The organism is Isoptericola halotolerans, assembly GCF_003003075.1.
In the GTDB taxonomy this organism is placed as follows: Bacteria; Actinomycetota; Actinomycetes; order Actinomycetales; family Cellulomonadaceae; genus Isoptericola; species Isoptericola halotolerans_A.
Genome location: NZ_PVTX01000003.1, coordinates 113,978 through 225,690 on the forward strand (window position 1 = coordinate 113,978; position 111,713 = coordinate 225,690).

General features: G+C 73.8%; 106 protein-coding genes and 1 tRNA gene (2 of these 107 running past the window's edge). 36 read left to right on the forward strand and 71 right to left on the reverse strand.

Annotated elements, in window-relative coordinates; translation table 11 throughout:
* The 15 genes from BCL65_RS05965 to dacB form a co-directional block, all read right to left on the reverse strand.
* Positions 1 to 755, reverse strand: the 5' end (the start) of a protein-coding gene (locus tag BCL65_RS05965; protein ID WP_106266130.1) for an L-aspartate oxidase. Its footprint begins 922 nt before the window's first position; 755 of the gene's 1,677 nt are visible here — the first part of the coding sequence; it begins with the start codon at positions 753 to 755; the stop codon falls past the left edge of the window.
* A complete protein-coding gene (panD, locus tag BCL65_RS05970; protein ID WP_243400851.1) occupies positions 752 to 1,162 on the reverse strand; it encodes an aspartate 1-decarboxylase in 411 nt (136 codons plus the stop codon). Before panD ends, BCL65_RS05965 begins: the two co-directional genes overlap by 4 nt.
* 79 nt (positions 1,163 to 1,241) lie before the next feature.
* The gene (gene panC / locus BCL65_RS05975; protein ID WP_106266131.1) at positions 1,242 to 2,204 is read right to left on the reverse strand and encodes a pantoate--beta-alanine ligase; all 963 of its coding nucleotides are present in this window, start codon (positions 2,202 to 2,204) and stop codon (positions 1,242 to 1,244) included.
* Complete coding sequence (locus BCL65_RS05980) at positions 2,201 to 3,178, reverse strand: Rossmann-like and DUF2520 domain-containing protein (RefSeq protein WP_243400833.1); 978 nt, start codon at positions 3,176 to 3,178, stop codon at positions 2,201 to 2,203. Before BCL65_RS05980 ends, panC begins: the two co-directional genes overlap by 4 nt.
* The gene (locus BCL65_RS05985) at positions 3,175 to 4,857 is read right to left on the reverse strand and encodes a PH domain-containing protein (RefSeq protein WP_243400834.1); all 1,683 of its coding nucleotides are present in this window, start codon (positions 4,855 to 4,857) and stop codon (positions 3,175 to 3,177) included. The genes BCL65_RS05980 and BCL65_RS05985 overlap by 4 nt, the downstream gene beginning before the upstream one ends.
* On the reverse strand, positions 4,854 to 5,363 hold the full coding sequence (locus tag BCL65_RS05990; protein ID WP_106266133.1) for a PH domain-containing protein: 510 nt from the start codon (positions 5,361 to 5,363) through the stop codon (positions 4,854 to 4,856). Before BCL65_RS05990 ends, BCL65_RS05985 begins: the two co-directional genes overlap by 4 nt.
* A gap of 25 nt (positions 5,364 to 5,388) precedes the next feature.
* On the reverse strand, positions 5,389 to 5,862 hold the full coding sequence (locus BCL65_RS05995) for a DUF3180 domain-containing protein (RefSeq protein WP_106266134.1): 474 nt from the start codon (positions 5,860 to 5,862) through the stop codon (positions 5,389 to 5,391).
* 1 nt (position 5,863) lies between these two features.
* On the reverse strand, positions 5,864 to 7,840 hold the full coding sequence (gene folK / locus BCL65_RS06000; protein ID WP_106266136.1) for a 2-amino-4-hydroxy-6-hydroxymethyldihydropteridine diphosphokinase: 1,977 nt from the start codon (positions 7,838 to 7,840) through the stop codon (positions 5,864 to 5,866).
* Positions 7,837 to 8,772 carry a dihydropteroate synthase gene (gene folP / locus BCL65_RS06005; RefSeq protein WP_106266138.1) on the reverse strand — a complete coding sequence of 312 codons (936 nt, stop codon included), beginning with the start codon at positions 8,770 to 8,772 and terminating at the stop codon, positions 7,837 to 7,839. The genes folK and folP overlap by 4 nt, the downstream gene beginning before the upstream one ends.
* 5 nt (positions 8,773 to 8,777) lie before the next feature.
* Entirely contained in the window at positions 8,778 to 9,386 is a 609-nt protein-coding gene (gene folE, locus BCL65_RS06010) for a GTP cyclohydrolase I FolE (RefSeq protein WP_106266474.1), read from the reverse strand.
* Between the two features lie 17 nt (positions 9,387 to 9,403).
* Positions 9,404 to 11,509: an ATP-dependent zinc metalloprotease FtsH gene (gene ftsH, locus BCL65_RS06015; protein ID WP_106266139.1), complete on the reverse strand. Its 2,106-nt coding sequence runs from the start codon at positions 11,507 to 11,509 to the stop codon at positions 9,404 to 9,406.
* A 110-nt stretch (positions 11,510 to 11,619) separates the two neighbouring features.
* A complete protein-coding gene (gene hpt / locus BCL65_RS06020; RefSeq protein WP_106266141.1) occupies positions 11,620 to 12,171 on the reverse strand; it encodes a hypoxanthine phosphoribosyltransferase in 552 nt (183 codons plus the stop codon).
* A 3-nt stretch (positions 12,172 to 12,174) separates the two neighbouring features.
* Entirely contained in the window at positions 12,175 to 13,290 is a 1,116-nt protein-coding gene (gene tilS / locus BCL65_RS06025; RefSeq protein WP_106266142.1) for a tRNA lysidine(34) synthetase TilS, read from the reverse strand.
* Positions 13,291 to 13,295: 5 nt separating this feature from the next.
* Positions 13,296 to 14,426, reverse strand: coding sequence for a zinc-dependent metalloprotease (locus BCL65_RS06030; RefSeq protein ID WP_106266144.1), 1,131 nt, complete (start codon positions 14,424 to 14,426; stop codon positions 13,296 to 13,298).
* A 22-nt stretch (positions 14,427 to 14,448) separates the two neighbouring features.
* On the reverse strand, positions 14,449 to 15,855 hold the full coding sequence (dacB, locus tag BCL65_RS06035; RefSeq protein WP_106266146.1) for a D-alanyl-D-alanine carboxypeptidase/D-alanyl-D-alanine endopeptidase: 1,407 nt from the start codon (positions 15,853 to 15,855) through the stop codon (positions 14,449 to 14,451).
* A 155-nt stretch (positions 15,856 to 16,010) separates the two neighbouring features.
* Between dacB and BCL65_RS06040 the strand changes: the two genes are divergently transcribed.
* The 3 genes from BCL65_RS06040 (at position 16,011) to BCL65_RS06050 (ending at position 19,078) form a co-directional block, all read left to right on the forward strand.
* Entirely contained in the window at positions 16,011 to 16,505 is a 495-nt protein-coding gene (locus BCL65_RS06040) for an inorganic diphosphatase (protein ID WP_106266148.1), read from the forward strand.
* Positions 16,506 to 16,613: 108 nt separating this feature from the next.
* Positions 16,614 to 17,945, forward strand: a complete 1,332-nt coding sequence (locus BCL65_RS06045; RefSeq protein ID WP_106266150.1) for a bifunctional o-acetylhomoserine/o-acetylserine sulfhydrylase — start codon at positions 16,614 to 16,616, stop codon at positions 17,943 to 17,945.
* Positions 17,946 to 18,016: 71 nt separating this feature from the next.
* On the forward strand, positions 18,017 to 19,078 hold the full coding sequence (locus BCL65_RS06050; protein ID WP_106266152.1) for a zinc-dependent alcohol dehydrogenase family protein: 1,062 nt from the start codon (positions 18,017 to 18,019) through the stop codon (positions 19,076 to 19,078).
* 20 nt (positions 19,079 to 19,098) lie between these two features.
* Here BCL65_RS06050 and BCL65_RS06055 read toward each other — a convergent pair whose 3' ends face one another.
* Genes BCL65_RS06055 through BCL65_RS06065 form a run of 3 tightly spaced genes read right to left on the reverse strand, consistent with a single transcriptional unit; the run spans position 19,099 to position 21,631 of the window.
* Positions 19,099 to 19,794 (reverse strand): GOLPH3/VPS74 family protein, encoded by a 696-nt coding sequence (locus BCL65_RS06055; RefSeq protein ID WP_106266476.1) that lies wholly within the window; start codon positions 19,792 to 19,794, stop codon positions 19,099 to 19,101.
* Between the two features lie 23 nt (positions 19,795 to 19,817).
* Positions 19,818 to 20,420 carry a response regulator transcription factor gene (locus BCL65_RS06060; protein WP_106266154.1) on the reverse strand — a complete coding sequence of 201 codons (603 nt, stop codon included), beginning with the start codon at positions 20,418 to 20,420 and terminating at the stop codon, positions 19,818 to 19,820.
* Positions 20,417 to 21,631, reverse strand: a complete 1,215-nt coding sequence (locus BCL65_RS06065; RefSeq protein ID WP_106266156.1) for a sensor histidine kinase — start codon at positions 21,629 to 21,631, stop codon at positions 20,417 to 20,419. Before BCL65_RS06065 ends, BCL65_RS06060 begins: the two co-directional genes overlap by 4 nt.
* A 164-nt stretch (positions 21,632 to 21,795) precedes the next feature.
* Here BCL65_RS06065 and BCL65_RS06070 point away from each other — a divergent pair, with 164 nt between their 5' ends.
* A complete protein-coding gene (locus BCL65_RS06070) occupies positions 21,796 to 22,692 on the forward strand; it encodes an ABC transporter ATP-binding protein (protein ID WP_106266157.1) in 897 nt (298 codons plus the stop codon).
* Positions 22,693 to 22,715: 23 nt separating this feature from the next.
* Positions 22,716 to 23,438 (forward strand): ABC transporter permease, encoded by a 723-nt coding sequence (locus BCL65_RS06075; protein WP_106266159.1) that lies wholly within the window; start codon positions 22,716 to 22,718, stop codon positions 23,436 to 23,438.
* Between the two features lie 25 nt (positions 23,439 to 23,463).
* Here BCL65_RS06075 and BCL65_RS06080 read toward each other — a convergent pair whose 3' ends face one another.
* Both BCL65_RS06080 and BCL65_RS06085 read right to left on the reverse strand, forming a co-directional pair.
* Positions 23,464 to 25,194 (reverse strand): acyltransferase, encoded by a 1,731-nt coding sequence (locus BCL65_RS06080; RefSeq protein WP_243400835.1) that lies wholly within the window; start codon positions 25,192 to 25,194, stop codon positions 23,464 to 23,466.
* A 107-nt stretch (positions 25,195 to 25,301) separates the two neighbouring features.
* On the reverse strand, positions 25,302 to 26,084 hold the full coding sequence (locus tag BCL65_RS06085; RefSeq protein WP_165799954.1) for an NAD(P)H-dependent oxidoreductase: 783 nt from the start codon (positions 26,082 to 26,084) through the stop codon (positions 25,302 to 25,304).
* An 83-nt stretch (positions 26,085 to 26,167) separates the two neighbouring features.
* Here BCL65_RS06085 and BCL65_RS06090 point away from each other — a divergent pair, with 83 nt between their 5' ends.
* From BCL65_RS06090 to BCL65_RS06100, 3 genes are all read left to right on the forward strand, one after another.
* Positions 26,168 to 26,533, forward strand: coding sequence for a winged helix-turn-helix transcriptional regulator (locus tag BCL65_RS06090; protein WP_106266164.1), 366 nt, complete (start codon positions 26,168 to 26,170; stop codon positions 26,531 to 26,533).
* Positions 26,534 to 26,700: 167 nt separating this feature from the next.
* The gene (gene metX, locus BCL65_RS06095) at positions 26,701 to 27,936 is read left to right on the forward strand and encodes a homoserine O-acetyltransferase MetX (protein ID WP_106266166.1); all 1,236 of its coding nucleotides are present in this window, start codon (positions 26,701 to 26,703) and stop codon (positions 27,934 to 27,936) included.
* A 78-nt stretch (positions 27,937 to 28,014) separates the two neighbouring features.
* Entirely contained in the window at positions 28,015 to 28,434 is a 420-nt protein-coding gene (locus tag BCL65_RS06100) for a VOC family protein (RefSeq protein ID WP_106266168.1), read from the forward strand.
* 9 nt (positions 28,435 to 28,443) lie between these two features.
* Here the strand turns inward: BCL65_RS06100 and BCL65_RS06105 are convergent, their stop codons facing one another.
* Positions 28,444 to 29,433: a hypothetical protein gene (locus tag BCL65_RS06105; RefSeq protein ID WP_125206495.1), complete on the reverse strand. Its 990-nt coding sequence runs from the start codon at positions 29,431 to 29,433 to the stop codon at positions 28,444 to 28,446.
* Between the two features lie 51 nt (positions 29,434 to 29,484).
* Here BCL65_RS06105 and BCL65_RS06110 point away from each other — a divergent pair, with 51 nt between their 5' ends.
* Entirely contained in the window at positions 29,485 to 30,444 is a 960-nt protein-coding gene (locus BCL65_RS06110) for a zinc-binding dehydrogenase (protein ID WP_106266171.1), read from the forward strand.
* A gap of 141 nt (positions 30,445 to 30,585) precedes the next feature.
* On the opposite strand, the gene BCL65_RS17955 is transcribed toward BCL65_RS06110, so the two are convergent.
* Positions 30,586 to 32,331: a restriction system modified-DNA reader domain-containing protein gene (locus BCL65_RS17955; RefSeq protein ID WP_165799955.1), complete on the reverse strand. Its 1,746-nt coding sequence runs from the start codon at positions 32,329 to 32,331 to the stop codon at positions 30,586 to 30,588.
* Between the two features lie 105 nt (positions 32,332 to 32,436).
* On the reverse strand, positions 32,437 to 32,757 hold the full coding sequence (locus BCL65_RS06125; RefSeq protein WP_106266177.1) for an MTH1187 family thiamine-binding protein: 321 nt from the start codon (positions 32,755 to 32,757) through the stop codon (positions 32,437 to 32,439).
* A gap of 35 nt (positions 32,758 to 32,792) precedes the next feature.
* On the opposite strand from BCL65_RS06125, the gene cofD reads away from it, so the two are divergent.
* Positions 32,793 to 33,755 (forward strand): 2-phospho-L-lactate transferase, encoded by a 963-nt coding sequence (gene cofD, locus BCL65_RS06130; RefSeq protein ID WP_106266179.1) that lies wholly within the window; start codon positions 32,793 to 32,795, stop codon positions 33,753 to 33,755.
* Positions 33,752 to 34,495, forward strand: a complete 744-nt coding sequence (gene cofC / locus BCL65_RS06135) for a 2-phospho-L-lactate guanylyltransferase (RefSeq protein WP_106266181.1) — start codon at positions 33,752 to 33,754, stop codon at positions 34,493 to 34,495. The genes cofD and cofC overlap by 4 nt, the downstream gene beginning before the upstream one ends.
* 4 nt (positions 34,496 to 34,499) lie before the next feature.
* Here the strand turns inward: cofC and BCL65_RS06140 are convergent, their stop codons facing one another.
* Positions 34,500 to 35,468 carry an aldo/keto reductase gene (locus BCL65_RS06140; RefSeq protein ID WP_106266183.1) on the reverse strand — a complete coding sequence of 323 codons (969 nt, stop codon included), beginning with the start codon at positions 35,466 to 35,468 and terminating at the stop codon, positions 34,500 to 34,502.
* A gap of 26 nt (positions 35,469 to 35,494) precedes the next feature.
* The gene (locus tag BCL65_RS06145) at positions 35,495 to 36,475 is read right to left on the reverse strand and encodes an aldo/keto reductase (RefSeq protein ID WP_106266185.1); all 981 of its coding nucleotides are present in this window, start codon (positions 36,473 to 36,475) and stop codon (positions 35,495 to 35,497) included.
* 67 nt (positions 36,476 to 36,542) lie between these two features.
* On the opposite strand from BCL65_RS06145, the gene pdxR reads away from it, so the two are divergent.
* Positions 36,543 to 37,988 (forward strand): MocR-like pyridoxine biosynthesis transcription factor PdxR, encoded by a 1,446-nt coding sequence (gene pdxR, locus BCL65_RS06150; protein ID WP_106266187.1) that lies wholly within the window; start codon positions 36,543 to 36,545, stop codon positions 37,986 to 37,988.
* A gap of 4 nt (positions 37,989 to 37,992) precedes the next feature.
* Here pdxR and BCL65_RS06155 read toward each other — a convergent pair whose 3' ends face one another.
* On the reverse strand, positions 37,993 to 38,598 hold the full coding sequence (locus tag BCL65_RS06155) for a nitroreductase family protein (protein WP_106266189.1): 606 nt from the start codon (positions 38,596 to 38,598) through the stop codon (positions 37,993 to 37,995).
* A 34-nt stretch (positions 38,599 to 38,632) separates the two neighbouring features.
* Entirely contained in the window at positions 38,633 to 41,530 is a 2,898-nt protein-coding gene (locus tag BCL65_RS06160; protein ID WP_106266478.1) for an FAD-binding and (Fe-S)-binding domain-containing protein, read from the reverse strand.
* A 291-nt stretch (positions 41,531 to 41,821) separates the two neighbouring features.
* Between BCL65_RS06160 and BCL65_RS06165 the strand changes: the two genes are divergently transcribed.
* A complete protein-coding gene (locus BCL65_RS06165; RefSeq protein ID WP_106266190.1) occupies positions 41,822 to 42,937 on the forward strand; it encodes an NAD-dependent epimerase/dehydratase family protein in 1,116 nt (371 codons plus the stop codon).
* A gap of 132 nt (positions 42,938 to 43,069) precedes the next feature.
* Here BCL65_RS06165 and BCL65_RS06170 read toward each other — a convergent pair whose 3' ends face one another.
* Genes BCL65_RS06170 through BCL65_RS06180 form a run of 3 tightly spaced genes read right to left on the reverse strand, consistent with a single transcriptional unit; the run spans position 43,070 to position 45,585 of the window.
* Positions 43,070 to 43,513 (reverse strand): OsmC family peroxiredoxin, encoded by a 444-nt coding sequence (locus BCL65_RS06170; protein WP_106266192.1) that lies wholly within the window; start codon positions 43,511 to 43,513, stop codon positions 43,070 to 43,072.
* Positions 43,514 to 43,568: 55 nt separating this feature from the next.
* Positions 43,569 to 44,960 carry a hypothetical protein gene (locus tag BCL65_RS06175; protein WP_125206496.1) on the reverse strand — a complete coding sequence of 464 codons (1,392 nt, stop codon included), beginning with the start codon at positions 44,958 to 44,960 and terminating at the stop codon, positions 43,569 to 43,571.
* Positions 44,961 to 45,006: 46 nt separating this feature from the next.
* Complete coding sequence (locus BCL65_RS06180; RefSeq protein ID WP_207767679.1) at positions 45,007 to 45,585, reverse strand: RNA polymerase sigma factor; 579 nt, start codon at positions 45,583 to 45,585, stop codon at positions 45,007 to 45,009.
* Between the two features lie 156 nt (positions 45,586 to 45,741).
* Between BCL65_RS06180 and BCL65_RS06185 the strand changes: the two genes are divergently transcribed.
* Positions 45,742 to 47,613, forward strand: a complete 1,872-nt coding sequence (locus BCL65_RS06185; RefSeq protein ID WP_106266195.1) for a DUF4012 domain-containing protein — start codon at positions 45,742 to 45,744, stop codon at positions 47,611 to 47,613.
* A 130-nt stretch (positions 47,614 to 47,743) separates the two neighbouring features.
* Positions 47,744 to 48,829, forward strand: coding sequence for an LPXTG cell wall anchor domain-containing protein (locus tag BCL65_RS06190; RefSeq protein ID WP_106266197.1), 1,086 nt, complete (start codon positions 47,744 to 47,746; stop codon positions 48,827 to 48,829).
* 93 nt (positions 48,830 to 48,922) lie between these two features.
* On the opposite strand, the gene BCL65_RS06195 is transcribed toward BCL65_RS06190, so the two are convergent.
* The 10 genes from BCL65_RS06195 to BCL65_RS06240 form a co-directional block, all read right to left on the reverse strand.
* A complete protein-coding gene (locus BCL65_RS06195; RefSeq protein WP_106266198.1) occupies positions 48,923 to 50,602 on the reverse strand; it encodes a glycosyl hydrolase family 18 protein in 1,680 nt (559 codons plus the stop codon).
* A 91-nt stretch (positions 50,603 to 50,693) separates the two neighbouring features.
* On the reverse strand, positions 50,694 to 53,294 hold the full coding sequence (locus tag BCL65_RS18110) for a glycosyl hydrolase family 18 protein (protein WP_106266200.1): 2,601 nt from the start codon (positions 53,292 to 53,294) through the stop codon (positions 50,694 to 50,696).
* A gap of 110 nt (positions 53,295 to 53,404) precedes the next feature.
* Entirely contained in the window at positions 53,405 to 55,120 is a 1,716-nt protein-coding gene (locus tag BCL65_RS06205) for a helix-turn-helix domain-containing protein (RefSeq protein WP_106266202.1), read from the reverse strand.
* A gap of 50 nt (positions 55,121 to 55,170) precedes the next feature.
* Positions 55,171 to 55,596, reverse strand: a complete 426-nt coding sequence (dtd, locus tag BCL65_RS06210; RefSeq protein WP_106266204.1) for a D-aminoacyl-tRNA deacylase — start codon at positions 55,594 to 55,596, stop codon at positions 55,171 to 55,173.
* Positions 55,593 to 56,630, reverse strand: a complete 1,038-nt coding sequence (locus tag BCL65_RS06215) for an asparaginase (RefSeq protein WP_106266205.1) — start codon at positions 56,628 to 56,630, stop codon at positions 55,593 to 55,595. Before BCL65_RS06215 ends, dtd begins: the two co-directional genes overlap by 4 nt.
* A gap of 8 nt (positions 56,631 to 56,638) precedes the next feature.
* Complete coding sequence (locus BCL65_RS06220) at positions 56,639 to 56,965, reverse strand: DUF2516 family protein (RefSeq protein WP_106266207.1); 327 nt, start codon at positions 56,963 to 56,965, stop codon at positions 56,639 to 56,641.
* A gap of 9 nt (positions 56,966 to 56,974) precedes the next feature.
* Positions 56,975 to 57,397: a type II toxin-antitoxin system VapC family toxin gene (locus BCL65_RS06225; RefSeq protein ID WP_106266209.1), complete on the reverse strand. Its 423-nt coding sequence runs from the start codon at positions 57,395 to 57,397 to the stop codon at positions 56,975 to 56,977.
* Positions 57,398 to 57,428: 31 nt separating this feature from the next.
* Complete coding sequence (locus BCL65_RS06230; RefSeq protein ID WP_106266210.1) at positions 57,429 to 57,713, reverse strand: type II toxin-antitoxin system Phd/YefM family antitoxin; 285 nt, start codon at positions 57,711 to 57,713, stop codon at positions 57,429 to 57,431.
* 43 nt (positions 57,714 to 57,756) lie between these two features.
* Positions 57,757 to 58,575, reverse strand: coding sequence for a hypothetical protein (locus BCL65_RS06235; RefSeq protein WP_374956671.1), 819 nt, complete (start codon positions 58,573 to 58,575; stop codon positions 57,757 to 57,759).
* Complete coding sequence (locus BCL65_RS06240; RefSeq protein WP_243400852.1) at positions 58,544 to 59,026, reverse strand: PadR family transcriptional regulator; 483 nt, start codon at positions 59,024 to 59,026, stop codon at positions 58,544 to 58,546. Before BCL65_RS06240 ends, BCL65_RS06235 begins: the two co-directional genes overlap by 32 nt.
* Positions 59,027 to 59,160: 134 nt before the next feature.
* Between BCL65_RS06240 and BCL65_RS06245 the strand changes: the two genes are divergently transcribed.
* The gene (locus BCL65_RS06245; protein WP_106266214.1) at positions 59,161 to 61,155 is read left to right on the forward strand and encodes an MDR family MFS transporter; all 1,995 of its coding nucleotides are present in this window, start codon (positions 59,161 to 59,163) and stop codon (positions 61,153 to 61,155) included.
* A 96-nt stretch (positions 61,156 to 61,251) separates the two neighbouring features.
* Here BCL65_RS06245 and BCL65_RS06250 read toward each other — a convergent pair whose 3' ends face one another.
* Genes BCL65_RS06250 through BCL65_RS06260 form a run of 3 tightly spaced genes read right to left on the reverse strand, consistent with a single transcriptional unit; the run spans position 61,252 to position 64,149 of the window.
* The gene (locus BCL65_RS06250; RefSeq protein WP_106266215.1) at positions 61,252 to 62,385 is read right to left on the reverse strand and encodes an FUSC family protein; all 1,134 of its coding nucleotides are present in this window, start codon (positions 62,383 to 62,385) and stop codon (positions 61,252 to 61,254) included.
* A 7-nt stretch (positions 62,386 to 62,392) separates the two neighbouring features.
* Entirely contained in the window at positions 62,393 to 63,562 is a 1,170-nt protein-coding gene (ygfZ, locus tag BCL65_RS06255; protein ID WP_106266217.1) for a CAF17-like 4Fe-4S cluster assembly/insertion protein YgfZ, read from the reverse strand.
* On the reverse strand, positions 63,559 to 64,149 hold the full coding sequence (locus BCL65_RS06260) for an FABP family protein (protein ID WP_106266219.1): 591 nt from the start codon (positions 64,147 to 64,149) through the stop codon (positions 63,559 to 63,561). The genes ygfZ and BCL65_RS06260 overlap by 4 nt, the downstream gene beginning before the upstream one ends.
* Before the next feature lie 154 nt (positions 64,150 to 64,303).
* On the opposite strand from BCL65_RS06260, the gene BCL65_RS06265 reads away from it, so the two are divergent.
* A complete protein-coding gene (locus tag BCL65_RS06265) occupies positions 64,304 to 64,681 on the forward strand; it encodes a DsrE family protein (protein WP_106266221.1) in 378 nt (125 codons plus the stop codon).
* 24 nt (positions 64,682 to 64,705) lie between these two features.
* Here BCL65_RS06265 and BCL65_RS06270 read toward each other — a convergent pair whose 3' ends face one another.
* On the reverse strand, positions 64,706 to 65,191 hold the full coding sequence (locus tag BCL65_RS06270; RefSeq protein ID WP_106266222.1) for a DUF4395 domain-containing protein: 486 nt from the start codon (positions 65,189 to 65,191) through the stop codon (positions 64,706 to 64,708).
* A complete protein-coding gene (locus BCL65_RS06275; RefSeq protein WP_106266224.1) occupies positions 65,188 to 65,652 on the reverse strand; it encodes a thioredoxin family protein in 465 nt (154 codons plus the stop codon). Before BCL65_RS06275 ends, BCL65_RS06270 begins: the two co-directional genes overlap by 4 nt.
* Positions 65,653 to 65,830: 178 nt before the next feature.
* Here BCL65_RS06275 and BCL65_RS06280 point away from each other — a divergent pair, with 178 nt between their 5' ends.
* Positions 65,831 to 66,493: a YceI family protein gene (locus BCL65_RS06280; RefSeq protein WP_106266226.1), complete on the forward strand. Its 663-nt coding sequence runs from the start codon at positions 65,831 to 65,833 to the stop codon at positions 66,491 to 66,493.
* 33 nt (positions 66,494 to 66,526) lie between these two features.
* Here BCL65_RS06280 and BCL65_RS06285 read toward each other — a convergent pair whose 3' ends face one another.
* Positions 66,527 to 67,261 (reverse strand): hypothetical protein, encoded by a 735-nt coding sequence (locus tag BCL65_RS06285; protein WP_106266228.1) that lies wholly within the window; start codon positions 67,259 to 67,261, stop codon positions 66,527 to 66,529.
* A gap of 87 nt (positions 67,262 to 67,348) precedes the next feature.
* On the opposite strand from BCL65_RS06285, the gene BCL65_RS06290 reads away from it, so the two are divergent.
* Positions 67,349 to 68,095 carry a response regulator transcription factor gene (locus tag BCL65_RS06290; RefSeq protein ID WP_106266230.1) on the forward strand — a complete coding sequence of 249 codons (747 nt, stop codon included), beginning with the start codon at positions 67,349 to 67,351 and terminating at the stop codon, positions 68,093 to 68,095.
* 26 nt (positions 68,096 to 68,121) lie between these two features.
* Positions 68,122 to 69,051 carry an alpha/beta fold hydrolase gene (locus BCL65_RS06295; RefSeq protein WP_106266482.1) on the forward strand — a complete coding sequence of 310 codons (930 nt, stop codon included), beginning with the start codon at positions 68,122 to 68,124 and terminating at the stop codon, positions 69,049 to 69,051.
* Positions 69,052 to 69,157: 106 nt separating this feature from the next.
* Here the strand turns inward: BCL65_RS06295 and nth are convergent, their stop codons facing one another.
* Positions 69,158 to 69,889 (reverse strand): endonuclease III, encoded by a 732-nt coding sequence (gene nth, locus BCL65_RS06300; RefSeq protein ID WP_243400836.1) that lies wholly within the window; start codon positions 69,887 to 69,889, stop codon positions 69,158 to 69,160.
* Positions 69,890 to 70,091: 202 nt separating this feature from the next.
* Between nth and BCL65_RS06305 the strand changes: the two genes are divergently transcribed.
* Positions 70,092 to 70,769 (forward strand): Crp/Fnr family transcriptional regulator, encoded by a 678-nt coding sequence (locus BCL65_RS06305; protein WP_106266234.1) that lies wholly within the window; start codon positions 70,092 to 70,094, stop codon positions 70,767 to 70,769.
* A 287-nt stretch (positions 70,770 to 71,056) separates the two neighbouring features.
* Here the strand turns inward: BCL65_RS06305 and BCL65_RS06310 are convergent, their stop codons facing one another.
* Positions 71,057 to 71,524: a RidA family protein gene (locus tag BCL65_RS06310; protein WP_106266236.1), complete on the reverse strand. Its 468-nt coding sequence runs from the start codon at positions 71,522 to 71,524 to the stop codon at positions 71,057 to 71,059.
* 8 nt (positions 71,525 to 71,532) lie between these two features.
* Entirely contained in the window at positions 71,533 to 71,694 is a 162-nt protein-coding gene (locus BCL65_RS06315) for a DUF4177 domain-containing protein (RefSeq protein ID WP_098464656.1), read from the reverse strand.
* 141 nt (positions 71,695 to 71,835) lie between these two features.
* Between BCL65_RS06315 and BCL65_RS06320 the strand changes: the two genes are divergently transcribed.
* From BCL65_RS06320 to BCL65_RS06330, 3 genes are all read left to right on the forward strand, one after another.
* Positions 71,836 to 74,211: a transglycosylase domain-containing protein gene (locus BCL65_RS06320; protein WP_106266239.1), complete on the forward strand. Its 2,376-nt coding sequence runs from the start codon at positions 71,836 to 71,838 to the stop codon at positions 74,209 to 74,211.
* Between the two features lie 11 nt (positions 74,212 to 74,222).
* Positions 74,223 to 75,131, forward strand: coding sequence for a metallophosphoesterase (locus BCL65_RS06325; protein WP_243400837.1), 909 nt, complete (start codon positions 74,223 to 74,225; stop codon positions 75,129 to 75,131).
* Between the two features lie 89 nt (positions 75,132 to 75,220).
* A tRNA-Pro gene (locus tag BCL65_RS06330) sits at positions 75,221 to 75,297 on the forward strand.
* 460 nt (positions 75,298 to 75,757) lie between these two features.
* Here the strand turns inward: BCL65_RS06330 and BCL65_RS06340 are convergent.
* Positions 75,758 to 76,522 carry an SAM-dependent methyltransferase gene (locus tag BCL65_RS06340; RefSeq protein WP_106266244.1) on the reverse strand — a complete coding sequence of 255 codons (765 nt, stop codon included), beginning with the start codon at positions 76,520 to 76,522 and terminating at the stop codon, positions 75,758 to 75,760.
* Positions 76,523 to 76,765: 243 nt separating this feature from the next.
* Between BCL65_RS06340 and BCL65_RS06345 the strand changes: the two genes are divergently transcribed.
* The 5 genes from BCL65_RS06345 (at position 76,766) to BCL65_RS06365 (ending at position 81,261) form a co-directional block, all read left to right on the forward strand.
* Positions 76,766 to 77,704, forward strand: a complete 939-nt coding sequence (locus BCL65_RS06345) for a hypothetical protein (RefSeq protein WP_106266245.1) — start codon at positions 76,766 to 76,768, stop codon at positions 77,702 to 77,704.
* Complete coding sequence (locus tag BCL65_RS06350) at positions 77,682 to 78,341, forward strand: HIRAN domain-containing protein (protein WP_106266247.1); 660 nt, start codon at positions 77,682 to 77,684, stop codon at positions 78,339 to 78,341. The genes BCL65_RS06345 and BCL65_RS06350 overlap by 23 nt, the downstream gene beginning before the upstream one ends.
* 247 nt (positions 78,342 to 78,588) lie before the next feature.
* Positions 78,589 to 79,491, forward strand: coding sequence for an RNA polymerase sigma factor SigJ (sigJ, locus tag BCL65_RS06355; RefSeq protein ID WP_106266248.1), 903 nt, complete (start codon positions 78,589 to 78,591; stop codon positions 79,489 to 79,491).
* A gap of 50 nt (positions 79,492 to 79,541) precedes the next feature.
* Entirely contained in the window at positions 79,542 to 80,555 is a 1,014-nt protein-coding gene (locus BCL65_RS06360; RefSeq protein WP_106266250.1) for a serine hydrolase domain-containing protein, read from the forward strand.
* A 73-nt stretch (positions 80,556 to 80,628) separates the two neighbouring features.
* Positions 80,629 to 81,261 carry an HdeD family acid-resistance protein gene (locus BCL65_RS06365; RefSeq protein WP_106266252.1) on the forward strand — a complete coding sequence of 211 codons (633 nt, stop codon included), beginning with the start codon at positions 80,629 to 80,631 and terminating at the stop codon, positions 81,259 to 81,261.
* 140 nt (positions 81,262 to 81,401) lie between these two features.
* Here BCL65_RS06365 and BCL65_RS06370 read toward each other — a convergent pair whose 3' ends face one another.
* Positions 81,402 to 82,145: an SDR family oxidoreductase gene (locus BCL65_RS06370; protein WP_106266254.1), complete on the reverse strand. Its 744-nt coding sequence runs from the start codon at positions 82,143 to 82,145 to the stop codon at positions 81,402 to 81,404.
* 106 nt (positions 82,146 to 82,251) lie between these two features.
* Between BCL65_RS06370 and BCL65_RS06375 the strand changes: the two genes are divergently transcribed.
* Entirely contained in the window at positions 82,252 to 83,448 is a 1,197-nt protein-coding gene (locus BCL65_RS06375) for an NAD(P)/FAD-dependent oxidoreductase (RefSeq protein ID WP_106266255.1), read from the forward strand.
* 39 nt (positions 83,449 to 83,487) lie between these two features.
* Here the strand turns inward: BCL65_RS06375 and BCL65_RS06380 are convergent, their stop codons facing one another.
* Positions 83,488 to 85,473 (reverse strand): cytochrome c biogenesis protein DipZ, encoded by a 1,986-nt coding sequence (locus BCL65_RS06380; RefSeq protein WP_106266257.1) that lies wholly within the window; start codon positions 85,471 to 85,473, stop codon positions 83,488 to 83,490.
* Positions 85,474 to 85,536: 63 nt separating this feature from the next.
* Positions 85,537 to 86,151 carry a hypothetical protein gene (locus tag BCL65_RS06385; protein ID WP_106266258.1) on the reverse strand — a complete coding sequence of 205 codons (615 nt, stop codon included), beginning with the start codon at positions 86,149 to 86,151 and terminating at the stop codon, positions 85,537 to 85,539.
* A gap of 147 nt (positions 86,152 to 86,298) precedes the next feature.
* On the opposite strand from BCL65_RS06385, the gene BCL65_RS06390 reads away from it, so the two are divergent.
* A complete protein-coding gene (locus BCL65_RS06390) occupies positions 86,299 to 86,994 on the forward strand; it encodes a fasciclin domain-containing protein (RefSeq protein ID WP_106266260.1) in 696 nt (231 codons plus the stop codon).
* A 136-nt stretch (positions 86,995 to 87,130) separates the two neighbouring features.
* Here the strand turns inward: BCL65_RS06390 and BCL65_RS06395 are convergent, their stop codons facing one another.
* From BCL65_RS06395 to BCL65_RS06410, 4 genes are all read right to left on the reverse strand, one after another.
* Positions 87,131 to 88,081, reverse strand: a complete 951-nt coding sequence (locus tag BCL65_RS06395) for a hypothetical protein (protein WP_125206497.1) — start codon at positions 88,079 to 88,081, stop codon at positions 87,131 to 87,133.
* Between the two features lie 34 nt (positions 88,082 to 88,115).
* The gene (locus BCL65_RS06400) at positions 88,116 to 88,859 is read right to left on the reverse strand and encodes an anti-sigma factor (protein WP_106266264.1); all 744 of its coding nucleotides are present in this window, start codon (positions 88,857 to 88,859) and stop codon (positions 88,116 to 88,118) included.
* Positions 88,852 to 89,418, reverse strand: coding sequence for an ECF RNA polymerase sigma factor SigK (gene sigK, locus BCL65_RS06405; protein WP_243400838.1), 567 nt, complete (start codon positions 89,416 to 89,418; stop codon positions 88,852 to 88,854). Before sigK ends, BCL65_RS06400 begins: the two co-directional genes overlap by 8 nt.
* 187 nt (positions 89,419 to 89,605) lie before the next feature.
* On the reverse strand, positions 89,606 to 90,733 hold the full coding sequence (locus BCL65_RS06410) for a 3-deoxy-7-phosphoheptulonate synthase (RefSeq protein WP_374956670.1): 1,128 nt from the start codon (positions 90,731 to 90,733) through the stop codon (positions 89,606 to 89,608).
* A gap of 288 nt (positions 90,734 to 91,021) precedes the next feature.
* On the opposite strand from BCL65_RS06410, the gene BCL65_RS06415 reads away from it, so the two are divergent.
* Both BCL65_RS06415 and BCL65_RS06420 read left to right on the forward strand, forming a co-directional pair.
* Positions 91,022 to 91,519: an NUDIX domain-containing protein gene (locus BCL65_RS06415; RefSeq protein WP_106266267.1), complete on the forward strand. Its 498-nt coding sequence runs from the start codon at positions 91,022 to 91,024 to the stop codon at positions 91,517 to 91,519.
* Between the two features lie 170 nt (positions 91,520 to 91,689).
* Positions 91,690 to 93,978 carry a M6 family metalloprotease domain-containing protein gene (locus BCL65_RS06420; protein WP_243400839.1) on the forward strand — a complete coding sequence of 763 codons (2,289 nt, stop codon included), beginning with the start codon at positions 91,690 to 91,692 and terminating at the stop codon, positions 93,976 to 93,978.
* Positions 93,979 to 94,071: 93 nt separating this feature from the next.
* Here the strand turns inward: BCL65_RS06420 and BCL65_RS06425 are convergent, their stop codons facing one another.
* The 10 genes from BCL65_RS06425 to BCL65_RS06480 all read right to left on the reverse strand — a co-directional run bounded on the left by BCL65_RS06425 (position 94,072) and on the right by BCL65_RS06480 (position 103,584).
* Positions 94,072 to 94,803, reverse strand: a complete 732-nt coding sequence (locus BCL65_RS06425) for a glutamine amidotransferase (protein ID WP_106266270.1) — start codon at positions 94,801 to 94,803, stop codon at positions 94,072 to 94,074.
* Between the two features lie 153 nt (positions 94,804 to 94,956).
* The gene (locus BCL65_RS06430; protein WP_106266272.1) at positions 94,957 to 95,766 is read right to left on the reverse strand and encodes an ABC transporter permease; all 810 of its coding nucleotides are present in this window, start codon (positions 95,764 to 95,766) and stop codon (positions 94,957 to 94,959) included.
* Positions 95,763 to 96,752, reverse strand: a complete 990-nt coding sequence (locus BCL65_RS06435; protein ID WP_106266274.1) for an ABC transporter ATP-binding protein — start codon at positions 96,750 to 96,752, stop codon at positions 95,763 to 95,765. Before BCL65_RS06435 ends, BCL65_RS06430 begins: the two co-directional genes overlap by 4 nt.
* 38 nt (positions 96,753 to 96,790) lie before the next feature.
* On the reverse strand, positions 96,791 to 97,549 hold the full coding sequence (locus tag BCL65_RS06440) for a hypothetical protein (RefSeq protein WP_125206498.1): 759 nt from the start codon (positions 97,547 to 97,549) through the stop codon (positions 96,791 to 96,793).
* 5 nt (positions 97,550 to 97,554) lie between these two features.
* Entirely contained in the window at positions 97,555 to 98,328 is a 774-nt protein-coding gene (locus BCL65_RS06445) for a hypothetical protein (protein ID WP_106266278.1), read from the reverse strand.
* Entirely contained in the window at positions 98,325 to 99,323 is a 999-nt protein-coding gene (locus BCL65_RS06450; protein WP_106266279.1) for an ATP-binding cassette domain-containing protein, read from the reverse strand. The genes BCL65_RS06445 and BCL65_RS06450 overlap by 4 nt, the downstream gene beginning before the upstream one ends.
* Positions 99,320 to 99,715: a GntR family transcriptional regulator gene (locus BCL65_RS06455; RefSeq protein WP_106266281.1), complete on the reverse strand. Its 396-nt coding sequence runs from the start codon at positions 99,713 to 99,715 to the stop codon at positions 99,320 to 99,322. The genes BCL65_RS06450 and BCL65_RS06455 overlap by 4 nt, the downstream gene beginning before the upstream one ends.
* A gap of 694 nt (positions 99,716 to 100,409) precedes the next feature.
* Positions 100,410 to 102,110, reverse strand: coding sequence for an alpha-amylase family protein (locus tag BCL65_RS06470; protein ID WP_106266286.1), 1,701 nt, complete (start codon positions 102,108 to 102,110; stop codon positions 100,410 to 100,412).
* Positions 102,107 to 103,075: a TIGR03885 family FMN-dependent LLM class oxidoreductase gene (locus BCL65_RS06475; protein WP_106266288.1), complete on the reverse strand. Its 969-nt coding sequence runs from the start codon at positions 103,073 to 103,075 to the stop codon at positions 102,107 to 102,109. Before BCL65_RS06475 ends, BCL65_RS06470 begins: the two co-directional genes overlap by 4 nt.
* A 53-nt stretch (positions 103,076 to 103,128) precedes the next feature.
* On the reverse strand, positions 103,129 to 103,584 hold the full coding sequence (locus BCL65_RS06480; RefSeq protein ID WP_207767680.1) for a DUF6194 family protein: 456 nt from the start codon (positions 103,582 to 103,584) through the stop codon (positions 103,129 to 103,131).
* A gap of 52 nt (positions 103,585 to 103,636) precedes the next feature.
* Here BCL65_RS06480 and BCL65_RS06485 point away from each other — a divergent pair, with 52 nt between their 5' ends.
* Positions 103,637 to 104,329 (forward strand): MerR family transcriptional regulator, encoded by a 693-nt coding sequence (locus BCL65_RS06485; protein ID WP_106266292.1) that lies wholly within the window; start codon positions 103,637 to 103,639, stop codon positions 104,327 to 104,329.
* 127 nt (positions 104,330 to 104,456) lie between these two features.
* On the opposite strand, the gene BCL65_RS06490 is transcribed toward BCL65_RS06485, so the two are convergent.
* From BCL65_RS06490 to BCL65_RS06505, 4 genes are all read right to left on the reverse strand, one after another.
* Complete coding sequence (locus BCL65_RS06490; protein ID WP_106266294.1) at positions 104,457 to 105,569, reverse strand: aspartate-semialdehyde dehydrogenase; 1,113 nt, start codon at positions 105,567 to 105,569, stop codon at positions 104,457 to 104,459.
* A 7-nt stretch (positions 105,570 to 105,576) separates the two neighbouring features.
* A complete protein-coding gene (locus tag BCL65_RS06495) occupies positions 105,577 to 106,878 on the reverse strand; it encodes an aspartate kinase (protein WP_106266295.1) in 1,302 nt (433 codons plus the stop codon).
* Positions 106,879 to 107,002: 124 nt separating this feature from the next.
* Complete coding sequence (locus tag BCL65_RS06500) at positions 107,003 to 107,785, reverse strand: TSUP family transporter (RefSeq protein ID WP_106266297.1); 783 nt, start codon at positions 107,783 to 107,785, stop codon at positions 107,003 to 107,005.
* A 140-nt stretch (positions 107,786 to 107,925) separates the two neighbouring features.
* Complete coding sequence (locus BCL65_RS06505; RefSeq protein WP_125206499.1) at positions 107,926 to 110,235, reverse strand: choice-of-anchor I family protein; 2,310 nt, start codon at positions 110,233 to 110,235, stop codon at positions 107,926 to 107,928.
* Between the two features lie 176 nt (positions 110,236 to 110,411).
* Between BCL65_RS06505 and BCL65_RS06510 the strand changes: the two genes are divergently transcribed.
* Together BCL65_RS06510 and BCL65_RS06515 are read left to right on the forward strand one after the other, a co-directional pair.
* Positions 110,412 to 111,335 carry an ABC transporter ATP-binding protein gene (locus BCL65_RS06510; protein WP_106266298.1) on the forward strand — a complete coding sequence of 308 codons (924 nt, stop codon included), beginning with the start codon at positions 110,412 to 110,414 and terminating at the stop codon, positions 111,333 to 111,335.
* On the forward strand, positions 111,332 to 111,713 hold the 5' portion of the coding sequence (locus BCL65_RS06515; protein ID WP_106266300.1) for an ABC transporter permease. The gene runs 758 nt beyond the window's last position; 382 of the gene's 1,140 nt are visible here — the first part of the coding sequence; the start codon lies at positions 111,332 to 111,334; its stop codon lies off the right edge, out of view. The genes BCL65_RS06510 and BCL65_RS06515 overlap by 4 nt, the downstream gene beginning before the upstream one ends.

A 111,713-nucleotide genomic window follows, 5' to 3' on the forward strand; every position in this document is an offset into this window, starting at 1 on the left:
TCGCCGAGCTCGGCACCGGCCCGCAGCGCCGCCGCGATGCCGTCCGCCGTCGCGCCGGGCGGGTTCGTCGAGGAGCGGAACACCTGGCCCACTCCCCCGGTCGCGAGGACGACCGTCGGCGCGAGGACCGCCCCGACGCCGTCGCGCGATCCCTCCCCGCGCACGTGCAGGGTCACGCCGGCCACGGGCCCGGGCCCGCCCGACGACGGCGCCCCGGTCAGGACGTCCAGCACCAGGGCGTTCTCGATCACCTCGATGCCGGGGTCGTGCTGGACGGCCTCGATCTGCGCGACCAGCGCGCGGGAGATCTCCGCCCCCGTGGCGTCACCGCCGGCGTGGGCGATCCGGTCGGCGCGGTGACCGCCCTCGCGGGTGAGCGCGATGCCGCCGTCGGCCCCGCGGTCGAACGTCGCGCCACGGGCCACGAGCTCGCGCACGCGGTCCGGCCCCTCGGTGACGAGCACCTCGACGGCCGCGGGGTCGCTCAGCCCGCCGCCCGCCACGAGGGTGTCGTGCTGGTGCGCCGCCGGGGTGTCGTCGGGGTGCAGCACCGCGGCGATCCCGCCCTGGGCCCACACGGTCGACCCGGAGGACAGCTCCGCCTTGGTCACGAGCAGCACGCGCGGCACGCGGGTGCGCAGCTCGAGCGCGGCGGTGAGCCCGGCGATCCCGGACCCGACGACGACGGCGTCGGCGCGCGTCGTCCAGCCCGGTGCGGGGGCGGCGAGGGAACGGGCGAGCCGGGCGGGCCTCACCGGGCCGCGAGCGGGATGCCGGAGCTGACCAGCCCGAAGCCGTCCGGCACCTGACCCGGGTCGTCGTCGACCTGGACGATCCGGTTCTCGCCGTCCACGAACACGACGTGCGGCAGGAAGCTGCGTGCGTCGGCGTCGGAGAGCATGCCGTAGGCGATGATGATCACGGTGTCGCCCGGGTGGACCAGGTGCGCGGCGGCGCCGTTGATGCTGATCTGCCCCGACCCGGCCTCGCCGGGGATGACGTAGGTGGTGAGCCGGGCGCCGTTGTCGACGTCCACGACGTCGACCTGCTGGCCGGGGATCAGGTCCGCCGCCTCGAGCAGGTCGTTGTCGACCGTGATGGATCCCACATAGTGCAGGTCCGCCTGGGTGACCGTGGCGCGGTGGATCTTGCCGATCATCATCGGGCGCTGCAGCGAGGCCGGGCGGCGCGGGGGCGCGCTCGGCACGGGGGCGTGCGAGCCAACGGACGAAGCAGTCTGGTCAGTCACGAGATGCCTCCTGGCCTGGGGTTTCGCTGCCGTCGGAAGGCGCGACGACGTCCACGGCCTGGTTGTCGATCAGTCGGGTGGTCCCCACGCGCGCCGCGACGAGCAGGAGCGCGGGTCCGGTGTGCTCGGCGGGAACCTCCTCCACGGTATCCGGGTCGACGAGCGCGAGGTAGTCCACCACAACGTCGGTGGCCTCGTTGAGGATTCCCGAGGCCGTCGCCCGGACCGCCGCGGCACCCGCGCCTTCGGCCGCACGCTCCGCCCCGGCCCGCAGCGCGCGGGACAGCGCCAGCGCGGAGCGGCGCTCGGCGTCGGACAGGTACGCGTTGCGGGAGGAGAGCGCGAGGCCGTCCTCGTCCCGGCGGGTCGCGACGCCGACGATCTCCACGTCGAGGTCCAGGTCGCGCACCATGCGCCGCACCGCCAGGAGCTGCTGGGCGTCCTTCTGGCCGAACAGCGCGACGTCCGGGCGCGTGGCGTGCAGGAGCTTGAGGACCACCGTCAGGACCCCGTCGAGGTGCCCGGGCCGGAACGCACCCTCGAGCACCTCGCCGATCCGGCCCGCGCTGACGCGCACGATCGGGTCGCCGTCGGGGTAGACGACGTCGGGCGTCGGCGCGTAGACGACGTCGGCCCCCGCGCCGGCGAGCAGCGCGACGTCCCGCTCGAGGTCGCGCGGGTAGCTGTCCAGGTCCTCGCCGGCACCGAACTGCAGCGGGTTGACGAAGATCGTCACCAGCACCTGGCCGCCCGGCCCGGCCTCGGCCCGGGCCCGGCGCACCAGGTCGAGGTGACCCTCGTGCAGCGCACCCATCGTCATGACGACGGCGCGCCGGTCGGTGACCTCGGGCGCGGTGAGCGCCCACGTGGCCAGGGCGTCCTGCAGCCGGGACCGGGTCTCGACGACCACCGGGCGCCGGGGCTCGTCGCTCGCGTCGTGGGCGGGGGCGGTCATTCGTGCTCCTTGCGAGGTTCGTCGAGGGCGTCGAGCAGCGCCCGGGCCGCGACGTCGTCGATCCGGTGGCTCGCCAGCGCGCGGCGCGTGGCGCCCCGGGCGAGCTCCGTGTAGGTGGCCGGGACGTCGGTCGCCCCGGTCCGTGCCGCGAGGTCCCCGAGGACCTCGAGGTGGGTGGCCACCGTGCCCGCGTCGCCGCGGGACACCGGGCCGGTGAGTGCGGAGATCGCGCCGGGGCCGACGCCGTCACGCACGTCGGCGGAGCGGGTCGCGCCGTCGAGGGCCGCGCCCAGCAGCGGCGCCAGGACCCGGCCGGGATGCTCGATCCCGGCGGCCTCCAGCGCCTGGGCGGCCTGCGCGACCAGCACCACCAGGTGGTTCGACCCGTGCGCCAGCGCCGCGTGGTAGAGCCCGCGTGCCGCCTCGTCGACGACGACGGGCTCCCCGCCGATCTCGACGACCAGCGCCTGGCCGATGGGCAGCACCGCTCCCGGGCCCGTCACGGCGAACGTGCAGCCGGTGAGGCGGGCGAGGTCGAGCGAGGTGCCGGTGAACGTCATCGCCGGGTGGACCGCCAGCGGGATGGCGCCGGCACGCTGGGCCGGGGCGAGCACGTCGGTGCCGTAGCGGCCCGAGGTGTGCACCACGATCTGCCCGCCCTGCCAGGCGCCGACCTCCGCGAGCCCGGCGACCAGGCCGGCCAGGGCGTCGTCGGGCACCGCCATCAGGACGAGCTCCGCCCGTTCGACGACGTCGGGGATCTCGAGGTTCGCCACGCCCGGCAGGAGCGTCTCGATGCGTTCGCGGGAGTCGTCGGACACGCCGCTCGCCCCGACCACCGCGTGCCCCACCGAGCGCAGCGCGCTGCCGAGCACCGCGCCCACGCGGCCCGCGCCGACGACGCCCACGCCGAGACGGCCCGGTCGGGTGGTGGCCGCCGGGTCCGGCGGGCCCGACGGCGGCACGGCAGTCACGCGTCGCCCTCGGGTCGCGTCGGCCCCGCGTCAGGCTGCGTGTCGGGCTCCGTGTCGGGCTGTGCGTCCGACTGCGCGGCGGCCACCGCGGCCACCGTCTCCATCCAGCGCTCCGGCGTCTGCTGCGCACGGGCGGTACGGGCGCGCACCGCCTGCTCCGCGATGAGCCGCGCCGCGTCCGGGGCGTCCAGGTGGTGGACGGCCGGGCTGATCGGGCCCGGCGTCGAGTGCACGGTGAACGAGGCCACGCCCCGGCGTCGCTGCCACGGGCCCTGCCCGAGACCGAGCGACTGGGTGCGCTCGTGCGGCACCACCGCGAGGCGCCGGGTCAGGCGCCCGCCGCGCAGCAGCAGCGCACGGTCGGTGACCACGAAGCCGTTGCGGCGCCACGTCAGCGGGTCGAGGATCCGGGCCCGGCGCGGGCTCGTCGTGAAGCTCACGTCCGTGCGGGCGTCGCCCGTCAGCCCCTCGTCGACGAGCGCGGCCGGGTCCTGCGTGCCGAGGTCCGGGAGCACGAGCCACAAGGCGGTGAGTGCCTCCTGGCGCGGGCCCACCGGCAGCAGCACGCTCTGCGTGTCCGTGCCCTCGACGCCGTACCCGGCGACGTTGACCTTGATGCGCCACCAGTCCTTGCCGCGCCACCAGATGCCCTGGGTGAGCTCGATGGCCTGCACCCGGCCCGGCGGGATGGTCTGCGCACGGGTCTCGAGGAGCCCGTGGCGCAGCCGGATGCCGTCCGGCGAGACCGCCGCCCGGAAGCCGAACTCCCCGGCGAACCGGTTGAACAGGAACGTCCCCACGCCCAGCAGGGCCGGCAGCAGCGAGAACAGGATCCCGAAGTTGCGGGTGGCGGCCACGCCCACCCCGACCGCGATGAGGACGGCCAGGATGATCCAGACCACGGGCAGACGGACCAGCGAGGCCACCAGCCGGCCCGGCGGCACCTCGTAGACCTGGTTCTCGGGGGCCTCGGCCGGGACGGTGGCCCCGAGCATCGCGGGGTCCGGGGCGTCGGCGGCCACGACGGACCCTCGCGGCGCCTCGGCCTCGGCGTCCGCCGCCGGCGCGGTGGCGGTGCCGGCGTCGTCGGTGGCCACCGCAGGGGCCGTCGTCCCGGCGGTCCCCGCGCCGGCGCGACGGGCCTTCACCCCGGCAGCTCTCGCGAGCAGGTCCGCGCGCAGCTCGGTCGCGTCGTCGAGACGCAGGAACCCGATCGCCACCGCGGAGTCCGTGCCGCCCGCGACCTCCAGCGTCAGCTCCGCCAGCCCGAAGATCCGGGCCAGGAGGGGCTGGCGCACGTCCACCGCCTGCAGCCGGTCGAGCCGGGCGTGCCGCTGCTGGCGGAACAGGATGCCCTTGCGCAGGTGCGCGGCGTCGTCGTCGACCGCGTAGCTCGTCATGCGCCAGGCGAGCGCGGCGTACCCGAAGACGATCGAGAGCACGACCAGCACACCGAGGGCGAAGACCCACCACAGCCTCGCCAGGTCGTCGACGATCTCGCCGTACGGGACGCCGTCGAAGCTCTGCTGCGCCACCACGAAGAGCAGGGCGACGATCACCGCCCAGCCCCGGACGAACGGCGTGACCGGGTGGACCCGCCGCCACTGCTGCTGCGCCGGAGGCTCCGGGCTCTGCGCCGGGCGCGACGCCGAGGAGGGCACCGGGCCGCTGTCGCTCACAGACCCGCCAGCCTTGCCTCACCGCGCGCGGTGAGACGGTCACGGAGTCGCTCGGCCTCGTCCGGGGCGAGGCCCGGGATGACGGCGTCGGTGCTGGCGGCCGCCGTGTGCAGCTGGACCTTGGCGATGTCGAGCTTGCGGTCCAGCGGTCCCGCCTCGACGTCGACGAACTGCATGCGTCCGTAGGGCACCACGACGAGCTGGCGGAACAGGATGCCCTTGCGGATCAGGAGGTCGTCGTCGCGCTCGGCGTACCCCATGGCCCGGACCTGCCGGGGCACGAGCAGCACCGTCCACAGCAGCAGCGCCGCCAGGACGCCGGCGGGGATCCACACCCACGGCGTCACGAGCGCCGCCACGACGGCGCAGGCGACGAGCGGGAGGCCGAACGTCAGGGCGAGGACGACGAGCCGGGCCGTGATCAGCCGGGGCGAGACGCGGTCCCAGGTGACACCGGGCGGGTCGAACGGGCCCGCGGGCTGCGCGGCAGGATCGATCGAGGTCATACGTTCATCCTGCCATCCCGCGCGGTCAGGACGTGATCGCCTCGGCCTTGCCGTCGTCGTCCTCCGGCGGCGGGACCTCGCAGAACTTCTCCACGACGAGCCCCACCACGCTCAGCGCCACCGCCGCGAGGGCCGCGACGCCGGACACGACGGCCTGGTCCCGCCGGGCCTCGACCTCGAGCTCCGGCAGCACGACGAGCACGTGCGCCACGTACCGGCCGGTGAGCAGCGCACCGGTGTAGGCCGCCGCCTTGGCCATCGCGAAGGTGCGCGCGGCCCGCAGACCGGACAGGTCCGGCCGGTCACCCCGCAGGTAGGCGCGCACCGACCAGCCGGCACCGAAGATCAGCCCGGCCAGCAGCAGGATCGCGAGGACCTCGACCCACGCGGCCCCCGGCAGGTAGACGCGCCGCGACTCCAGCAGCCGCAGCAGCAGCGCACCGACGACCGCGACGACGGCCGCGACCGCCGCCAGGGTGCGCAGGCGGGTGCGGCGCACGTCAGGGGCGTCCGGGGTCGGCGTCCGGCGCGGGCGGGATCGGAGCGTGCTGGTGCGGCGCCGGGACCGTCGCCTGCTCGACGTGCCCGGAGTACGGCGCGGGCGGGTTCGCGGGGGCCGGGCTCACCGACGGCGGGGCCACCGTGCGGTGCGGCTCGGCGTAGACCGGCTGCGGCCGGGTGCTCTGGACGGGCGGCTCCGGCGGGTAGTCCGCCTGCGGCGCGTAGTCCGGCTGCGGCGCATAGTCCGCCTGCGGTGCATAGTCCGCCTGCGGCGCATAGTCCGCCTGCGGTGCGTACCCGGGCTGCGGTTCGTACCCGAGCTGCGGGGCGTAGTGCGGGTACTGCTCGGACGGGCGCTCGGGCGCGTGCTCCGGACGTTGCTCGGCGGCGGGCGTCGGCTCCGGCGCCTCGTACGAGGTCGGCTCCTGGGCGGCGGGGACGAACGCCGGCGGCTCCTGGCGCTCCGGCACCTGCTCCGGCTCGTAGACCCAGGCGGCCTGCGCCGTCGGACCCGTCGACGGCGGGCCGTCCTGACGCGGCACGGGAACGGACGGGGGCATCGGCCCGGGCGCGGGCGGCAGGGGCTGCGGCACCGCCGGGTCGCCCTGCGCCGGGGTGTACGGACCGGCGGGCGGCTGTGCGTCGCGGACCGGCAGCGCAGCATGCTGCTCCTGCTCCGGCTGCTCCGCGTACTCCGCGGGCTCCGGCTCGGCCGCCGCCTGGGGCTGCGCGGCGACCGCGCCGGTCGTGGCCGGCTCGGTGAGCCAGTCCAGCGCCAGCCAGCGGATGCCCGGCCGGTCCGGTGCCGTCGCGGCAAGCTGCGCCACGGGGCCGCCACCGAGGCCGCCCAGCACCGCGTCCGGGTCGACCTCGGCCCACGGGACCAGCACGAACGCCCGCTCGCGCGCCCGCGGGTGCGGCAGCTCGAGGTCCTCGGCGCTCGCCACGAGCCCGTCGTACTGCACCAGGTCCACGTCCAGGGTGCGTGGGCCCCACCGCTCCTCGCGGACGCGGCCGTGCATCAGCTCGACCTCCTGGCACGCGCCGAGCAGGTCGCGCGGCGGCAACGTGGTCCGCACGATCAGCACGGCGTTGAGGAAGTCCGGCTGCTCCGGGCCGACGGCGGCGGTCCGGGCCAGCGGGGAGACCTCCATGACCTGCAGCCCGGGGATGCGGTCGATGTCGGTCACCGCGGCGCGCAGCGTGCCCTGGGGGTCGCCGAGGTTGGAGCCCAGGGCGAGGACCGCCTCGACCGGACCGGACGGCGCGGCGTCCAGCGGGTCGGCCGGCGCGGCTGCGGCCGGCTCGGGCTCCGGGGCGGACTCGGGCCCCGGCGTCGGGTCCGGCTCGGAGGCGGACGCGGCTGCGGGGGTGGGCTCGGGCGCCGGGACAGGCGCGAGCTCCACCGGGATCGCGGAGATCATCGTCTCGCCGGTGTCCGGGACGTGCGCCGACTGCTCGGCCACCGCGACCGGTACCGGGCCGGACGGCGCGGGCACCGGGGCCGGCGGCACCGGCGGCGGCTCGGGAGCGGTGGCCGGTTCCTGCGCGGCGGGCACGCTGACCGCCGGCATCCGTTCGCGGTCGCGGCGCACCACGATCTCGACGTCGTCGAACGGCACGCTGATGGGCGCCTGCGGCTTGTGCACACGGACGTCCACGGCCTGCACGGGGCCCCGCTCGAGCACCACCGCGGCGATCCGCTCGGCGACGGTCTCGACGAGGTCCGCGGGCGAGCCGGCGAGCACGTCGTGCACGTCCTCGGCGACCTCCGCATAGCTCACCGTGGCGGCCAGGTCGTCGGAGCTCGCCGCGGCGCGGGTGTCCAGGTGCAGCACGACGTCGGCGCGGAACGTCTGCCCCTCGGCACGCTCCTCGGGGAGCACGCCGTGGTGCCCCGTCGCGGTCACGCCCGACAGCCGGATCTGGTCGAGGGGCTGCCCGTCCGGGCCGGGTACGGCATCGGCAAACGTCACGGGGTGGCCTCCGTCTCGTGGTCCGGCGACGCGACGTGGTCGCGCCCCGGAAAGGTCTTCTCCTGGGTGGTGCGGGCTGCGTCCCAGGCGGCTGCGACGCGCACGGCGTCAACGCTCGCACGCGCGGCATGCACGCGCATGCACCATGCCCCGGCGTGTGCGGCCAGCGCGGAGATGGCCGCGGTGGCGTCGTCGCGGGCCAGCGGGGGTGCCGGTTCACCGGCGTCGGTCGCGAGCAGGTGCCCCAGGAACCGCTTGCGGGACGCCCCGACCAGCACCGGCCGGCCGAGAGCGTGCAGCGCGTCGAGGTGTGCCAGCAGGGGCCAGTTCAGGGCTCCGGCCTTCGCGAACCCGAGGCCCGGGTCGAGGACGATCTGCTCGGGCGCCACCCCGGCGTCGTGCAGGGCCGCCAGGCGCTCGCCGAGCTCTGCACGGACGTCGACGACGACGTCGTCGTACGTCTCGAGGTCGTCCATGACGTCGGCGTGGCCGCGCCAGTGCATGGCGACGTAGGCGGCGCCCGTCGAGGCGACGGCGTCCGCCATCGCCGGGTCGGCGAGGCCGCCGGACACGTCGTTGACGATCCGGGCGCCCGCGGCGACGGCACGCTCGGCGACCGCCGCCCGCGTCGTGTCGACGGAGACGACCGCCCCGGCCGCGGCGAGCCGCCCGATGACGGGGATGACGCGCTGCAGCTCCTCGGCCTCGCTGACGCGCGCGGCCCCGGGCCGGGTCGACTCGCCGCCGACGTCCAGGATGTCCGCACCCTCCGCGAGCAGGTCCAGGCCGTGCTGCACGCCGGCGTCCGGCTCGAACCACTCGCCGCCGTCGGAGAACGAGTCGGGGGTGATGTTGACGACCCCCATGACGAGGCAGCGTCCGGTCGCGGTGAGCTCGGGGAGCCCGGCGACCACGGCGTCGCGTCCAGCCATGCGGACTACCGTCCCAGGATGAGGCTCATCGCCTCGGCACGGGTCGCGGCGTTCTGCATGGCGCCCCGCACCGCCGAGGTCACGGTCCGCGACCCGGGCTTGCGCACGCCGCGCATCGACATGCACAGGTGCTCGCACTCGACGACGACGATGACGCCCCGAGGTTCCAGGATGCGCACCAGGGCGTCGGCGACCTGCGTGGTCAGCCGCTCCTGCACCTGGGGCCGCCGGGCGTAGACCTCGACCAGGCGGGCGAGCTTGGACAGCCCAGTGATCCGGCCGTCGGCGCTGGGGATGTAGCCCACGTGGGCGACGCCGTGGAACGGCACCAGGTGGTGCTCGCAGGTGGAGTACACCTCGATGTCCTTGACCAGCACCATCTCCTCGTGACCGAGGTCGAACGTGGTGGTCAGGACGTCCTCGGGGTCCTGGCGCAGCCCGGCGAAGATCTCCCGGTAGGCGCGGGCGACCCGGGCCGGGGTGTCCACCAGGCCCTCGCGGTCGGGGTCCTCGCCGACGGCGACGAGCAGCTCACGGACGGCGGCCTCGGCGCGCTCGGCGTCGTAGGCCGGCACGTCGGCGGCAGGCCGCACCCCGATGGACACCGCGGTCAGCGGCAGGTCCTCGTCGCTCACGGACTCTCCTCGGAGGTCTCCTCGTGGTGGCCGCCGTCGCGCGGCTCGCCGGCAGCACGCGAGATGCGCCCGGTGACGTCGGAGCGTGCTGCTGCCTCCGCCTCGACGTTCCCGACGACGGCGGCCTCGTCCTGCGGGACGCCCGGCGTGCCGTTGGTCGAGTAGGCGGCCTTCTCGCCGTCGGTCATGACCGGTCCGCGGGTGTGCACGGCACGCTGCTCGCTCGAGAGCCACACGTCGCGGGCCGGGCGCTTGACCACGGGGCCGAAGATCTCGGCCAGCTCCGCCTGGTTGAGCGTCTCCTTCTCGAGGAGCTGCAGCACCAGGTCGTCCAGGACGTCGCGGTACTGGGTCAGGACCTCCCAGGCCTCGTCGTGGGCAGCCTCCACGAGGCGACGGACCTCGTGGTCGACGGTGCCCGCCACGGCCTCGGAGTAGTCACGCTGGTGGCCCATGTCCTTGCCGAGGAACGGCTCGGAGGAGGCGGAGCCGAGCTTGATGGCCCCGACCTTGTCGCTCATGCCGTACTCCATCACCATCTTGCGGGCGATGGCGCTGGCCTTCTCGATGTCGTTGCTCGCACCCGTGGTCGGGTCGTGGAACACGATCTCCTCGGCCACGCGACCGCCCATGGCGTACGCGAGCTGGTCGAGCAGCTCGTTGCGCGTGGTCGAGTACTTGTCCTCCGTGGGCATGACCATCGTGTAGCCGAGGGCACGCCCGCGCGGCAGGATCGTCACCTTGGTGACGGGGTCTGTGTACCGCATGGCCGCCGCCACCAGGGCGTGCCCGCCCTCGTGGTACGCGGTGATCTTCTGCTCCTTGACCTGCATGACGCGGGTGCGCTTCTGCGGGCCCGCGATGACGCGGTCGATCGCCTCGTCCAGCGCGCGGTCGTCGATGAGCTGGGCACCGGATCGCGCGGTGAGCAGCGCGGCCTCGTTGAGCACGTTCGCCAGGTCGGCGCCGGTGAACCCGGGCGTGCGGCGCGCGACGGCGGCCAGGTCGATCTCGTCGACCATGGGCTTGCCCTGGGCGTGCACCCGCAGGATCCGCTCGCGCCCCTTGAGGTCCGGCGCCTCCACGGCGACCTGGCGGTCGAAACGGCCGGGGCGCAGCAGGGCCGGGTCCAGGATGTCCGGGCGGTTGGTCGCGGCGATGAGGATGACGTTCGTCTTGACGTCGAACCCGTCCATCTCCACGAGCATCTGGTTGAGCGTCTGCTCGCGCTCGTCGTGCCCGCCGCCCATGCCCGCGCCGCGGTGGCGGCCGACGGCGTCGATCTCGTCGACGAAGATGATCGCGGGGGCGTTGTTCTTGGCCTGCTCGAACAGGTCGCGGACGCGCGAGGCACCCACGCCGACGAACATCTCGACGAAGTCGGAACCGGAGATCGTGTAGAACGGCACCCCGGCCTCGCCCGCGACGGCGCGCGCGAGCAGGGTCTTGCCGGTGCCGGGCGGGCCGTACAGCAGGACGCCCTTCGGGATCTTCGCCCCCACGGCCTGGAACTTGTCCGGCTCGGCGAGGAACTCCTTGATCTCGTGCAGCTCCTCGACGGCCTCGTCCACGCCGGCGACGTCGTCGAACGTCACCTGGGGCATGTCCTTGCTGATGAGCTTCGCCTTGGACTTGCCGAAGCCCATGACCCGGTTGCCGCCGCCCTGCATGCGGGACATCACGAACCAGAAGATCGCGAGGATGATGAGGAACGGGACGAGGAACGACAGCATCGATCCCCAGAAGGAGGCCTGCGGCACGTCGGTGTCGTACCCGTCGGGCAGGTCCGCGCCCTCGACGGCCGCGACGACGTCCTCGCCCTGAGGAGCCACCCAGAAGAAGTCGACCTTCTCGCCGTGGTCCACCTCGTCGTCGGTGTCCTCGTCGACGACGTAGGGCTCCGAGAGGTCGAGCTCGACCCGTTGCTCACCGTCGACGATGAGGGCGTGCTCCACCGTGTCACCCTGGAGCAGCTCGAGGCCCTGCGACGTCTCGACGCGGCTCACGCGCTCGCCCGTGAAGGCCGAGAACGCGAGCGCGACGAGCACCAGGCCGAGCACGATCCAGATGATCGGTCCGCTGAAGATCTTCTTGAGGTTCATCCGTGACGGGGCGCTGCCCCGCTTCCCTTCGTCCGGGCGGTGGTTCGATAGGCGAAACTACACGGCCGTCCTGAGAGTTCCCGGTGTGTTCGCGCAGGGCTCAGCGCACGTCAGGCGTAGACGTGCGGTGCGAGCGTCCCGATGAACGGCAGGTTGCGGTACTTCTCGGCGTAGTCGAGGCCGTAGCCGACCACGAACTCGTTGGGGATGTCGAAGCCGACGTACTTCACGTCGACCTCCACCTTCGCGGCGTCCGGCTTGCGGAGCATCGTCGCGATCTCGACCGACTCCGGGCCGCGGGAGCGCAGGTTCTGCACCAGCCAGGACAGGGTGAGACCCGAGTCGATGATGTCCTCGGCGATCAGGACGTTGCGCCCCGACAGGTCGGTGTCGAGGTCCTTGAGGATCCGCACCACCCCGGACGACTTGGTCCCGGAGCCGTAGGAGGACACGGCCATCCAGTCCATCGAGACCGGGTGGTGGAGGCGGCGCGAGAGGTCGGCCATGACCATGACCGCACCCTTGAGCACCCCGACCAGCAGCAGGTCCTTGCCCGCGTAGTCCGCGTCGATCTGGGCGGCCATCTCGTCCAGCCGGCTGCCCAGCTGTTCCTCGGTGAGCAGGATGTCGGCGAGGTCGCCGGCGACGTCCGACTGGTCCACGGGCTACTCCTCATGGTGCGGGATGGGTTCCGCGCCGGGAACCGTGCCCGAGCGCAGGACCAGCCTGCCACACGCGCGCGTGGCCCGTGCGCCACCGGGCAGGTGCACCTCGCCCTGACCGCGCCACCGCACCACCAGGGCGTCGAGCGCCGTGACGTGCCGCGACGTCGTCGTCCCCGCAGGACAGCCTGCGGCCAGGGCCGCGGCACGCAGCGCCCGACGGCGCAGCGCGGCGGGTGCCTCGGCGAGCGGTGTGACGTCGAGCACGACGGCGTCGCCGGCGTCCGTCGGGCCCGTCCCCCCGGTCCCGGCGGGAGGACCGCCGGGAGGACCGGGCGGGACGCGCGCCGTGGCCAGCAGGTCCGCGGCGAGCGCGTCGAGCAGGTCCGCGTCGTCGCGGAGCTGGTCCGCGCTGCGCCCGAGCGCTGCCACCGCGCCGGGGCCGAGCACCTCCTCGAGCGCCGGCAGCAGCCGTCCGCGCACGCGCGAGCGAAGCGGTGCCCCGGCCGCGGACACGTCGTTCGTCGGGTCCTGCCACGGCTCGAGGCCGACGACGGCGCACACCTGCTCCGTCTGGGCGCGCCGCAGCCCGAGGAACGGCCGGCGGTAGGGACCGCGACGTCGCGGCATCCCCGCCAGCGAGCGTGTCCCGCTCCCCCGGGCGAGGCCGAGCAGCACCTGCTCCGCCTGGTCGTCCAGCGTGTGGCCCAGCAGGACCGCGGCCGCGCCCGTGGCGGCGACCACGTCGTCGAACGCCGCGTAGCGGGCGTCGCGCGCCGCGGACTCCGGGCCGCCGACCACCGGGTCCACCTCGACGCGACGCACCACCACCGGGTCGAGGCCCAGCTCGCGGCACTGCTGCGCGGCCCGCCGGGCCACGCCGTCGGAGCCGGGCTGCAGGGCGTGGTCGACGACGACGGCGCCCGCCCGCACCGCGTGCCCCGGGGAGCGCACCGAGCGGCCGACCCGTCGCGACTCCGTGGCGAGCGTGGCCGCGAGCGCCGACGAGTCCGGGCCGCCCGAGCAGGCCACGAGCACCAGGGCGTCGGGCGGGAGGTCGGCGAGCTCGGCGCGCACCGCGGCGCGGGCGGCGGCGAGGGCGGGGTCGACGCGGGCCACGCGTCTCAGCCGTGGACGCGGCGCACCCAGGCCCGCGCGTCGTGGATCTCCCGCGCGGACGGCAGATGCTCGGGGGCGGCCCACACGGCGTTCAGCGCGTCACGGCCGGCGCGCTCCTCCACGGCGCGCACGAACCGGGCGCCGTCGCGGTACTGCGCCAGCTTGGCGTCCATGCCGAGGACCCGCCGCAGCACCGCGTCGAACCGGGGTGCGCCCTCGCCGTCGCGCCGCTTCTCGAACCGGGACCGGATGGTGCGGACGCTCGGCACCACGCGCCGGCCGACGGCGTCCATCATCACGTCGGCGTGCCCCTCCAGGAGCGCCATGACGGCGGTGATCTCGGCGAGCACGCGCTTCTGCTCGGCACCCAGGACCTGGTCGAGCGGTGTGGTGAGCTCGCCGCGGACGGCGTCGAGCACGGTGCGCCCGACCAGGGCGGCCTTGTCCCGCCAGGGAGCGTGGGCCAGGCCCATCGAGGTGGTGGTGACGTCCTGCAGGAGGGTGCCGAGCCGGCCGGCGAGGTGGTCCGCGAGCCAGGGCGCGGCGGCGAACTGCAGGGCGTGGGTCTGCTCGTGCAGGCAGACCCAGAGATGGAAGTCGCGGCGGTCCAGGCGCAGCGCCTGCTCCGCGGCGAGCACGTTGGGCGCCACCAGCAGCAGCGCGGGCCGACCCTCGCCGTAGGGGTCGAACTGGCCGAGCACCTTCGACGAGAGGAGCGCGAGGAGCCCGCCGACCTCGGCCGCTCCGGCCAGCCGGGCGGCCCCGGACCCTGCCGACGACGCGTCCTTGCCGAGGACGGCGAGCGCCGGCGCGGTCATCGCCGCCATCGAGCGGGTGTTGGCCAGCGCCCAGGTGGCGCGGTCGACGACGCGGACGTCGCCGAGGTCGGGTCGCGGCACGCGGACGCGGCGCAGCCGGCCGTCCGGGTGGTGGTCCCGCTCGACGTCGGCCCCCGTCGCGGGACGCATCCGCGTCACCCGCAGGACGTGCGGGACGGCGTCGTGGGCGGCCGTGCGCAGCGACCCGACCAGGTCGTCGAGCTCGCCGCGCGTGGCGACGGGTCCCGGCCGCGCGACGCGACGGGCGATCTGTGCGGCCGTCGACCAGTCGACGAGGGCGGTGCTCGGTGCGGTCACGGGTCCACGGTAACCGCGGCGGCTACGAGCAGCCGCAGGCCGCGAGGTCTCCCACGAAGTCGTCGAAGAGCAGGTTGGCGCCCACCGAGCCGCCCTCGGGGATGCGGTCGGCGATCAGCGCGAAGACGAGCAGCCGGTCGTCGTCCGTGACCACGGTGCCGGCGAGCGCCCGGACGTCGGGCAGGCTCCCCGTCTTCGCCTCCGTGTAGCCGCGGCCGGGGTTGTCACCACCGAACCGGTCGGCGAGCGTGCCCTCGAGGCCGGCCACGGGCAGGCCGGTCACGGCTGCGCGCAGCTCGGGCTGCGCCGCGGCCACGAGGAGGCTGTCGACGAGCTGCTGCGCGCTCATGCGCGAGCCCGTGCCGAGCCCGGACAGGTCGGTGAGCACGGCGCCCGACAGGTCCACGCCCTGGTCCTCGACGGTGGCGAGCACCTCGCTGACGGCCGCGTCCGCCGAGCCGGGCAGGCCGGCGTCGATCGCGACGAGCCGTCCCACCACTTCCGTGAGGGTGTTGTCGGACTCCTCGAGCAGGTAGCCGACGAGGTCGCCGAGCGGTGCGGACTCCACCCGGCCGACCTCCACCGCCGACGACGGCGCCGCCTGCCGCACGATCTCCCCGGACACCTCGATGCCGCGGTCGGCCAGCGCGTCGGCGAACGTGCGGGCGGCGGCGAGCGCCGGGTCCTCCTCGCGGCGGGCGTACTTGTCGTCGGTGAGCCGGGCGGCGTCGACGGCGAGCGCGGCCACGGGGGCGACGTAGCCGTCGGCCGCGTCGCTGGCCCGGACCGTGGGGGCGATCGCGGGCCCGGTGAAGAGGGTGTCGTCGACGGCGAGCGTCACGGAGTCCGTACCGGTCAGGCGGATCTTCGCCGCCACCTGGTCAGCGAGGTCGCCCAGGCCGGCGTGGCCGTTGACCGCCGCGGGATCTCCCTCGCCCGCCGCGAGCAGCATGTCGCCACCGCCGACGAGCACCAGCCGGTCGTCGCTGTGCAGCATCGCCCGCGTGACGAGCCGGGTGTCGCCGCCGGGCCCGGCGTAGGCCGCCACGGCGGTGAGGATCTTCTGGGTGGACGCCGGGATCATCAGCCGGTCCGGGGCGGACTGTCCCAGCGTCGTCCCCGTGGCGCCGTCGGCGACCAGCACCCCGACCCGCTTGCCGAGCCGGTTGTCGCCCGCCAGGTCGTCGACCAGGTCGTCGACGGCGGCGGCGTCCGGCACGGGGGCGTCCTGCGACACGGCGGGGAGCACGGCGGAGGGGCTCGGGCCGGTGGTCGCGCCGGGGGCGTCGGGGAACGGCGCGGGGGGCTCGGGGGCCGGTTCGAGGGTGACCATGCCGGGCACGACGTCGTACGCGTCGGCCACCAGGTAGCCGCCGAAGAGGGCCACGACCGTCGTGACGGTGGCGCCGATGCTCAGCCGCCACCCCATGCGGTCCTCCCCGTTCTCGTGAACCTGGTCACAAGCAGGCTCCGTCCCCCGCATTCTCGCACGTTCTCGCGCGCGAGCAGCACCGCGCCACGGCGTCCGGACGGCGTCTGCGTGGCACACTGGGGCTGCGCGCACGCCCCGAGACTGGAGGAACAGTGGAGTTCGACGTCACGATCGAGATCCCGAAGGGTCAGCGGAACAAGTACGAGGTCGATCACGAGTCGGGCCGGATCCGGCTCGACCGGATGCTGTTCACCTCGACCCGCTACCCGGACGACTACGGGTTCATCGAGGGCACCCTCGGCGAGGACGGCGACCCGCTCGACGCACTCGTCCTGCTGGAGGAGCCCACGTTCCCCGGCTGCCTCATCAAGTGCCGCGCGCTGGGCATGTTCCGGATGCGCGACGAGGCGGGCGGCGACGACAAGGTCCTGTGCGTGCCGCTCGGTGACCAGCGCGCCGCGTGGCGCCAGGACATCGACGACGTCTCGGACTTCCACCGCCTGGAGATCCAGCACTTCTTCGAGGTCTACAAGGACCTGGAGCCGGGCAAGTCGGTCGAGGGTGCGCACTGGGTCGGCCGCGAGGAGGCCGAGGCGGAGATCGAGCGCTCCTTCCAGCGGGCGAAGGACTCCGGCTACAGCCACTGACGCGTCGCACCGGCGGCCCCCTCCCCTCGACGGGCGAGGGGGCCGCCGTCGTCTCACGCTGTGGATCACCCCTTCCACTCAGCGAGACCACGCTCGTACGGTCACGTCATGACAGACGCACCCCGCTGGTCCTTCACCACCCGCCAGATCCACGCCGGCCAGGCGCCCGACCCGACGACGGGTGCCCGGGCGCTGCCGATCTTCCAGACCACGTCCTACGTGTTCCCCGACGCCGAGACCGCCGCCAAGCGGTTCGCGCTCGCGGAGCTGGGGCCTATCTACACGCGGATCAACAACCCGACCCAGGAGGTCGTGGAGAACCGCATCGCGGACCTCGAGGGCGGCGTCGGCGCCCTGCTGCTCGCCTCCGGCCAGGCGGCCGAGACGTTCGCGATCCTCAACGTCGCCGAGGCCGGCGACCACGTCGTCGCCTCCTCGAGCCTGTACGGCGGCACGTACAACCTGCTCAAGCACACCTTGCCGCGGCTCGGCATCGAGACCACGTTCGTCGACGACGCGCACGACGCCGACGCCTGGCGCGCCGCCGTCCGGCCGAACACCAAGGCGTTCTTCGCCGAGACCATCCCCAACCCGCGCGGGGACTTCCTCGACATCGCGCTGGTGGCGGACGCCGCGCACGCCGCCGAGGTGCCGCTCATCGTCGACAACACGGTGGCGACGCCGTACCTCGTGCGGCCGATCGAGCACGGCGCGGACGTCGTCGTGCACTCGGCCACGAAGTACCTCGGCGGGCACGGCACGTCCGTGGCCGGCGTGATCGTCGACTCGGGGAACTTCGACTACGCCCGGTACCCCGAGCGGTTCGCGGGCTTCAACACCCCCGACCCCTCGTACAACGGCGTGGTCTACGCCCGGGACCTGGGCGTCGACGGGATCCTCGGCGCCAACCTGGCGTACGTCCTCAAGGCGCGCGTGCAGCTCCTGCGCGACCTCGGCGCAGCGGTCTCCCCCTTCAACGCGTTCCAGATCTCCCAGGGCATCGAGACGCTCTCCCTGCGCGTCGAGCGGCACGTGGCCAACGCCCAGCGGGTCGCCGAGTGGCTCGAGGCGCGCGACGACGTCCGCACCGTCCACTACGCGGGCCTGGCGTCCAGCCCGTGGCACGCCACCCAGCAGCGCTACGCCCCGCGGGGTGCCGGCGCGGTGGTGGCGTTCGAGCTCGACGGCGGGGCGGAGGCCGGCCAGGCGTTCGTCTCGGCGCTCGAGCTGCACTCGAACGTGGCGAACATCGGTGACGTCCGCTCCCTGGTGATCCACCCGGCGTCCACGACCCACAGCCAGCTCACCCCGGCCGAGCAGGCCAAGTCCGGCGTCACACCGGGCCTGGTGCGCCTCGCCGTCGGCATCGAGGACGTCGACGACATCCTCGCCGACCTCGAGCTGGGCTTCACCGCCGCGAAGGCGGCGCTCGGACGCTGACGTCGTCGCGCGACGCCGTCTCACGATGTCCGACGGCGTCGCGCGCGCCGCGCGCGCCGTACGGTGGTCGCATGCTCGCCACGATGATCCATGCCGCCCGTGACGTCCGCGCCGAGGAGCGCCCCGACCCGGTGCTGCTGACGCCGCACGACGCCGTCCTGCGGGTGGTGGCCGCGTGCGTGTGCGGCTCCGACCTGTGGCCCTACCGCGGCGTGACCCCCACCAAGGAACCGCACCCCATCGGTCACGAGCTGATCGGCGTGGTCGAGGAGGTGGGCGCCGAGGTGACCTCGGCCGAGCCCGGCGACGTCGTTGTCGTGCCGTTCTCGCTGAGCTGCGGTCGGTGCCAGTCCTGCCGGGCCGGGTACCCCTCGGCGTGCGACCGGGTGACCGGCTTCGGCTCGACCGACCGCGAGGGGCACCCCGTCGACGGCGCCCAGAGCGAGCGGGTCCGCATCCCGCTGGCGCAGCACTCGCTGTTCCCGGTGGGCCGCCCCCTGGCGGACCTGGAGGCCGCCGGCCTGGTGCCGCACCTGCTGACGCTGTCGGACGTGATGTCCACCGGACACCACGCCGCCGTGTCGGCCGGGGTCGGTCCGGGCGACACCGTGGCCGTGGTGGGCGACGGCGCCGTCGGGCTGTGCGGCGTCATCGCCGCGCGCCGCCTCGGGGCGGAACGCGTCGTGGCGTTCTCGCGGCACCCGGACCGGGCCGCCCTGGCGCGCGAGCTGGGCGCCACCGACGTCGTCGCCGAACGCGGCGAGGAGGGCGTCGCCGCGCTGCGCGAGCTGCTCGGCGGCGACCTGGCCGACGCCGCGCTCGAGTGCGTCGGCACCGAGGAGTCCATGGCGCAGGCGCTCGGGTCGGTCCGTGGCGGCGGCCGTGTCGGGTTCGTCGGCGTGCCGCACGGCGGCTCGCAGGTGCCGATCGGGCAGCTCTTCCGCCGCAACATCACCGTGGGCGGCGGGATGGCGCCCGCCCGTGCCCACATGGCGGAGCTGCTTCCCGACGTGCTGTCGGGTGCGATCCGGCCGGGGAAGGTGTTCGACGCCGAGATGCCCCTGGCCGACGTCGCGCAGGCCTACGCCGCGATGGACGAGCGCCGGGCGACCAAGGTGCTGCTGCGCCCCTGAGACCCGGGTGCAGGGCGGGCTCAGCCCCGCGGGACGAGGGTCAGGGCGTAGGTCGTGCTGTTGACGATCGTGGCGGTGACCGTGCGCGCCACCGCCGCGCCGGCGGCCTGGGCGCCCCAGGTGCCGCGCTCGAGCTCGTGCGCACGCTTGATGACCGGCGTCGTCCACGGGATCTCCCGGTGGAGCTGGGGAAGCGTGCCGCTGCCCGCCAGCAGGCCCCCGAGCGCCGCCACCCGTGGCGTCGGTTCCGCGCCGTCGACGAGCACCGCACGGACGCTCTCGACGAGCTCCGCCCGGCGGGGCGTCCCGCCGTCCACGAGCGCGGTCGACCGGAAGAGGCCGAGCACCGTGCGGGACTCCTGGCGGATGTCGCCGCGCGCGACGACGTTCTCGAGCAGCGGCGCCCGCAGCCCGGGGCCGATGGCGGCGAGCACGGTCTGGACCCCGCGGGGCTTGCCGGCCACGTAGTCCCAGGCCGACCGCAGGACGGGGTCCGACGGCGCCCGGTCCTCGACGGCGCCCACGCGGACGTTCCCACCGGGCGAGCGCGTGGTGCGCACGTGCTCGCCGAGCGCGAGGTCCGCGAGCACGCCGCCGGCCAGGACGTAGTACAGGGTGTTCTCCCCGGCGATCGTGCCGGACCGTGGCTGGAAGAGCAGCAGCAGCAGGTCCTCCGCCAGCGTGGGGGCGGCCGGTGGACCGGGGCGCTCGGACATGTCGTTCCTCTCGTCGGTGCGCGTCACAGCCAGTCGTGCTCACGGGCATAGCGGGCGGCCTCGTGCCGCGTGCGGGTCTGCGTCTTCTGCATGGCGCTGGACAGATAGTTGCGCACCGTTCCTGGTGCCAGGTACAGCCGGGCGGCGATCTCGGCGACCGAGTAGCCGTCGCGCGTCACCCGGAGCACGTCGAGCTCCCGGTCCGTCAGCGGGACGTCGTCGATGAGGGCCGCGGCGGAGACGTCCTGGTCGATCCACCGCCCTCCCTCGTGCAGCGCCGCGACGACCCGGGCGATGTGCGCCGGCTCGGCCGACTTGCTCACGAAGCCCTGCACCCCGAGCCGCAGGGCCTGGCGCAGCACCCCCGGCCGGGCGTGGCGGGTCAGCATGAGGACCACCTGCCCCGGCAGGACACGGCGGATCTCGGCCACGGCCTCCAGGCCGTCGACCCCCGGCATCTCGAGGTCGACGACCAGCACGTCGGGCCGGTGCGCGATCGTGGCCTCGACCGCCTCCGCGCCGTCGGCCGCCTCCGCCAGGACGGTGACGTCACCCTCGAGCGGGAGGAGCGCGGCGAGCGCCCTGCGGATCAGGGCCTCGTCGTCGGCCAGCACCACCGTGGTCATCGTGCGTCCTCCTCGGGCTGCAGGTCGGCCCCGGCGGCGCCGGCGGCTCCGGCGGCGCCGGCCGGGAAGGTGGCCGCCGTCCGGAACCGGTCGTCCGCGAGCTCCGCGGTCAGCGTGCCGCCGTTGTCCGCCACCCGGCTCGCGAGCAGCGCCAGCCCGCGCAGCGTCGGCGGCGGGTGCCCGTCGACCCCGTCGTTGACGATCGTGATGCCGTGGTCCGTGACCGCCACGTGCACCAGCGTGGCGCGTGAGTGGCGCAGGACGTTGGTGGTCGTCTCCCGCAGCACCTGCGCCAGCAGGTCGCCGGGCTGCGCCCGGACGCTCGGCGGGTGGTCGACACGGACGTGGATGCCCGCGGCCTCGAGCAGGTTCCTGGCGTTCTCCAGCTCGGCCGACAGGTTCGGCCGACGGCGCCCGTAGGCAAGCTCCTTGGCCTGCGCGATCGTGTCGCCGACCAGGTCGTACGTCTCGCGCAGCTCCTGCTCCGCGCGCGCCGTGTCCGCGCGCAAGAGCTTCTGCGCCAGCGCGATCTTCAGCTTCACCACGTGCAGCGTGTGGCCCTGGATGTCGTGCAGGTCGCTCGCGAACCGGACCCGCTCACGCACGACGGCGAGCTCCGCCTCCCGTTCCCGTGCCTCCTCCAGCTCCGTCATCACGTCGTAGAACCCCTTGTTGGGAAGCCGCAGGCAGATCGAGACGACGGTGAAACCGGTGGGCAGGATCACGAAGGAGATCAGCGCACCCGCCGAGAAGGGCCCGGCAGCGACCAGCCCCCAGGTGCCGACCGCCGCGACGTACAGCCCGACCCCGACGGCTGCCACGGCCCGGTGGCGCGGAAGCTCCGGGACCACCAGGCACGCCACGACGGCCAGCGCGTAGTAGGCGGCCTGCGTGTCGCCGTCGACCACCAGGGCGCCGTACGGCCACACCGCCGCCGAGACGAGCAGGCAGGGCGCCGCCACTCGCGCGAGGTCGCCGGCGGACCACCGCTCGAACGCGACCAGGGCGGCCAGCAGGCCCGCCGACAGCACCAGCGCCTGGTCCCAGGTCTGCGCCTGCCTCGCCACCAGCAGGACCCCCACGGCGGCGATCACCGGCAGCAGCGCCGTGAGGTTGACCCGGCGGAACCGCCGACGTGAGGACCGTGACGCCGTCGACGGCTTCCAGAGCCCCGCGGCCGCGCGCTGCGGGGCGGAGGTGCGGTCATCCATGGTGGGCGGCTCACAGGGCTCGAGGGATCGTGCCCACCAGTATCCGTCCACGGACGAACCTCCTGCTAGTGACGCTGCGTCACACCGGGGCGATGCGGTCCGTCATGCCGGCGGGTGACGCCGGGACACTGGGATCCCGCCGCCGTCGGCGGTCTGATGGGGCCATGTCAACCAACACTGTGATCGACGTCGAGGGACTCGACGTCGCGTACGGCGACTTCCACGCCGTCAAGGACCTGTCGTTCCACATCGAGCGCGGTGAGCTCTACGCGCTCCTGGGGACCAACGGTGCCGGCAAGACGTCGACCCTCGAGGTCGTCGAGGGGCACCGCCAGGCCACCTCGGGCACGGTGCGCGTGCTCGGGTCGGACCCGGCCGACCGCTCGGTGGTGCGCCCACGGGTCGGGATCATGCTGCAGGAGAGCGGCTTCTCGGCCGACCTCACCGTCGCGGAGTCCGCGCGGCTGATCGGCCGCCTGAGCGGACGCGAGGACTCCGTGGAGCGCGTCCTGGGCCTCGTCGACCTCGGGCACAAGGCGGACACCCGCACCGGTCAGCTCTCCGGCGGGGAGCGGCGTCGGCTCGACTTCGCGACCGCGGTGTACGGCAACCCGGAGCTCCTGTTCCTCGACGAGCCCACCACCGGCCTGGACATCGCGTCCCGGGACTCCCTGTGGGCCACGGTGCAGCGGCTGCGCGACGAGGGCACGACGGTCGTGCTGACGACCCACTACCTGGAGGAGGCGCAGCAGCGTGCCGACCGCATCGGCCTGATGCACCGCGGCACGTTCCGCCACCAGGGGACGGTGGCCGAGCTGACCCGGTCGCTCCCGGCCTCGATCCAGTTCTCGCTGCCGCGGCACGCCCCCGCGCCGCCGACGAGCTCCGTCCCGCAGGCCGATGCGTCCTACGCGATCGAGACCTTCGAGCTCCAGCGAGACCTCAAGCAGCTCCTCGACTGGGCAGACACCCACGGCGTCGAGCTGGAGGGCCTCTCCGCGGCACCGACCCGCCTGGACGACGTCTTCCGCGCCATCGGCGCCGACTCCACCGCTTCCTGACCTACCTCGAACAGGAGATCATCGTGCTTCCTCTCGCCCAGGCCGAGCTGGTCCAGCTCTTCCGCAACCGGTCGGTGCTCGTCACCAGCCTCCTCATGCCCGTCGCGGTCGCCGTCTTCTTCATCAGCTACCGCGACGTCTTCACGCGGATCGGCAGCATCGGGTACGTCGCCGCCGTGCTCGTGTTCACGATCGCCGCGTTCAACCTCTATGCGACGACGGTCACCACGCTGGCCGCCCGGCGCCAGGGCCTCTTCCTCAAGCGGCTCCGGTCGACGGCGGCGAGCGACGCCACCATCCTGACCGGGCTCGTCCTGCCGGTCGGTGCCATCGCTCTGGTGCAGATCGCCCTGATCCTCGGGGTCTTCGCCGCCGCCAGCGGCGGTGGACCTGTCGACGCCGTGCTCCTCGTCGCGGCGACCCTCGCGGCTTTCGCCATGATGCTCGCCCTGGGGATCGCGACCGCGGGCGTGACGAACTCCCCCGAGCACGCCCAGGTGACCGCCCTGCCCCTGAGCATCGGCGTGATCGCCGTCGCCAGCTGGGTCGGCATCACCGGCACCGAGAGCATGGCCCTGCTCAAGCGGCTCCTGCCCGGGGGTGCGGCCACCGAGCTGATCGTCGCCGCCTGGGACGGCGGCGCCGCGCTGACCGGCTCGCTCCCCCTGCTCGCCCCGACGCTGGCATGGGTCCTGGTCGCTGTCGCCGTCGCGGCGAAGATGTTCCGGTGGGAGCCGCGCCGCTGACGCTCCCGCCCGGGCCGGCCGCCTCTCAGGCGGCCGGCTCGGGCCGGTGCACGCCGCGAGGCCGGTAGCCGAGCTCCTCGGAGAGGTCGAGGAGGTCCGCGAGCAGCCAGACGGTGGCGAGCCACATCTCGGTTCCCTGCAGGCTCGGCAGGGTGCCGTCGGCCCCGCGGGTCGCCGGGTGCGGGACGCGGAAGGCGAGGCCGACGCCGTCCTGCCAGCCGGGGAGCACCGCCGCCAGGAGCCGGCGGGCCGTGGCCCGGACCTCGTCGGTGCGGTGGCCGGTGGATCGAGCCGACCAGAGGGGGTGGGCGACGTCGAGGACGTTGCACGCGGTGTAGCTCTCCGGGCGGAACCAGCGGTCGTCGCGGACGTGCGCCAGGACGGTGTCGACGACGCGGTCCGGGTACGGGACAGGCAGACCGTGCTGCGCGAAGGTGCCGCGGGTCGTCCGGTAGTACCCGTTGACGGGTTGGAGCAGACCCCCGTCCGGAGTGGGCCGCCCCCAGAGGCCCGTCGCGGGGTCGGCCCTCGTCAGCAACCACCCCATGAGCGTCTCGAGCGCCCCGGACACCGGGCCGTGGTCCGCGCCGTCCTCCGTGTCGCCCTCCGCGTCGTCCCGGCGGGCGTTCCACAGCAGAGCCGTCCCGAGCGCGTCGACCTGGTGCCCGGCGCCCCACGCGTCGCGACGCCAGGGCAGCGCGTCCAGGGCGGCGACGAGCTCGGGAGCGCTGCGCCGGGCGAACCGGATCGGCACCGCGAACCTGCTGCCGAGCAGGTCGAGCGCGTACCCGACGCACAGCACGTGGTAGCTCTCGTCCGGGTGCGGCCACGGCTCGTCGGCCGGGGCACGCCGGCCGTCGGACGACAGCTCACCCACGAGCCCGGTCCGCGGGTCCTGCCACGAGCGCAGCCGGTCGACCTGCTCGGCTGCGGGCAGCTGCCCGGGTGCTGCACCGAGGAGGAGGTCCGCGACCTCGATCGCGTCGCACTGGGCGCGGACCGTCGCCCGGCCGCCCGGCCGGTCGAGGAACAGCCGTGCCCGCGGGTCCCAGTGGCTGGCGAGGACGTCCGGCGCCTGGTCGCGAGCGCGGTCGGCGAACGCGCGGAGGGCCTCCGCCAGGCCGTCGCCCGAGGCGGCGGCACGGGGAGCGCCGGACGGCGGCACCCGCCACTTGAGCACGCGTGCCGGGTTCCCCCCGACGACGGCGCCGGGCGGCACGTCCTTGGTGACGACGGCACCCGCGGCGAGGACGGCGGCGTCGCCGACCGTGACGCCGTCGAGCAGGACGACGTGCGACCCGATCCACACGTCGTCCCCGACGCTGATCCCCCGCGACGTCAACGGCTGCTGGTGGACCTCGGTGCCGGCGTCGAACGTGTGGTTGAACCCGAGGATCGAGGTGTGCGCCCCGATGCGCACCGCGTCGCCGAGGACGACGTCGCCGCGCACCACCGTGTACGCGTTGACCGAGCAGTCCCGCCCGGCGCGCAGCGTCCCGGTGAGATAGGCGCCGGCCGCCACGTACGTCCGCTCCCCGAGGGTGAGGTGCTCGTTCTGCACGGCGGCGTGCTCCGAGACGAACACGCCGTCCGCCAGCCTCCACGTGGGGTGCAGGCCCTGCAGGTGGTCCTGCCAGGCGAGCTGGCGGGCACGCTGCTCGTCGTCGGCGTCGGTCCAGAAGCCCCAGGGTGAGAAGTCGTGGTCGTGCGGACGTGTGCCGCTGCCGGGGGCGACGCCCTGCGCATCGGGTCTCACAGTGCTCCTGGGATCGGGCGGGTGACGCCCGGTCGGCGCCGACGCGGACATGCTACGGCGGGCCCGGCGGCCGGGACGGCTCCTCGGCCGCCGCGGTCCGGGAACGATCACGGTCGATCAGCCGGGCCGCCGGGGCGCCGGTGGATCGCCAGGTCGGTCCGTCCGGGCGCGTGCTCCTCGAGCAGCCGCCGCTGCGCGTCGTAGTCGTCGAGCAGCCGCCGGTAGGGCAGCGGCTCGTCGGTGCCGAGGTTCTCGAACCGCTTGCGCACCTGCGCCCTGGCGTCCTCGACGCCCGCCCACACCGGGGAGTCGACGCCGAGCAGGGCGAGCGGCGCCAAGGGCTCGATGCCCGTGTACCAGAGGATCCCGTGGTTCACGGGGAACAGCAGGTCCTCGATGTGGCCGTTCACGCCGCGCGGCCCGAAGGCCTCCGCCCGGTCGCCCGCTGTCGTCACGACCAGCCCGCGCTTGCCCGCGAACGCACCGTCACCGTACTTGCGGGGGTTGCCCGCGGCGTCGCGCAGGCCGTAGGCGAAACCCTGGGTGAAGACCCGGTCGACCCATCCCTTGAGGACGGCCGGCATCCCCGCCCACCAGAGCGGGAAGACCAGGACGAGGAGGTCGGCCCGGCGCAGGAGCTCCTGGTGCCGCGCGACCTCCGCGTCCAGGGTGCCCGACGCCGCCGCGTCGAGCGCGTGGGTGCCGACCGGCGCGGTCAGCTCCTCGACGCCGTAGTCCGACGGCCGGACGGCGGGGTGCCAGCCGAGCCGCGCCAGGTCGACCAGGACGACGTCGTCGCCCTGGTCACGGAGCGTCGACTCGGCGGTGGCGGCGAGGTCCGCGGTCAGGGAGCCGGCCGACGGAGCCGCGGAGACGATGAGTGCCTGCATGGTGTGACCGTAGGCACAACCGACCGCCAGCGGTAGTACGGTCATCTGTGTCACCAAGGGACATCAGGGGAAGCGAGGACCCCATGCGGGACGCGGTACGACGCGCGCTGGAGGTGTGCCCGGTCGAGGTCGGCATCGCCGTCGCCGGCGGGGACTGGAAGCTGACCACCGTGTCGAAGCTGGCCGACGGGCCGCTGCGCTTCGGCGAGCTGCAGCGGGCCGTGGGTCCCGTCTCGGCCAAGACGCTCACCCGCCAGCTCCGGGCGCTGGAGACCGACGGCGTCGTGCTGCGCACCGTGTACCCCGAGGTACCGCCGCGCGTGACCTACGAGCTCACGGAGGCCGGCCGCGAGCTGGCCACGATCGCCACGCTGCTGGGCCGCTGGAGCGAGCGGTTCGTCCCCCGGCCGGGACCAGATGCCGTCTCAGAATATGGTCCCGCATCGTGAGATCCGCTGGGCAGCGCCCCTGGCAGGGCGTTACCGTCGCACCATGACTCGTCGAATGCGCAGCTGACCACCGCGCACCTTCGCCTGCCTGCGGCCACGCACCGGGCAGCCACACGCCGCGTGCGCCCGCCCGACCGCACCGCCGGAGACCGCAGCCAGGAGAGACGATGACCCCGACGCCGACCAGCACGACGAGACCGGCGGGCGCTCCCGCGGCAGTCCGACCCCGCGCCACCCGCCGCGGCCCCGCGTCGCCCGTCCCGGCGTCCGGCGCCTGGCGCGAGGGCGACCCGGTCGCGGACCGCCGGTTCGCCGACGTCGGCACCTTCGACCTCGAGGCCGGCGGACGCCTGCCGGACGTGCGCGTGGCCTACGAGACGTACGGCGAGCTCGCACCGGACGGCTCCAACGCTGTCCTGGTCCTCCACGCGCTCACCGGCGACGCCCACGTGCGCGGTCCCGCCGGGCCCGGCCAGCTCACCGCCGGCTGGTGGGAGCCCATGATCGGCCCCGGCGCACCGATCGACACCGACCGGTACTTCGTGGTGGTGCCCAACGTGCTCGGCGGCTGCCAGGGAACCACCGGCCCGGCGTCCACCGCACCCGACGGCCGGCCGTGGGGCGGCCGGTTCCCGCGCATCACGACGCGCGACCAGGTCGCCGTCGAGGTCGAGCTGGCCCGGCTGCTCGGCATCCGCTCGTGGGCCACCGTCGTCGGCGCCTCCATGGGTGGCATGCGCGTGCTGGAGTGGGCGATCCTCGGGCCCGAGGCCGGCATCGAGGTGCGCTCCGTCGCCGCCATCGCCACCGCCGCGCAGTCGTCGGGCGACCAGATCGCCTGGGCCCACCCGCAGCTCGGCGCCATCCGGGCCGACCCGCGCTGGAACGGCGGCGACTACTACGACGCCCCGGACGGCGAGGGCCCGCACGCCGGACTGGCGATCGCGCGGCAGATCGCGCACACCACCTACCGCACCGCACGCGAGCTCGACGAGCGGTTCGGGCGCCTGCCCCAGGGCGGCGAGGACCCGTTCGACGACGGCCGCTTCGCCGTGCAGTCGTACCTCGACCACCACGGCGACAAGCTCGCACGCCGGTTCGACGCCAACTCCTACCTGCGGCTCACCGAGACGATGATGACGCACGACCTCGGCCGGGACCGCGGCGGGGTGGACTCCGCCCTGGCGCAGATCACCGCACGGGCGCTCGTCGTGGCGGTAGACAGCGACCGGCTGTTCCCGCCGGCACAGTGCGCCCGGATCGCCGCGGGGGTGCCGGGCGCCGGGGAGCTGCGCGTCATCACCTCCGACTTCGGGCACGACGGGTTCCTGCTCGAGCACGACCAGACGGGACCGCTGCTGCGGGACTTCCTCACCGAGGTCGCGCCGGTTCCTCCCGCATAGCGCGCGAGCGGGGCACGCCGGACCCACCATGGTGCGGGACGCCGCCAGGGCGTCCCCGTCCCTCCAGGAGGACCGACCATGGCCAGGCTCACCCCCTACCTCAGCTTCCGGGACCAGGCCCGCGAGGCCCTCGAGTTCTACCGGACCGCGCTCGGCGGTGAGCTGGAGATCATGACGTTCGGCTCCATGCCCGGCATGACCGACGACCCCGCCGAGGAAGAGCTCGTCATGCACGGTCAGCTCGAGGCGCCCGGCGGGCTCGTCCTCATGGCCGCCGACACGCCGTCGTCCATGCCGTACGTGCCCGCGACGAGCGGCGTGACGGTGGCGCTCACCGGCGGCCCGGAGGACATGGACCACGTGCAGGCGGCGATCAGCACGTTGCTCGACGGCGCCACCGACGTCATGCCGTTCGACCCGGCACCCTGGGGCGACCACTACGGTCAGCTCACCGACCGCTACGGCATCACCTGGATGTTCGACGTCGGCGCGAGCTGACCCGGACCGCTACGCGAGCAGGACCGCCTCCCGGCGACGCTCGAGCGTCACCAGGTCCTGCTCCACCACGACCCGCCGGTCGGCCAGCCGCTGGGTGACGTGCTGGACGGCGGCGCGCGCGGCCTCGACCCGGTCGCGCGACGCACGGATGTGCCGGGCCACGGACAGGTCGCTGAAGACGTTGTCGAACCAGATGTCGAACGTCCGCGTCAGGCCCTCCACGCCCAGCACACCGACGCCGCGCTCGCCGACGTCGCCCAGCTCGACCGCCAGGTGGGCCAGCGCCGCGTCGGCGACCCGGACCCGCTCGGCCGCCCGGTCCAGGCGGTGGTGCTTGGCCATGCTCGCCAGCCAGTCGCCACCCAGGAAGGTGTCGTAGGTCGACCAGCCGTCGGCCCCGGCCAGCTCGCCCGCCGCCGCCTCGAGAGCGTGCGCGGCGGCGTCGGCCGCCTCCTGCGCCTGGTCGATCTCGACCTGCTCCGCCCGCCGGCGTCCCCGGCGTTCCGCGACGTCCACGAGCTCGGCGCCGCGGCCGCCGCCCGCCGTCCACAGCCACGCCTCCTTGTCGGCCAGCGCCTGCTCCCGCCGCCCGGCGACGTCACCGAGCCCGACGACGGCGTCCTCGGCCACCTGCAGCTCGCGCCGGGCCGCCGCACGGCGCGCCTCGGCCGCCGCGGCGGCGTATTCCGCGGCCTGCTGCTCGGCGCGCTCGGTGTCGAGGCGGTCCTCGCGGGTGCCGCGCAGCGTCGCCCAGAGCCGGTCGAGGCTCGGCGACTCGAGCCGGTCGACGTCGGCCGACTCGGCGGCGAGCAGCTCCTGCGCCCGGGCCACCGCCTGCTCGGCCACCCGCAGCCCCGACGCCGCACGTTCCCGGCGGGCCAGGTAGTCGGCGAGCAGCGTGGCGTCCTGCTGCGCCCGCTCGACGCGCGCCTCCAGGGCCGCGGAGTCGGGATCGGTGGGGTCGGGCTCGGCAGGTCGGTGCACGACGTCGTCAACCATGGCGACCAACATAGTGGCCCGCGGCACCGGAAGGTCCTCTACGTTGGGACCATGCTCGCTGCCACCGTCGCCCGCTTCTCCCCCGACGACCCGCTGCACGGACTCGAGGTCACCGACCGGCCCGCACCGACGGACCGGGAGCACTGGACCACGGTGCAGGTCCGTGCCGCCGCCCTCAACCACCACGACCTGTGGTCGTTGCGCGGGGTGGGCCTGCGCGAGGAACAGCTCCCGATGATCCTCGGCACGGACGCCGCCGGCGTCGCACCGGACGGCTCCGAGGTGGTGCTGCACGGCGTCGTCGGTGCGGACGGCCACGGCGTCGGCCCGCACGAGCGCCGGTCGCTGCTGTCCGAGCGGTACCCGGGCACCCTCGCCGAGCAGGTCGCCGTCCCCACGGCGAACCTGGTGCCCAAGCCCGCCGAGCTCACCTTCGCCGAGGCGGCCTGCCTGCCGACGGCGTGGCTCACGGCCTACCGGATGCTGTTCGGCGCGGCCGCGCTCCGGCCGGGCGACCGGGTCCTGGTGCAGGGCGTGGGCGGCGGTGTCGCGACGGCGGCCATCGTCCTGGGAGCGGCCGCCGGCCTCGAGGTGGTGGCCACGTCGCGCGACGGCGCCAAGCGCGAGCGGGCCCTCCAGCTCGGCGCGGCTCACGCCGTCGAACCCGGCACCCGGCTGCCCGCGCGCGTCGACGCCGTCGTCGAGTCCGTCGGGCAGGCGACATGGGCGCACTCGGTGCGGTCCGTGCGGCCCGGCGGCGTGATCGTCGTGTGCGGGGCCACCAGCGGCGACGCACCGCCCGCGGAGCTCACGCGGGTGTTCTTCTCCGAGATCCGTGTCCAGGGCGTCACCATGGGCTCGCGCGAGGACCTCGCCGCGCTGCTGCGGTTCTGCGCACGGACCGGCGTGCGGCCCGTCATCGACTCCGAGGTGTCGCTGGCCGACGTCGGCGCCGGCCTCGCCCGGCTGGCGGCCGGCGACCAGACGGGCAAGATCGTCGTCATCCCCTGACCTCACGTCGTGCGCGCGATTGACCTCACGTTGCGGGCGCGATCTCTGGCCCGATATGCCCGCTATGCGCGGTTATTCGGCCCAGAAATCGCGCCCACAACGATCGCGCGCACGACGCCCCGAGGGGGCCGACGGCGGGGGTCAGGCGAAGCGGGCGCGGTAGGCGTCGAGCAACGACGGGCCGTCGGGCCCGAGGTGCCACACGTTCCAGCCGTCGTCCGTGGGCGTGCCGCTCGCGGCCGAGGCCGCATGGTCCGGGTGCTGGTAGCGCGAGCCGTCGGACAGCTCGATCACGCCGTCGGGGTGCAGCACCGCCTCGAAGTGCTGGCGGCGGCGCGGCCGCGACCACACGAGCAGGGTGGGGCGGTGCAGCGTGGCCGCCAGCGCGATGAGGTCGCCGTCCACCTCGTCGTCGAACGCCAACGGCGCCGGCGGCGCGCTCTCGTACAGCCCGTGGTCGGGCGGTGGCGTGTACGACGGCGCCTCGAGCGGCGGGACCTCGAGGCGCGGCAGGTCGTCGGACGCGTTCGTCCAGGTGCTCGGCGTCGACGGCTCCCACCCGGAGGACCGGTACGGCGGCGGGTCGTTGAGCGGGTCCTCCCAGCGGGCCTCCGGCGGGTCCCACGGCGCCGGCTCACGGCGTCGTGCGGCAGGCTCCGGCCGAGGCACCGGCGGCAGGTCCAGCGCCGGGGCGGTGTACCGCGCGAAGTCCTCCCCGAGGCCGGGGGTGTCGGTGCTCGCCGCCGACGTCGTCGTGCGGCGAGCCAGCTCCGCGAGGTCGAGGTCCTCCGCCGAGCCCGCGGACGCCGCGGTGAAGGCCGCGAGCTCCGGCGAGGGCTGCTGAGGCTGCGACGAGAAGCGGTCGGTGCGGGACCGTCGTCGGACGGCGGGCGCCGGCTGGGGGGCCGGAGCCGGCTGGGGGGCGGCTGCCGGCTGCGGCGGCGCGGGAGGCGGCGGTGGAGGGGTGTCCGCGGGCGCCGGACGGGGCACCGCACCCTCCGGCGCGACACCGCCCGGTGCCCCCGCGCCCGGGGCGTCGGGCCGGACCGTGGGCAGCGACAGGCTGGAGGCGCCGGCGGCGGCCCGCCGTCCCGCCCGGGTCCGCTGCGGGGCCGGGTCGGGCGTGGCCGGCCGGGCCGGTGCCGCGGGCGCGCTGGGTGCGGCGGGCTGGGTCACCGCGGGGTGCTTGCCGGTGAGCGCGATGCCGACCTTGACGCCCTCGGCGAACGACTCCGGCTCGCTGCCGCCGGCCGCCGAACCGCCGCGGGCCTCCTCCGCGGGTGCGGCGCCGGACAGGCGCGGCGCCGTCGGGGCGGAGGCGGGGTGGATGACGAGCGGGGAGACGTCGACGAACCGCCGGCCGTCCTGGCTGTGCACCACGCCCATCTTGAGGACCTCGACGGGCATCGTGGGCTGGCGCAGGAAGTCGACGGCGTTGAGGATCTCCTCGCCGGCGTCCTGGCAGATGATGATCAGCCGGGCGCTGGAACGCCCCGGCTGGGAGCGGGTGATCGGCACGGAGTCGTAGAACGAGGCGACGTCGCGCTGGAACGCGTTCGGCCCGCCGTGGTAGCGGGACGCTAGCTCTCCCCGGGTGAGCCGGCCGGCCCAGCCCGCGTGGTCCAGCGCCCGGGTCAGGGCCGGGCGGTCGAGATCGGCGACCAGCTCGACCACGACCGGTGAGCCGGTGGCGTCCAGCGCGAGCAGGTGCGGCTCGTCCGGCCCCACGCCCTGCGCGACGGGGAAGATCTGCTCACCGAGCAGCCCGTCAATGTGCGAGTCCACGACGCGGTGCGCCGTCGTCCCGAGCCCGGGCTCCACGGCCCCTGAGGATCGCCCGGACTGGACGAGGAGCGGCCTGCTGGCGTCGACCTCGAACAGTGGCATCGCGCTGACTTCTCCCCGGTTGCGGCACACGGCCCGGTGCCGTGTGCCGCATAGCCTACGGCGCGGGGTCCCGTGACCTGCAACACCCCAGGTGGGTGACCACGATCACGCGTGGCCGGCCTGCTCCTCGTCCGCCGCGAGGGCCTCCTCGACCCTGCGGACCTTGGCGTCGAGCTGGCCGGTGTACCCCGGGCGGATGTCCGCCTTGAGGACCAGCGAGACCCGGTGGCCGCCCGCGCCGACGGCCTCGGTGGCGCGCTGGATCACCGGCATCACCTCGTCCCACTCGCCCTCGACCTCGGTGAACATGGACGTGGTCCGGTGCGGCAGCCCGGACTCGCGCACGATGCGGACGGCCTCGGCGACGGGGCCCGCGACGGACTCCCCCGCGCCGAGCGGGGAGACGGAGAACGCGAAGACAGCCATGCGTCCATCATGCCGTGCCCGTCTAGGCTCGGGGGGTGAGTACCTCGGTGACGGTCCTGGCCGGTGGCGTCGGCGGCGCCCGGCTCGCGCACGGCTTCGCGCTGGCGCTGCCCGACGGCGGCGCGCCGGCGGACGGTGGCGGCCTGACGTGCGTGGTCAACGTGGGTGACGACACGGCACGCCACGGGCTGCACGTCTCGCCCGACCTCGACACGGTGATGTACACCCTGGCCGGGCTCAACGACGAGGAGCGCGGCTGGGGGCTCACGGGCGAGTCGTACGCCACGCTGGCGCAGCTCGAGCGGCTGGGCGAGGACACGTGGTTCACGCTCGGGGACAAGGACCTCGCCACCCACGTGGTGCGGACCGCCCGGCTCCGGGAGGGTGTGCCGCTGAGCGAGGTGACGGCCGCGCTGGCGGCGTCGCTGGGGGTGCACGCCCGGCTGCTGCCCGTCACGGACGACCCGGTGCGCACGCGGGTCACCACGCCGTCGGGCACGCTGGCCTTCCAGGAGTACTTCGTGCGGCGCCAGCACGCGGACGCGGTGCTGGGTCTGACCTTCGACGGGATCGGGACGGCGGCTCCCGCCCCCGGGGTGCTGCCGGCGGTGACGGACGCCGACCTCCTCGTGGTGGCGCCGTCGAACCCGTTCCTGTCGGTGGAGCCGGTGCTCGGGGTGCCCGGCGTGCGCGACGCCGTGCGGGCTTCTCGCGCGCGCCGGGTGGCGGTGAGCCCGATCGTGGGCGGGCGCGCCGTGAAGGGTCCGGCCGCGCAGATCCTCGAGACGCTGGGGCACGAGGTCTCGGCGCTGGGCGTGGCCCGGCTCTACACCGGCGTGGTGGACGTCATGGTGATCGACGAGGCCGACGCAGCGCTCGCCGCCCCGATCGCGGACCTCGGGTTCGAGGTGGTGGTCACCGGCACCGTCATGGGTGGCCCGGACGGCCGCGAGCGCCTCGCCCGCGAGCTCCTCGCCGGCGTCGGGCACCGGGCGTGACGAGCCCTCGCACGGTCGCGGTCGTCCCCCTGCGGGACGGCGTCTCCGGCAAGTCGCGGCTGGCGGCCGCCCTGGACCCGGGTGCCCGACGGCGGCTGGTCGTCGCGCTCGCCCGGCACGTCGGGGAGGTCCTCGCCTCGCTGGTGGCGGACGGCGGGCTGGCGGGTGTCGTGGTCGTGACGGCGGACGTGCCGTTCGTCGAGGAGGTGCTGCCCGGTCTGATCGGCAACTCGTCACCTGATCGGCAGTCCGGACTGCCGATCAGGTCACGAGTTGCCGAGGTGATTCCGGAGCCGCCCGACCGGCCCGGCCTGAACGGTGCCCTCGACCACGCCCGCGAGCACGTCCGGGTGCACGCTCGTGAGCACGGCGCGTACCGCGGGGCGGACCGGGTGCTGGTGGTGCACGCGGACCTGCCGCGGCTCACGGCCGCCGACGTGCACGCCCTCCTCACGACCGAGGCGGACGTGGCCGTCGCGACCGACCGGCACGGCACCGGCACCAACCTGTTGTCCGTGCCGCTGGAGGTGCCGGGCGCCGACGGCTTCCCCTTCCGGTTCGGTCCCGGGTCCCGGGCCGCCCACGAGGGGGAGGCCGCCGCGCACGGCCTGACCTCCGCCGTCGTGCAACGCCCCGGCACGGCCGCCGACCTGGACACGATCGACGACTGGGCCGAGCTCCCGGGCGAGATCCGTGCCCGGGTGGGTGCCGCCGTCGGGCACCCGCTGACCGCGCGGTAGCGCCTCAGGCCGCGTCGAGCCGGGCACGGACCTCGGCCGGCAGGTCGAGGTGCACCGCGCCGAGGAGCTCGTCGAGCTGCTCCACCGAGCTCGGCCCGGTCACCGGGACGACCGGGACCTCGCCGCCCATCATCCAGCTCAGCGCCACCTGCGCGGGCGTCGCGCCGATCTCGCGGGCCACCTCCCGCAGCACGCTGACCCGGTGGACCGAACCGGGGTGGTCGGCGTCGTGGTACAGCCCCTTGTCCTCCCGCATCAGGGCACCCGCCTGCAGCGGCCCGTACCCCACGACCGTCAGCGCGGGCCGGCCCGGCGCCCCCGTGGAGGCGGCGTAGTCGAGCAGGTCGCGGGTCACCCAGGGCCGCGACGTCGGCCGCGGGTACACGTAGGAGTGCTGCTGCTGCACGACGGCGTAGGGCGGCACCCCCTGGCGCTCGGCCTCGGCGCGGGCCTCCACCAGGCGCCACAGCGCGACGTTGGAGATGCCCGTCAGGCCCACCGACCTCTCGGCCTGGAGCTTGCCGAGGGCGCCGACCGTCTCGGCGAGCGGGGTGGCCCGGTCGTCCACGTGCCCGTAGAGCACGTCGATGCGGTCGGTGCCCAGGTGGCGCAGGCTCTCGTGGGCCTGGGCCTCGATCACCTCGGCGCCCAGGCCCTCGAAGTTCTCCGGCCCGAAGGGTGCCGCCGGGTCGCGGGGACCGGCACCGACCTTGGTGGCGATGCGTACCTGGTCGCGGACGCCGCGCGACGCCAGCCAGCCGCCGATCAGGTCCTCGCTGTCCCGGCCGTGGCCTCCGTTCCAGATCGCATAGTTGTTCGCGGTGTCGAGGAAGGTGCCCCCGGCCTCGACGAACCGGTCGAGGATCGCCTCCGAGGTGGCCGGGTCCACGAGGGTGCCGTAGTTCATGGTGCCGAGGCACAGCATGGAGACCTCGATGGCGCGGTCTCCGGTGCCGATGGTGCGGTAGCGCATGGTGCTCTCCGTTCGGTGGTATCGGTTCAGACGGCGTCGAGCCGGGCGCGCAGCTCCGGGTCGAGGTCGAGGTCGGCGGCACCGAGCAGCTCGTCGAGCTGGTCGACGCTGCTCGCACCGACGACGGGGATCACCGGGACCTCGCCGCCGAGCAGCCACGCGAGCACCACCTGGTTCGGCGTGGCGCCGATCTCTGCCGCCACCTCGCGCAGCACACGCAGCCGCTCGTGGGTGGTGGCGTGGTCGAAGCCGTCCCACAACGGCTTGTCGGCACGAGTGAGGGCGCCCTGCATGAGGGGCGAGTACGCGGTCACGGCGAGCGGGCTGCCCGCCTCGGACGACGCGCGGGCGTAGTCGAGCAGCTCCGACGACGCCCAGTTGTGCCGGCCGACGTCCGGCCGCGGGTAGGGGTACGTGAGCTGCTGCTGCACCAGCCCGTAGGGGGCGACGCCCTGACGGCGGGCCTCCTCGCGGGCCTCGACCACGCGGTGCAGCGCGGCGTTGGAGATGCCGGTGATCCCGACGATCCCCTCCGCCTGGAGCGTGCCGAACGCGCCGACGGTCTCGGCGAGCGAGGTGTCGACGTCGTCCACGTGGCCGTAGAGGGCGTCGAGGTGGTCGACGCCGAGGTGGCGCAGGCTCTCCCGCGCCTCCCGGGCGATCGTGTCGGCGCCGAGGCCCTGGTAGTTCGACGGCGGCACGTGCGTCTGCGGCAGGTCCGGGTCCTTCTTGGCCGCACCCACCTTGGTGGCGAGGCGCACGTCGTCGCGGAGGCCCCGGTCCGCGAGCCAGCGGCCGAGGACGTCCTCGCTGTCCCGGCCGTGCCCGCCGTCCCAGCCGTTGTAGTTGTTCGCGGTGTCGAGGAACGTGCCGCCGGCCTCGACGAAGCGGTCGAGGATCGCGAACGACGTGGCCTCGTCCGTGTGGGTGCCGAACCACATCGTGCCGAGGCACAGGGCGCTGACCTCGAAGGACGTCGAGCCGTTGCTGATGGTGCGGTAGCGCATGGTGTCTCCTTCGTTCTGACCCCGTCGACGCTACGGAGAGATCGGACCGGGTATACCGTCCATTGACATGGCCAGTGACCAGACCAATCTGGCGTGGGAGACACTGCTCGACCTGGGCTCCGCGCCCGGCCCGCGAGTGGCGCGGCTCGAGCGCGCACTGCGTGACGCCGTCGGCTCCGGGCGGTTGCCGGCCGGTGCCGCGCTGCCCGCCAGCCGCCGGCTCGCCGAGTCGCTCGGCATCTCACGCTGGGTCGTCACCGAGGCCTACGGCCAGCTCGTCGCCGAGGGCGTGCTCGAGGCGCGAGTGGGTGCCGGCACGCGAGTGGCCGCCGGGCCGGGACCCGGTGCCGGGCCGGCCCGCGACCCGACTCCGGCGACGGCCGCGCCGCCGCACCTGCCGCTCCTGCCCCCGCGGCCCGTCTTCGACCTGCGCCCCGGGATTGCCGACCTCCGGCACGTCCCGCGGGACGCCTGGCTGCGGGCGGCGCGCGAGGCGCTGACCACGGCCTCGAGCACGGACCTCTCGGCGGCGCCCGGACCGGGCCACCCTGCCGCGCGCACGGCGGTGGCGGCCCATCTGCGCCGCGCGCGGATGGTCGAGGCGCCGGACACCGCCGTCGTGGTGACCCGCGGAGCGACCGACGCGATGGCGCGCGTCGCGGCCGCCCTGCGGGCCGCCGGGCACACGCACCTGCTCGTGGAGGACCCGTCGTGGCCCGTCCTGCGCGACGTCGCACGACAGGCCGGGCTGGAGCCCGTGCCGGTGCCGGTGGACGCCCGCGGGATCGACGTCGACCGCCTCGCCGAGGCCGGCGCCCGGACCGGAGCACGAGCGGTGCTGCTCACCCCCGCCCACCAGTTCCCCACGGGGGTGGCGCTCGCCGGCGAGCGCCGCGAGGCGGTGCTGGCCTGGGCCCGCGCCGTCGACGGCCTGGTGATCGAGGACGACTACGACGCCGAGTTCCGCTACGACCGGCGGCCCGTGGCGGCCCTGCAGCGGCTCGACCCGGAGCGGGTCGTGCTGCTCGGGTCCGTGAGCAAGACGATGTCACCGGCGTTCGGGATCGGATGGATGGTGGTGCCGACCGGGTGGCGGGCCGCGGTGGGCGAGGCCGGACCGGGCGGCGCGCCGTCCGTCGTGGACCAGCTCACCTTCACGCGGTTCCTCACCGACGGCGGGTACGACCGGCACCTGCGGGCCGCGCGGACGCGGTTCCGGCGGCGGCACGACGCGCTCGCGAGCGCCGTCGGGCACCGGATGCCCGGCGCACGGCTGCACGGCATGGCCGCCGGGCTGCACGCGGTGCTCGAGCTGCCCGACGACGGCGACGTGCGGGCGTCCGACGCGGCCGAGTTGGTCCGGGCGGCCGCTGCCCGCGACGTCGGCGTGGTCGACCTGCGGCGCTACCAGGCCCGGCCGGCGGCACGGTCGCGGACGCTGGTGCTCGGCTACGGGAACCTCGTCGACGCCCGGCTGGAGGAGGCGGTGGCGCGGCTGGCGGCCTGCGTCTGAGGGCTCACCAGCGCCCGCGGTGCACGACGTCGGCCATCGGCTTGCGCTGCCGGCGTGCGGGCGAGCCTTTCGCTCCCCCGGCCTCGGGGTGCCCGACGGCGACGACTCCCGTGGGCGCCCACTCGCCCGGCACGCCGAACGCGTCCCGGAAGGCCGCCAGGCGTCCGGCGTCGATCCCGAAGAAGCACGCACCGAGGCCCTCGTCGACCGCGGTCTGGAGCATGAGCAGCGACGCCATCCCTGCGTCGACGTGCCAGTACGGCACCGGCCAGCGCGCCTCGTCCCGGTCCGTCCAGCCCTTGTCCGGCTCGGCGTACCGGCCGACGTAGGCGTCGCGCGAGCACAGCACCACGACCAGCACCGGGGCCGTGCGCATCCCGGCCAGCCAGGCGGACATGTCGCGCACCGAGTCCTCCGGCGTGGTCGCCGCCCAGAACCGCTCGCGCTCCTCGTCGGAGGTCAGCACCAGGAACGACCAGCCCTGCGTGAACCCCGCGCTCGGGGCACGCACGGCGTGGTCGAGCAGCCGGTCGACCACCTCCGGGGCGACCGGCTCCTCGCGGAAGCGGCGGACCATGCGCCGTCGTCGGACCACGTCACGGAACTCCATGCGGCCATCGTGGCATCCCGTGGCCTCCGCGGCGTCAGAGCCGCTCGGCGAGAACCTCCACCAGCGCCTTGCCCTCCACGCCCTCGAGCTGCACCGCCTGGGTGCGGCACGAGAACCCGTCGGCGATGAACTCCTCGCCCTCGCCCTGCGCCCGCAGGGCGGGGAGCAGGGCGTTCTCCGCCACGGCGACCGACACGTCGTAGTGCCCCTTCTGCATGCCGAAGTTGCCAGCCAGCCCGCAGCACCCGGCGAGCTCGGTGACGGTCGCCCCGGCGTCGGCCAGCAGCGACCGGTCGGCGCCGAAGCCCATCACCGAGTGCTGGTGGCAGTGCGGCTGCACGACGGCGGTCACGTCGCTGAGGTCCGGCAGCTCCCAGCCCGAGTCCGCGGCGGGTGCCGTGGCCGGGTCGGTCAGCAGCTCGGCGAGCGTCTTCGTCGCGGCGGCGACGGCGACGGCTCGCGGGTCGTCGGGGAACAGGTCCAGCAGGTCCGAGCGGAGCACCGCCGTGCACGACGGCTCGAGCCCCAGGATCGGCATCCCGTTGACCGCGTACGGACCGAGCACCGTCAGCAGGTCGCTCAGCCGGCGCCGCGCACCGTCGAGCTGGCCCGTGGAGATCCACGTCAGCCCGCAGCAGGCCTGCTTGTCGGGGACGACGACCTCGTACCCGGCCGCCTCGAGCACCTTCACGGCGGCCTGGGGCACGGACGGCGAGAGCGAGTCGCTGAACGAGTCGGTCCACAGCACGACCTTCGGCCGCGTCTCCGGCGCCGGCTTGCCCGGCAGGTCGCGGTGCGCCAGGCCGGGCACGCCGTGCGTGGCGTACCCGCGGCGCCACCACGTACGGAACGGCAGCTCGGCGAAGCGCGGGACCTCGCGGCGCGTGTCCATGCCACCGCCCCACAGCACGGCCTTGCGGACCCAGCCCACGGACAGCACCTTGTTGATCGCCCGCGGCGCGAGCCCCGCCCACCTGGCCCAGCGCGGCAGCCAGCCGAGCGCGTAGTGGTCCATCGGGCGGAGCTTCCCGCGATACGTCCGGTGGAGCACCTCGGACTTGTACTGCGCCATGTCGACCCCGGCCGGGCAGTCCGACGAGCACGCCTTGCAGCTCAGGCACAGGTCCAGGGACTCGTGCACCTCCGGCGCGGTGAGGCCGCCGACGAGCGACCCGTTGACCGCCTCCTGCAGCACGCGGGCGCGGCCGCGGGTGACGTCCTTCTCGTCCTTGGTCGCCAGGTAGGACGGGCACATGAACCCGCCGGCCGCGCTGGTGTCCGCCCGGCACTTGCCGACGCCGACACACCGGTGCACCGCCGTCGTCAGGTCGTGGTGGTCGTGGGGGAACGCAAAACCCGCGTACCCGGTCTTCTTCGCCGGGCCGCGCAGGGTCCCGGAGCCCAGCAGACCCCGGTCGCCGATCGGTGCCGTGGACGGCACCTTCCGGGCCGCGGGGCGGCGCAGGTCCGCGTCGACGGCGGCGGGCCGCACGACCACGCCGGGGTTGAGCACGTCGTCCGGGTCGAACAGCGCCTTGACCTGCTCCAGCAGCGCGATCGCCTCGGGCGAGTACATCAGGGGCAGCAGCTCGGAGCGGGCGCGGCCGTCGCCGTGCTCACCCGACAGCGACCCGCCGTACTTCGCCACGAGCTCGGCGGCCTCGATGAGGAACGTGCGCAGCACCGAGCCCGACGTCTCCAGCGGGATGTCGATGCGCAGGTGCATGCAGCCGTCGCCGAAGTGCCCGTACGGCAGGCCGTCGACGCCGTAGCGCGCCATGAGCGCGTCCAGGTCGCGCAGGTAGTCGCCGAGCTTCTCCGGCGGCACCGCAGAGTCCTCCCAGCCGGGCCAGGCCTGCTCCCCGGCGGGCGTGCGCCCGGCCAGCCCGGCGCCGTCGGCCCGGATCTGCCACATCTTCGTCGCGTCGGGACCGGCCGGGTAGATGGCGGCGTCGACCGCCGCGGAGGCCCCCACGATCATCTCCGCGATCTCGCGGGCCTCGCCGGGCGACGTGCCGCCGACCTCGATCATCAGCCAGCCCGCGCCGTCGGGCAGGTCCGGGACGGAGTCCGCACCGTTCGCACGCCGGACGACGTCCACCAGCCGGGCGTCGAGACCCTCGATCGCGAGCGGGTCGTGCCGCAGGAGCACCGGGACGTCGTCGGCCGCAGAGGGCATGTCCGGGTAGCCGAGCACCACCAGCGTGGGGGCGCTCGGCACCGGGACCAGCTCGAGCGTGGCGCCCAGCACGGTGACGAGCGTGCCCTCCGTGCCGACCAGCATCTTGGCCAGGTCCGAGCCGTTCTCCGGCAGCAGGTGCTCCAGCGAGTAGCCGGACACCTGCCGGCCGAACCGACCGAACTCGGTGCGGATGAGCGCCAGGTTCTCGCGGACGAGCTCCGCCAGGCCGGGGACCGCGGCGAACGTCGGGTCGCCCCGGCCCGCGGTGAACCGGCGGCCCCGCCCGTCCACCACGTCGAGGGAGACCACGTTGTCGGCCGTGCGGCCGTAGGCGACGGCGTGCGGCCCGCAGGCGTTGTTGCCGATCATCCCGCCGAGCGTGGCGCGGTTCTGCGTGGACGGGTCCGGCCCGAACCGCAGCCCGTGCGGCGCCGCGGCGCGCTGGAGCGAGGACATCACCACACCCGGCTCGACGACGGCAGTCCGGGCCTCCGGGTCGACGGTGCCGATGGCGTGCAGGTGCTGGGAGAGGTCGAGGACCACGCCCGGGCCCACCGAGTTGCCGGCCACCGAGGTGCCGGCACCGCGCGCGGTGACCGGGACGCCGAGCTCACGGAGCACCTCCAGCGCCGCGACGACGTCGTCCGTCGACGTCGGGAAGGCCACCACGTCGGGGACTACCCGGTAGTTCGAGGCGTCCGTGGAGTACTCGGCACGACGGCGCGTCATGGTGTCGACGACGCCGGCCATCACCGTGCGCAGGGCCGTGGCGACCGCCTCGCGCGCCTCGGCCGCCGCGAGCTGCGCCTCGCGCTCGGCCTCCCGCTGGGCCGCCAGCGCGGACACCTGCGCGTCCTCCGCGGACGGCGCGGCGTCCGGGGACGGGTCGTGGCCGGAAGGTGTGGTCGTCGACTGGGCAGACACGTGGCGATTGTGCCACCGCCGCGCCAGGATCGACCCGACCGTCCGCCACGCGGGGCAGGCCGCCGTGCACGGTCCGCCCGTCGCGCGCGGCCGGACCAGCACCGATAGCGTCAGGGCATGCGAGTCGTCGTCATCGGAGCCACCGGGAACGTCGGGACATCGATCCTGCGCGCCCTCGTCGCCGAACCGGTCGTCACGTCCGTCGTGGGGGTCGCCCGCCGCGTCCCGCGCACGGACGGCACCAGCACCGTCGGCCCGCCGCACGACGCCGTGGAGTGGGCACGCGCCGACCTCGCGGACGACGCCACCGTCGCCGAGCGCCTCGACGCGGCGCTCGCCGGTGCCGACGTCGTCATCCACCTGGTCTGGACGATCCAGCCGGCGCGCAAGCCCGACGTGCTCCACCACGTCAACGTGGACGGGACCCGCGCCGTCGTCGACGCCGTGGTGCGCAACCGCGTGCAGCACCTGCTCTTCATGTCGGCGTCCGGGGTCTACTCCCCCGGACCGGCCGACGGCCACGCGATCGACGAGAGCTGGCCCACCCGCGGCGTCCCCGGCTCGTCCTACGCGCTCGACAAGGCCGAGGTCGAGTCCATGCTGGACGAGGTGGAGGCCGCCGAACCGTGGCTCACCGTGACGCGGATGCGCTCGGCGATCATGCTGCAGCGCGAGGCCGGTGCCGAGATCGGGCGCTACTTCCTCGGGCCGGTCGGCCGCATCGGCCTGAAGATCGCGGCGGGGCCGCTGGGCAAGGCGGTCGGGGGGCTGATCCGCGGCTGGCAGGCGGACCGGCCGCCGGAGCCCGTCGACCCGCCGCTGTTCCCGCTCGTGCCGTTCCCCCGCGGGCTCCGGCTGCAGGTGCTGCACCCGGACGACACCGCGAGCGCCGTCCGGGCCGCCGTCGTCGGCCGCCACCCCGGTGCCTTCAACCTGGCACCCGACGGTGCGCTGACCGGCCAGGACCTGGCCGACCTGCTCGCCGACGGCCACCTCGTCCAGCTACCGGTCGGGCTGATGCGGCGCGGCCTGGACCTGGCGTCCCGCGCACGCCTCGTACCGATCGACGCAGGGTGGCTCGACATGGCGGCGGCCAACATCGTCATGGACGCCGCACGCGCCCGCGACGTCCTGCACTGGCAGCCGACGCGCACCCAGGGCGAGGTGCTGCTCGAGGTGATCGGCGGGGTGCTCGACGGTGCTCACGCCGACACCCCGCCGCTCACCAAGTAGCGAGGAGAGGGAGCTCGCTCCGGCTCAGCCCTCGGACCCGTGGTCGGGCTGGGCCTGCACTCGCGAGCTCGCTCCGGCTCAGCCCACGGACCCACGGTCGGGCTGGGCCTGCACTCGCGAGCTCGCTCCGGCTCAGCCCTCGTACGAGACGTCGAGCGTGATGTCGCCGACGCCCGCCAGCGCCTTGGAGATCGGGCACCCGAGCTTGGCGTCCTCGGCGGCCTTGCGGAAGCCGGCCTCGTCCGTGCCCGTGGCGTAGCCACGCACGGACAGCGCGATCGTGGAGATCTGGAAGCCGCCCGCCGGGTCCGGCGACAACGTGACGTCGGCCGTGACCTCCACCTGCTCGGGCGTCGCACCGACGTTGCCGAGCTCGCCGGAGAACGCCATGGCGAAGCAGGAGGAGTGCGCGGCCGCGACCAGCTCCTCCGGGCTGGTGGTGCCGTCCGCGTCGTCGGCGGCACGCTGCGGGAACGAGACGGGGAACGTCCCGGTGCCGGAGCTCGAGAGCTCCAGCTGGCCCGACCCTTCCTGCAGGGTGCCGTTCCAGGCGGTGCGTGCGGTACGAGTGGGCATGCCGATCTCCTTCAGAAGGACTTCAGGGACGCTCCGACCGTACCCCGGGACGCCCTCAGGAGGAGGTCGTGTCGAGCGCCTCCTCGGCCACCGCGAGCACCGACCAGGTGTTCCCCGCGGCATCGCTCAGCTCGTAGGCCGGCAGCAGCAGGACGGCCCCGCCCGCGTCGTGGTGCTGGGTGAGCCCCAGGCGGGCCTCGGTGATGGTCACCTCGGACACCGGCCACGGCAGGTCGCCGCCCGACGACGGCGGCGCGGGCGGCGGCGTCGGTTCGCCACCGTCCTCCTCGACGGACTCCTCGAGCATCCGCTCCGTCTCCTGCGCGTACGCCACGGGCCACGAGGACCCGCCGAACCGCGGGTCCCCCAGCCGCTCGACGGCCTCCGCCGGGCTCACCACCGGGTAGTCGCCCAGCGGTGCCGTCGCGGCGAGGAACCCGTCGAGCCACGCGATGCCGTCGTCGCTCACGGTCGCGCTCCAGGTCGCCCCGGTCGCCTGCCCGTCCACCACCTGCGTGGCCGAGACCCACCGCGCACCCTCGCTGCCGCCGTCGTCCGGCACGTCGAACGCGAAACCGGACGGATCCACCCCGACCTGCTCCATGAGGTCGCGCACCTGGTCGGTCGCCTCCTGCGGCGAGACCTCGGGTCGGTCCGGCTGCGCGCAGGGGGCGGGCTCGATGACGTCGGCCCCGCCCTCGGCGTCCTCGCGCTCCTGCGCATCGACCGGCTCCTCGGCGCAGCGCCACGGGTCGGCCGCCGGGTCGTTGTAGCTGAAGTAGGCGGTGCCGTCCGCCGAGAGCCAGATGCTCGGCCCGTCACCGTCGCGCGGACCCACCTGCCACGACCCCCACTCCCAGCGGGGCTCGCCCGCGACGCCGAGCGCCTCGGCGAGGCGGGCGGCGCCGGCCTCGGTGGCCACCTCCCGGGCGTCGTAGGCGTAGGCCGCCGCGGTGCCGGGCTCGTCCGAGAGCCCGCTCCCGCTGAACACCGCCCGGCCGTCGTGCCAGCCGGGCAGGGAGATGTCGGCGGAGGACGACGCACCGGCCGAGTCCTCGGTCGCCGCCTGGCCCTCCATCGCCTCGCTCGCCGCGCTGTCCCCGCCGGACTCCGCCCCGTCACGGGCCCCGCCGAGGGTGATCGGCGGCAGCACCTCGCTCGCCGCCTCGTCGCTCGCCGTGGGTGCCCCGCCCTCGGCACCGGCCGCACCGAGCAGGTACCCGCCGCCGCCCAGCGCCACGGCACCGGCCACGCCCGCGGCCACCAGCCACGGTGCCCGGCGCCGCTCCCGCCGCCCGGCGAGCTCGTCGGTGCCCGACGACGGCACCTGCGCGGGCGTGCCGGCCAGCGCGTCGACCTTGGCCCGGAGCACACCCGGCCGCGGCTCCGCGTCGGCCGCCGGGTCCGCGGCGGCGAGCCGCTCGAAGGACTCGTCCTCGGTGTTCATCACGACCTCCTCGGGGCGTGCTCGCTTCGACACCCTGCCTGTGTCGTCACGGGCGGCTTCCTTGCGTCCCGTCGGACGTGGCCCCGGACGGTGCGTCGCCCTCGGAGGCGTCCTCGTCGCCCTGCGCCCACACGTCGCGCAGCCGGGCACGGGCGCGGGAGAGGGCGGCGTCGGCGCCGCCACGGCCGACGCCCAGGACCTCCGCGAGGTCGTCGCCCCCGAGCCCGTCCCACGCGACGAGGAGCAGGATGCGCCGGTCCCGCGGCGACAGCCCGGCCAGCGCCCGGCGCACGCGGTCGTCGGTCACGGCGAGCACCGCCGGGTCGACGTCGTCGGGCTCGTCCGGCACGGCGGCCACCGGCAGTGCGCGGTGCTTGCGCCGGTGGTTGGCGAGCACGTAGCCGGCGGTCCGGTAGAGCCAGGGCAGCTCCGCCCCGCGCGGCACGTCGGTGCGGCGTCGCCAGGCGGTGGCGAGCACGTCGGCGGCGAGGTCCTCGGCCTCGTCCCGCGACCCGTCGCCGGCCGGGAGCCGGCGCAGGAAGTAGCGGTGCACGGCACCCGAGTGCGCGGCGAACAGCGCGTCGAACCAGGCGTCGTCGTGCTCGGTCGCCACGTCGGGGGTCACGGTGCCTCCTGCGGTCGGTGGTCGCGGCGCTGCGACGGTCCGCGTGCCGGTTGCCTGCTCTGTGTCACGAGGACCCCCAGCCTTGCAGCACGTCGAGGCGGGTTTCACCCTTCGACACGCTGACCTCGCGGTCGGCCGGCCACGTACGCTGCCGGTATGACCGTCGAGACGGGCGGTGCAGCGGACCTGCGAAGGGTGCGGCCGCGGCGCCGTGCCCTGCGCTGGGTGCTGGCGACGATGGTCGTGCTCGTCATCGCCGTCCTGGTCGCCGCGGTGCTGATGATCCGCGACGCCCTGACGGCCCGCGACGCGCTCCAGGACGCCGCCGCGCAGGTCCCCGCCGTCGAGGAGACGCTGCGCACGGGGCTGTTCGAGGAGTCGGGCCGGTCGATGACGGACGCCCCCGAGCTGATCGCGCTGCAGGAGCAGACCGCGATCGCGCGGGACGCCACCGACGGCGTGCTGTGGGACCTCGCCTCCTACCTGCCGGTGATCGGCCCCTCGGTGGACGCCGTCCAGCGCGTCGCCGCGGCCCTCGACGACCTCGCCGCGGACGTCCTGCCGGCGCTCGCCGCGACGGCCGACGCGGCGGCGGCGACCAGCCGCACCGACGACGGCGGGATCGACCTGGCCCCGCTCGCCGCGGTGGCCGGGCAGGCGTCCGCCGCGCGCGTGACCCTCGACGAGGCGCGGGCCGAGCTGGACCAGGTCGATCCCACCCGGATCCGCACCGAGCTCGTGGAACCGCTGGTCGCGCTCGACGCGCGGCTCGACCAGCTCGCGGGCATCACGGCGACCGCGGAGCGTGTCACGACTCTCCTGCCACCGATGCTCGGCGCGGACGGACCCCGCCAGTACCTGCTGCTCGGCATGAACAACGGCGAGCTGCGGGCCGCCGGCGGCATCCCCGGCGCCCTCACCCTGATGGCCGTCGAGGACGGCCGGGTGACGATCGAGAAGCAGGCGGCCAGCGGCGACGTCGGGCCGTTCGCGGAGAGCGTCGTGCCCCTCGACCCGGAGGAGGAGGCGGCCTACTCGGAGCGGATCGGACGGTTCGTGCAGGACGTGACGGCCACCCCGGAGTTCCCGACGACCGGCGCCGCCGCCGCCGAGATGTGGGCGCGCTCGCAGGGCGAGACGGTGGACGGCGTCGTCGCCACCGACCCGGTCGCCCTGTCGTTCCTGCTCGAGGTGACCGGGCCGGTCCAGGTCCCGCTCCCCGAGGAGGTCGCCGCCGCGGTCGGCAGCGACAGCGTCGAGGTCGGCGCGGAGAACGTCGTCGACCTGCTGCTGCGCCGGGTCTACGACACGTTGCAGCCGGAGGAGGCCGACCAGCTCTTCGCGGCCGTCGCCGCGGCCACGTTCGCCGGCATCACGTCGAGCGACATGGAGGTCAGCGCCGTCCTGCCGGCGTTCCAGCGCGCGGCGGCGCAGCACCGGCTCCTGACCTGGTCGGCGGATCCGGACGAGCAGGACCTGCTCACGGGGACGCTGATCGCCGGGACGTTCGGTGCCGAGCGGACCGCGGACGCCGTCGGCGTGTTCCTCGAGGACACGAGGGTCGGCAAGATGTCCGCCTACCTGGACGTCGAGCTGGACCTGGCGAGATCGGTGTGCACCGGCGACGGCCGCCTCGACACCGTGGCGGTGACGCTCACCAACCGGCTCGACCGCGAGACGGCCCGCGACCTGCCCTTCTACGTCGCCGGCCCCGAGGACGACCCGCGCCGGGGGGACGTCGTCGTCAACCTCACGGCTGCGGGGCCGCAGGGCGGCGGGGCACCGGCCCTGACCCAGGACGGCGCCCCGGTCGGTGGGTCGAGCCTGGCCGTGCACGGCCGGCAGAACACCACCATCGGCGTGACGCTGCGCCCGGGGCGCACGACGACGATCGAGGTCGCCGTGCCCGCCTCGGCCGCGGCGGCGCGCGGCGAGGGCACCGGCGTCCCCGGCCGCCTCGAGGTGTGGTCCACCCCCACGGCGAGCACGTCCGGGCTCCGCGAGCTCGAGGTCCCGTTCTGCGGGTGAAAACGGCCGTCCGGCCGCTTTCACCCGTACCAGACATACCCGCGCCGCCGCGCCGTGGCTAGCGTGAAAGGCGCGCAGGGACTCCGGCGCACGGCGCACCAGGGCACGGCACACCAAAGGGGACGGACCGATGACTTCGGCACCACGCGCGCGGCGACGCGCACTCACGGCGGTCGGCCTCAGTGCCGTCGTCGTGCTCGGCGGCGGGACGCTCGCGGTGGCCGACACCGACGACGGGCCGAGCCCGTCCCCGAGCGTGACCGGCTACGCGGAGGAGCCCGAGGAGAACCTCGAGCTCGAGATCCTGGAGCCGATCTGCGACGGCGACGTGCCGTACCTGCAGTACGACGCCGTCACCGAGGGCGTCGAGCCCCCGCCCGACGCCGTGACGATCACGTTCGTCAACCCCTCCGGCGACGACTACGTGGTCGCCGACCAGCCTCTGTCCGGCCGGGTCCTCTGGCCGGGCGCCGAGGTCGACGGTGCCGGCAACCCCACGGACTGGCCGGGCTGGAGCCTCGTCGACGGCGAGTGGGTCGTGGGCGACGAGTGGGACTGGGTCCGACCGTCGGTCGAGGTCCTCTTCGAGGTCAACCCGTCGGCGACGCGGACGGTCGGCTACCCGCCGTCCTCCCCGGACTGCGCCACGAACCCGCCCGAGGTCGACGAGCCGACGATCGAGGTCGACACCCTCACCCCGCTGTGCTCGGAGGGCGTGACCTACCTCGACTACGGGGTGACCGTGACGGGCACGCCAGAGACGACGGTGACCCTGACCTGGCAGAACCCGGACGGCGAGGACTTCGTCCAGACCGACCAGCCGCTCCAGGGCCGCGTGCTCTGGCCCGGCGCCTACCCCGAGCGGTTCGTCGAGCTGTCCGCCGAGGACGGCTGGGAGCTCGTCAACAACATGTGGCAGAACACCCGGGACTTCGGCTGGGCGGTCGGCACCGTCGACGTCACGTTCGCCGTCAACCCCGAGGTGACCGTCCCGGTGACCTTCCCGCAGGACACCGACGGCTGCATCGACGAGGAGGTGCCGCCTCCGGGCACCACGGTGGCCGGCCCTCCGGACCCGGGTGCGTCGACGCCGTTCCTGCCGCAGACGGGTGGCGAGGTCCTCGGCCTGCTGGCCGTCGCCGCGGGCCTCCTCGCCGCGGGCGCCGTGATCGTCGTGGTCGTCCGCCGCCGCCGCGGGGCCGTCGGCAGCGAGTAGACCGGCGGACGAGCGCAGCACGACGCCCCCTCCCGACGGGCCGCGGGAGGGGGCGTCGTGCGTGCGGCGCGGGAACCAGCCCGAGCTGCGCTCTCAGCAGGTACCGAGGTCCTCCCAGACGCCCCACTCGCCGGTGGTGCCGGGGGCCTCGCCCGTCGTCCACCACTTGGCCCGCCAGCTGTGCCCGTCCCACGAGACGACGTCGCCCGCGGTGTACACCGCACCGCTGCTCCACCCGTCACCACAGGTCGGGTCCGGGTCCGGTGTGGGGTCCGGGTCGGGCGTGGGGTCCGGGTCCGGTGTGGGGTCCGGGTCCGGCGTGGGGTCCGGGTCGGGTGTCGGGTCCGGGTCCGGCGTGCCGGGGTCGACAGGTCCGGCCGGGCCGCTGAAGAGCCCCGCGGCGACGGCGTCGAGCAGCTCGGCGTCGTCGTCACCGGAGAGGTCCCACCACATCGCGCCGCCGAGACCCTCGTCCCGGACGTACGCGGACTTCTGCGCCACGGTGGCCGGCGTGTCCAGGGACCACCACTGGTTGCCGTCGTAGCGCCAGGCCGCGCCGAGCGTGGCGTCGTAGTACTCCGTGCCGACGTTCCGCAGCACGTCGTAGTCCTCGATGCCGGCCTCCCACGTGCCCGGAGCCGCACCGGTCGCCGGTCCCCAGGCGTCCGACGAGGTCGCACCCTGCCAGCCACGGCCGTACATGGCCATGCCGAGGCCGAGCTGGGCCGGGTCCACGCCGGCCGAGACGTACTCCTGGACGGCGGTGTCCACGGAGAACTGCCGGCTCGGCTCACGGGTGTCCGCCGGGTCGTCGTACAGGTTGATCTGGTGGCCGGTCAGGTCCGGGTCCCAGGCGCCGTGCAGGTCGTACCCCTGGACGTTGCCGTAGTCGAGCGACTCGAAGATCCGCGGGTCGTTCCAGCCGCCGGCGGCGATGTCCTCCGGGTTGGCCGGGAGGAACGCGCTGAGCAGGTATTCCTCCCCGGTCTGCGCCCCGTAGGCGTCGAGCTGCTCCCGGAACTCGGCGAGCAGGAGCCGGAAGTTCTCGGCGTCGTTCTCCTCGTCGACGTGGTTGCCCTCCAGCCCGCTGTTCGTGCCGGGCCACTCCCAGTCGATGTCGATGCCGTCGAACACGCCGGCAGCGGCTCCGGGCCCGCCACGACCGTCGATCACGGGCAGGTCGCCCTTGAGGTAGAGGTCGATGCAGGAGGACACGAAGTTCTCCCGCGACGCGGCCGTGGCTGCGGCGCGCGAGAAGTTCTTCGACCAGGTCCAGCCGCCGATCGACAGCATGACCTTGAGGTCGGGGTGCAGCTCCTTGAGCTGCTTGAGCTGGTTGAACGAGCCGGCCAGCGGCTGGTCCCAGGTGTCGGCGACCCCGGCGACGGAGTTCGCCGCGGTGTAGCCCATCCCGAAGTCGGCCCAGGCGTCGCCCGCACCGTCGGAGCCGTTCGGCCCGGTGCCCTGCGCCTTGTTCGCCACGAAGCACTCGAGGCTCTCGTGGTGGATGTTGCCGAAGGAGTAGTTGATGTGGGTGAGGTTCTCGGCGGCGCCGGAGGTCACCAGGTCCTTGACCTGGAAGTCGCGCCCGTAGACGCCCCACTGCGTGAAGTAGCCGACGTTGCGGAACCCGTTGATGGCGCTGTCGCCGGACGACGTCGGCGCGGCGGAGGCGCTGGTCGCGGCGACGGCGCCGAGGGCACCGGCGAGCGCGACGGCCGTCCCGGCGAGGGCCGCCGTGATCCGGCGTGCTCCTCGTGCTGGTCTGGACATGGTCTCTTCCTCTCTGTCGGGCCCGGCCGCTCGGCCGGGCCGGGGTGCCGGTCGGGTCCCCGGTGCGCGGGGACCCGACCGGTCGTGCTGGTCAGCAGGCGCCGTCGTCGGTCCAGGGGCTCGACCCGCTCGTGGACGGCTCGTCGCCCTGCGTCCACCACCGGGCGGTCCAGGTGCGGCCCGCGTGGGTGACGGTCGCGCCGCCCGTGTAGGCGGTCGTGGCGTCCCAGGCCGCGCCGGAGCAGTCCCCCGTACCGCCGGTGCCGCCGTCGTCGCCGCCTCCGGTGCCACCGGCCGGCAGGTCGACGACGTCCACGCCGCGCGGGTGGTCGTACGTGGTCGCGTAGTCGACGCCGTCCACGGTGACGACCACGTTCGAGAACTGCGCGACGGGCAGCGCCCACTTGAGCTGGTTGGTGATCGAGCCGCCGGCAGGGATCCCGCCGGCCGGCACCGTGAACGTCGCGGTGTGGAAGGTCGCTCCCAGCCCGCCCACGTTCGGGCCGCTGCGTCCCGGCGTCGTCGTCGTGCCGTACCCGGACCAGTCGCTCATCGCACCGGTGTCCGTGGTGCTGTACTGGAAGGTGACCGTGGCACCGGCCGGGACGTCGGTCGCACCACGGTTGTGGAACACGACCTCGGGCGCGATCGGGTAGTTGTTGTCCCCGAGCGCGAACTCCGTGTACTCCAGGTCCACGTCCAGCGCCTCGGCCGGCATCGGTGTCTCGGCCTTGGTCGCCCCGTAGGGCGTGGTGGCGGACAGCTTGCTGTGCATGAGGTCGACGAGGTCGCTGCCCATGGCGTACTGGCCGGCCGCGGCGTCGTACGAGTAGTCGCCCGCCAGCTCCCAGATCATGAGGCCGCCGAGGCCGGTGTCGGCGACGTAGTCGGCCTTGGCGCCGATCGCGTCGGTCGAGTCGCCGGACAGGAACGTGCGCGTCTGCGCGTTCCACCACCACTCGTTCTTCGTGACCTCGTCGAAGTGGTGGGTGTAGTCGCCCTCGAGGGTCGTGGGCACCCCGTACGCCTCGGCGTAGTCGCCCGCCACGCCGTCCTGGAGGTTCAGGGCGTGCCAGATCGGGTTCACGCCCGCGGGGACGGCGTTGCCCTGCGGGTCGGTGTCGTACCAGAGGTTGTCGATGCCGTCGGCGCCGAACCCGCACTTGCCGTTGGTGCCCGCCGGGCAGGCGAAGCCGGCCGGTGCCGGTGCCCGGCCGCCCATGCCGTGCGTCCCGCCCGTCACGCCCTGGAAGCCACGGGTGTAGAACGGCACGCCCAGGTTGATGCGTCCGGCCTGCATGGCGCCCCGGAAGTAGTGGGCGGCCCAGTCCCCGTTGAGGTAGCCGATGCCGTCGTACGCCGTGTAGACGCCGCCGGCCGAGAGCTCGGGGTCCTGACCGTCGTCGAACAGGGCGGCGTTGCCGCCCACGTACTCGTTCCAGGCACCGTGCAGGTCGTAGGTCATCATGTTGACGTAGTCGACGTACTCGGTGATCTGGTGCACCTCCATGCCGCGCAGCAGCCAGCCCGACGACGGCGTGGCGGTGGTCAGCAGGTAGTACTCGCCGTCCTCGGCGCCCGCCCGGTCGAGGTGCTCGCGCAGCGTCTTCATGAGGGCCACGTAGCCGTCGAACAGCTCGCCGCGGCGGGCGTTGGAGATCTCGAAGTCGTCCGGGTTGCCGGCGTCGGCGTTGGACGTCGGGTACTCGTAGTCGATGTCGATGCCGTCGAACCCGTACTGCCGCACGAAGTCCACGACGGACGCGGCGAACGTGTCCATCCGCTCCTGCGACTCGGTGAGGGTGTAGAAGCCTCCCGACGCGACCCGGTTGCCGTCGCCGTCGAAGTAGCCGCCGGTCTCGGCCCAGCCGCCGACGGCGGGGATCACCTTGACGCCGGGGTTCTCGGCCTTGTAGCGCGACAGCAGGTTGAAGTGGCCGGTGTAGTCCAGGGACGGGTCCATCTCGGCCCCGGGGACCTCGGGCCACGTCATGTCGGTGGCGGGGTTGCCCGCCACCTGGGCGTTGACGGAGACCTCGTCGTCCGGCCCCACGTGCGCGAAGGCGTAGTTGACGTGGCTCAGCGAGTCCCAGGGGATGTCGTTCGCGAGGTAGGCGGGCTGGCCGTTCTTGCCGGTGCGCCAGCTCGTGAAGTAGCCGATCACGCGGCGGTCGAGGCCGTTCGGCAGGATCTCGCGGCCGTCGGTGTCGTAGACGTCGCAGTAAGGGGTGTCGACGCCCTCGGTCGGGGCCATGCCGTCGGGCCGGCAGACGTCGTCCGGGTTGTCCGCCGGCGGAGCCGTCGGCTCCGGGTCGGGTGTCGGCTCCGGGGTGGGGTCCGGCGTCGGGTCCGGCGTCGGGTCCGGCGTGGGCTCGGGCGTCGGCTCCGGGTCCGGCGTCGGGTCCGGCGTCGGCTCGGGGTCGGGCTCGCCGCACGCCCCCTGCGACGTCCACGGCCCCCAGGCCGACGCCCCGGGCTCGTCGCCCTGGGTCCACCACGAGGCGGTGTAGTTGTGGCCGTCGTACGAGGCGACGTCACCCTGGGTGTAGACGGCGGTGGCCGTCCAGGCCGGCTCGCAGTCGACCGCGGCGGTGGCCGTCGTGGTCGCCGCGGCCGTCAGCCCGGCCGTGCCGAGAACGAGGGCGGTGGCCGCGGCGCCGAGTCGGCGCCGGCCGGTGGACAAGGCTCGCATCGGAGTCTCCCTGCATGGTCGGGCGATGCCACGTTGCATCGTTCCGTCAAAAGTAAGGAGCCTTGCCATTTACGGGAATGAGGGAAGCCCACATCGTCGCGGGGCGGCACCTACGTGACTTCACGTAGGGCGAGGCGTGCCGGGCTGAGCGCCAGCACCACGAGCTCCGACCGCGAGCGGACGTCGAGCTTGCGGAACACCCGCCCCAGGTGCACCTCGACCGTCCGCACCGAGACGCACAGCGCCGCAGCCACCTCGCGGTTGGTGAGACCGGAGGTGACGAGCCGCGCCACCTCGAGCTCGCGGCTCGTGAGCGCCGCTGCCCAGGCCGGCGGCGCCGTCGGGGGCCTCTCCGCGTCGACAGCCCCGTCGGGTGCCTCGCCGGACCGGCCACGGCCGGTCGCGGCCACGAGGGCGGAGAGTCCCGGCCCTCCGCGACCGGCGCGGCCCTCCGCGGCCGTGGCGGCGGCCCACGCACCGACGTCGTGGACCACCTCGGCCACCGGCGGGCCGACGTCCACCAGCGCCGCCGTCGTCGCGCCGGTCCGGCAACGGTCCAGCCCGTCGAGGCGACGGGACAGCTCGATGCCGAGCCCACCGGCGACGTGCGCCACGGGCAGCCGGGCGGCGGCGTCGTCGAGCACGACGGCCGCCTGGTCGACCCGGGCGGCGCGGAGCAGGAGCAGCGCCTGGACCACGCGGACCGTGGCCTCTGCCAGCGGCGAGAGCGCTCCGGCCGCCGTCGGCCACGGCCCCGGCCGCGGCCACGCCGGCACGACGCCGACGGCCACCCGCGCCAGCAGCCCCTCGGCCCGCGCGGGGTCGTCGTCGAGCAGCCGGAGGCACCGGGCCACCGCCGACGTGGCCCTGCGGTCCGTCCGGCTGCCGGCCGCACGGACCAACGGTTCGACGAGCCGCGCGAGCGCCGCCCCGCGCCCCGCACGGCGGTCGACGGCGGAGGCGCCGCCGTCCGTGCCGGTGACGTCCGCGTCGGTGACGTCCGAGCCGTCCACGGCGCGACCCGCCCGGAGCGCATGCGTCACGGCGGCGGCGTCCACGGCCGCGCGCTCGACCGCGGGGACACCGCTGCTGCCCGCCCGCCGCAGCCAGTCGTCGGCGTCGGCCAGGTGCCCGCTCCACAGCGCGGCCCGCCCGGCGGCGAGGAAGGCCAGCCCGCGCCGCTCCCCCGTGCCGTGGCTCGCCGCCTCCCGCGCGACCTCGTGGGCCGCCTCCGTGGCCCCGCGCGACGAGAGCTGCCCGGCGAGCTCCACGAGGCCGTCGGCCAGCAGCTCGTCGCCGGCGAGCGTGCTCAGCGCGGTGTGCCACAGGGCGACACCCGGCTCGCCGCACTCCCGGGCGGCGCGCGCCAGCGCCGTGTGGGCGGCGGTCCGGGCCGCGAGGTCGACCTCGTCGTGCACCACCGACCGCATCCGGGGATCGGTCACGCGGAAACGCCCGGCGGCCAGGTGGACGTCGGCCGCGACGAGGCCGCCGACCAGCGTGCCCGCCGCGTCCCCGGCGGCCTCCAGCAGGACGTCGGCACGGTCGGTGACGGCCACGGCCGCGCACAGCAGGACGGACCGGTCGTCCCTGCCGCCGCGGGTGCGCGCCCAGCCGGACCGCAGGGCGGGGACCGCCGGCAGCGGGTCGGGCAGGAGGGCCGTCCCGGCCAGGTGCTCGGGCCGCAGCAGGGCCGCGAGCTGGGACAGCGCGGCCGCGTCGCCGCCCAGCACCCGGCCCAGTCGCGCGGCCACGTGGGGCGCCACGGCACGGCGGGTCTCGTGGCCGAGCAGAGCGAGCGCGTCGACCGGCGGGTTCGACGCCATCGTGAACCTCCGGGTCGACCTTTGCCGGGTCGGCGCAGGTCAGCGGTTTGTTAGGTCTCCAACATCATAGTGATCGGCCCGTCGTTCACCAGTTCTACGGCCATGTCGGCACCGAACACCCCGGTCGAGACCTCGATCCCCCGCCCACGCAGGTCGGCCACGACGGCGTCCACCAGCGGTTCCGCCACGGGACCGGGCGCGGCCGCCTGCCAGGTGGGCCGGCGGCCCTTGCGCGCGTCCCCGTACAGCGTGAACTGGCTGACCACCAGCACCGGGGCGCCCTCGTCGGCCACCGAGCGCTCGCCACGCAGGAGGCGCAGGTCGGCGATCTTGCGGGCGATGGTGGCGGCGTCCGCCGGACCGTCGTCGTGGGTGACGCCGACCAGCGCCACCAGCCCGGGGCGGTCGAACGCACCGACCACCTCGCCGTCGACCGTCACGCTCGCCCGCGTCGCCCGCTGGACCACCGCCCTCACGACCGCACCCCCTGCCCGACGGCGGCCCGAGCGCCGAGCCCGTCGTCGAACGTCGCGCGGACCTCGCCCACGGGCTCGCCGCCGCCGAGCACCGGGACCCGACCGATCGCCGCCAGGGCTGCCGGGTCGGCGCCCGGCACCTCGAGCGCACCGGCGAGCCGCAGCGCCGCCGCCAGCAGGGCGGGCCGGGGCCGGTCGGCGCCGTCGAGCACCTTGAACGCCAGCGAGGATCCGTCCGGGAGCCCGGCCGCGCACACGCCGTCGGCGCCGATCTTCGCCACGGCACCGGGCACGGCCCGCATCGCCAGGGTGTCCTCGCGGCCCGTGCCGGCGACCATCTCGGGGTGTGCGGACATGGCCCGCGCCACCCGCGCCGTCGGCTCCTGGGACATGTCCGCCGCCGCTGCACCCGCGAGCGTGCCGAACGAGCGGGCCAGCCCCGACAACGTCGTGGCGAACAGCGGCGCGCCGCAGCCGTCGGTCGTCACGTGCGCGGGTTCCGCGCCGGTCAGCTCGGTGATCACGGCCCGCACCGCGCGCTGCAGCGGATGGTCCACCGCGAGGTAGCCGCCGGTCTCCCAGCCCGCGGCGACGCACGTCGCCAGCATGGCCGCGTGCTTGCCGGAGCAGTTCTGCGCGATCGGCTCGGCGTCCCGGCCGGCGCGCAGCCAGTCGGCAGCCGCCGGCGGGTACATCGGCAGGCTGGGGGTGTTGCGCAGGGCGTCCACCCCCAGCCCGGCGCCCGCGAGGATCGCCCGTGCGCCGTCCCGGTGCACCGGCTCGCCGTTGTGGCTCGCCGCCGCGAGCGCCAGCAGCTCCGGCGGCAGGTCGAGCCCCGCGCGCACCATGGCGACCGCCTGCAGGGGCTTCAGGGACGAGCGGGGCCAGATCTCCGCCGTCGGGTCCCCGGCCGCGAGGACGACCTCGCCGGCGGCGTCGAGCACGACCAGGTGCCCCAGGTGGACCGACTCCACGAGGTCGCCGCGCACGACCTCGGCGAGCGGGACGGCGCCCCGGGTGATCTCCGCCGTCATCCGGCGGCTCACCACCCGCTCGGGCCCTGGCGGCGGCCCTTGCCAGGACCGTACGCCTGCAGCTTCGGGCGCACGTCCACGAGGTAGACGATCGCGGCGACGCACGCGATGAGGTTGAGGAAGCTCGTCGAGGTGAGCATCATCGGCGGCAGCCCGAGGAAGCCGAGCGCGGCCGCGACACCCAGGATGAGCAACCAGATCGGCTTGCTCAGCTTGCCCTCCGCCGTGAAGCCGCGCGCCGGGCGGCGCAGCGCGTCGACCAGCGCCCACACCTGGACGACGAAGACGACGATCGCCAGGATGACGAAGACGTAGTACTGGAGGTTCGCGATCACGCGACCAGGCTACGGGAGGACGCGCAGGCGCCGGTCACGCGCCGCGGTCGCGACGTGCTCGTCCCACGCCGCGACGAGGGTGTCGTCGTGCGCCACGGCGAGCGCGCTGGCCACGTGCACCGCGTCCCCGCCGCGCAGCGGGTGCGGCCCCGCGGCCAGCTCGGCCGCGGTGTCGGCGACCCGGGACGTGACCTCGACGAGGTGCAGGGCGGGCCAGAGCGCGGTCCACCGGTCGAGCGCCCGACGGCGCGAGCCCGGGTCGAGCACGCCGGCACGCTCGCCCGCGGCGAGGATGGCGCGCAGCTCGGTGTCGGCCAGCCGGGACGTGACGACGACGTCGGCCCGGTTCCACAGCGCGCTCGCCAGGTCGGAGCCCTGCTCGGGGACGCACAGCTTGACCAGGGCGCTGGCGTCGAAGTAGACGAGTGCCATCGGGGCGGGGTCCTCTCAGCGGCTCACGGGCTCAGCGGCGGATGCGCCGGACGAGTCCGGACAGTCCCGAGCGGGCGGCACCGTTGCCCGCGCCGATCGCCTGCGCCGTCTGCGGCACGGCGTGGGTGGGGCGCTCCGCCTGGGCCGGCGTGAGCAGCCCGTCGCGCACGAGCTCGCTGACGAGGTCGGCGCTGCCCACGCCCGTGAGCCGGGCGACCGGGACCCCACGGTCGGTGATGACCACGTCCTCGCCGTCGCGAGCCCTCTCGATCCACGACTTCAGCTCGGCGCGCAACGCGCTGACGGATACCTCCATGACCAGCGACGGTACACCCCGCGGCGGCAGCCGAACAGGGCACTCACCGCCCGGCACCGCCGAACAGCATCTTGGCCAGCAGGAGCATGAACCCGATCCAGCCGACCACGAACGTCAGCCAGGACCACTCCCACCCGGCGGCCATGCCGACGACGACGAAGCCGACGAACGCGGACACCCAGATCACTCCCGCCAGGATGCCGAACCGTGCCGCAGCCTCCGGGTCGCGGGAGAACCGGTCACCCGGCCGGCCGTGCTCGCGGGCGGCCTGACGTACCCATGCCTTCTCGCGGTTGGTCTGCGTGGCGCCGAGCCCGGCGAACAGCCCGACCCCGCTCACGAGCGGTGGCGCGGCGATGATCGTCAACCACGGGGGCCCGCCGGTCACGACGATGCCGACCAGCCCCACCCCGACCACGACGAGCCCGGCCGCGGACCCGTACCCGGCGGCCCGCCCGGCGGGGACCGGATGCTTGGTGGTGGTCTCCTGCGCCACGGAGCTGCCCACGATCCAGCCGCCACCGAGCCCGGCGCCCAGGATCCACCCGACGAGCGCACCGACCGGGGCCGCGATGACACCGATGATCCCGAGGTAGACCAGGACCAGGAGCGCGGCCGTGGTGGCCGCGGTGATCACGAGGCTGACCACGAAGGCCGGCCGCGGCCGGACCTTGTGCGCCAGCGCGGCCTGCGCCATCGACCCGTACCCGTCGGTGCGCGCACGGGCCGGCGCCGGTTCCGTCGTCTCCGCGAGGAGCGCCCGCACGTCGCCGAGCTCGTCGACGGCACGGCGTGCGGCGTCGGCGGGGGCGACGCCGGAGGCCTCGAGCTCAGCGGCCCGGGAGGCGAGGTTCGCCCGGATCTCCTCCTTGAGGTCCTGGACCTCGGCGGTCGGCTCGACGCCGGCGAAGACGTCGTCGAGGAGGCGGTGGACCGTGCTCTGTGCGGGGTTCCTTGTCTGTGAGCAGGAGGGTGTCGATCACGTCGCGGGTGGCGAGCCACGCGGCGACGTTGCGGTGGAACACGGCGCGTCCGGCGTCGGTGATCCGGTAGTACTTGCGGCGGCCGCCCTGGGACTCGTCGCCCCAGTAGGCCTCGACCAGGCCGTCCCGGGTCAGCCGGCGGTAGGTCGCGTAGAGCGTCGCCTCCTTGATCTCGTGCGCACCGCCGGTGGCGTCGCGGATCGTCTTGTAGATCTCGAAGCCGTAGCGGTCGCCGCGGCGCAGCATGGCCAGCACGACCGTGTCGGTGTGACCCCGCAACATGTCGGCGGAGAAGGCGTCCTCCGCCGGAGGGCTCTCGTCGGACTGCATCACGACAGGTACTATATCTGATCAACTACTCACGTCGAGCAGGCCCGGGCACCCGCCGGGCGGCCCGCACGCCGAGCGCGACCCGGCTCGCCGTGGCAGGCTGCCCACCAGGCGAGCACCAGGGAGGACCTCGCGTGACGGCGCAGACCGCAGACCCGCAGGCGCTACCGCAGTCGAAGATCTGGGCCATCTTCGGCGGGCTCATGCTCGCGATGCTCCTGGCGGCCCTCGACCAGACCATCGTCGCCACGGCGCTGCCCACCATCGTCAGCGACCTCGGCGGTGCCGAGCACCTCTCCTGGGTCGTCACGGCCTACATGCTCGCCACCACCGCGACCACCGTGCTGTGGGGCAAGCTCGGCGACCTGCTCGGGCGCAAGGTGCTGTTCATCGTCTGCATCGGCATCTTCCTCGGCGGCTCGATGCTGTGCGGCACGTCCGAGACGATGGGCCAGCTCATCGCCTGGCGTGCCCTGCAGGGCGTCGGTGGCGGCGGCCTGATGGTGCTGAGCCAGGCGATCATCGGCGACGTCGTCTCACCGCGCGAGCGAGGCAAGTACCAGGGGCTGTTCGGCGCCGTCTTCGGCGTCTCGTCGGTCGCCGGGCCGCTCCTGGGCGGCTGGTTCGTGGACAACCTGTCGTGGCAGTGGGTCTTCTACATCAACGTGCCCATCGGCATCGTCGCGCTCGTGGTGGTCGCCGCCGTGCTGCCGCCCATCACCCCGCGCAGCCGCCCGCGGATCGACTACGCGGGCATCGTCCTGCTCGCCGTCGTCTCCACCGCGATCGTGCTGACGACCAGCCTCGGCGGGACGACGTGGGGCTGGAATTCCGTGCAGGTGTACGCGATGGTCACGGTCGCCGTGGTCGGGGTGGTGACCTTCGTGCTGGTCGAGCGCCGCGCCCCCGAGCCCGTGCTGCCGCTGCACCTGTTCCGCAACCGGGTGTTCTCCGTCGCCGCGGTCGTCGGGTTCGTGGTCGGGTTCGCGATGTTCGGCGCGATCACCTACCTGCCCCTGTACCTGCAGACGGTCAAGGGCTCGAGCCCGACCCTCTCCGGCCTCGAGATGACGCCCATGATGCTGGGCCTGCTCCTCACCTCGATCGGGTCCGGGCAGCTCATCACCCGGACGGGGCGGTACAAGGTCTTCCCGATCCTGGGCACGGCGATCACCGCCGTCGGCCTCTTCCTGCTCTCCCTCATGGACCGCGACACGACGACCCTGCAGTCCAGTCTGAGCATGTTCGTGCTCGGCATGGGCCTCGGCATGGTCACGCAGGTGCTGGTGATCGCCGTGCAGAACGCCGTCGCCTACCGCGACCTCGGGACGGCCACGTCGGGCGCCACCTACTTCCGGACGATCGGCTCCTCCGTGGGCGTCGCCGTCTTCGGGACGATCTTCGCCAACCAGCTCGTCGCGAACCTGTCGACCGGCGCGCCGTCCACGGCCCAGGGCCCCTGCGGCCCCGACGTGCTCGAGGCGTCCCCGCAAGGGCTGGCCCAGTGCCCGCCCGACGTCCAGGACTGGTTCCTGGACGGGTACGCCGACACGCTGCAGACCGTGTTCCTGTGGGCCGTGCCGGTCGCCGTCGTCGCCTTCGCCCTGTCCTGGCTGCTGCCCCAGGTCGAGCTGCGCACCGCGACGCGCGACGCCGAGCCGACCGTCGCCGCGGGTCAGGCAGCGGGCGAGACCTTCGCCCTGCCGTCGAGCCGGACCTCTCTCGAGGAGCTGCGGATGATCCTGTGGCGGCGCGTCGGCGCGCAGGACCCGCTGCGCGTCTACGAGATCACCGCACCCGACGCCGACCTCTCGCCCGAGGAGGCCTGGATGATCACGCGCGTCTCGCTCAAGCGCAGCCGGGAGATCTCCGTCATGGCGGAGCGCAGCCACGCCTCCGAGGCGACGGTGCGGCACGTGGCCGCCGGGCTGGCCGGGCGCGGTCTCGTGGACCTCGCGGGGTCCACGGTGACGGCCAACGACCAGACGGACGTGGCCGCGGAGATCCTCCGCGAGGCCGAGCGGCGACGGATCCAGCAGGTCGTGGCGGAGTGGCCGGGTGAGGAGCCGGAGATCGACAGCCTCGTCCACGAGGTCTCGACGCTCGTGTTCGCCGACGCCACCGACTGACCCGTTCAGCGTGCGGGCGCGATTCTTGGCCCGAGATGCCCCGGATGTCCCAGTTCTCGGTGGCACGAAGTGCACCCACAACGGGAAGCACGGCGGTCAGAGCTCCGGCAGGTGCTCGCGTGCCGCTCGCGGGTCCAGCCCGCTCGCCTCGAGGGCGTCGACCACCGGCGAGCGCAGCAGCACCACCAGCGACGCCACCCGCAGGTCCCCGCCGCCGACGGCGTGCGGGTCGGCCGCCGCGGCGACGTCGACCAGCACGGCGCGGGCCTCCTCCACGGACGCTCCCCCGCCGACGGCGGAGGCCAGCAGCCGCGCCCCGCCGGCGAACCGCTCGACCTCGTCCGCCAGCAGACCGAGCTCCGGCCACGTCCCGTCCGGCCCGACGACGGTCGGCGCCCGGCGCGCGAGGAGCCGGACGCTGCGCATGGCCCGGTCCACCAGCACCGCCTGCCCGGCCAGGACGTGGATGTCGCCGCGCTGGGCCCGGTTGACGCCGACCCGCGCGATCTCCTCCGCCCGGCGGGCCGTGTCCCGCCAGTCCGCCAGCACCGCCTCCGACGCGCGGCCGCGCACCAGCGCCGCGCCGAGGTCGTCCATGTCGCGCTGGCGCAGCCCCCGCCCGACCGTCTCCAGCGTCTCCGCCAGCTCCGTCGTGGCCTCGTACGCCAGCGAGCGCAGCCGTCGCAGCGGGTCGCTGGGCAGGAGCAGCGTGACGGCCAGCGCCACCAGCCCGCCGACGGCGGCGTCGGTCCACCGGCCGAAGGCACCCTCGTTCGCCACGGCCGCGGGCAGGCCCACGACGACGATGGCCTGCACGCCGGCCTGCGTGACCAGCAGCGGCCCGCGGTCGATGAACCGGGCCAGCAGCGCCGAGACGAGGAGCACCACGGTGAGCTGCCACCAGCCGGTACCGATGAGCCCCACGATGACCTCGCCGATGCCGACACCGACGGCGACGCCCACCGCGACCTCGGCGACGCGGCGCAGCTCCCGCTCGAACGAGAACCCCAGGCACACCCAGGCCGCGACGGCGGCGAAGAACGGCTGGTCGTGGCCGAGGACCACCTGCGCCAGCAGGTAGGCCGCCCCGGCGGCGAGGGACGCCTGGACGATGGGCCAGAACCCGGTGCGCACCCGGGCGAGGCCCTGCCGGATGCGGATCCGCCGGACGAGCGTCCGCACCGCGGCACCCGCGGCTGCGCCCGCCTCCCGCGGGTCCGGCGCTCTCACCCCACGATCACAGCAGGCTCTGCGACCCGTCGCCACCGCGGGGGGTCAGTCCCCGCAACGTCTCGCGCCGGCCCTCGGGCCGGTCCGCGGAGACACCCTCACCGGGCACGATCGTCTCCTGGGTGGCGTCGACCACCAGCTCCTGGGCGTCCGCGCCGGTCCCGACGGTGCCCACGACGACGAGCGGCGCGTCGTCCGGCAGGCTCCGCTTGACCACGGCGAGGGCCACCGGACCGAGCTCGTGGTGACGCGCGACCGAGGTGACCGTGCCGACCACCTTGCCGTCCGCGCCGTCGCGCCGGACCTCCGCGCCGCCCTCGGGCACCACGTGCTGCGACCCGTCGAGGTGCAGCATGACGACGCGCCGCGGGGGGCGGCCCAGGTTGTGCACCCGCGCGACCGTCTCCTGGCCGCGGTAGCAGCCCTTGTGCAGGTGGACGGCGGTCCGCAGCCAGTCGAGCTCGTGGGGCACGGAGCGGTCGTCGACCTCGCGCGCCAGCCGCGGGCGCCACGCCTCGACCCGCAGCGCCTCGGTGGCCCAGGTGCCGGCGAGGCGCCAGCCCGCGGCCTCCCGCTCCGCGACGGCGTCGGCGAGCGTCTCGCGCGGCACCAGCACGAGCCGCCACGCGCGGTCCGCACCGGGATGCTCCTCCTCCGGGGGCCCGTACCGGGTGCCGCCGACGGCGACGCGCGGCCAGGTGTCCCACCACGTCACGGGCTCGCCCTCGGCCCCCTCGGCGGCCACGGGCTCGCCGATCGCGGCGAACTCGCCGGTGACGTCGTCGATCTCGACCCGCATCATGAACCGCATGCGCGTGAGCCAGGCGACGAGGGGCTCGACGTGGTCGCGCTCGGTGATCAGCCAGGTGGACGTGCCGTCGTCGACGACGCCGAGCGCGTGCTCGATCCGCCCCTGCGGCGAGAGCACGAACAGCTCGGTGGAGGTCCGCGGCGCCAGGTGCTCCACGTCCTGCGAGGTGATGGAGTGCAACCAGGTCAGGCGGTCGGGACCGGTGAGGCGCACGACCCCGAGCTGGGACTGGTCGACGACGGCGCCGCCGCGGGCGAGCGCGCGCTGCTCGGCGACGGGCTCGCCGTAGTGCCAGGCGACGCCCTCGTCGGGACCGGTCGCCGCGACGGCGCCGGGGCGGTCCAGGACCGGGCTGCGGTAGGTCATGACAGGCCGTCGACGCGGTCGAGCTCGCCGGAGGCGTACGAGCCCATCGGGTGACCGAACGCGGCGAGCTCCTCGAGCCACAGCAGCCGGCCCTCGACGTTGCCGTAGAGCCGCTTGGCGGCGGTCACCTCGGCCGCGGTGGACGTGCGGGCGACGAAGTCGGTGGCGAGGTCGACGCGGCCGTCGCCCACGAGGCCCAGGAACAGCGAGAGCCGGCCCGACGCGTCGGTCACCAGCACCTCGAGGGCGTGCTTGCCCTCGGGGAGGTCGTCGGGACGCTCCGACGAGATGCGCCAGTAGCCGGTCTCGGTGGACCACACGGTGTCGAAGGCGTCGTCGCCCTCGCCGGCACCGTCCGGCGCCTCGCCGTCCGTCGTCTCGCCGTCCGCCGCCGCGGCGGAACGCACGCGCAGCGTCGAGGCGAAGCGCAGGTACGGCCCGCCGTCGTGGTCGAAGACGAGCTCCTGCCGGAACGGCGTCTCGGCGATGCCCTCGTACTTGATGACGCCTGCACCCGTCCACCGGCCGACGAGCCAGGCGAGCGGGTACACCTCGGGCGCGAGTCCCTCGGGGAAGGCGAAAGGCATCAGCGCTGGCCCTGGAACAGCTTGTAGACGACGTAGCCCGCGAACCAGGTGATCACGCCGACCGTGACGACCAGGAGGCTGGTGAAAAAGATCTCGAGTGCTTCGACCGACATGCTCCGATCCTAACCGCGGCGCCACGGCTAGGGTCGGCGCTATGACCGAGACCACATCGCAGCGTTCCCTCGTCGTCAAGAGCACGGCCGGCACCGAGCGGGCGGAGGCCACCAACCAGGCGCTGACCGTCGCCGCCGCGGCCGTGGCGGCGGGCGTCGAGGTGTCCCTGTGGCTCACAGGCGAGTCGGCGTGGTTCGCGCTGCCCGGCCGGGCGGACGAGCTCGAGCTGGAGCACGCGGCGCCGGCCGGCGACCTGCTCGCAGGGGTCCTGGCCGCCGGCACCGTCACGCTGTGCACCCAGTGCGCCGCGCGGCGCGGGATCGGGCCGGACGACGTGCTCGACGGCGTCCGGATCGCGGGCGCCCCGGTGTTCGTCGAGGAGTCGTTGCGGCCGGGCGCGCAGGCGCTCGTCTACTGACCGCGCCCGGCGGCGTGCAGCGCCTCAGGCCCGGGCGCGCCGGAGCCGCCGGCCGATCAGGTAGAGCTCGCAGCCGAGGCACAGCCCGACGGTGGCGTTGAGCGCCGCCGCCAGGAAGGCGATCCCCGCCGCCCACGGCACCGCCGCCAGGACGCCGGCCAGGCCGAGCACGACACCAGCACCGGTCACCGCGAGGCCCACGAGCTGGGCGAACCGCGGCGGGCGCGGGTCCTCCAGGTGCTCCGGGCTGCCGAGGCGCGGGCGGACGAGCAGGCGGAACAGCCAGCCCTGCCAGGTCGCCTGAGGACCGCGGACCGCGCCCGGCAGGAAGCTCAGCGCGACGACGGCGAGCAGCACCAGCGCCGGGGTGGTGGGCCCCAGCAGCACGACGACGGCGAGCAGCGCCGCGGTGATCCCCGCTCCCACGCGCGGACCGCGGGGGTCGATCCCGGCGGGCTCCGCCGTCGTCCCCTCCGGGGTGTGCGGTGCGGTGCGGTGCGTGCGGGTCATGCGTTCCTCCCGGAAGGCTGGTCGATCGGTGTGACGGCGGCGAGCGCGGCCCGGGCCTGAGCGGGGGTCATGGCTCCCGACGCGCGAGCCACCTCCGCCCCGGCGGCGTCGAGCACGAGCACGGTCGGGGTACGCAGGACACCCGCACGGAGCGCCAGGTCGAGGTGGGTCTCGACGTCGACCTCCACGTGGGCGACGCCGGGCTCCCCGGCCGACAGCGCTCCCAGCACCCGGGCGGTGGCGCGGCAGGGGGCGCACACCGGCGCGGAGAACTGCAGGAACGTGGCCCGCGCGCCGGGCAGAGCGCCCAGGGCGGCGAGGTCGGCGGCCCAGACCGCCGACGCGTCCCCGGCCGCGGCGCCGTCGTGCCGGCGCAGGCGGCCCTGCCGACCCCGCCAGACGAGGCCGACGACGGCGGTCAGCACGACGAGCGCGACGAGCGACGGCCACTGCACGGACATCCTGACCTCCCTGTGGTCCTTCTCCGGCGGGGAACAGATCCGTTTGCATGAATGTTCCCGGTACCGTGGAGCCTGCGATGCGCCGTAGCGTACGCGCCCCGACGCCACGGCACCGCCGCCAACCCGCTCACGAGACGGGTGCAGCGGCAGCCGCCGCGGGCACCCTGGAGGACCCGCGATGACCGACGCCCCCACCCGGATCTGGAACGACCTCGTCGTCCCCGCCCCCGGGACCTACGAGCTCGACGTCGCCCACCAGCGCATCGGCTTCCTGGCGATGCACATGATGGTGAGCCCCGTCCGTGGGCAGTTCGGCACCGGTTCCGCCGTCATCCACGTCGCCGAGGACCCGCTCGCCTCCACCGTGGCGGCGTCGATCGACGCCGCGTCCATCGAGACCGCGCACGCCGACCGGGACGCGCACCTCAAGAGCCCCGACTTCCTCGACGTCGACGTCTTCCCCACGATCGAGTTCCGGTCCACCGGGGTGGAGTGGAACCCCGCGCCCGACCCGATCTTCTCGTGGGCGGCGCTCAAGGGCCGCCTGCCCGGCCGGGACGTCGACACCCAGCGCGCCACGGCCGGGTCACGCACCCGGTTCGTGCTCCACGGGCACCTGACGATCCGTGGCGTCACGCACCCGATCGCGCTCGACGCGGAGTTCGGCGGCGTCGGCACCGACCCGTACGGCCGCCACCTGTTCGGGTTCAGCGCCACCGCGGACTTCGAGCGGGAGAAGTTCGGGCTGCTGTGGAACGTCGCCCTGGAGGCCGGCGGCGTGCTGGTCGCCAAGACCGTCCGCATCGAGCTCGCGGGCGAGGCCATCCGCGTCGACGGATGAGGCCTCCGACGGTGTGCCGGACGGCCGGGCACGTCAGATGACGACGCGGCCCACCACGAACACGAGGATCCCCGTCACCACGACCGGGACCGCGGCGGCCGTCAGGCCCGCCCGGCGCAGCGACAGCGTCGGCTGGCGCTCGAAGAGGAAGCGCAGCGCCGCCGCGACCAGTCCCGCCACGAGCCCGGCGATCATGCCGGTGACCGGCTCCACCTCCGGGACCGCCGACGCGGTGCCCGCTCCCGCCACGGCGCCGAGCGCGACCGAGATGAGCGAGCCGGTCCAGCCGCCGGCGATCGGCAGCGCCGAGACCGCGGCGGCGACGGCGAGCGCCACGGCGCTGGTCAGCACCAGCGCCGCACCGGCGTCCGAGCGCCCCGTGGCGACCCAGCCGGAGGCGGAGACCGCGACGACGATCCCCGCCGTCATGCCGCTCACCGACTCCACGAGCCGGGGGCGTCCGCCACGCCGGAGCATCTGCGCCACGAAGGCGAGGACCAGGGCCATCGCGATGACCAGGGGGACGTTGCGCAGCACGGGCTCGTCCTCGGTCGCCCACGCCATCGCGACACCGCCGAGGCCGGCGAGCAGCACCACCAGCACGGTCGCGCCCTCCGCGGGCAGCCGCAGGAGCGCGGCCCAGCCCACCGCCACGAGCACCACGAGACCGGCGGCGGCGGCCGTCGTCCACAGCGGCCCCAGGTACGCCGCGGCGGCGACGAGCGCGGCGAGCGCGGCGGTCGTCACGGCACGGGTGGTCACGGTCACGACGAAGAGTCTCGCATGCCGACCCGTTGTGATCTCCGGCGCAGGGCACGGTACCTTTACCACCACCGGTGGCGGGAGGAGGTGCGCGTGGCCGAGCTGTTGATCCTGACCCCCGCGACAGGCGGGTCGGTCGAGGTACTGCCCGCACTGGGTCTGCTCTCGCACAAGGTGCGGGTGCTGCCGATGGAGCCGTCCGCGCTGGTGGACGCCCCCGACTCGGACGTCGTGCTGCTCGACGCGCGCCGCGACCTGGTCGCCGCCCGCACCACCTGCCGGCTGCTGCACGCGACCGGCCTCACCGTCCCCCTCGTGCTCGTCCTGACCGAGGGTGGGCTCACGGTCGTCAACCACGAGTGGGGCGCGGACGACCTGCTGCTCGAGAACGCCTCCCCCGCCGAGGTCGAGGCCCGCCTGCGGCTCGTCGTGGAGAAGTCGGCCCACGGCCCGGCGGAAGACTCGCCCCAGGAGATCTCCGCGGGCGAGCTCGCGATCGACGCCGGCGGCTACACGGCCCGGCTCCGCGGCCGGCCGATCGACCTCACCTACAAGGAGTTCGAGCTCCTCAAGTACCTCGTGCAGCACCCGGGCCGTGTCTTCACCCGCGCCCAGCTCCTGCAGGAGGTGTGGGGCTACGACTACTACGGCGGCACCCGCACGGTCGACGTGCACGTGCGCCGCCTGCGCGCCAAGCTCGGGCCCGAGCACGAGCAGCTCATCGGCACCGTGCGCAACGTCGGCTACCGGTTCGACCCGCCGAAGGAGCCCCGCGACGACGAGGGCGACGACCCGGGCTCGGGCGCCCGAGGCTCCACGCGGGTGTCCTCGGGCGGCTGAACCGGTAGGTTCGGCGCGTGACCGCCATGCCCGACACCGACTACACCTCCGCCCTCGTGGACGGGCCGTGGCGTCACGAGTTCGTCCCGGCCAACGGCTCCCGGTTCCACGTCGCGACGGCCGGCCCCGCCCGGGGCAACGGCGACCGCGCCCCGCTCGTGCTGTTCCTGCACGGGTTTCCCCAGATGTGGTGGGCGTGGCGCCACCAGCTCTCCGCGCTGTCCGACGACGGCGTCCGGGTCGCCGCGATGGACCTGCGCGGCGTGGGCGCCTCCGACAAGCCGCCCTCCGGGCACGACATCCCCACCCGCACGCGGGACGTCGCCGGCGTGGTGCGCTCCCTCGGTCACGACCGTGCCGTCGTCGTCGGCTCCGGCACCGGCGGTGCGCTGGCGTGGGCGATGGCGGCGCTGCAGCCCGCCGTCACGGCCGGTGTGGTCTCCCTGGCCTCGCCGCACCCGCTGCGCCTGCACGTGCCCGGGCGGCGCCTGCTGACCCCCGCCGCCCGCAAGACGCTCGCCCTCTACCAGCTTCCGTCGGTCGCCGAACGTCGCCTGACGCGGGGCGACGAGGTGGCCCGCGTGCTCGCCGCGGGTGCGGCCCGACCCCTGCCGTCAGAGGTCGTGGACCGGTACCGCCAGGTCATCCGCATCCCGTTCGCCGCGCACAGCTCGGTCGAGTCCCTGCGCTGGCTGACGCGATACGCCGCGCGGCCCAGCGGACGGCGGTTCCTGGCGGCCCTGCGCCGGCCGATCGACGTGCCCGTGCTGCAGGTGCACGGCACCGCCGACGGATTCGTGCGGGCCGCGACGGCCGACGTCGACGGCGCGGCGCTCGCGCGCGACTTCCGGTTCGAGGTGGTCGAGGGTGCCGGCCACTACCTCGCCGAGGAGGCCCCGGACGCGGTCGACGCCCTCCTCGCCGACTGGCTCCCGCACGCCCTCGCCGCGAGGTAGTCACCCACCCGCCGAGGTAGTGCCTCGCTTGCCGAGGTAGTGCCGCGTCCGGCGACGTAGTGGCCCAACCGGCGAGGTAGTCGCCGGCCCGGCGAGGTAGTGCCGCTCAGGCCCGGCCGCCCGTGCGGACGAGCTTCGCCGCGGCCGCCGGGTCGGTCTCGCCCGCGCCGTACGAGGGGCACCACCGGGCCACCGGGCAGGCCCCGCACGCCGGACGACGCGCATGGCAGATCCTCCGCCCGTGCCACACGAGGTGGTGGCTGAGCATCGTCCAGTCCTTCTTCGGGAAGATGGCGCCGACGGCGTGCTCCACCTTGACCGGGTCCTCCTCCGTCGTGAAGCCCAGCCGCCGTGCCAGCCGGCCGAAGTGCGTGTCGACCGTGATCCCCGGGACGCCGAACGCGTTCCCCAGGACCACGTTCGCCGTCTTGCGCCCGACGCCAGGAAGCGTGACGAGGTCCTGCAGGCGGGCGGGCACCTCGCCGTCGTACCGCTCCACCAGTGCGCGGCCGAGGCCCATCACCGCACGGGTCTTGGCCCGGTAGAAGCCCAGCGGACGCAGGATCTCCTCCATCTCCGCAGGATCGGCGCCGGCGAGGGCAGCCGCGTCGGGATAGCGGGCGAACAGGGTGGGGGTCGTCGCGTTGACCCGCACGTCCGTCGTCTGCGCGGAGAGCACCGTGGCGATCAGCAGCTCGAGCGGCGTCGTGAAGTCGAGCTCGGCGCGCGCCTCCGGGTACGTCGCGGCGAGCACGCGGTCGATCCGCCGCGCTCGGCGGACCAGCGCCAGGGGCGACTCCCCCGTCGGGGTAGGCTGCTGTGGCTTCTCGGCGGTCACCTCGGCAGCGTATCGGCCACCTCCGACACCGACCGCGGTGCCCTGACAGGAACCGCGGCGGCCGCTCGTTCGTTCGCCGGGGAGCCACCCGAGACCGACCCTTCCAGGCACGATGCCCCTGCGTGAGGCACACTGAGACCTGGAACACATTTCGAGACAGCACCGTCCCGCGCGGACGACATCTGAGAACGTGAGGATTCCTGTGGACGACACCGTCGTGCTCTCCGCCCCCCTCTTCGCGGACATGGACAGCGAAGAGTCGAAGGCACTCTTCGAGTCGATGATCCCCGTCGAGCTGACCCGCGGAGACGTCCTGTTCCGCGAGGGAGAGCCGGGCGATCGTTTGTACGTGATCGCGCAGGGCAAGATCAAGCTCGGTCGCCGCTCCAGCGACGGCCGCGAGAACCTGCTCTCGATCCTCGGACCGGGCGAGATGTTCGGCGAGCTGTCGCTGTTCGACCCCGGCCCCCGCACCGCCACGGCCTCGTCCGTCTCCGACGCCCTCTGCTACGAGCTGCGCCACCAGGCCCTCGTCCAGTGGATCGCCGCGCACCCCAACGTCGCCACGACGCTGCTCGGCGCCCTGGCCCGCCGGCTGCGTCGCACGAACGAGACCCTCGCCGACCTCGTCTTCTCCGACGTGCCCGGCCGCGTCGCCAAGGCGCTGCTCGACCTGTCCAACCGGTTCGGCGAGCCCAACGACGAGGGCGTCCGCGTCGCCCACGACCTCACGCAGGAGGAGCTCGCCCAGCTCGTCGGCGCCTCCCGCGAGACCGTCAACAAGGCGCTGGCCGACTTCGCGACCCGCGGCTGGGTCCGGCGCGAGGGCCGCGCCGTCGTCCTGCTGGACCTGGACCGCCTGGAGCGAAGGGCTCGCTGAGCCTCCCTCGTCTGGCTCGCTCACGCGGGGATGACGGAGCCCTCTGCACGGTCGCGTTCACGGGCGCTGCGCGCCCTCCACTTCGGGATCGACGACCGTGCAGAGGGCTTCGTCATCCCCGCTTCGTTCCTCGGCCTGCGGTGAGCACAGCGCAAGGCGGGACGACCAAGCGGACGGTGGCGCGATCCGTCGCGCGGTCGTCTCTTTCCCGAAGTGGAGCGCCCCCTGGGGCGCGTGAACGCGACCGCGCGACGGATCGCGCCACCGTCCGCGTCAGTATCTTGGCGTCAGGCAGTGAGCTCAGCAATCAGCTCGACCTCGACCGGGGCGTCCAGCGGGAGGACCGCGACGCCGACGGCGGAGCGCGCGTGCGTGCCGGCGTCGCCGAAGATCTCACCGAGCACCGTGCTGGCACCGTTGAGGACGGCGGGCTGACCGGTGAACGACGGGTCGCTCGCGACGAACCCGGTCACCTTGACGATGCGGACACCGTCGAGCGAGCCGACGACGGAGCGCACCGCAGCGAGCGCGTTGAGCGCGCAGGTGCGGGCCAGGTCCGTGGCCGTGGCGGCGTCGACGAGACCGTCGCCCTCGCCGACCTTCCCCGTGACGGGCAGCTCGCCGCTCACGAACGGGAGCTGCCCGGCCGTGTAGACGTAGCGCCCCGAGCGGACCGCCGGCTGGTACGCCGCGACCGGTGCTGCGACGTCGGGCAGGGTGATGCCCAGCTCGGCGAGGCGGCTGTCGATGCTCATACCCGCGCTCACGCGCCGGAGGGTCTCTTGAGGTAGGCGACCAGCCCGGTGCCGTCCGGGCCGGGCACGACCTGCACGAGCTCCCAGCCGTCCGCACCCCACTGGTCCAGGATCGCCTTGGTGTTGTGGATGAGGAGGGGGATGGTCGCGTATTCCCACGTGGTAGCCATGCGGCGATGGTAGCCCGAGCGGGTGAAGCCCGACGTCCGGGACCGGCCGTTCTCGGGCCTCGACCACCGCTCCACAGGACCTGCACACGCGCGGCGCGCGGATCGGCTGGCCCCGTCGGAGTGACCCTCTAGGCTTGGAACATGGCGAACTCTGAGCCGCGCAGCATGACGCGCACGATCCCCGCGACCCAGATGGTCGCGCTCCTGCTCGCCTTCCTGCTCGCCGCCGGCGCCGGTGGCGTGCTCGCTGCGGGGTTCGTCATCCCGGCGGTCGCCGGCGCCAACGCCGCCGCCGACAGCACCATCGAGATGTACGACGACGTGCCGGCCGAGCTCGAGCCGCAGCCGTTGTCGCAGCAGTCGCGCATCTACGCGAGCAACGGCAAGCTGCTGGCCACGTTCTACTACCAGAACCGCATCGTGCTACCGCTCGAGGAGATCTCCGAGCACATGCAGCATGCGGCCATCGCCATCGAGGACGAGCGCTTCTACGAGCACAACGGCGTGGATCCCAAGGGCATCACCCGCGCGGCGGTCAACAACCTCAGCGGCTCGGACACGCAGGGCGCGTCGACGATCACGCAGCAGTACGTCAAGAACATGCTCATCGAGGCGGCGCTGCAGGACGGCGACCCCTTCGCGGTGATCGACGCGCACGAGGACACCCTCAACCGCAAGCTCCGCGAGGCGAAGATGGCCATCGCGCTCGAGAAGAAGATGTCCAAGGAGGAGATCCTCCAGGGCTACCTCAACGTGGCGCAGTACGGCAAGAACCAGATCTACGGCGTCGAGACTGCCTCCCGCTACTACTTCGACAAGTCCGCGATCGACCTGACGCCGGTCGAGGCGGCCACCATCGCCGGTGTGACGAAGGCGCCGAGCCAGTTCGACCCCACGCAGAACCCGGAGAACGCGGAGGAACGCCGCAACCTCGTCCTGCAGAACATGTGGAAGCTCGGGTACATCACCACCGAGCAGCGCGAGGAAGCGCAGGAGACGCCGCTCGAGGACACCCTGAAGGTGACGCCGGTGTCGGCCGGTTGCCAGTCGGCCAACGGATCGGCGTTCTTCTGCGACTACGTGATCAAGGAGATCCTCCTCGACGCGACGTACGGCGAGACGCGGGCCGACCGCAACAAGCTGCTCTACCGTGGCGGGCTCGAGATCCACACCACGCTGGACATGAAGATGCAGCGCCAGGCGTACAAGACGATCAAGAGCGCGGTTCCCGAAGGCGACGAGAGCGGACTCGAGGCGTCCGTCGTCTCGGTCGAGCCTGGCACGGGCAAGATCAAGGCGATGGCCCAGAACGTGCCCTACACGGGGACGAAGGCCGCCGACAAGGCCTCCCGCGACACGACCGTCAACTACAACGCCGACTACATCCACGGCGCGTCGGGCGGGTTCCAGCCGGGTTCGAACTTCAAGCCGATCGTGCTCGCGGAGTGGCTGCGCAGTGGACACACACTGAACGACACGGTCAGCGCCAACCACAACACATACACGGTCGGCAACTTCACGTCGCCGTGCGTGGGTAGCCTCGGTACCGAAACCTGGTCTCCGAGGAACGCCGAAGGTAACACCGCCGGGAACATCTCTGTGCTCCGGGCGACCTACGAGTCGGTCAACACCGCGTACGCATCCATGGGTGCTCAGCTCAATCTCTGCGATCTTCGCAGCACCGCCTTCGACATGGGTTTCCGGCCGACAAGCAAGTCGGGAGTCGGGCCGCTCAATACGGGCACTGTCAAGAAGACCGACATCGACATCCAGGCTCCGATGGTGCTCGGGACGCAGGAGTCCTCGCCGCTGAACATGGCCTCGACGTACGCGACCCTGGCTTCGGGCGGCACGTTCTGCACGCCGGTGGCAATCACCGAGGTGACGGGGCCCGACGGGATGTCGTACGACGTCCCCCAGTCCCAGTGCGACAAGAATGCGCTGCCCAGCAACATCGCAAACACCATGGTGTACGCCATGGAGAAGGTCTTCACCGACGGTACTGCGCGACGGCTTGGCGGTTTGGCAGATGGACGGCCGGTGGCCGGCAAGACGGGTACTTCGCAGGCCGCCGCGCAGACCTGGTTCAGCGGCTTCACTCCGCAGCTCGCCTCGACGGTATGGGTCGGCTCGGTCGAGAGCCAGACCGAGGACCACACGGGCGGCATGTACGTCAACGGAAACTGGTACGACCCCCTGTATGGCTCGTCGGTCGCCGCTCCGGCGTGGAAGGAATACATGGACGTGGCCGTCGAGGGCATGCCTGTGCAGGAATTCGGCTCGCCCGACCAGAACCTCATCGGGCAGGCGCCGGCGCCGTACGTCCCGCCGTCGACCGATGACGACGACGAAGAGTCCTCTGACTCGTCCGACGACGGCGGCGACAACAATGGCGACGGCGACAACAACGGCGGCAACGGCGGCGGCGGCGGCAACGGCGGCGGCGGCGGCGGCGGTGGCGGCGGCGGTGGCGGCAACGGCGGTGGCGGCGGCAACGGCAACGGGGGCGACGACTGAGCGCCCGCGGGGTGCTCGGCGGGATCGTCACCGTCGCGGCAGCCGGGCTCGCCTACGCCCATCTGGAGACCAAGCTCTTCACCGTCCGGCACGTGACCGTGCCGGCCCTGCCGACCGGTGAGCGCGACCTGCGGGTCCTGCACGTCTCCGACCTGCACCTCACCCCCACCCAGCACCGCAAGATCGCCTGGGTGCGGTCGCTCGCAGCCCTCGAGCCGGATCTGGTCATCGACACGGGTGACAACCTGGCGCACCGCGAGGCCCTCGGTCCGCTGCTCCACGCGCTGGAGCCGCTGCTCGAGCAGGCTCCGGGCGCCTTCGTCATGGGGTCGAACGACTACTACGCGCCGAAGCCGAAGAACCCCGCCCGCTACCTGTGGACGCGATCCGGCCCCCGTACCCGCAGCGCGCCCAACCTGCCGGCCGCCGAGCTGGCCGCGGCGATGTCCGGCGCCGGGTGGGTGGACCTGACGAACCGGCGTGACGCCGTCGTCGTCGACGGACGACGCATCGCGTTCGCGGGCGTCGACGACCCGCACCTGGGCCTCGACGACTTCCCCGCACCCGGCCCGGCGCACGCCGACGAGGGCGAGGCGCTGCTCCGGCTCGGCGTCACGCACGCCCCGTACACGCGTGTGCTCGACCAGATGTACGCCGACGGCGCGGACGCGATCATCGCCGGGCACACGCACGGCGGCCAGCTCTGCGTGCCGTTCTACGGGGCGCTGGTGACCAACTGCGACATCGACCGGCGGCGGGCCAAGGGACTGCACGGCTGGCCCGGCGCCCGCCCGGACGCGCCCGACGGCGAGGACTCCACCTGGTTGCACGTCTCGGCCGGCGCGGGCACCTCGCCGTACGCGCCCGTGCGATTCGCGTGCCGCCCCGAGGCGACCCTGATCACGTTCACGGCGCGTTAGCGGATCCGGTTTTCGTTCCCGGGCGATCGTCGGCTATTCTGAGCAGGCTTCCGCGGACGGGCTCGTCCTGTGCTGTGGATGCAGTCCTTCGGGGTGTGGCGCAGCTTGGTAGCGCGCTTCGTTCGGGACGAAGAGGTCGCAGGTTCAAATCCTGTCACCCCGACCAGCCGAAAAGGGCCGCTGACCTGGGCATTTGCTCAGGACAGCGGTCCTTTCGCATTGTCCGGGGAGGCCTCTTCGTCCCTGCTGCTGGCTCCATCGCTGGCGTATCGACGTCATGCGACCTCTTCGTGCACCACGCCTTCGAACACGTTCGCGCTGGTCACAAGCCCCGACTCGACGGTTTGCGACCTCTTCGACATCCGCAGTTCCGGCTCCCCCTCGGTCTCGCCACAGCGCTGGATGCGGGCGACAGAGTGCTGCCGCCTCAGTTGACACGGCCCGACTGCCATCCTTCTCACGCCGCCGCGCCCCTCCAGCACAACTTGCCTGACCAACACGGCGAGCCAGACCCGCATTGCCGTCTCTGCGCCGATCCGGTGGGGAGTAGCGCAGCGGGGGGCGCGGCAGCGCTCCGTCTGGGCACGCTGCCCCCACCGACTTCACCGCTGCCGAGAGAGGGATCTTCAAGGACTTGTGACGGCCGCCCGGCCCGGGTGCAGGACCAGCGAGATGAACCCGAGACCGCCGCGGTATCCCTGGAGCCAGCCGTCGCGGTGCCTCTCGACCGCGGAGAGCACCTCATGCGCGTCCGGGTGATGCGGGTTCTCGACTGCCCAGCGAGCGGGCGCCCCCGTCCACGCCCACTCGTAGTCGTCCCACTCCTCCTGCGTGCTGACGTGCCCGTGCACCGTCGCCCACCCGTGCCGCGCCACGACGTCGACCGTGCCGGGCAGGTCGAGGTACTCGTCCACCGAGAGGCCACCGAGGCCGTCGAGGACGGCCGCCGTCGGAGGCGCAGGCCAGAAGCAGTCACCGAGCAGGAGCACACCGTCGGCGGCGAGGTGGCCCCGCGCAGCCTCGAGCGTGGGTCCGAGGCCCCCGAACGCGTACGCCGAGCCCACGCTGAGCACCGCGTCGAACGGCGCCTCGCTCACGTACTCTCGAACGTCGCCCTGAACCAGCGTCAGCCGGTCGGCCACCCCTGCGGCAGCAGCCTTGGCCAGCGTCTCCTCGAACCCGACATCGGAAGTGTCCACGCCCACCGCGGTGAGGCCGGGTTCGCGGCCCAGCGCCCGCAGCAGCCACGTGCCGTCACCGCACCCGAGGTCGAGGACGCTCCCCCGACCGCCCGTCGTCCGGTCGAGCAGGCCATCAACGCGGGCATCGCTCAGCGGCGACGCGATCGGATGCTCGGAGTGCGCCAGACGCACAAGGCCGGATCGTTCCATCCCCGGACCCTATGCGACGAGCAACGGCCGGGACACGAACCTCTGACACCTCGTCATGGTCGTTCCCCACCGGATCGGCGAAGAGCCGCATTGCCGTCGCCCGCACTGTCCATACACTCGGAGCCATGCCCGACGGCGCCCGCGCTCTGACGGGGCTTGACCCCGGAGTTGCGGAGCGACAACAAGTGACACGCAGGAGTCCGAGATCACCAAGACAGTGCTGATGGAGCTCGGGGCGGACCAATGACCAAGGCCTCGATTGCCGACGCCCACGGGGACGAGATCGACGTCACCGACTGGGCGGTCATTCGTGACGAGCCAGGTGGCCGTGACCCCAACAAGCGCTGGCTTGCGCCAGACCCTGACGCCCCACGCCAGGAGCACTGGTTGTGGAAGTCCAGACAGATTACGGCGAGCGGCGACGTGCACGCGCTGACTGATTGCGCGGAGGTCGTTGCCTCCCGCCTGGCGGGCCTCCTGGGCATCCCCGCGGCTGATTGCCGCTATGCCGTCCACGACGGCGAGCTGGGCTTGGTCTCGCGCAATGTCGCTCCGGAGGGTTTCAGCCTCAACACCGGCGCGGCGTATCTCCCGGAGGTCGTAGGGTACGTCCGACAGTCGGAGGGCTCGGCCGCGCGGGCCCCTGTTGGGCGTATGCATCGCGATGAGGGCTACACGCTCGACGCGGTCGAGCGGGTTCTCTCCGGCGTCAATCCTCCGCCAGGGTTGGCTGGGTTCACTGCGTTCGGCGCGTTCGCTGGATACCTCGTTCTCGACGCCCTCGTCGGCAACAGTGACCGCCACCCGGGGAACTGGGCTCTCCTGGAGTCGGAGACCGGCGAACGTTTCCTCGCTCCCACCTACGATCACGGCACCGCCCTCGGAGCCGGCTTGACCGACGAGAACCGTAGGGTCAAGGACCCAGCCGCGTTCGCCCGGCGCGGAAGAGCAAATCCCTTCACTCCACGCAAGCAGAGTCTGGTAGATCTTTCCCTCACCGCGGTACGGCGAGCGGACGCAGCCGAGTGGCTGCGTCGACTCGCTCGGCTCGACGACTCCGGAGTGAGGGCCATACTGGACGCACCGGGTCAGCGACTGTCAGTGGTCGCGTCTACATTTATGGAACGCGTCGTACTCGAGAACCGGAGGAGGCTGTGCGATGACAACGCTGCTCAAGACTGACCAGCTCCTCGTCAGCCGGCAGGACCCGGCGACCCGACGCTTCGCGCGCGTGGGGACCTTGACCTTCAACGGCGTCGAGTACTCCTTCGAGTACGACTCGACCGCAGATCGCTCGCTCCCAGGCCTGCCCCGAGGCAAGCGGCATAGAAGCGAGGCACTGTTCCCGATCTTCGCCGAGCGCATCATTGACCCGCACCGACCGGAGCGCGAGCAGACGCTGAGCTATCTCGGGCTTCCCCGCGATGCGAGCCCGTTCGAGGTCCTCGCGGTCTCGGGCGGGGGCCGTACCGGCGACACCTACGAGCTGACACCGTTGCCCCAGCCGGGCGATGTCAGCCTTCCGTTCCTGGTGCACGGAGTCCGGCACCTCACGGCAGCTGAGCGTCGCGAGATCGACCAACTCCGCCCCGGAGACCATCTGGCTCTGCGACTGGAGTCGAACAACCCTGTCACGAATCGCGCACTGCTCGTGACGAGAGATGGCGGACGGCTCGGCTACGTGCCGACGCCCCTGCTCGACTACGTCCACCAGATCATGAAGCAGCCATACGAACTCGCCGTCGAGCGCGTCAACCCGGCCGATGCCGGACTCCACATGCGACTTCTCGTTCGGCTCAACGGCCACTACATCGCCTGAGCGTCCTGGCCTCCCTGCTGGCGCAACTGCTGGCTTACCGGCGCGACCGTGGGCGGACACCAACGGACGCCGAAACCGGCGGTTCCGGCGGCATCAGGGCACGTCAACGTTCATTCGGGACGAAGAGGTCGCAGGTTCAAATCCTGTCACCCCGACCAGCCGAGAGGCCCTCTGAACAGCGGGAACGCTGCCCAGGGGCCTCTCGTCGTACCCGGCCACGAAGCACCCGTTGGCGTAGCGTGGCCACATGACGTCGGACCCGTCCGTGCCCGAGCACTCCGCCGAGCAGGACGGCACCGCAGCCCTCGACGCGTTCCTCTCCGTCCGGCCGCAGCTCTTCGGGATCGCCTACCGCATGCTGGGTGGTGTTGCGGAGGCGGAGGATGTCCTGCAGGACACGTGGATCCGGTGGCAGAGCACCGATCGGTCGCGCGTCAAGAACCCTGCTGCGTTCCTGACCACGGTCGCGACGCGCCTGTCGATCAACGCGACGACGTCGGCGTACGCTCGGCGCGAGACGTACGTGGGTCCGTGGCTGCCCGAACCGGTCGACACCTCGGAGGACCCCGCCCTGGGTGCCGAACGGGCCGAGGCGCTCGAGGTCGCGGTGCTGGTCCTGCTCGAGCGGCTCACTCCTGTCGAGCGGGCCGTCTACGTGCTGCGCGAGGCCTTCGGCTACCCCTACCGCCGCGTCGCGGAGACGCTGGGCCTGACCGAGACGAACGCACGCCAGCTCGCACGCCGGTCGCGCGACCGTCTCGGCAGCCGTGATGCGGTCACCGTGGACCGGGACGAGCACCGTCGTCTGCTCGGAGAGTTCCTCGCCGCCGCGCGGGACGGGGACCTGAGCCGCTTCGAGCAGTTTCTGGCCGAGGAGGTCGTGGCACGCTCGGACGGTGGCGGGCGTGTGCACGCCGCCCGTGTCGACCTGGTGGGGGCCGAGCGGGTCTCGCTCTTCTTCGGCAGCCTCTGGCGCAAGTACGGTGACGGCGTCGAGGCGAGCTTCGTCGAGGCGAACGGACGTCCCGCGCTGTCCTTCCGGCGGGACGGAACTCTCACCGGGCTCTTGTCGCTCGAGGTCACCGCTGCGGGTATCGAGCACATGTTCATCCAGGTCAACCCCGACAAGCTCGCAGGCTTCGCACCGTGAGCGCCACGTATTCCCTGGACGACGCAGCAGCGACTTCCTAGCGTGGCCTCATGCACATCGACGTGGACCGGCTCGACGCGGCCGTCACCGAGGCCGCGGCCGAGGGACAGTTCTCCGGCGTCGTGGCGGTCGACGTCGCGGACGACCGCGTCCTCGAGCGCGCGTCCGGCGACGCCCACCGCGCGCTGCAGGTGCCGAACACGGCGTCCCACCGGTTCGGCGTCGCGAGCGGCAGCAAGGCCTTTACCGCCCTGGCCGTGATGCGGCTCGTCGAGGACGGCGCGCTGCACCTGACGACGCCGGCGCGCGCCGTCCTGGGCGCAGATCTTCCTCTCGTCGACGACGCGGTGACGGTGGAGCACCTGCTGACGCACACGTCCGGCATCGGCGACTACCTCGACGAGGAGGCCGACTGGAAGGTCGACGACCACGTCCTGCGCTCCCCCGTGCACCTGCTGGACCGTGCCGAGGCGTTCCTGCCGGAGCTGGACGGGTTCCCCCAGCAGTTCGGCCCGGGTGAGCGGTTCGCCTACAACAACGGTGGGTACGTGGTCCTGGCGCTGATCGCCGAACGGGTCAGCGGGCGCACGTTCCACGACCTGGTGCACACCGAGGTCTGCGACCGCGCCGGCCTGACGGCGACCCGCTACCTCCGCTCCGACGACCTGCCCGGGGACGTCGCCCTCGGGTACCTGGACGCGACGGGCAACCGCACCAACCTGCTGCACCTTCCCGTGCTCGGCAACGGCGACGGCGGCATCTGCACCACGGCCGGCGACCTGCACCGCTTCTGGCGGGCGCTGTTCGCCGGGCAGATCGTGGCACGGGAGACGGTCGACGAGATGACCCGCGCCCGCCACGACGTCCCGGCCGAGGACCTGCGCTACGGGATGGGCTTCTGGCGGCACCGCACAGGTCCGGCCGTCATCCTCGAGGGCTACGACGCCGGGGTCTCGTTCGGCTCCACGCACGACCCGGCCACCTCGACGACGGTGAGCGTGCTGGGCAACACCTCCGAGGGTGCGTGGCCGGTCATCGGCGCCACAGCGGGGCTGTTCGACTGACGCCTCGCAGCGCGCAGCGGCAGGTTCGCTCGTAGCATCGCACCAGGCAGCAGCGCCACGAGGAGGCACGCAGATGTCAGACGCCAGCGCCCCGATGTCCAGCCGCACGGTCGGCACGGCCCGGCGACTGTGGGGCCTCGTCTACCTCCGGGGCGCCGTCCAGCTGGTGGCCGGCGTCGTCCTGTTCCTCAACCCGGAGGAGGGCCTGACGTGGCTCCGATGGCTCGTCGGCATCGTGATCGCCGTCCAAGGCGTGCTGCTCGTGGTCGAGAACCGGCGTGCCACCGGCGGCTCCGACGGTGAGGACCTCAACGCCCGGCTCGTCGCGGGGATCGTCAGCATCGTGGCGGGCGTGCTGATCGTGGTCTGGCCGTCGATGACGAGCCCGCTGCTCTTCCTGCTCGTCGGCATCTGGGCGTGCGTCGCCGGCGCCATGGCCCTCGCCGGCGGGTTGCGGGGCCGTACCGCCCGCACGATGGCGTGGGACTGGCAGCTCGTCAACGCGGCCCTCTGGCTCGTGCTCGGCGTCGTGCTCCTGGCCGGGCCCACCGATGACACGACGACCGTCGCCCTGCTGCTCGCGCTGTACCTGGTGCTGTCGGGCGCCGTCGTCCTGGTGGGTGGCCTGGCGACGACCACCCGTCAAAAGGATGCGGACGCGACCGTGGCGCCCGGCCGCGGGCCTGAGCCCGGCGCTACGCCGTAGACGGTCGACGCCTGTCGGCCGGCAGTTCGACGGGGTCGTCCAGCCGTTCCAGCACCCACCGGGTGTGCCGGAGGACCGGATCGACGGACCTCGTACGGACCTCGTCCGCCTCTGGTGTCCCGACAGGTTTTCTACGTTCGTCAGGCTTGCGATGCCGACAGCCACTCGTCGAAGGTCACCGACCCTCGCGGCCCCTCGCCGTCGGGCAGCAACGCCCCACCCCGGAACGCGGCTCCCGCCCCGGGGAAGTCGACCGGCAGCACCCACCGCCGTCGTCCCCGCGCGCGCAGCAGCCGGCGGGCCATGTCGGCCATCTGCTCCTCGCGGGGACCCGCGATCTCCGGCGCCTGCCCTCGGGCCGGCCCGGCGGCGACCTCGGCCAGGTACGTCCCCACCTCGGCCGCAGCGACGGGCCGGCACCGCATCCGCGGCATGATCCCTACCGGGCCGGGGACCTGGCCGAGCACCTGGCCGGGGAACTCGTGGAACTGCGTCGCGCGCACCACCGACCACGGCAGGTCCCCCGCTCGCACCACCTCCTCCTGCGCCAGCTTGGCGCGGTAGTAGCCGTACCCCGACGCCCGGTCGATGCCCACGATCGAGAGCAGCACGTGGTGGCCGACGCCGGCCCGCACGCCGGCGGCCACCAGGTGGCGCGACGTCGTGGTGAAGAACTCCGTGGCGACCTTCTCCCGCAGGCTCGTGACGTTGAGCGTGTCGACGACGGCGTCCACCCCCTCGAGCGCGGCGTCGAGCCCGCTCCCGGTCGCCACGTCGACGCCCCGTCCGCGGGACAGCACCACCGCCTCGTGCCCGGCACGCTCCACGGCGGCCACGACGTGCCTCCCGACGACTCCGGTCCCCCCGGCGACTGCGATCCTCATGCTGCTCACCCTCCTGTTGCGACCCGTTCCAGACATTCGACAGCACAGCGCCGTCCGACGTGACAGGCTGTGAGGCAGGTCACGCAGGACGGACGAAGGAGGACCGATGGAGCCGATCGTCGTCGTCGGGGGCGGGCTCGCCGCCGCCCGCGCCACGGAGACGCTGCGCGAACAGGGGTACGACGGCGATCTCGTCGTCCTCACCGGTGAGGCTGTCCCGCCGTACGAGCGCCCGCCGCTCTCCAAGGACTACCTGCGCGGGGAGGCCGGCCAGGACGCCCTGTTCCCCCTCGACGCGGACTGGTACGCCGAGCACGGCGTCGACCTGCGCACCTCCACGTCGGCCGCCCGGCTCGACGTGGGCAGCAGCAGCGTCGAGGCGGCACCGGGCGGGTCGTTGCGGTACTCGCGCCTGCTGCTGGCCACCGGCTCGCGGGTCCGCCGGCTCCAGGTGCCCGGCACCGACCTCCTCGGGGTGCACCACCTGCGCACCGTCGTCGACGCCGACCGCCTCCAGGACGCGCTGAGCAACGACGGTCCGGTCGTCGTCGTCGGCGACGGGTGGATCGGGATGGAGGTGGCGGCGTCGGCGCGGCAGCTCGGCCGCGAGGTGACCGTGGTCGGCAGGTCGCCGCACCCGCTGCACGGCCTCGGCGCCCGGGTGGGCGAGATCTTCGCGGGACTCCACGAGGAGAACGGCGTCCGGCTGCTGCGCGAGACGTCGGTGACCGCCCTGACCGGCTCCGGCAGCATCTCCGGCATGCAGCTCGACGACGGCACCACGCTCGAGGCGGGCACCGTCGTCGTCGGCGTCGGCGTCACCCCGCAGTGCGACCTGGCCGGAGCGGCCGGCATCGAGCTGCGGTCGGCGGCCGACGGCGGCGGGATCGCCGTGGACGGCGGCCTCCGGACCTCCGCACCCGGCGTCTGGGCGGCAGGCGACATCGCCTCCGTCCCGTCGCCGCGCTACGGCCGACCGCTGCGGGTCGAGCACTGGGCGTTCGCCGACGAGACGGGCAAGCACGCCGCCCGTTCCATGCTCGGCTCCGGGGGCGACTACGACGTGCTGCCGTACTTCTTCAGCGACCAGTTCGACCTCGGCATGGAGGTCAAGGGCGTCACCAGCGGCGAGGTGGTGCTCAGCGGGTCGCCGGAGGACCGTGAGTGCGTCGCGTTCTGGGTGGACGGCGGCCGTGTCCAGGCGGGGATGGGCATCAACGTCTGGGACCGCATGGACGACGTCGAGAAGCTGATCCGCGCCGAGGGACCCGTCGACCGCGCCACGCTGGAGTCGTTCGTCTGAGCCGCGCCGGGCGCCGGCTGGTCCTGACCCGCCGCCCGGTCACCCGAAGGTGAACGTGTACACCGACACCCCGGCGGGCACCTCCAGCTCGACGGTGCCGTCCGTCGGGCCGTCGCCGCGCAGCACGTCGTACAGCGTGGGGTTGCCGCCGACGGCGATCTCCTCCTCGGAGCGGACCGTCCCGTCCGGGGCGGTCACCCGCGCCGTGACGGTGCCCTCGCCGCCGAGCACCGCGAACACGTCCGTCGCCTGGTAGGCGAGGACCAGCCGGGCGTCGTCGGACACCGCCGTGGCGCCCTGGAAGTCGACGTCCCACGTGCCCCCCAGCGAGAACGTGTCCGGCTGCTGCTCGGCCGCCGGCTCGAACGTCTCCTCGCCGCTGCCGTACGCCGTCGGGCCCGCGTAGTTGAAGACCTTGTTGAGCGCGAGGTACGTCTCCGGCGTGGTCTCCGCGTCCGGCGTCGTGTCGACGACGTCGGACGGCGGCGGCAGCTCGACGCCCGGGTCGGCCGCGACGAGCAGGTCACGGATGTGCTGCTCGGTGACGGCGTAGTCGCCCTCGCCGAACTTCAGGTAGCGCACCGTGCCGTCGGCGTCGATGAGGTACTCCGCCGGCCAGTACCGGTTCCGGTACGTGGTCCACGTCGAGTAGGAGTTGTCCTGCGCGATCGGGTACTCCACGCCCAGGTCCTCCGCGCCCGCGATCACGTTGCGCGTCTCCCGCTCGAACGCGAACTCCGGGGTGTGCACCCCGATCACCTCCAGCCCGGCGTCCTGGTACTTGTCGTACCAGGCGTTGACGTGCGGGATGGCGCGCTGGCAGTTGATGCACGAGTACGTCCAGAAGTCGATGAGCACCACCTGGCCGCGCAGGTCCTCCAGCGCCACCGGCTCGTCCCCCGGCGTGTTGAGCCACTGCGTGATGCCCGTCAGCGGCGGTGCGGTGCCGCAGTCCGCCAGCTCGGTCGACCCGCTGGTGCAGTTCGACAGCTCCCGGTTGGCGTCGGTGACGATGCCGCCCAGCTCGAGGGCCTCCTGGACGGACTCGTTGGCGTCGACCTGCTCCTGCAGCGCGCCGGTGTAGTCCGGCAGCGCGCGCTGGATCTGAGCGGGCACGTCGAACGCGAGCGCCACGGCCAGCACGATCATCACGACACCGCCGGTCACGCGGATCCCGCGCTGGTGGCGCTGGAACCCGCGCACCCGCTCGGCCACCCGGCGGCCCGCCAGCGCGAAGACCAGCAGCGGGATCGCGGCGCCGACGGCGAAGCTCACCGTGAGCGCGACCGTGCCCGGCCCGATGTTGCCCGTCGCCCCCGCGACGGTGATCGCGGCCAGCACCGGCCCCGCGCACGGCACGTACAGCACACCCAGCCCGAGGCCCAGGAGGAACGCACCGCGGTCCTGGCGCGCGGCACCCTTCCGGGAGCCGAACGCGGCGATGCGCTGGAACGGGCGCTCCAGCACCTCCTCGATCCGCGGCACGATCATGCCGACGCCGATCGCCGCCAGGAGCGTGATCCCCAGCCAGCGCAGCAGGTCCTGCGGCAGTCCCAGGGCCGTCAGCAGCACCGAGCCGAGCAGCGTGAACACCGTGAAGCTCAGCACCAGCCCGGCGATCACCAGGTAGGGGCGCCACGACCGGCCCGCACTGCTCGCGGACCGGCTCGGGCGCCGGTCGTCGCGGCCCGGCGCCGGCTCCTCCGGGGAGAGGGGCAGCGTCACCGTGCCGCCGCGGCCCGTCCGCGGACCGCTCGTGACCTGCCCCGACCGGCCGACCCGCACCGCCGACGGCGCTCCGGCGAACAGCGCGGGGCTGACGCCGCCGCCCTCGCCGGCCGCAGCGTCCGGGCCCCCGTCCGGTGCGCCGTCGTCGGCCGCGATGCGTCCCCCGGCGGCCTCCGTACGCTGCCGGGCCCCCTCGACGCCGCCCGCGAAGAAGATCACCGGCAGCATCGGCAGGATGCACGGCGAGATGCCGGTGATGAGGCCGCCGAGCAGGCCGATGATGATCAAGGTCTCCATGCCGCAGGTTCGGAACCGTGGGCCGCACGGATGGGTGGGCGCGCGCCGGGCGCGCCGACCTCGTCACCCGCGGACGGTGGTGACGACCTGCGTCAGGGACGGCCGTCGCGGCGTGGAGCCGAACCCGAACCGCACCGGGGGGTCCACGTCCGCGAGCGCCCCGAGGTCGCGGCCCTCCCAGCTCGCGCGGACCGCCGTGAGGCTCCAGACGTCCGTCGCGCCGTAGGTCTCGCTCCGCCCGTTCCCGGCGCTGCCGCGCGTGCGCACGCCGTGGAGCAGCAGGCGCGCGACCGGGTCGGTCAGCAGCGCGAACGTCGGCGCGGCGGCGAGCCGGCCGGGCACCAGCCGCAGCACCCGGCCCAGCGCGGTGCGGCGTCCGACGGCGGCACGCAGCCGGAGCGGGCCGGCCGCGGCCTCGAGGTGGCCACCGGTGCCGCGGCCGGTGTCCGCCCGCACGGACACCGACGCCTCGACGACCTCGTCGAACCGGTACGTGGTGGCCACGAAGTCCGCGACGTGCGGCGGTGCGACGAGCACCCGGTGCCCGGCGGCGTCCTCGACCATCGCGTCCGCGAACGCACCGAACGGCGACTCCCACCAGTGCCCCACGACCACGCGCGTGCCCGACGTCGTGCCGCACCCGAGGATCTGCCCGCGGAACCGCTGCTCGTCACCCATCCCCCGAGTCTGCAAGGGCGGGGGCGAGGGCGCGCGTCACCGACCTGAAAATTTCTCCCCCATCCACCCATCCGCCGCGGGAAGGGCTCCGAACCCCCGGTGAAGCGCCCCGGAAAGAGGTCGGGGCGACGAGGCAAGGAGAGATCGATGAACAACGTTCGTACCCGCACCGCCGCCGCCGGCTTCGCGACCCTGGCACTGCTGGCCCTCGGCGCCTGCTCCTCCGACGACTCCGACATGTCGGGCTCCGAGGAGACCATGACCGAGGAGTCGCCCATGGCGGAGGAGTCGCCCATGGAGGAGGACATGGAGTCCGAGGACACGGAGTCGGACATGGCCATGGATCCCGCCGCGAACCTCGTGGGCCCCGGCTGCGAGGCCTACGCCGAGGAGGTGCCCGACGGCGCCGGCTCGATCACCGGCATGTCCACCGACCCGGTCGCCGTGGCCGCGTCCAACAACCCGATGCTCACCACCCTCACCTCCGCCGTGAGCGGCGAGCTCAACCCCGACGTGAACCTCGTGGACACCCTCAACGGTGACGAGTTCACCGTGTTCGCCCCCGTCGACGACGCGTTCGCCGCGGTCGACGCCGAGACCATCGACACGCTGTCCACCGACGCCGACCTGCTCACCTCGGTGCTCACCTACCACGTGGTGCCCGGCCAGATCCTGCCCGAGGACATCGCCGGCGAGCACGAGACCGTCCAGGGCGAGACCGTCGAGGTCACCGGCGAGGGCGACGAGCTCATGGTGAACGACGCCAACGTCGTCTGCGGCGGCGTCATGACGCAGAACGCCACCGTCTACCTCGTCGACTCGGTGCTCATGCCGTCCATGTGACCGGCACCCCACGGTCCGGTTCCCGGGCACGCAGGGGGTGACCGGGAGCCTTCGGGGCCGGGCCGTCTCGTCGTCGAACGAGGCGGCCCGGTCTTCTGTGTGCCCGGCGTCCCGGACGCGGGCCAACCAGGTCCGGCTACCGCTCCGGCGCGGCGTGCTCGATCACGGCGCCCGCGGGCAGCTCGAGCGCCTCGAGCGCCGGGTCGCCCACGAGGGCGTCCACGAGCGCCCGGGAGCCGCCCACCAGGGTCCACGCGTCGTCGACGTCGTTCGTGGCGACCCACAAGCGGTCCTCGGGCCAGAAGACCGCGGGGGTCCGAGGGTCCTGCTGCCGGCGGTCCAGGTCGTCGAGCCACGGCGCGTCCTCGATCCATCCCGGGCCGGTGAACCGTTCGATCCCGACCGCGAAGAGGATGTGGCTGCGGTAGGGCAGCTCGAGACGCGGGCCGGCCGCGGCGTCGGCGGCGAGGATGCCGGTGCCGGGGGCCGGGGCGTCCGGGTCCGGTGGTGCGAGCCCGAACTCGACGTTCCCGCGGAACCGGCGCCGGTGCCGGAGCTCGACGACGGCCCGGCGCGCCGCCCGGATCAGCTTCCACGCCGGCACCACGAGCCACCGCAGCCACCACACAGGGGTCCAGGCCACGAACGAGTCGCGGCCCGCCGAGGACACCAGTCCCCCGATCCCCTCCCAGACGCCCACGACGCCACGATCCGGCGTGGAGGTGTGCCGCGCCAGGTGCCCGGCGAGGACGGCGAGCAGGTCGGCGGGCACGAGGCCCTCCACCGGCGCCTTGAGCGCCTCGCCCTGGGGCGTCACGACGTCCTCGTTGCCGGACCGCGGGCGCCGGCACAGCCGGTCCAGGTCCGCCGTCGGGCTCATGCTCGTGCCGAACGCCGCCGCGACCTGCGACCACCGGACGTCCGCGCCGTCGTCCTCGCGTCGCAGCGGGTGGAGCACCCTGGCGTAGGCCTCGAAGCCGCGCGGGACGACGGTGTGGATGGTCCACCGGCCATCACCCTCGGGGTCCAGGCCGGCACGCACCCAGTCACCGCACGCCGGGTCGGGGATCCAGGGCATCGACGTCATCGAGCGATGATGGCACGCCGCCCGGCGGGACTGCTCAGCCCTCGGCGAGGACCACGATCGGGTCGGTGGTCGGCTGCTCCGAGCCGCCCTCGGGCTCCACGGAGACCGCCAGGCCGACGCCGGAGACGTCGCTGACCAGCTGCTCCACCTCGCCGTCCTGCGGCTCGAGGAGCCCGGCCGACGTCACGCCGCCCTCGGCACCGACCAGCCAGAGCTGGTAGACCGAGTCGTCGCCGACGTCGGGCAGGTCGCCCGCGCTGAAGAGGAAGTCGTCGCCCGCCGCGAGCACCGTGGCATAGCCGCCACCGGTGACGTCGCTGCGCAGCAGGGTCGCCGACGGGTCGGCCATCATCTCGGCGACCGTGTCGACCTGCTCCTGCAGGCGGTTCTGCTCCACCGTGGCCTGGATCGCGACGGTCGTGGGCACGGCGACGGCGACCACGGCGGCCGCCGCGACGGCCAGCACACCCCACCGGCGGCGACGCGAGGCGAGCTCGACGACCTCCGCCTCGCCCGCCGTGCCGCCGTCGTCCGCGGCGGGGGTGGCGCCGTCGGCGGCCGAGGCCGAGATGCGTTCCATGACGGTGGCGCGCAGGTGCGCCGGCGGTTCGTGCTCGACGGCGAAGGCCGCGACGACCTCGCGGTACTCGTCGAGCGCACGGCGGGCCTCGGCGTCGTCCGCGAGGAGGCGCTCGACCGCACGGCGCTCGAGGTCGTCGACCGCGTCGAGGGCGTAGGCGGGCAGCAGGTCCCAGGAGTCACGCGTGCTGTCAGGCACGGGCCACCCCCAGGCAGTCGCGCAGGCGGCCGAGGCCGTCGCGGATCCGGGACTTCACGGTGGGCAGGGCCGCGCCGAGCCGCTCGGCGACCTCGCGGTAGGTCCGACCGCCGTAGTAGGCGTCGACGACGGCCTCGCGCTGGGTCGCGGTCAGCGAGTCGAGGCAGCGGCGCACGGCCGCCCCCTCGAGCCGGCGCTCCACGTCCTCGGCGACGACGTCGTAGCTGCTGCCGCCGATGGCGCTGTCGACGTCGCGCTGGTCGCGGTCACGACGCGCCTGCTCGGCGCGGACCCGGTCCACCGCTCGACGCCGGGCCAGGGTGGCGACCCAGGTGCGCGCCGAGGCGCGCGACGGGTCGAAGCGTTCTGCTGTCTGCCACACCTCGACCATCACCTCCTGGGTCACCTCGGCGGCGTGGTCCGGGTCGCGGAGCACGCCGAGCGACGTGCCGTAGGCCACCGGGGCCAGGGCGTCGTAGACGGGCCCGAACGCCGCCGGGTCACCGTCGACGCACGCCACGAGGGCTTCGTCGACAGGAGTCGGCAGGGAAGGCGGCACCGTCACAGTGTGCCGTACCCGAGCCGTCCGGTCGATCTGCACCCGTCCCGCGTCGCTCGTCCCGGACCTTCCGGGACGTCATGGGTTCGGTGCCGACGGCCCGGCGGATGGGTCGTAGCGGCGTGGCGCCCGTCACGGGGCCTCCCCCGGGTCTTCCGCGAGCGGCCGACGACGGTGCGCACCGCCGTCAGGCGTCCCGCCGCGAGCGCACCGCAGCGGCCAGGACCTCCAGGAGCTCCGCCGTCGTGCCCCAGTCCATGCACTTGTCCGTGACGGACCGGCCGTACACGAGCGAGTCCAGCGGGCCCGGCTTCTGCGCGCCGGCCTCGATGAAGCTCTCCAGCATCAGACCGCTGATGCCCTGCTCGCCCTCGGCCAGCCGCGCGGCGATCTCGCGCACCACCTCGGCCTGCCGGACGTGGTCCTTGCCCGAGTTGCCGTGGGAGGCGTCGACGATCACACCGTGCTCGACGGCGCCACCGAGGCCGGAGGTGCGGGCCACGCCCAGCGCCGCCGCGACGTCGTCCGCCCCGTAGTTGGGGCCGCCGCGCCCGCCGCGCAGGATGACGTGGCAGTCCGGGTTGCCGGCCGTCTCGACGGCGGCCGCGCGGCCCTCGGCGTCCGCACCGAAGAAGGTGTGCTCGTTCGCGGCCGTGATGCAGCCGTCCACCGCGATCTGCACGTCCCCGTCGGTCGCGTTCTTGAACCCGACCGGCATCGACAGGCCCGACGCGAGCTGGCGGTGCACCTGCGACTCGGCGTTGCGCGCCCCGATCGCGCCCCACGTGACGGCGTCCGCGATGTACTGCGGGGAGGTCGGCTCGAGGAACTCGCACGCGGCCGGAACCCCGGCGTCCAGGACGCCGAGCAGCACCTCGCGGGCGAGCCGCAGGCCGTGGTGCACGTCGTGCGTGCCGTCCAGGTGCGGGTCGTTGATGAGGCCCTTCCAGCCGACCGTGGTGCGCGGCTTCTCGAAGTAGACGCGCATCACGACGACGAGCTCCTCCGACAGCTCGCGCGCGAGCGGTGCGAGGCGCCGCGCGTAGTCCAGGGCGGCCGCCGGGTCGTGCACCGAGCACGGCCCCACGATGACGACCAGCCGGTCGTCCTCGCCCCGGAGCACGTCCCGCACCTCCCGGCGCGACGTCGTCACGAGGTCGCTGCGCGCGGTCCCCAGCGGCAGGTTCGCCCGCATGGTCCGCGGGGCGGGCAGGGGATCCAGCGCGCGGACGCGCAGGTCAGAGGTCTCGGCCATCAGGTCAGTATCGCGCGGGCGGGCCGTGGCGTGCGCCTCGGGCGTGGTCGTGGGGCTCATCAGGGGCTCCTGGTCGTGGCGGTGGCGGGCGGGATCGGCGGTCCGGCGGCGTCGCGGCGGTCCGATCCCGACCGGAGGCCCCGACGACAAAGGGCCCGGACGCGCGTCGCGTCCCAGGCCCTGTGCTGGCTCCGGTGGAAGGTGTCGGTCAGGCGCGAGCCCGCCGAGCTCCCAGCGGAGCCGGCGTAAAGCGCCAATACCAACGGATGTCCACGGCGACGAGAGTACGCCCGGCCGCGCCCGACCGTCCAGCGGTGTCCACGATCCGGTCCCGGGTACCGTCGCCCCATGCCGATCCCCGAGTTCGTCGCCGCCCTCCGCGCCCAGGTCGGGACCGCACCGCTGTGGCTTCCCGGCGTGACCGCCGTCGTGCACGACGACGCCGGGCGCCTCCTGCTGGGACAGCGCGCGGACAACGGGCTGTGGGCCCTGGTCAGCGGGATCCTGGAGCCCGGCGAGGAGCCGGCGCGAGGGCTCGTCCGCGAGGTGCTCGAGGAGACCGGCGTCGAGGTGGAGGTCGAGGCCCTGGCCGCCGTGTCCACCACGCCGGAGGTGGTCTACCCGAACGGCGACCGCAGCGCGTACCTCGACCTGTGCTTCCTGGCGCGGCCCGTCTCGGCCGCGTCCGCGGCCGCCGCGCACGTCGCCGACGACGAGTCGGTCGCGGTGGCGTGGTTCGACCCGGGCTCGCTGCCCGAGGATCTCGCCCCCTCCACGCGCCGGCGGCTGGAGTCTGCGGAGCGGTACCGGGCGGACCCTGCTGCGGGCACGGTCTTCGTCCGCTGACGGAGGTCACGAATCGGGCACGAGCCGGACCACCGGGCCTCCCGTTGTCGCGCACGTCACAAACTTCTGGTTTTGTGTTGCCCGCCACAACTGCCGACCAGGCAGCGGTGGCCCGTCCGGTCGAAACACGGCCGGACGCTCCACACACCGGAGGAACAGTGAAACTACGCATGACCGGCGCGTTCGGCGCCGCCGCTGCTCTCGCGGCCGCCGCCGTCGTCGCCCCGACCGCCTCGGCGGCACCCGCGATCGACGTCCCGACGCCCGACGGCGCGACCGTCAAGGAGGACGACCGCCCCGACTCGCTCGCGACGAAGCGACGTGAGCTGAAGCAGAAGGCCGTCGAGCTCGTGGCCACCGGCCAGGCCGAGGTCGAGACCCGCGCCAAGGGCAGCAGCAGCTCCCGGGTCGTCGAGGTCGCGCCCGGCCAGTGGGTCGAGTACGAGACCGAGGAGGAGGCACAGCTGCTGACCTTCCTCGTCGAGTTCGGCGACCGGACCGACGACCGCTTCCCCGACGCACCCGCCGGGCCCGTCCACAACGCGATCCCCGAGCCCACCACGCAGGACAACTCGACGTACTGGACGTCCGACTTCTCGCGCGAGCACTTCCTCGACATGTTCTTCGAGGGCCTGGACGACCAGGGCGGCGAGTCGTTCCACGGCGTCTACGACGAGATGAGCTCGGGCCGCTTCGACCTGCAGGGCGACGTCTCCGACTGGGTCACCGTGCCCTACCACCAGGCGTCCTACGGGCAGACCGAGTCGAACGTCGACATGACGCGGTTCATCCAGGACTCGGCCGACGCCTGGTACGCCGACCAGGTCGCCCAGGGCAAGTCCCCCGAGGAGATCACCGAGTACCTCGAGTCCTTCGACGTCTGGGACCGGTACGACCTCGACGGTGACGGCGTCTACGACGAGGCCGACGGCTACGTCGACCACTTCCAGGCGATCCACGCGGGCCCGGGCGAGGAGGCCGGCGCCCCCGAGTCGGCCATCTGGTCCCACCGCTGGTCCGTCAACCCGAACGGGTGGCAGGACGGCGACGGCCCGGCCGACTACGAGCCCGCCGGCGGAGTGCGGATCGGCGACTCGGACGTCTGGATCCGTGACTACACGACCGAGCCGGAGAACGGTGGCCTCGGCGTGTTCGCGCACGAGTTCGGCCACGACCTCGGGCTGCCCGACTACTACGACACCGCGGGCGGCGAGAACGGCACCGGCTTCTGGAACCTCATGAGCTCCGGCTCGTGGCTGGGCCACGGTGACGGCACCATAGGCACCACGCCCAACCACATGGGCGCCCACGAGAAGATGTTCCTCGGCTGGCTCGACTACACCTCCGTCGACGCCGGCGAGTCCGCCACGGTGGACCTCGGCCCGTCGTTCCACGCGACGAAGAAGTCCCAGGCCGTCGTCGTCAACCTCCCCGAGGGCGAGGAGAAGATCGACGTCCTGCCGCCGTTCGACGGCAAGTACCTCTACTCGGGCACCGGCGACGACCGCACGGCGAGCGCCGCCTCGCCGTCGTTCACCGTCCCGGCCGACGGGCGGCTCACCGCGAAGGTGAACTACCAGATCGAGGCCGACTGGGACTACGCCTACGCCGAGATCTCGACCGACGGCGGCGCCACCTTCACCCCGCTCGCCACGAACCTGTCGACGGACACGGACCCGAACAACCAGAACCTCGGGCACGGCATCACCGGCACGACGGACGGCGCCTGGGTCGACCTGACCGCCGACGTCTCCGCCTACGCGGGCGAGACCGCGCAGGTGCGCTTCCGCCACGTCAACGACGCCGCGTACCACGAGACGGGGCTCGCGGTGGACGACGTCGCGGTGGGCTCCGCGCTCACGGCCTCGTTCGAGGACGACGCGGCCGCGTGGACGCTCGACGGCTACACGGTCGTCACCGACGGCAGCTACACGCAGACGTACTCGCACTACTACGTGGCGGAGAACCGGCAGTACGCCGGGTACGACGCGACGCTCGCGACGGGTCCGTACAACTTCGGCTGGCAGCTGACCGCACCGGACACCGTGGAGCACTACGCCTACCAGGACGGCCTGCTGGTCTGGTACGTGAACAGCCTCTACGGCGACAACAACACGTCGCAGCACCCCGGCGGCGGCCAGGCGCTCCCGGTCGACGCGAACGCCGCGGCGCTGACGTGGTCGGACGGCACCGTGGCCCGCAACCGCATCCAGTCGTACGACGCGACGTTCAGCACGCAGGCGGCCGCACCGCTGTCCCTGCACCGTGAGACCGAGGGCGGCATGACCACCCTGGTCACCGACGGCGCGCCGGCCAACCCGGTGTTCGACGACACCGACCCGTTCGCCTACTACGACGAGGCGAACCCCGGCGGTTCGGTCGTCGTCGGCGGTACGGGGACGACCATCGAGGTCAAGAAGGTCAGCAAGCGCGGCGTGATGACGGTGCTCGTCAACTGACGCCTGCACCGTCCGGCCACCGTCGGGCCCGGTCCCGGGAAGAGTCCCGGCGCCGGGCCCGACGGCGTACCGGGGGCCCGCCGTCGGGCGGCGTCAGCGTCGGTAGAGGTCGACGAAGTTGCGCAGGATCCGCATCGGCTCGGTGACCGGGCGTCCGGCCGCCCGGTTGACGACGTCGTCGGCCTCGGACGCCGCGAAGTACCCGTAGTGCCGGTAGACCTCCACGCGCTGGGTGAGCCCGGCGAGGTCGAGCTCCGGGTGGAACTGCGTGGCGTAGAGGTTGGACCGCAGGCGGAACATCTGGACGGGGGCGCGCGGCGAGAACGCGAGCCGCACGGCGCCGTGCGGCAGGCTGCGCATGGCCTCCTTGTGCCCGACGAAGGCGGTGAACGCCGGCGGCAGCCCCGCCAGCAGCGGGTCGGTCAGACCCTCCTGGGTCAGTTCGACGGTGGTCAGGCCGACGGCCTCGCCGTAGAGCCGGTCCACCACTCCCCCGGCGTACTGGCCGAGCGTCCCGACGCCGTAGCAGGCGCCGAGGAACGGGAAGTCCCGGTCCACGACCTCGTCGAGCAGGGTGACGAACTCCCGCTCGACACGGAGCTGCACCGCGGACTTCTCCTCGTCCGGGTCGGACGAGTTGAAGGGGCCACCGCCCACGAGGATGCCCGAGTAGGCGTCGAGGTCGATCGCCGGCATCGGGCGGGACTCCAGCCGGACCCGGTGGAGCTGTTCCGGGGCGAGCCCGGAGTAGCGGCAGATGGCGGCGTACTCGCCGTCGGCGGCGACGTCCTCGGCGCGGGTCGCCAGGAGCAGGAACGGCTTCACTCCGGCAGCGTAGGCCGAACGTGCAGGTTCTGACCGGTATGACGGCGCATACCGGTCAGGACCTGCACATTCGGCGCGCGCGGGGGCGGGCGGCGCAGGGGGCGGGCGGCGCGCGCGGGGGGGCGGGCGGGGCGGCGGCGCGCGGGCCGGTGGTCAGGACCAGCGGAACATCTTGACCGCCAGGGGCAGCAGCACGGCCGTCCACACCGCCATGACGATCATCTGCAGCGTCGGGAACCCGGACTCGAACCAGCCGGTCGTCAGGGCCTGCGCGGCAGCGCCGAGCGGGGTGAACTGGCCGATGTCGCGCAGCAGGTCCGGCATGATCGGGCCCGGCGTCCACAGCCCCGCCAGCAGGAGCATCGGGAAGTAGAGCGACATCGCGATGGCGTTCGCCGACGACGGCCGCGGGGCCACCGCGGCGACCATCATCCCGAGCGCGAACATGGCGGACAGCCCGAGCGCGGTCGCGAGCAGGACCACGCCGAGCTGGGCCGGCACCGGCACCCCGAAGGCGACCTCGGCGACGACCAGCGCCAGCGCGATCCCCACGAGCGTGGTGACCATGTTGATGATCAGGTGGCTCGCCACGATGCCCTGCGGTCGCATCGGCGTGGTGGACAGCCGCCGCAGCACACCCTTCTCCCGATAGGTGGCGATGGTCACGGGCATCACCGTCAGCGACGCGGTGCCGACGGCCATCGCGAGCACGGTGGGCAGGAAGGTGGCGATCGGGGTCAGCCCGAACCAGACGGAGTCGGGCGGGGCGTCCGTGATCGGTTCGCGCATCCCGGGGATGAAGTAGCCGACGCCCAGCAGGATGATCGTCGGGAACACGATCCCGAAGAACGGGGAGGCGAAGTCACGCATCCAGACCTTCGTCTCGGTGGTCAGCAGCCGCCCGAACCCGTGCCAGCCGGATCCTCGGGGGCGGGCGGTCGGGGCGGTCGTGGTCGTGGTCATGACCGGGCTCCTTCGGCGACGAGAGCGGACTCGGCTTCTTCCTGCGGGGCGTAGGTGCGGCCCGTGACGGCGAGGAAGACGTCCTCGAGCGTGCGGGTGACGGTGCGGACGTCGTCCGGCACCAGGTCGGCCTCGGCGAGCGCCGGGACGAGGGCGAACAGCACGCGGGGCGTGCCGGAGACCGCGATCTCCCCGCGCCCCCCGTCCAGCTCCTCGACGCGCGAGACGTCGGGGTGGTCGGCCGCGAGACGGTCGAGCGCCTCGCGGGCACGGGCGGCGTCGTCGGTACCGAAGCGCACGACGACGGTGCGGTCGTCGTCGAGCCGGTCGATCAGCGCGGCGGGGCTGCCCTCGGCGACGACGCGACCCGCGTCGATGACGACGAGCCGGTCGCACAGGCGCTCGGCCTCGTCCATGAAGTGCGTGACGAGCAGGATCGTGACCCCGGTGGCACGCACCCGTTCGACCAGGTCCCACGTGCTGCGCCGGGCCTGCGGGTCCAGCCCGGTGGTGAGCTCGTCCAGGATCGCGACCCTCGGGTTGCCGACGAGCGCCAGCGCGATCGACAGGCGCTGCTTCTGCCCGCCGGACAGGCGTCCGAACTGCTTGTCGGCGTGCTCGGTCAGGTCGAGCAGCGCCAGGAGCTCGTCGGGGTCGGCGGGCCGGGAGTAGAAGCCGGCGAAGAGCCGCAGCGCCTCGCCCACGGTGATCTTGTCGTGCAGCGCGGCCTCCTGGAGCTGGACCCCCAGGTGCTCGCGCACCTGTTCGGGATGCCGCTGCGGGTCGATGCCGAGCACGCGGACGGTGCCGCCGTCGGCGTGGCGCAGGCCCGCGAGGGTCTCCACGCTGGTGGTCTTGCCGGCGCCGTTGGGCCCGAGGATCCCGAAGATCTCCCCGGGCTGGACGGCGAACGACACGTCGTCGACGGCGACCTTGTCGCCATAGGTCTTGCGGAGGTTGCGGACCTCCACGATCGGCTGGGCCATCTCTGGCCTCCTTCTGTGAGGTGGGTGAGGTACGGGGGTCAGGAGGGACGTGGCCGCGCATGGCGGAGCACGCCGTGCGCGACGACGCCGGCCAGGGCGGCGGCGAGGAGCGTTCCGACGACGGCGAGCACCAGGCCGGGCAGCGAGTCGACCGGGGTGTCCCGCAGCGGGATCGCGAAGATGCCGCTACGGCTCGCGAGGTCGGCGAGGGCACCGGGAACCAGCAGCGGGACCACGGCGAGGGTGCCGCGCCAGGGTCCCCAGCGGCGGTAGCCGCCCTGGACGGCTGCGCCGACGAGCACGTAGGTGACGATCACGAACGTCTGGGTGACGACGGTCGCCGCGACGCCGGCTACGGAGTCGAGCGGGAGCCCGCCCGCGCCCTGGTAGGGCCGGTCGAGCGCCGAGTAGACCTGCGCCTCGACGAGGCCGAGCACGACCGTCAGGACGCCGAACACCAGCCCCCCGACGACGGCGCCGCGCGCGAAGCCCTCCACGAGAGAGCGGCGCGTTCCCCCGGCGGCCAGGTGCGTGCCCAGGAGCGCGGCGGTCAGGATGATGCCGACGGCGAACGCCGGCCACCGCGCGGGGCTGCCCGCGGCGTCGTAGGTCAACCCGTCGGCCTCGCCGCCGAAGCGGTCGACGACGACCGGCACGCTGAGGACGAGGAGGCCCCAGCCCGCCCAGAACCAGACCGCCGTCCTGAGCAGGTAGCGCTGGAGCCGGCGTCGGGCGGCGGCGACCGCACGCCCGTGCAGCGTGCCGGTGCGGTCGGGTCGCGTCGTGGCGGTGGTCACGGTGGTCACCTCGTCGGGCGGAGTCGGAGGTTGCGCAGCCGCAGGTGCAGCCACGCGGCCGCGAGCGCGACGACGGCGAGCCCGGCGAGCAGCCGGCCGGCGGCAGCCGCCCCGTCGACCGTGACCAGGTGGCCGAGCAGGTCGGCGGTGCTGCCGCTGAGGGTGGCGAGCTCGACGAGCGCGAGCAGGGCGATCCCCGGCAGCAGCAGGGCGGTCCCGCGCCACACGCCGTGCGTCTGGTACCCCGCGACGACGGCGCAGCCCACGAGCAGGTAGACCGCGGTGACGACCGCCTCGGCGAGCGCCGTGAGGGCGAAGTCGCCGAGATCGGTCAGTTCCAGCGCCCCGCCGTCCAGGCGTTGCCAGGGCCAGCCCAGCGCCTCGAAGTAGGCGCGCTCGCCGAGCAGCGCGAGGGCCTTCAGCAGCCCGTAGACGAGGCCGGTGATCGCGGCGGCGCGCACGGCGCCCGTACGCAGGGCGCCGCGCGTCCCGCCAGCCGCCAGGTGCGGGCGCAGGATGGTGGCGAACATCGCGACGGAGGTGCCGAACGCGACCCAGCGGGCGATGTAGTCGGCGGCGGACAGCACGCCGGCGTCCATCTGGTTCCCGGCGTTGCGCACGATCAGCGGCACCACGACGGCCACGACGGCGTAGACGACCCAGAACCCGGCACCGATCACGACGACGGCGGAGGTGACGGAGCGTTGGACGCGACGGACGGCCCGGGACTGCGCCTGCGCGGCGAACGCCGACCGGTCCAGGACGGCGGGCGCGCTCATCGGTCCGTCTCCGTCACGGCGGGCCGCCCTGCGGCGGGCCGCTCCGACCGGGCCGGGTCGGTGAGCCGCACGAACAGGTCCTGCAGCGGGAGCGCGCCGAGCTCGACGCCCGCCGCCCGCGCGGCGGTGGCCTCGCCGTCGTCGGGCGCTCCCTCGAGCGTGACCTGCAGCGTGCCGCCGAGCTGCTGACGGTGCAGCACCCGGCGGTCGCCGGCGAGCCGTTCGACGGCGGACGCCGGCCCCGTGAGGCTGAAGCCGCGCCGGCCCATCTCCTCGGCGGTCTCGGCGAGGAGCACCCCGCCGCGGTCCAGGACGATCACGTCCTCGAAGAGCCGCTCCACCTCCTCGACCAGGTGGCTGGAGAGCAGGATGGTGCGGGGGTGCTCGGCGTAGTCGGCGAGGATCTCGTCGTAGAACGCGTACCGCGTCGGTGCGTCCATCCCCAGGTAGACCTCGTCGAAGATCGTCAGCGGCGCCCGGGCGGCCAGCCCGATGGTGGCGCCGACGGCGGACCTCTTGCCGCGGGAGAGCGCGGCGGGCTTCTTGCGGGGGTTCACCTCGAACATGTCGAGGAGCCGGGCCGCGAGGTCGGCGTCCCAGCAGGGGCGCAGGTCGGCGTAGTACCTGAGCGTCTCGGACAGCTTCTCGTCGTCCTGCAGGTCACCGGACTCGCGCACCAGCTGGACGTTGGAGGTGACCCACGGGTTCTCCCACGGGTCCTCCCACGTGTCGGGAGAGACGCCGTCGGGCCCGAGACGCACGGTGCCCGAGGTGGGCCGGTTGAAGGCCGCGAGCAGCGTGAGCAGCGTGGACTTGCCGGCGCCGTTGCGTCCGAGGACCCCCGTGATCACGCCCGGACGGATGGTGAGGTCCACGCCGGCGAGCGCGACGGTCGCGTCGTCCTTGAACGTCGTGCCGTCGACGGTCATCCGGCGCTGCTTGCCGAACCGGACGACGACGTCGTCCAGCCGGGCGCCGAAGGGCTCCGGGGTCATGACTTCTCCTGAGTGGTCTGGTGGGCGGCACCGTCGGTGCCGTCCGAGCCGGTGATGTAGGCGACGATCTCCTCGGTGGGGATGCCGAGCACGGCCGCCTGGGCGAGCGCGGGGGCCAGGACGTCGTCGTAGTACGCCTGGCGGTGCTGGTCGAGGAGGCGCTCACGGGCGCCGGGGGCGACGAACATCCCCAGCCCCCGGCGCTTGTAGAGCACGCCCTCCTCGACGAGTCCGGTGAACGCCTTGGCCGCGGTGGCGGGGTTGATCCGGAACGTCGTCGCGAACTGGGTGGTGGACATGACCTGCTCCTCTTCCGCGAGCTCCCCGGCGAGGACCTGCGACCGGATCATCTGCGCGATCTGGACGTAGATCGGCTCGGGCCCGTCGAACATGCGGCCCTCCTCACGGTGCTGTGGTCCTATGGTTCGTTACTTGACTAATGAACCACAGGGGTTCGACGTCGTCAACCCCTGGTGGACGCACCGCGCCCGGCGTTGACTGGAGACATGGACACCTGGTCGAGCCTCGCGTTCGTCCTCGCGGGCGCCTGGATCGTGGCCCGACGGCGGTACCCCGGCCCGGCGGACCGGCACGCCGAGGCGGCACGCAGCCGGGCCGCCGAGGCGGCACGCAGCCGGGCCGCGCTCGGCGTGCTGGCGGTGCTCGTCGGCGTGGGGTCCGTGATCCAGCACGGCCCGGCACCGTCCTGGAACCCGCTGGTCCACGACCCGCCCCTGCTGGGCACCTACGCACTCGTCGCCGCCGACGCCTTCGCCGACCTCACCGGCCGCCGCCTGCGCACCTGGTGGTGGCTGGCCCCCACGCTCGCCGACGTGGCGCTCGCCGCGCTCTCCCCCGCGGCGTCGATCGTGGCGCAGGGGACGGCGTCGGCCCTCGCGGTCGTAGCGGTCCTCGCGCGCGCCGCGGCGCGGCCGGCGCTGCGTGCCCGGCTGCTCACCGCCGTCGTCGTCCTCGGCGTCGGAGCGCTCGTCGGGTTCGTCCCGGTGTGGGGGCACAGCGCCTGGCACGTGCTCGCCGCGGCGGCGATCGTGGTGGTGGCGCCCGCCGTCGGCCGGCGCCCCGACCTCACAGCAGGCGCCGCGCCCCCGGCACCACGACCCGCAGCCAGCGGTAGCCGTACCCGTCCAGGCGCACCTGGGCCGCACCGTCCGGACCCGGCTCGCAGTCGTCGTGGTCGAGGAGGTCCACCAGCCGGGTTTCCTCCGGCAGGTCACCGAGCGACAGGTCCACGACCACCGGGTCCGGGGACAGGTTGTGCACCGTGACCATCGAGGCGTCCTGCCAGGTCGTGCGGTGCGCGAGCACCGCGGCCGACGGCTGGTCGAGCACCTCCGGGGTGCCCCAGCCGAGCTCGGGGCACTCCCGGTAGCGGTGCGTGAGGAGCCGGATGAACGACAGCAGCGAGTCCGGGTCCCGGCGCTGGTCGGCCACGTTCACGTGCTCCGGCGCCCAGCCGTCGCCCGGCAGCGGCGTCGGGAACCGCCGTGCCGGCGCGTGCGAGAAACCACCGTGCCGCTCCGGCGACCACTGCATGGGCGTGCGGACGGCGAGCCGTCCCGGCGCCTCGAGGTTCTCCCCCATCCCGATCTCCTCGCCGTAGTACAGCACCGGCGTGCCCGGGAGCGAGAAGAGCAGCGAGTAGACCATCCGGACGCGGCGCGGGTCGCCGTTCAGCATCGGCGGCAGCCGACGGCGCAGCCCGCGCCCGTAGAGCTGCATCGACTCCTCGGGGCCGAAGGCGTCGAAGACCTCCTGCCGCTCCTCGAGCGTGAGCTTGTCGAGGGTGAGCTCGTCGTGGTTGCGCACGAACGTCGCCCACTGCGCGTCGTGCGGGATCGTCGGACGCGAGCGCAGCGCCGCCGCCAACGGGCCGGCGTCGGCCCGGGCGAGCGACAGGTACATCGCCTGCATGGCGTTGAAGTCGAACTGGAGCGTCAGCTCGGAGACCTCGGTACCGCTGTCGCCGTCCCCGGGGGACGTGTCGCCGAAGTACAGCGCCTGGTCCGCGTAGGGCAGGTTCACCTCGCCCATGAGGACGGCCTCGCCGGACCGGCGGCCGACGAAGGCTCGCAGCGTGCGCAGGAAGTCGTGCGGGTCCTCGATGGCGTCGCCGGGCCGCGCGGCGACGTCCGAGAGGGCGAACGGGACGGCGTCGACCCGGAAGCCCGCGATGCCGAGCTCCAGCCAGAACCCGATCGTCTTCGCGATGGCGTCCCGCACCGCCGGGTTCGCCGTGTTGAGGTCCGGCTGGTGGGAGTAGAAGCGGTGGCGGTACCACTCGCCGGTCGCGTCGTCGAGGGTCCAGATCCCGTCCTCCTCGTCCGGGAACACCACCTGGTCCTTCGTGGACGGCGGCTCGTCCTGGCGCCACACGTAGTAGTCCCGGAAGGGCGAGCTCGTCGAGCGCCGGGCGGCGCGGAACCACGGGTGCCGGTCCGAGGTGTGGTTCACCACCAGGTCCACGACGACCCGGATGCCACGGTCCCGCGCGGTCCGCACCAGCTCGACGACGTCGCCGACGTCACCGAGCCGGGGGTCGACCCCGAGGAAGTCGGTCACGTCGTAGCCGTCGTCGAGGTCGGCCGTCGGGTAGAACGGCATGAGCCACAGGCAGGTGACGCCGAGGTCGGCAAGATGGTCGATCCGTTGCAGCAGGCCCGGGAAGTCGCCCACGCCGTCGTCGTTCCAGTCGAGGTACGTCTCCACGTCGAGGCAGTAGACGACGGCGTTCTTCCACCACAGGTCGCCGGTGTCGCGGATCCTCATGCCGCCACCTCCCGCAGCCGCGGCAGGAGCGTCTCGGCGGCGACGTCGAGGAACCCGTCCTGCTCCTGGCCGACGTGGTGCAGGTAGACCTCGTCGAACCCGCAGGCGACGAGCTCGCCGACCCGGTCGGCCAGGCGCTGCGGGTCGTGCTCGACCAGGACGGTCCCCCGCACCTGCTCGGGACGGACCAGGTCGGCGATCGCGTCGTACTGCTGCGGCGTCTCCAGGTCCCAGCTCACGGACGGCGGCAGCAGGTTGGACCGCCACTGGTCGTGCGCGACGGCGAACGCCGCCTCGTCGTCCGGCCCCCACGCGACGTGGACCTGGAGCGCCAGGGCACCGCGGCCACCGGCGTCGCGGTACTCCCCGACGACGCGGCGCAGCGTCTCGGCCGGCTGGTTGACCGTGACGAGGCCGTCCGCCCAGTCCGCGTGGCGGCGGGCCGTGGCGGGGGTGACCGCGGCACCGACCAGTCGCGGCGGTACCTCGGGCAGCGACCAGACCCGGGCCCGGTCGACCGTCACGAGCCCGTGGTGGGTGACCTCCTGCCCGGCGAGCAGCGCCCGCATCACCTCGACGCACTCGCGCAGCCGCGCGTCACGCTCCGGCTTGGTCGGCCACCGGTCACCCGTGACGTGCTCGTTCATCGCCTCGCCGGAGCCGAGCGCCGCCCAGAACCGGCCGGGGAACATCGCGGCCAGCGTCGCCACCGCCTGCGCGGCGACGGCCGGGTGGTACCGCTGGCCGGGTGCCGTGACGACGCCGAACGGCAGCTCCGTCGTGGCGAGCGCGGCGCCGAGCCACGACCAGGCATAGCCGGACTCGCCCTGCCGGACGCTCCAGGGCGTCAGGTGGTCCGAGCACGTGGCGGCGTCGAACCCGGCGTCCTGGGCCCGTCGCGTCGCGGCGAGCAGCGGTCCGGGAGCGATCTGTTCGTGCGAGGCGTGGAACCCGATCGTGACCATGCTCGCCAGTCAAGCGGGTCGTCCTGGTGCCCGCGCGTCGAGCGCCCGGCGCCTCAGCGGCGTGACGCGCGGCGCCGCTCGTACCGGCGTCGGGCCGCGGAGTGCGCGTCGCGCAGCAGGGCCAGCACCGCCGGGGTGGTGCGCTCGGCCGGGTCGACGACGCACACCCACCCCAGGTCTCCGTACACCGGATGCCGCGTCCAGGTGTCCGTCGGCACGCGGCGCGACGCCGGGACGTGCTCGACGAGCTCGTGGACCCGGTCCCGCCCCACCTGGACGTTGACCCGCCACCGGCCGGGCTCGTCGAGGTCGCAAGTGGTGTCGTCGGGGTAGTTCTTCGTGACGATCGTGCCGTAGGGCTGCACGGTGGTCGGCACCTGGCCGTCGGGGGCGTAGTAGAAGAACGCGTCGCCCCAGGCGATGTCCGGGGTGCCGTCGTCGGGCCGGGGCTGAAGGACGAGCGCGCCGTCGAACCCGCGCACCGCGCTGATGATCTGGTCCATACTCATGGTTCAAGCGTCGCCTTGAAGTGCTTCTGTGGGGTTGCGGAAGGAACGAGCGTTGCGGACCGACGACGTCGCCCGGGCCACGGGCTACTCCGTGCAGCAGGTGCGAGACCTCGAGCGGCTCGGCATCGTCCCGCCGGCCGAACGGGCTGCCAACGGCTACCGGCAGTATCGACCGCTCCACGTCCAGGCGGTACGCGCCTACCGGGGGCTCGCCGCCGCCGTCGGGCCGGTCGTCGCACGCCGCACCCTGGCCGGGCTGTGGGAGGCGACGCTGCCCGACGCCGCCGCAACGATCACCGCCCTGCATGCCGGGCTCGCCGCGGAACGCACCTCGACCCTCCAGGCGCTGCGGGCGCTCGAGGCCATCTCCGCGGAACCGGCAGAGGGTGGGCCGCGCGACGTCCTGACCATCACCGAGCTCGCCGCCGCGCTCGGTGTGCGGAGGTCGACCCTGCGGCACTGGGAGGCCGAGGGGCTCGTCGAGCCCGAACGGGTCGGGTCGCTGCGAGCCCGCGTCTTCGACGTCGACGCTGTCCGGGCCGCGCGGATCGTCGCGGCACTGCGTGCGGCGGGCTACCCGATCCCCGCCGTCGCCCGGACCATGGCGGCGCTGCGCGGGCTCGGCGACCCGTCCGAGGCGGAGGCCGCGCTGCGGGCGCGGCTGACCGGCATCGCGACACGGTCGGTGGCGCTGCTGCGGGCCGGGGCGGACCTGGCCGACGTGCTGGACGCCGCGGCGCCCTGAGACGCAGCTGCCCACGAGTCGGTGCAGGGACGCCGCAGGGCCGCGGCGGGACGAGTCCCACCGCGGCCCTGCGTTGCTACCTCGCCGAGTTCTGCACTACCTCAGCGTGAGCCGCACTACCTCGGCATCAGGCGTCGGCGGCGGCGGCCTCGAGCTCGTCGTACGTCGAGAGCTCGGCGAGGTCGCCGGCGACGATCTCCGCGATCTGCACGGCGTTCAGCGCCGCGCCCTTGCGCAGGTTGTCGTTCGACACGAACATCACCAGACCGCGGCCCCCCGGGACCGACTGGTCCACGCGGATGCGGCCCACGAACGACGGGTCGGCGCCGGCCGCGCGCAGCGGCGTCGGCACGTCCGCCAGCTCGACGCCGGGGGCGTCGGCCAGCAGCTCGCGAGCCCGGTCCGGGGTGATCGCGGCGCCGAACTCGGCGTGGATGGCCAGCGAGTGCCCGGTGAACACCGGCACGCGCACGCAGGTCCCGGCCACGGCGAGGTCCGGCAACCCGAGGATCTTGCGGGACTCGTTGCGGAGCTTCTGCTCCTCGTCCGTCTCCTCGGAACCGTCGTCGACGATCGAGCCGGCCAGCGCGATCACGTCGAACGCGATCGGCGCCACGTACTTCTCCGGCTCCGGGAGCTGCACCGCGTCACCTGCGTGCGTCAGGCCCTCGAGGTCGCCGGCGACGGCGGCACGCGCCTGGTCGGCGAGCTCCTTGACGCCGCCGAGCCCCGACCCGGACACCGCCTGGTAGGTGGCGACCCGCAGGCGCTCCAGCCCGGCCTCGGCGGCCAGCGGCTTGAGCACCGGCATCGCGGCCATGGTGGTGCAGTTCGGGTTGGCGATGATGCCCTTGGCCGCGTCGGCGATCGCCTCCGGGTTCACCTCGGAGACCACCAGCGGCACCTCGGGGTCGAGGCGCCACGCGGAGGAGTTGTCGACGACGACGGCGCCCGCCTCGGCGAAGCGCGGGGCGTGCTCGCGCGACGTCCCCCCACCTGCGGAGAACAGGGCGATGTCGATGTCGGCGAGCTCCGCCGTCGGCGTGGCCGCGACGTCCTCGACCGTGACCTCGACGCCCTCGTACGTGATGACCGAGCCGGCCGACCGTGCCGAGGCGAAGAGGCGCAGCTCCTTGACGGGGAACCCGCGCTCGGACAGGAGCCGGCGGATGACGGCACCGACCTGGCCGGTCGCGCCGACCACGGCGACGTCGACGCCCTGGGAGTTGATGACAGCCATCAGCCGATCACCGCCCCGTCCCGGCGTAGACCACGGCCTCGCCCTCGGAGGAGTCCAGGCCGAACGCGGTGTGGATGGCCCGCACCGCGTCGTCCAGCGAGTCCGCGCGGGTGACCACCGAGATGCGGATCTCCGAGGTGGAGATCATCTCGATGTTGATCCCGGCGTCGCGCAGCGCGCCGAAGAGGCGCGCCGAGATGCCGGGGTGCGACTTCATGCCGGCGCCGACGAGCGAGACCTTGCCGATCTCGTCGTCGATCTGCAGCTCGTCGAACTTGAGCTCCGACTTCACGGCGTTGAGCGCGGCCACGGTCGAGCGCACGTCGCCGTGCGGCAGCGTGAACGAGATGTCCGTGCGGCCCGTCGCGGCGACCGAGACGTTCTGCACGATCATGTCGATGTTCGCGCCGGCACCCGCCACCACCTCGAAGATGCGGGCGGCCTGACCGAGCGTGTCGGGGACGCCGACGACGGTGATCTTGGCCTCGCTGCTGTCGTGGGCGACGCCCGAGATGATCGGGTCTTCCATGGCTTCCTCCTGGTCACCGGTGCTGGCGTTCGGGTCGATGAGATCTCCGTGGGTGCCGGTCACGAGCGTGCCGGTCTTGCCCGAGAACGAGCTGCGCACGTGCACCGGCACGTCGTACCGGCGCGCGTACTCGACGGCACGCAGGGCGAGGACCTTGGCGCCGGAGGCGGCCAGCTCGAGCATCTCCTCGTAGGTGACCTTGTCGATCTTGCGGGCACCCGGCACGATGCGCGGGTCGGCGCTGAAGATGCCGTCGACGTCGGTGTAGATCTCGCAGACGTCCGCGTCGAGCCCGGCGGCCAGCGCGACCGCCGTCGTGTCCGAGCCACCACGACCGAGCGTGGTGACGTCGTTGGAGGTGCTGACGCCCTGGAATCCGGCCACGATCGCGACCTGACCCTTGGAGAGGGTCTGGCGGATCCGGTGCGGGACGACGTCGACGATGCGGGCCTTGCCGTGCACCGCGTCCGTCAGGAGACCGGCCTGCTGGCCGGTGAAGGACTTCGCCTTGACCCCGAGCTTGTCGATCGCCATCGCCAGGAGGGACATCGAGATCCGCTCACCGGCGGTGAGCAGGATGTCCATCTCGCGCTGCGGGGGCTTGGGGCTGATCTCGTCGGCCAGCTCGAGGAGCTCGTCCGTGGTGTCGCCCATGGCGCTCACCACGACGACCACGTCGTTGCCGGCGCGCTTGGCCTCGGCGATGCGCTTGGCCACGCGCTTGATGGAGCGGGCGTCCGAGACGGACGACCCGCCGTACTTCTGCACGACCAGTGCCATGCATGCAACCTTTCTGTTGCCGGCCACCGTCTCTCTCAACGGCCCGCCGGTGTCTTGTGTGTGCGCCGACCATCGTAGCGCCCGGCGCCCGCGACCGGTGTGGACGACGTCACACGTCGCGGTGCTACGCCGTGAGGTCGGTGACGACGTCGTAGCCGAGCTTGCAGATCAGCGCCCCGACCACCACCACGAAGACGACCCGCACGAACCCGGACCCCTTCGCGACGGCCATGCGCGCTCCGACGTAGCCGCCCACCAGGTTCGCCACGCCCATCGCCAGACCGAGCCCCCAGATCACGGCGCCGTGCGGCACGAAGAACAGCAGCGCCCCGAGGTTCGTCGCGAAGTTGACGATCTTGGCCAGGGCCGACGCCGGCAGGAACGCGTAGCCGAGCACGCTCACCAGGGAGATCACCAGGAACGTCCCCGTCCCGGGCCCGAGCAGGCCGTCGTACGCACCGATGACCAGCCCGATGCCCGCGGCCGTCCAGCGGTGCCGGTTGCCCTCCCAGCGCAGGTTGTCCTGCGCACCGAGCTGCGGCTTGAGGATCGTGAACGCCGCGACACCGATGAGCACCACCAGGATGATCGGCGTGAAGAGCTCGGCCGGGATCTGCGTGGCGAGCGCCGCGCCGCCGAACGCGCCCACGAGCGCCGCGAGCGCCATCGGCCCCGCCGTCGTGAGATCGGGCCCCACCCGCCGGTAGTACGTGATCGAGCTGACCGAGGTGCCCATGATCGAGCCGAGCTTGTTGGTGGCGAGCGCCTGCACCGGGGAGATGCCCGGCACCAGCAGCAGCGCGGGGAGCTGGATCAGCCCGCCCCCACCGACGACGGCGTCGACCCAGCCGGCCGCGAGGCCGGCCAGGACGAGCAGCAGGATGGTGGTGAGGTCGAGATCGAGCACGCGTCGAATCCTTGCACGTGGTCACCCCCGGTCGCCGGTGTCCCCACCGTGCGCGGTCGCGCTCACGGGCGCTGCGCGCCCTGCGCTTCCCGTCTGACGACCGCGCGCGGCGGGGAGACCGGCGACCTCTCGCGTCGCGGCTACCTCACGCGGACGGTGAGCTCCTTGCTGGAGGTCTCGCCGAGGTCGTTGGTGAACACCATCCGGTACGTGTGCGTGCCGGGCTCGCGGCCGGTCAGCGGGACCTCGACGTGCTGGGCCGACGGCGTCGCGTCGGTCAGCTCGCCGGTCGCCACCTGCTCGCCGTCCTCGAACAGGGTCCAGCCGGTCGCGTTGGTACCCCACCACAGGTCGGCGGAGACGGTGTACGCGCCGTCCTTGTCGTGGTTGTCGTGGCTGAGCCGCGGGGCGGCGGGGGCCGCGTCCGTGACCCGGACGGTGTGCGAGCGGCAGTCGGTGGTGCCGGCCGCGTTCACCAGCTCGCAGGTGTAGGTGTACCGGCCGTCGGTGCGCCCGGTGAGGTCGAACTCGACGTGCTGGGCCGACGGCGTCGCGTCGACAAGGTTCCGCGTCGCGACGACCTCGCCGTCCTCGAGCAGGCGCACCTGGGTGGCGCTCTGGCCCCACCACAGGTCGACGGAGACGGTGTACGCGCCGCCCCGGACGCCGTCGTGCGCGTTGTCGTCGGTCAGGACGCCACGGGCCGGGACCTGCGTGGCGGCGGGGCCGTCGATCGCGAACAGCGTGGTGGAGCCGGAGACCTCGTTGCCGACGGCGAGCATCGGCTCGCCGGTCGGGGAGTCGTCGCCGGCGATGAAGGCGAGGCCCTCCGGGCCGAGGTCGCCGGCGGCCGCGACGGCCTCGGCCGGTGAGGCGCCGTCGTCGATCGCGTCCTCGGCGGAGACGGAGAAGTCGCGGTTGTTGACGTACTGCACGAACTGCGCCGCCGCCGGGTCGGTGACGTCGTAGACCATCACCCCGCCGACGCGCTCGAGCCCGACGAACGCGTACGTGCGCCCGTCCACCGCACCGATCGCCATGTTCTCCGGCTCGGGCCCCTTGGCGTCCGAGCGGGACTCGAACGAGGACTCGCCGTGGTCGGAGTTGAAGTTCCCGGGGGCGGCCTCGGCGGTGATCCGCTCGAAGTCGTCGCCGGAGTCGAAGACCTGCTCGCCGTCGGTGGTCCAGATCGAGAAGGAGCGGCCGCCGAACGCGAACACCTCCTCGTAGCACTCGCCGTCCGCACGCAGCCCGGAGGCCCGCGACACGTCGAGGCGGCCCAGGTCCTCGTCGGCCGTGCGCCCCGCGACGGGGCTGTCCGCGCAGAGCGGCGCCACGCCGTCCTCGCCCAGGTCCTTGATCCGCACGGGCTCCTCGTAGTCGCCCCACTCGCGGGCGTCGCCCTCGTTGGCGGTCACCAGGTAGGTCTCTCCCCCGGCGGTGTACGCGTTCAGCCCGTCCGGCATGTACAGCCCCTGGACGGGCACCGTCCGGACGTCGATCCCGCCGTCCTCGTCGGAGGGGTCGATGCCCTGACCCTCGATCGAGAAGTCCTTGGCGCCCAGCGGCCAGATCTCGGTCACCTCGGCGCCGGCCAGGTCGACGACGGCGACGGCGTTCGCCTCCTGCAGCACGGCGTACGCGGTGGTCGAGTCGGCCGACACGGCCACGTACTCCGGCTCGAGGTTGCGCGAGACGGGGTGGTCGGTCCCCTCGATGCCCGCGAAGACCCGCACCCCCGCGGGCAGCGCACCCTCCGCCTCGTACGCGTGGAAGTCCGCGATCCGCACGGCGTCCTGCGACGGCGCGGCCACGCCGTCGGGCACGTCGACGACGGCGACGTCCCCCTCGGGGTCGACGGTGTAGTCGTCGTCCGGCTCGCCCTCGTCGGCGACGACGGCACGGGCGCCGTCGGGGGTGAACGTCACCATGTCCGGCAGCGCGCCCACCCGGACCGCGCCGAGCGCGGACCCGTCGGCAGCGGCGTCGAAGAAGACGACCCAGCCGGCATCGGTCTTGGGGTCGGACTCGACGGCGACGGCGACCAGCCCGTCCGCGCGCACGGCCACCGAGTTGGCGACGGCGCCGGCCGGCACCGTGGAGCCGTCGTCGGCCGCCACACCCGTGGTCTGCAGGGCGAAGAGCTTCGTGGGCGCGGCCGGGTCCGCGACGTCGAGCACGGTGACCTCGCCGGCGTGCGCGTTGACGGAGAACAAGCGCTGGGAGCCGCCGTGGTACGCCACGATCTCCGCGCCGGACTCGTCGAACAGGCCCGTCTCGTAGCTGCCGAGGGCGCGCAGGTCGATCGCCGCGCCCTCGGCGCTCGTGCCGACCGGGTCGTCGACCACGGAGGCCCGGGCCGGCAGCGTCAGCGCGGCGCCGCAGAGGGTGAGCCCGAGCGCGACGGCGACGGCGCGAGCGGCGGGTGGGTGGATGCCACGGACGGGCACGAGGGCCTCCGGTGTGAGACGACAGGATCGCGTCGCACGCTAGGGCGCGCCGGTAGCGCCGCCGGGCCCGCGCGGTGAACGCCGGGTGACGCCGGGGTGGCGGGACGTCGTCGCACGTCAGAGATCATCCCGGAGGATGATGCCCGGGCCTTCGCGCACCGCGTAGGTTCGTCGCCATGACCGACGACGGTGGTGGGATCAGCACGCGCGGCGTGCGACGGGCGTTCGGCGCCGTGCACGCGGTGGTGGACGTGGAGCTGGAGGCACGGCCCGGCCGGGTGACGGCGCTCGTGGGGCCCAACGGGTCCGGCAAGACGACGCTGCTGCTCATGCTGGCGGGCTTGCTGGCGCCCGACGCCGGCGAGATCCGGGTCGCCGGCGTCGACCCTGCCGCGCACGGACGTGCCGCCCGCGCGCGGATCGGCTGGATGCCCGACGTCTTCGGCACCTGGGAGTCCCTGACCGCGCGCGAGGTGCTCGTCACCGTCGCGGCCGCGTACCGGATGACGCCCGACGACGGCGCCCGCCGCGCGGCCGAGCTGCTGGAGCTGGTGCACCTCACCGAGCTGGCCGACTCCCCCGCCCACGTGCTGTCCCGCGGGCAGAAGCAGCGGCTCGGGCTCGCCCGGGCCCTGGTCCACGACCCCGACGTGCTGCTCCTGGACGAGCCCGCCTCCGGGCTCGACCCCCGCTCGCGCGTCGACCTGCGCGAGCTCGTGCGCCGGCTCGCCGCCGCGGGCAAGACGATCCTCATCAGCTCGCACGTGCTCACCGAGCTCGACGAGATGGCCGACGACGCCGTCTTCATCTCCCAGGGCCGCACCGTGCGGTCGCAGTCGGTGGACGACGCCGCCGCCGAGCGTCGGGCGTGGCGGATCGCCGCGCTCTCGCCCGGGCTGCTGACGGACTGGCTCACCACGGCGGGGACCGAGGCCCGGCTCGAGGACGACGGGACCGCGCTGGTCGAGCTCGACGGCGACGAGGCCGCCGCGGCGCTGCTGCGCGACGCGGTCTCCGCCGGCGTGCCGGTGGTCAGCCTGGCGCCTGCCGGCGGAGCGTTGGAACAGGCATATCTGCGACTCGAGGAGGAACGGCGATGAGCGTCGAGACTCAGGAGGCCGCGCCGTCGGGCACCGGTCCCCGCACGGTGCCCACCAGCGACTGGTCGCTGTCGTGGCAGGGCGTCCGGACCGTGGCGCAGCTCGAGCTGCGCCAGCGCGTGCGCTCCACGCGGTGGAAGATCGCGCTCGTCGTGTGGTTCGTGGTGGTGGGGCTGATCACGCTGCTCACCTCCGGCGCGATCGCCATGCTGTTCGACGACCCGTCGCTGGGCGCCGACGGTGCCGGCCGCACGATGTTCGGCGTCGTCGTGTTCTTCGTGCTGTTCCTCGGGCTCCTCGTCGCACCGGCGCTCACCGCGCCCGCCATCAACGGCGACCGCGCGGCCGGGACGCTCGCGACGCTGCAGGCCACGATGC

What these genes read in the sequence shown, in the direction of transcription:
- panD (WP_243400851.1), bottom strand. Translation starts at nt 1,162, where the DNA reads ATGATGATCGGCAAGATCCACCGCGCCACGGTCACCCAGGCGGACCTG.
- panC (WP_106266131.1), bottom strand. Translation starts at nt 2,204, where the DNA reads ATGACCGCCCCCGCCCACGACGCGAGCGACGAGCCCCGGCGCCCGGTG.
- BCL65_RS05990 (WP_106266133.1), bottom strand. Translation starts at nt 5,363, where the DNA reads ATGACCTCGATCGATCCTGCCGCGCAGCCCGCGGGCCCGTTCGACCCG.
- folP (WP_106266138.1), bottom strand. Translation starts at nt 8,772, where the DNA reads ATGGCTGGACGCGACGCCGTGGTCGCCGGGCTCCCCGAGCTCACCGCG.
- ftsH (WP_106266139.1), bottom strand. Translation starts at nt 11,509, where the DNA reads ATGAACCTCAAGAAGATCTTCAGCGGACCGATCATCTGGATCGTGCTC.
- dacB (WP_106266146.1), bottom strand. Translation starts at nt 15,855, where the DNA reads ATGGGGTGGCGGCTGAGCATCGGCGCCACCGTCACGACGGTCGTGGCC.
- BCL65_RS06045 (WP_106266150.1), top strand. Translation starts at nt 16,614, where the DNA reads ATGACAGACGCACCCCGCTGGTCCTTCACCACCCGCCAGATCCACGCC.
- BCL65_RS06050 (WP_106266152.1), top strand. Translation starts at nt 18,017, where the DNA reads ATGCTCGCCACGATGATCCATGCCGCCCGTGACGTCCGCGCCGAGGAG.
- BCL65_RS06055 (WP_106266476.1), bottom strand. Translation starts at nt 19,794, where the DNA reads ATGTCCGAGCGCCCCGGTCCACCGGCCGCCCCCACGCTGGCGGAGGAC.
- BCL65_RS06060 (WP_106266154.1), bottom strand. Translation starts at nt 20,420, where the DNA reads ATGACCACGGTGGTGCTGGCCGACGACGAGGCCCTGATCCGCAGGGCG.
- BCL65_RS06065 (WP_106266156.1), bottom strand. Translation starts at nt 21,631, where the DNA reads ATGGATGACCGCACCTCCGCCCCGCAGCGCGCGGCCGCGGGGCTCTGG.
- BCL65_RS06070 (WP_106266157.1), top strand. Translation starts at nt 21,796, where the DNA reads ATGTCAACCAACACTGTGATCGACGTCGAGGGACTCGACGTCGCGTAC.
- BCL65_RS06085 (WP_165799954.1), bottom strand. Translation starts at nt 26,084, where the DNA reads ATGCAGGCACTCATCGTCTCCGCGGCTCCGTCGGCCGGCTCCCTGACC.
- BCL65_RS06090 (WP_106266164.1), top strand. Translation starts at nt 26,168, where the DNA reads ATGCGGGACGCGGTACGACGCGCGCTGGAGGTGTGCCCGGTCGAGGTC.
- metX (WP_106266166.1), top strand. Translation starts at nt 26,701, where the DNA reads ATGACCCCGACGCCGACCAGCACGACGAGACCGGCGGGCGCTCCCGCG.
- BCL65_RS06100 (WP_106266168.1), top strand. Translation starts at nt 28,015, where the DNA reads ATGGCCAGGCTCACCCCCTACCTCAGCTTCCGGGACCAGGCCCGCGAG.
- BCL65_RS06105 (WP_125206495.1), bottom strand. Translation starts at nt 29,433, where the DNA reads ATGGTTGACGACGTCGTGCACCGACCTGCCGAGCCCGACCCCACCGAT.
- BCL65_RS06110 (WP_106266171.1), top strand. Translation starts at nt 29,485, where the DNA reads ATGCTCGCTGCCACCGTCGCCCGCTTCTCCCCCGACGACCCGCTGCAC.
- BCL65_RS17955 (WP_165799955.1), bottom strand. Translation starts at nt 32,331, where the DNA reads ATGCCACTGTTCGAGGTCGACGCCAGCAGGCCGCTCCTCGTCCAGTCC.
- BCL65_RS06125 (WP_106266177.1), bottom strand. Translation starts at nt 32,757, where the DNA reads ATGGCTGTCTTCGCGTTCTCCGTCTCCCCGCTCGGCGCGGGGGAGTCC.
- BCL65_RS06140 (WP_106266183.1), bottom strand. Translation starts at nt 35,468, where the DNA reads ATGCGCTACCGCACCATCGGCACCGGAGACCGCGCCATCGAGGTCTCC.
- BCL65_RS06145 (WP_106266185.1), bottom strand. Translation starts at nt 36,475, where the DNA reads ATGCGCTACCGCACCATCAGCAACGGCTCGACGTCCTTCGAGGTCAGC.
- pdxR (WP_106266187.1), top strand. Translation starts at nt 36,543, where the DNA reads ATGGCCAGTGACCAGACCAATCTGGCGTGGGAGACACTGCTCGACCTG.
- BCL65_RS06155 (WP_106266189.1), bottom strand. Translation starts at nt 38,598, where the DNA reads ATGGAGTTCCGTGACGTGGTCCGACGACGGCGCATGGTCCGCCGCTTC.
- BCL65_RS06160 (WP_106266478.1), bottom strand. Translation starts at nt 41,530, where the DNA reads ATGGCCGGCGTCGTCGACACCATGACGCGCCGTCGTGCCGAGTACTCC.
- BCL65_RS06165 (WP_106266190.1), top strand. Translation starts at nt 41,822, where the DNA reads ATGCGAGTCGTCGTCATCGGAGCCACCGGGAACGTCGGGACATCGATC.
- BCL65_RS06170 (WP_106266192.1), bottom strand. Translation starts at nt 43,513, where the DNA reads ATGCCCACTCGTACCGCACGCACCGCCTGGAACGGCACCCTGCAGGAA.
- BCL65_RS06175 (WP_125206496.1), bottom strand. Translation starts at nt 44,960, where the DNA reads ATGAACACCGAGGACGAGTCCTTCGAGCGGCTCGCCGCCGCGGACCCG.
- BCL65_RS06185 (WP_106266195.1), top strand. Translation starts at nt 45,742, where the DNA reads ATGACCGTCGAGACGGGCGGTGCAGCGGACCTGCGAAGGGTGCGGCCG.
- BCL65_RS06190 (WP_106266197.1), top strand. Translation starts at nt 47,744, where the DNA reads ATGACTTCGGCACCACGCGCGCGGCGACGCGCACTCACGGCGGTCGGC.
- BCL65_RS06195 (WP_106266198.1), bottom strand. Translation starts at nt 50,602, where the DNA reads ATGTCCAGACCAGCACGAGGAGCACGCCGGATCACGGCGGCCCTCGCC.
- BCL65_RS18110 (WP_106266200.1), bottom strand. Translation starts at nt 53,294, where the DNA reads ATGCGAGCCTTGTCCACCGGCCGGCGCCGACTCGGCGCCGCGGCCACC.
- BCL65_RS06205 (WP_106266202.1), bottom strand. Translation starts at nt 55,120, where the DNA reads ATGGCGTCGAACCCGCCGGTCGACGCGCTCGCTCTGCTCGGCCACGAG.
- BCL65_RS06215 (WP_106266205.1), bottom strand. Translation starts at nt 56,630, where the DNA reads ATGACGGCGGAGATCACCCGGGGCGCCGTCCCGCTCGCCGAGGTCGTG.
- BCL65_RS06225 (WP_106266209.1), bottom strand. Translation starts at nt 57,397, where the DNA reads ATGGCACTCGTCTACTTCGACGCCAGCGCCCTGGTCAAGCTGTGCGTC.
- BCL65_RS06230 (WP_106266210.1), bottom strand. Translation starts at nt 57,713, where the DNA reads ATGGAGGTATCCGTCAGCGCGTTGCGCGCCGAGCTGAAGTCGTGGATC.
- BCL65_RS06240 (WP_243400852.1), bottom strand. Translation starts at nt 59,026, where the DNA reads ATGCAGTCCGACGAGAGCCCTCCGGCGGAGGACGCCTTCTCCGCCGAC.
- ygfZ (WP_106266217.1), bottom strand. Translation starts at nt 63,562, where the DNA reads ATGACCTACCGCAGCCCGGTCCTGGACCGCCCCGGCGCCGTCGCGGCG.
- BCL65_RS06260 (WP_106266219.1), bottom strand. Translation starts at nt 64,149, where the DNA reads ATGCCTTTCGCCTTCCCCGAGGGACTCGCGCCCGAGGTGTACCCGCTC.
- BCL65_RS06265 (WP_106266221.1), top strand. Translation starts at nt 64,304, where the DNA reads ATGACCGAGACCACATCGCAGCGTTCCCTCGTCGTCAAGAGCACGGCC.
- BCL65_RS06270 (WP_106266222.1), bottom strand. Translation starts at nt 65,191, where the DNA reads ATGACCCGCACGCACCGCACCGCACCGCACACCCCGGAGGGGACGACG.
- BCL65_RS06275 (WP_106266224.1), bottom strand. Translation starts at nt 65,652, where the DNA reads ATGTCCGTGCAGTGGCCGTCGCTCGTCGCGCTCGTCGTGCTGACCGCC.
- BCL65_RS06280 (WP_106266226.1), top strand. Translation starts at nt 65,831, where the DNA reads ATGACCGACGCCCCCACCCGGATCTGGAACGACCTCGTCGTCCCCGCC.
- BCL65_RS06295 (WP_106266482.1), top strand. Translation starts at nt 68,122, where the DNA reads ATGCCCGACACCGACTACACCTCCGCCCTCGTGGACGGGCCGTGGCGT.
- BCL65_RS06310 (WP_106266236.1), bottom strand. Translation starts at nt 71,524, where the DNA reads ATGAGCATCGACAGCCGCCTCGCCGAGCTGGGCATCACCCTGCCCGAC.
- BCL65_RS06315 (WP_098464656.1), bottom strand. Translation starts at nt 71,694, where the DNA reads ATGGCTACCACGTGGGAATACGCGACCATCCCCCTCCTCATCCACAAC.
- BCL65_RS06320 (WP_106266239.1), top strand. Translation starts at nt 71,836, where the DNA reads ATGGCGAACTCTGAGCCGCGCAGCATGACGCGCACGATCCCCGCGACC.
- BCL65_RS06340 (WP_106266244.1), bottom strand. Translation starts at nt 76,522, where the DNA reads ATGGAACGATCCGGCCTTGTGCGTCTGGCGCACTCCGAGCATCCGATC.
- BCL65_RS06345 (WP_106266245.1), top strand. Translation starts at nt 76,766, where the DNA reads ATGACCAAGGCCTCGATTGCCGACGCCCACGGGGACGAGATCGACGTC.
- BCL65_RS06350 (WP_106266247.1), top strand. Translation starts at nt 77,682, where the DNA reads ATGACAACGCTGCTCAAGACTGACCAGCTCCTCGTCAGCCGGCAGGAC.
- sigJ (WP_106266248.1), top strand. Translation starts at nt 78,589, where the DNA reads ATGACGTCGGACCCGTCCGTGCCCGAGCACTCCGCCGAGCAGGACGGC.
- BCL65_RS06360 (WP_106266250.1), top strand. Translation starts at nt 79,542, where the DNA reads ATGCACATCGACGTGGACCGGCTCGACGCGGCCGTCACCGAGGCCGCG.
- BCL65_RS06365 (WP_106266252.1), top strand. Translation starts at nt 80,629, where the DNA reads ATGTCAGACGCCAGCGCCCCGATGTCCAGCCGCACGGTCGGCACGGCC.
- BCL65_RS06370 (WP_106266254.1), bottom strand. Translation starts at nt 82,145, where the DNA reads ATGAGGATCGCAGTCGCCGGGGGGACCGGAGTCGTCGGGAGGCACGTC.
- BCL65_RS06375 (WP_106266255.1), top strand. Translation starts at nt 82,252, where the DNA reads ATGGAGCCGATCGTCGTCGTCGGGGGCGGGCTCGCCGCCGCCCGCGCC.
- BCL65_RS06380 (WP_106266257.1), bottom strand. Translation starts at nt 85,473, where the DNA reads ATGGAGACCTTGATCATCATCGGCCTGCTCGGCGGCCTCATCACCGGC.
- BCL65_RS06385 (WP_106266258.1), bottom strand. Translation starts at nt 86,151, where the DNA reads ATGGGTGACGAGCAGCGGTTCCGCGGGCAGATCCTCGGGTGCGGCACG.
- BCL65_RS06390 (WP_106266260.1), top strand. Translation starts at nt 86,299, where the DNA reads ATGAACAACGTTCGTACCCGCACCGCCGCCGCCGGCTTCGCGACCCTG.
- BCL65_RS06395 (WP_125206497.1), bottom strand. Translation starts at nt 88,081, where the DNA reads ATGACGTCGATGCCCTGGATCCCCGACCCGGCGTGCGGTGACTGGGTG.
- BCL65_RS06410 (WP_374956670.1), bottom strand. Translation starts at nt 90,733, where the DNA reads ATGAGCCCCACGACCACGCCCGAGGCGCACGCCACGGCCCGCCCGCGC.
- BCL65_RS06415 (WP_106266267.1), top strand. Translation starts at nt 91,022, where the DNA reads ATGCCGATCCCCGAGTTCGTCGCCGCCCTCCGCGCCCAGGTCGGGACC.
- BCL65_RS06420 (WP_243400839.1), top strand. Translation starts at nt 91,690, where the DNA reads ATGACCGGCGCGTTCGGCGCCGCCGCTGCTCTCGCGGCCGCCGCCGTC.
- BCL65_RS06430 (WP_106266272.1), bottom strand. Translation starts at nt 95,766, where the DNA reads ATGACCACGACCACGACCGCCCCGACCGCCCGCCCCCGAGGATCCGGC.
- BCL65_RS06435 (WP_106266274.1), bottom strand. Translation starts at nt 96,752, where the DNA reads ATGGCCCAGCCGATCGTGGAGGTCCGCAACCTCCGCAAGACCTATGGC.
- BCL65_RS06445 (WP_106266278.1), bottom strand. Translation starts at nt 98,328, where the DNA reads ATGAGCGCGCCCGCCGTCCTGGACCGGTCGGCGTTCGCCGCGCAGGCG.
- BCL65_RS06450 (WP_106266279.1), bottom strand. Translation starts at nt 99,323, where the DNA reads ATGACCCCGGAGCCCTTCGGCGCCCGGCTGGACGACGTCGTCGTCCGG.
- BCL65_RS06455 (WP_106266281.1), bottom strand. Translation starts at nt 99,715, where the DNA reads ATGTTCGACGGGCCCGAGCCGATCTACGTCCAGATCGCGCAGATGATC.
- BCL65_RS06470 (WP_106266286.1), bottom strand. Translation starts at nt 102,110, where the DNA reads ATGAGGATCCGCGACACCGGCGACCTGTGGTGGAAGAACGCCGTCGTC.
- BCL65_RS06475 (WP_106266288.1), bottom strand. Translation starts at nt 103,075, where the DNA reads ATGGTCACGATCGGGTTCCACGCCTCGCACGAACAGATCGCTCCCGGA.
- BCL65_RS06480 (WP_207767680.1), bottom strand. Translation starts at nt 103,584, where the DNA reads ATGAGTATGGACCAGATCATCAGCGCGGTGCGCGGGTTCGACGGCGCG.
- BCL65_RS06490 (WP_106266294.1), bottom strand. Translation starts at nt 105,569, where the DNA reads ATGGCTGTCATCAACTCCCAGGGCGTCGACGTCGCCGTGGTCGGCGCG.
- BCL65_RS06495 (WP_106266295.1), bottom strand. Translation starts at nt 106,878, where the DNA reads ATGGCACTGGTCGTGCAGAAGTACGGCGGGTCGTCCGTCTCGGACGCC.
- BCL65_RS06510 (WP_106266298.1), top strand. Translation starts at nt 110,412, where the DNA reads ATGACCGACGACGGTGGTGGGATCAGCACGCGCGGCGTGCGACGGGCG.